At 59.3% G+C, this 111,843-nt stretch carries 111 protein-coding genes and 2 tRNA genes (2 of these 113 cut by a window edge); 50 read left to right on the top strand and 63 right to left on the bottom strand.

The window, feature by feature from the left end:
• Both AC0J1C_RS07885 and AC0J1C_RS07880 read left to right on the top strand, forming a co-directional pair.
• Positions 1–571 carry the 3' portion of a TIGR01777 family oxidoreductase gene (locus tag AC0J1C_RS07885; protein ID WP_473046336.1) on the top strand. The gene continues 347 nt to the left of window position 1, outside the view, so only the last 571 of its 918 coding nucleotides appear in the window; the start codon falls outside the window, past its left edge; it ends in the stop codon at positions 569–571.
• A 96-nt stretch (positions 572–667) separates the two neighbouring features.
• Positions 668–743, top strand: a tRNA-Glu gene (locus tag AC0J1C_RS07880).
• A gap of 41 nt (positions 744–784) precedes the next feature.
• Here AC0J1C_RS07880 and ccoM read toward each other — a convergent pair.
• On the bottom strand, positions 785–940 hold the full coding sequence (gene ccoM / locus AC0J1C_RS07875; protein WP_375191355.1) for a cytochrome c oxidase subunit CcoM: 156 nt from the start codon (positions 938–940) through the stop codon (positions 785–787).
• A 239-nt stretch (positions 941–1,179) separates the two neighbouring features.
• Between ccoM and AC0J1C_RS07870 the strand changes: the two genes are divergently transcribed.
• Genes AC0J1C_RS07870 through pta form a run of 3 tightly spaced genes read left to right on the top strand, consistent with a single transcriptional unit; the run spans position 1,180 to position 7,014 of the window.
• Positions 1,180–3,591, top strand: coding sequence for a bifunctional diguanylate cyclase/phosphodiesterase (locus AC0J1C_RS07870; protein ID WP_375191356.1), 2,412 nt, complete (start codon positions 1,180–1,182; stop codon positions 3,589–3,591).
• A gap of 36 nt (positions 3,592–3,627) precedes the next feature.
• Positions 3,628–4,821 (top strand): acetate/propionate family kinase, encoded by a 1,194-nt coding sequence (locus AC0J1C_RS07865; RefSeq protein WP_473046335.1) that lies wholly within the window; start codon positions 3,628–3,630, stop codon positions 4,819–4,821.
• A 39-nt stretch (positions 4,822–4,860) separates the two neighbouring features.
• Positions 4,861–7,014, top strand: a complete 2,154-nt coding sequence (pta, locus tag AC0J1C_RS07860; protein ID WP_473046334.1) for a phosphate acetyltransferase — start codon at positions 4,861–4,863, stop codon at positions 7,012–7,014.
• Positions 7,015–7,017: 3 nt separating this feature from the next.
• Here the strand turns inward: pta and der are convergent, their stop codons facing one another.
• The 13 genes from der to trmJ form a co-directional block, all read right to left on the bottom strand.
• On the bottom strand, positions 7,018–8,439 hold the full coding sequence (gene der / locus AC0J1C_RS07855; protein WP_375191359.1) for a ribosome biogenesis GTPase Der: 1,422 nt from the start codon (positions 8,437–8,439) through the stop codon (positions 7,018–7,020).
• A gap of 9 nt (positions 8,440–8,448) precedes the next feature.
• On the bottom strand, positions 8,449–9,618 hold the full coding sequence (gene bamB / locus AC0J1C_RS07850) for an outer membrane protein assembly factor BamB (protein WP_473046333.1): 1,170 nt from the start codon (positions 9,616–9,618) through the stop codon (positions 8,449–8,451).
• Entirely contained in the window at positions 9,618–10,274 is a 657-nt protein-coding gene (locus tag AC0J1C_RS07845) for a YfgM family protein (RefSeq protein ID WP_473046331.1), read from the bottom strand. Before AC0J1C_RS07845 ends, bamB begins: the two co-directional genes overlap by 1 nt.
• Before the next feature lie 52 nt (positions 10,275–10,326).
• On the bottom strand, positions 10,327–11,607 hold the full coding sequence (hisS, locus tag AC0J1C_RS07840; RefSeq protein WP_473046330.1) for a histidine--tRNA ligase: 1,281 nt from the start codon (positions 11,605–11,607) through the stop codon (positions 10,327–10,329).
• A 49-nt stretch (positions 11,608–11,656) separates the two neighbouring features.
• Positions 11,657–12,775, bottom strand: coding sequence for a flavodoxin-dependent (E)-4-hydroxy-3-methylbut-2-enyl-diphosphate synthase (ispG, locus tag AC0J1C_RS07835; protein ID WP_375191361.1), 1,119 nt, complete (start codon positions 12,773–12,775; stop codon positions 11,657–11,659).
• 70 nt (positions 12,776–12,845) lie between these two features.
• Complete coding sequence (locus AC0J1C_RS07830) at positions 12,846–13,907, bottom strand: RodZ domain-containing protein (RefSeq protein WP_473046329.1); 1,062 nt, start codon at positions 13,905–13,907, stop codon at positions 12,846–12,848.
• Positions 13,897–14,658, bottom strand: a complete 762-nt coding sequence (gene pilW / locus AC0J1C_RS07825) for a type IV pilus biogenesis/stability protein PilW (RefSeq protein WP_473046328.1) — start codon at positions 14,656–14,658, stop codon at positions 13,897–13,899. The genes AC0J1C_RS07830 and pilW overlap by 11 nt, the downstream gene beginning before the upstream one ends.
• 85 nt (positions 14,659–14,743) lie before the next feature.
• Positions 14,744–15,856: a dual-specificity RNA methyltransferase RlmN gene (gene rlmN / locus AC0J1C_RS07820; protein WP_091984888.1), complete on the bottom strand. Its 1,113-nt coding sequence runs from the start codon at positions 15,854–15,856 to the stop codon at positions 14,744–14,746.
• Positions 15,857–15,919: 63 nt separating this feature from the next.
• Positions 15,920–16,348, bottom strand: a complete 429-nt coding sequence (gene ndk, locus AC0J1C_RS07815; protein ID WP_091984885.1) for a nucleoside-diphosphate kinase — start codon at positions 16,346–16,348, stop codon at positions 15,920–15,922.
• Positions 16,349–16,416: 68 nt separating this feature from the next.
• The gene (locus AC0J1C_RS07810) at positions 16,417–17,565 is read right to left on the bottom strand and encodes an IscS subfamily cysteine desulfurase (RefSeq protein ID WP_473046327.1); all 1,149 of its coding nucleotides are present in this window, start codon (positions 17,563–17,565) and stop codon (positions 16,417–16,419) included.
• 23 nt (positions 17,566–17,588) lie between these two features.
• The gene (iscR, locus tag AC0J1C_RS07805; RefSeq protein ID WP_473046326.1) at positions 17,589–18,086 is read right to left on the bottom strand and encodes a Fe-S cluster assembly transcriptional regulator IscR; all 498 of its coding nucleotides are present in this window, start codon (positions 18,084–18,086) and stop codon (positions 17,589–17,591) included.
• A gap of 75 nt (positions 18,087–18,161) precedes the next feature.
• Positions 18,162–18,935 carry a serine O-acetyltransferase gene (cysE, locus tag AC0J1C_RS07800; RefSeq protein WP_091984875.1) on the bottom strand — a complete coding sequence of 258 codons (774 nt, stop codon included), beginning with the start codon at positions 18,933–18,935 and terminating at the stop codon, positions 18,162–18,164.
• Positions 18,928–19,791, bottom strand: a complete 864-nt coding sequence (gene trmJ, locus AC0J1C_RS07795; RefSeq protein WP_473046325.1) for a tRNA (cytosine(32)/uridine(32)-2'-O)-methyltransferase TrmJ — start codon at positions 19,789–19,791, stop codon at positions 18,928–18,930. The genes cysE and trmJ overlap by 8 nt, the downstream gene beginning before the upstream one ends.
• Before the next feature lie 184 nt (positions 19,792–19,975).
• Here trmJ and AC0J1C_RS07790 point away from each other — a divergent pair, with 184 nt between their 5' ends.
• Positions 19,976–20,776 carry an inositol monophosphatase family protein gene (locus AC0J1C_RS07790; RefSeq protein WP_375191368.1) on the top strand — a complete coding sequence of 267 codons (801 nt, stop codon included), beginning with the start codon at positions 19,976–19,978 and terminating at the stop codon, positions 20,774–20,776.
• A 68-nt stretch (positions 20,777–20,844) separates the two neighbouring features.
• Here the strand turns inward: AC0J1C_RS07790 and secF are convergent, their stop codons facing one another.
• From secF to AC0J1C_RS07700, 18 genes are all read right to left on the bottom strand, one after another.
• On the bottom strand, positions 20,845–21,798 hold the full coding sequence (secF, locus tag AC0J1C_RS07785) for a protein translocase subunit SecF (protein ID WP_473046324.1): 954 nt from the start codon (positions 21,796–21,798) through the stop codon (positions 20,845–20,847).
• Entirely contained in the window at positions 21,791–23,665 is a 1,875-nt protein-coding gene (gene secD, locus AC0J1C_RS07780; protein WP_473046323.1) for a protein translocase subunit SecD, read from the bottom strand. Before secD ends, secF begins: the two co-directional genes overlap by 8 nt.
• Before the next feature lie 94 nt (positions 23,666–23,759).
• The gene (gene yajC, locus AC0J1C_RS07775; protein ID WP_228739403.1) at positions 23,760–24,065 is read right to left on the bottom strand and encodes a preprotein translocase subunit YajC; all 306 of its coding nucleotides are present in this window, start codon (positions 24,063–24,065) and stop codon (positions 23,760–23,762) included.
• 86 nt (positions 24,066–24,151) lie between these two features.
• Entirely contained in the window at positions 24,152–25,273 is a 1,122-nt protein-coding gene (gene tgt, locus AC0J1C_RS07770) for a tRNA guanosine(34) transglycosylase Tgt (protein ID WP_473046517.1), read from the bottom strand.
• A 14-nt stretch (positions 25,274–25,287) separates the two neighbouring features.
• On the bottom strand, positions 25,288–26,340 hold the full coding sequence (gene queA / locus AC0J1C_RS07765) for a tRNA preQ1(34) S-adenosylmethionine ribosyltransferase-isomerase QueA (RefSeq protein ID WP_473046322.1): 1,053 nt from the start codon (positions 26,338–26,340) through the stop codon (positions 25,288–25,290).
• A 35-nt stretch (positions 26,341–26,375) separates the two neighbouring features.
• Positions 26,376–26,462 (bottom strand) — tRNA-Leu (locus tag AC0J1C_RS07760).
• A gap of 82 nt (positions 26,463–26,544) precedes the next feature.
• On the bottom strand, positions 26,545–27,768 hold the full coding sequence (flgL, locus tag AC0J1C_RS07755; RefSeq protein WP_473046321.1) for a flagellar hook-associated protein FlgL: 1,224 nt from the start codon (positions 27,766–27,768) through the stop codon (positions 26,545–26,547).
• An 18-nt stretch (positions 27,769–27,786) separates the two neighbouring features.
• Positions 27,787–29,823 (bottom strand): flagellar hook-associated protein FlgK, encoded by a 2,037-nt coding sequence (flgK, locus tag AC0J1C_RS07750; protein ID WP_473046319.1) that lies wholly within the window; start codon positions 29,821–29,823, stop codon positions 27,787–27,789.
• Positions 29,824–29,828: 5 nt separating this feature from the next.
• Complete coding sequence (gene flgJ, locus AC0J1C_RS07745) at positions 29,829–30,815, bottom strand: flagellar assembly peptidoglycan hydrolase FlgJ (RefSeq protein WP_473046318.1); 987 nt, start codon at positions 30,813–30,815, stop codon at positions 29,829–29,831.
• 8 nt (positions 30,816–30,823) lie between these two features.
• Positions 30,824–31,921 (bottom strand): flagellar basal body P-ring protein FlgI, encoded by a 1,098-nt coding sequence (locus tag AC0J1C_RS07740; protein WP_091984852.1) that lies wholly within the window; start codon positions 31,919–31,921, stop codon positions 30,824–30,826.
• A complete protein-coding gene (gene flgH / locus AC0J1C_RS07735) occupies positions 31,918–32,610 on the bottom strand; it encodes a flagellar basal body L-ring protein FlgH (RefSeq protein WP_473046516.1) in 693 nt (230 codons plus the stop codon). Before flgH ends, AC0J1C_RS07740 begins: the two co-directional genes overlap by 4 nt.
• A 28-nt stretch (positions 32,611–32,638) precedes the next feature.
• Positions 32,639–33,427, bottom strand: coding sequence for a flagellar basal-body rod protein FlgG (gene flgG, locus AC0J1C_RS07730; RefSeq protein WP_091984846.1), 789 nt, complete (start codon positions 33,425–33,427; stop codon positions 32,639–32,641).
• Between the two features lie 82 nt (positions 33,428–33,509).
• Positions 33,510–34,262 (bottom strand): flagellar basal body rod protein FlgF, encoded by a 753-nt coding sequence (locus tag AC0J1C_RS07725; protein WP_091984844.1) that lies wholly within the window; start codon positions 34,260–34,262, stop codon positions 33,510–33,512.
• A gap of 91 nt (positions 34,263–34,353) precedes the next feature.
• Entirely contained in the window at positions 34,354–36,252 is a 1,899-nt protein-coding gene (locus tag AC0J1C_RS07720) for a flagellar hook protein FlgE (protein ID WP_473046315.1), read from the bottom strand.
• A gap of 27 nt (positions 36,253–36,279) precedes the next feature.
• The gene (locus tag AC0J1C_RS07715; protein ID WP_473046314.1) at positions 36,280–36,957 is read right to left on the bottom strand and encodes a flagellar hook assembly protein FlgD; all 678 of its coding nucleotides are present in this window, start codon (positions 36,955–36,957) and stop codon (positions 36,280–36,282) included.
• Positions 36,958–36,975: 18 nt separating this feature from the next.
• A complete protein-coding gene (gene flgC / locus AC0J1C_RS07710; protein WP_473046313.1) occupies positions 36,976–37,425 on the bottom strand; it encodes a flagellar basal body rod protein FlgC in 450 nt (149 codons plus the stop codon).
• A 28-nt stretch (positions 37,426–37,453) separates the two neighbouring features.
• On the bottom strand, positions 37,454–37,852 hold the full coding sequence (flgB, locus tag AC0J1C_RS07705; RefSeq protein WP_473046312.1) for a flagellar basal body rod protein FlgB: 399 nt from the start codon (positions 37,850–37,852) through the stop codon (positions 37,454–37,456).
• 228 nt (positions 37,853–38,080) lie between these two features.
• Positions 38,081–38,632, bottom strand: coding sequence for a nitroreductase family protein (locus AC0J1C_RS07700; protein ID WP_473046310.1), 552 nt, complete (start codon positions 38,630–38,632; stop codon positions 38,081–38,083).
• A gap of 176 nt (positions 38,633–38,808) precedes the next feature.
• Between AC0J1C_RS07700 and AC0J1C_RS07695 the strand changes: the two genes are divergently transcribed.
• Together AC0J1C_RS07695 and AC0J1C_RS07690 are read left to right on the top strand one after the other, a co-directional pair.
• The gene (locus AC0J1C_RS07695) at positions 38,809–39,120 is read left to right on the top strand and encodes an Mpo1-like protein (RefSeq protein ID WP_473046309.1); all 312 of its coding nucleotides are present in this window, start codon (positions 38,809–38,811) and stop codon (positions 39,118–39,120) included.
• Between the two features lies 1 nt (position 39,121).
• Entirely contained in the window at positions 39,122–40,561 is a 1,440-nt protein-coding gene (locus tag AC0J1C_RS07690; RefSeq protein ID WP_375191382.1) for an adenylate/guanylate cyclase domain-containing protein, read from the top strand.
• A gap of 3 nt (positions 40,562–40,564) precedes the next feature.
• Here the strand turns inward: AC0J1C_RS07690 and queF are convergent, their stop codons facing one another.
• The 3 genes from queF to AC0J1C_RS07675 are packed head-to-tail and all read right to left on the bottom strand — an operon-like array spanning position 40,565 to position 43,118.
• A complete protein-coding gene (gene queF / locus AC0J1C_RS07685) occupies positions 40,565–41,383 on the bottom strand; it encodes an NADPH-dependent 7-cyano-7-deazaguanine reductase QueF (RefSeq protein WP_473046308.1) in 819 nt (272 codons plus the stop codon).
• 14 nt (positions 41,384–41,397) lie between these two features.
• Entirely contained in the window at positions 41,398–42,171 is a 774-nt protein-coding gene (locus tag AC0J1C_RS07680; RefSeq protein ID WP_091984817.1) for an ABC transporter permease, read from the bottom strand.
• Entirely contained in the window at positions 42,168–43,118 is a 951-nt protein-coding gene (locus AC0J1C_RS07675; protein ID WP_375191385.1) for an ABC transporter ATP-binding protein, read from the bottom strand. Before AC0J1C_RS07675 ends, AC0J1C_RS07680 begins: the two co-directional genes overlap by 4 nt.
• A gap of 267 nt (positions 43,119–43,385) precedes the next feature.
• On the opposite strand from AC0J1C_RS07675, the gene AC0J1C_RS07670 reads away from it, so the two are divergent.
• Positions 43,386–44,507 (top strand): organic solvent ABC transporter permease, encoded by a 1,122-nt coding sequence (locus AC0J1C_RS07670; protein WP_473046305.1) that lies wholly within the window; start codon positions 43,386–43,388, stop codon positions 44,505–44,507.
• On the opposite strand, the gene AC0J1C_RS07665 is transcribed toward AC0J1C_RS07670, so the two are convergent.
• The 3 genes from AC0J1C_RS07665 to AC0J1C_RS07655 form a co-directional block, all read right to left on the bottom strand.
• Complete coding sequence (locus AC0J1C_RS07665; RefSeq protein WP_473046304.1) at positions 44,497–45,801, bottom strand: HD-GYP domain-containing protein; 1,305 nt, start codon at positions 45,799–45,801, stop codon at positions 44,497–44,499. The genes AC0J1C_RS07670 and AC0J1C_RS07665 overlap by 11 nt on opposite strands.
• A 177-nt stretch (positions 45,802–45,978) precedes the next feature.
• Positions 45,979–46,623: a hypothetical protein gene (locus AC0J1C_RS07660; RefSeq protein WP_473046302.1), complete on the bottom strand. Its 645-nt coding sequence runs from the start codon at positions 46,621–46,623 to the stop codon at positions 45,979–45,981.
• A gap of 73 nt (positions 46,624–46,696) precedes the next feature.
• Positions 46,697–46,975, bottom strand: coding sequence for a PilZ domain-containing protein (locus tag AC0J1C_RS07655; protein WP_375191389.1), 279 nt, complete (start codon positions 46,973–46,975; stop codon positions 46,697–46,699).
• 187 nt (positions 46,976–47,162) lie between these two features.
• Here AC0J1C_RS07655 and AC0J1C_RS07650 point away from each other — a divergent pair, with 187 nt between their 5' ends.
• Entirely contained in the window at positions 47,163–48,179 is a 1,017-nt protein-coding gene (locus tag AC0J1C_RS07650; RefSeq protein ID WP_473046301.1) for a Fe(3+) ABC transporter substrate-binding protein, read from the top strand.
• A 147-nt stretch (positions 48,180–48,326) separates the two neighbouring features.
• A complete protein-coding gene (locus AC0J1C_RS07645) occupies positions 48,327–50,015 on the top strand; it encodes an ABC transporter permease (RefSeq protein ID WP_473046299.1) in 1,689 nt (562 codons plus the stop codon).
• Between the two features lie 52 nt (positions 50,016–50,067).
• On the opposite strand, the gene AC0J1C_RS07640 is transcribed toward AC0J1C_RS07645, so the two are convergent.
• Together AC0J1C_RS07640 and AC0J1C_RS07635 are read right to left on the bottom strand one after the other, a co-directional pair.
• Entirely contained in the window at positions 50,068–50,553 is a 486-nt protein-coding gene (locus tag AC0J1C_RS07640; protein ID WP_375191392.1) for a thioesterase domain-containing protein, read from the bottom strand.
• 132 nt (positions 50,554–50,685) lie between these two features.
• Positions 50,686–52,353: an AMP-binding protein gene (locus AC0J1C_RS07635; RefSeq protein ID WP_473046298.1), complete on the bottom strand. Its 1,668-nt coding sequence runs from the start codon at positions 52,351–52,353 to the stop codon at positions 50,686–50,688.
• 276 nt (positions 52,354–52,629) lie between these two features.
• Between AC0J1C_RS07635 and AC0J1C_RS07630 the strand changes: the two genes are divergently transcribed.
• From AC0J1C_RS07630 to AC0J1C_RS07620, 3 genes are all read left to right on the top strand, one after another.
• A complete protein-coding gene (locus tag AC0J1C_RS07630) occupies positions 52,630–53,604 on the top strand; it encodes an ABC transporter substrate-binding protein (RefSeq protein WP_473046296.1) in 975 nt (324 codons plus the stop codon).
• A gap of 66 nt (positions 53,605–53,670) precedes the next feature.
• Complete coding sequence (locus AC0J1C_RS07625; protein ID WP_375194057.1) at positions 53,671–54,573, top strand: ABC transporter permease; 903 nt, start codon at positions 53,671–53,673, stop codon at positions 54,571–54,573.
• Positions 54,574–54,582: 9 nt separating this feature from the next.
• Positions 54,583–55,377, top strand: a complete 795-nt coding sequence (locus AC0J1C_RS07620) for an ABC transporter ATP-binding protein (protein ID WP_473046294.1) — start codon at positions 54,583–54,585, stop codon at positions 55,375–55,377.
• A gap of 60 nt (positions 55,378–55,437) precedes the next feature.
• Here AC0J1C_RS07620 and AC0J1C_RS07615 read toward each other — a convergent pair whose 3' ends face one another.
• Complete coding sequence (locus AC0J1C_RS07615; RefSeq protein WP_473046293.1) at positions 55,438–56,247, bottom strand: DUF6160 family protein; 810 nt, start codon at positions 56,245–56,247, stop codon at positions 55,438–55,440.
• 572 nt (positions 56,248–56,819) lie between these two features.
• Between AC0J1C_RS07615 and AC0J1C_RS07610 the strand changes: the two genes are divergently transcribed.
• From AC0J1C_RS07610 to AC0J1C_RS07575, 8 genes are all read left to right on the top strand, one after another.
• Positions 56,820–58,958: an adenosylcobalamin-dependent ribonucleoside-diphosphate reductase gene (locus AC0J1C_RS07610; protein WP_473046292.1), complete on the top strand. Its 2,139-nt coding sequence runs from the start codon at positions 56,820–56,822 to the stop codon at positions 58,956–58,958.
• Between the two features lie 27 nt (positions 58,959–58,985).
• Positions 58,986–59,684 carry a TSCPD domain-containing protein gene (locus AC0J1C_RS07605; protein WP_473046290.1) on the top strand — a complete coding sequence of 233 codons (699 nt, stop codon included), beginning with the start codon at positions 58,986–58,988 and terminating at the stop codon, positions 59,682–59,684.
• A gap of 375 nt (positions 59,685–60,059) precedes the next feature.
• Complete coding sequence (locus AC0J1C_RS07600; protein WP_473046288.1) at positions 60,060–61,271, top strand: hypothetical protein; 1,212 nt, start codon at positions 60,060–60,062, stop codon at positions 61,269–61,271.
• Between the two features lie 91 nt (positions 61,272–61,362).
• Positions 61,363–61,680, top strand: coding sequence for an antibiotic biosynthesis monooxygenase family protein (locus tag AC0J1C_RS07595; RefSeq protein ID WP_473046287.1), 318 nt, complete (start codon positions 61,363–61,365; stop codon positions 61,678–61,680).
• A gap of 50 nt (positions 61,681–61,730) precedes the next feature.
• Positions 61,731–62,216 carry a GNAT family N-acetyltransferase gene (locus tag AC0J1C_RS07590; protein ID WP_473046286.1) on the top strand — a complete coding sequence of 162 codons (486 nt, stop codon included), beginning with the start codon at positions 61,731–61,733 and terminating at the stop codon, positions 62,214–62,216.
• Between the two features lie 91 nt (positions 62,217–62,307).
• Positions 62,308–62,730, top strand: coding sequence for a hypothetical protein (locus AC0J1C_RS07585; protein WP_473046285.1), 423 nt, complete (start codon positions 62,308–62,310; stop codon positions 62,728–62,730).
• A gap of 147 nt (positions 62,731–62,877) precedes the next feature.
• The gene (locus tag AC0J1C_RS07580) at positions 62,878–63,375 is read left to right on the top strand and encodes a nucleoside deaminase (RefSeq protein WP_473046284.1); all 498 of its coding nucleotides are present in this window, start codon (positions 62,878–62,880) and stop codon (positions 63,373–63,375) included.
• Entirely contained in the window at positions 63,372–64,166 is a 795-nt protein-coding gene (locus AC0J1C_RS07575; protein ID WP_473046283.1) for an SDR family NAD(P)-dependent oxidoreductase, read from the top strand. The genes AC0J1C_RS07580 and AC0J1C_RS07575 overlap by 4 nt, the downstream gene beginning before the upstream one ends.
• A 90-nt stretch (positions 64,167–64,256) precedes the next feature.
• On the opposite strand, the gene AC0J1C_RS07570 is transcribed toward AC0J1C_RS07575, so the two are convergent.
• Positions 64,257–64,676, bottom strand: a complete 420-nt coding sequence (locus tag AC0J1C_RS07570) for a DUF2267 domain-containing protein (RefSeq protein ID WP_473046282.1) — start codon at positions 64,674–64,676, stop codon at positions 64,257–64,259.
• A gap of 131 nt (positions 64,677–64,807) precedes the next feature.
• Here AC0J1C_RS07570 and AC0J1C_RS07565 point away from each other — a divergent pair, with 131 nt between their 5' ends.
• From AC0J1C_RS07565 to AC0J1C_RS07535, 7 genes are all read left to right on the top strand, one after another.
• Complete coding sequence (locus AC0J1C_RS07565) at positions 64,808–65,098, top strand: DUF1330 domain-containing protein (RefSeq protein ID WP_091984753.1); 291 nt, start codon at positions 64,808–64,810, stop codon at positions 65,096–65,098.
• 184 nt (positions 65,099–65,282) lie between these two features.
• Positions 65,283–65,603 (top strand): hypothetical protein, encoded by a 321-nt coding sequence (locus AC0J1C_RS07560; RefSeq protein WP_473046280.1) that lies wholly within the window; start codon positions 65,283–65,285, stop codon positions 65,601–65,603.
• 1 nt (position 65,604) lies between these two features.
• Entirely contained in the window at positions 65,605–66,126 is a 522-nt protein-coding gene (locus AC0J1C_RS07555) for a hypothetical protein (protein ID WP_473046279.1), read from the top strand.
• Between the two features lie 4 nt (positions 66,127–66,130).
• A complete protein-coding gene (locus AC0J1C_RS07550; RefSeq protein ID WP_091984744.1) occupies positions 66,131–66,529 on the top strand; it encodes a GFA family protein in 399 nt (132 codons plus the stop codon).
• A 51-nt stretch (positions 66,530–66,580) separates the two neighbouring features.
• Entirely contained in the window at positions 66,581–66,907 is a 327-nt protein-coding gene (locus AC0J1C_RS07545; RefSeq protein ID WP_473046277.1) for a DUF2834 domain-containing protein, read from the top strand.
• 68 nt (positions 66,908–66,975) lie between these two features.
• Positions 66,976–67,917, top strand: a complete 942-nt coding sequence (locus tag AC0J1C_RS07540; protein ID WP_473046275.1) for a zinc-dependent alcohol dehydrogenase — start codon at positions 66,976–66,978, stop codon at positions 67,915–67,917.
• Positions 67,918–67,999: 82 nt separating this feature from the next.
• Complete coding sequence (locus AC0J1C_RS07535; RefSeq protein WP_473046274.1) at positions 68,000–68,479, top strand: acyl-CoA thioesterase; 480 nt, start codon at positions 68,000–68,002, stop codon at positions 68,477–68,479.
• Between the two features lie 24 nt (positions 68,480–68,503).
• Here the strand turns inward: AC0J1C_RS07535 and AC0J1C_RS07530 are convergent, their stop codons facing one another.
• Positions 68,504–68,827 (bottom strand): thioredoxin family protein, encoded by a 324-nt coding sequence (locus AC0J1C_RS07530; RefSeq protein WP_473046272.1) that lies wholly within the window; start codon positions 68,825–68,827, stop codon positions 68,504–68,506.
• Between the two features lie 92 nt (positions 68,828–68,919).
• Here AC0J1C_RS07530 and AC0J1C_RS07525 point away from each other — a divergent pair, with 92 nt between their 5' ends.
• The 10 genes from AC0J1C_RS07525 (at position 68,920) to AC0J1C_RS07480 (ending at position 74,280) form a co-directional block, all read left to right on the top strand.
• Positions 68,920–69,186 (top strand): DksA/TraR family C4-type zinc finger protein, encoded by a 267-nt coding sequence (locus tag AC0J1C_RS07525; RefSeq protein ID WP_473046271.1) that lies wholly within the window; start codon positions 68,920–68,922, stop codon positions 69,184–69,186.
• 63 nt (positions 69,187–69,249) lie between these two features.
• On the top strand, positions 69,250–69,690 hold the full coding sequence (locus AC0J1C_RS07520) for a methyltransferase family protein (protein ID WP_473046269.1): 441 nt from the start codon (positions 69,250–69,252) through the stop codon (positions 69,688–69,690).
• A gap of 19 nt (positions 69,691–69,709) precedes the next feature.
• The gene (locus tag AC0J1C_RS07515) at positions 69,710–69,934 is read left to right on the top strand and encodes a ChaB family protein (RefSeq protein ID WP_091984718.1); all 225 of its coding nucleotides are present in this window, start codon (positions 69,710–69,712) and stop codon (positions 69,932–69,934) included.
• A gap of 86 nt (positions 69,935–70,020) precedes the next feature.
• Entirely contained in the window at positions 70,021–70,587 is a 567-nt protein-coding gene (locus tag AC0J1C_RS07510) for a hypothetical protein (protein WP_473046267.1), read from the top strand.
• A gap of 43 nt (positions 70,588–70,630) precedes the next feature.
• Complete coding sequence (locus AC0J1C_RS07505; RefSeq protein ID WP_473046266.1) at positions 70,631–71,065, top strand: GFA family protein; 435 nt, start codon at positions 70,631–70,633, stop codon at positions 71,063–71,065.
• A 15-nt stretch (positions 71,066–71,080) separates the two neighbouring features.
• Positions 71,081–71,302 carry a GDCCVxC domain-containing (seleno)protein gene (locus tag AC0J1C_RS07500; protein WP_473046265.1) on the top strand — a complete coding sequence of 74 codons (222 nt, stop codon included), beginning with the start codon at positions 71,081–71,083 and terminating at the stop codon, positions 71,300–71,302.
• A 17-nt stretch (positions 71,303–71,319) separates the two neighbouring features.
• Positions 71,320–71,652, top strand: a complete 333-nt coding sequence (locus tag AC0J1C_RS07495; RefSeq protein WP_375193703.1) for a YnfA family protein — start codon at positions 71,320–71,322, stop codon at positions 71,650–71,652.
• Positions 71,653–71,849: 197 nt separating this feature from the next.
• Positions 71,850–72,596 carry an SDR family oxidoreductase gene (locus AC0J1C_RS07490; RefSeq protein WP_473046263.1) on the top strand — a complete coding sequence of 249 codons (747 nt, stop codon included), beginning with the start codon at positions 71,850–71,852 and terminating at the stop codon, positions 72,594–72,596.
• A 19-nt stretch (positions 72,597–72,615) separates the two neighbouring features.
• Positions 72,616–73,074, top strand: a complete 459-nt coding sequence (locus AC0J1C_RS07485; RefSeq protein WP_375193701.1) for a hypothetical protein — start codon at positions 72,616–72,618, stop codon at positions 73,072–73,074.
• A gap of 60 nt (positions 73,075–73,134) precedes the next feature.
• Positions 73,135–74,280 carry an iron-containing alcohol dehydrogenase gene (locus AC0J1C_RS07480; RefSeq protein ID WP_375193700.1) on the top strand — a complete coding sequence of 382 codons (1,146 nt, stop codon included), beginning with the start codon at positions 73,135–73,137 and terminating at the stop codon, positions 74,278–74,280.
• A gap of 97 nt (positions 74,281–74,377) precedes the next feature.
• Here AC0J1C_RS07480 and AC0J1C_RS07475 read toward each other — a convergent pair whose 3' ends face one another.
• From AC0J1C_RS07475 to AC0J1C_RS07440, 8 genes are all read right to left on the bottom strand, one after another.
• Positions 74,378–75,100 (bottom strand): amino acid ABC transporter ATP-binding protein, encoded by a 723-nt coding sequence (locus AC0J1C_RS07475; RefSeq protein WP_091984693.1) that lies wholly within the window; start codon positions 75,098–75,100, stop codon positions 74,378–74,380.
• The gene (locus AC0J1C_RS07470; RefSeq protein ID WP_375193699.1) at positions 75,097–75,750 is read right to left on the bottom strand and encodes an amino acid ABC transporter permease; all 654 of its coding nucleotides are present in this window, start codon (positions 75,748–75,750) and stop codon (positions 75,097–75,099) included. The genes AC0J1C_RS07475 and AC0J1C_RS07470 overlap by 4 nt, the downstream gene beginning before the upstream one ends.
• Complete coding sequence (locus AC0J1C_RS07465; protein ID WP_375193698.1) at positions 75,750–76,415, bottom strand: amino acid ABC transporter permease; 666 nt, start codon at positions 76,413–76,415, stop codon at positions 75,750–75,752. The genes AC0J1C_RS07470 and AC0J1C_RS07465 overlap by 1 nt, the downstream gene beginning before the upstream one ends.
• A gap of 113 nt (positions 76,416–76,528) precedes the next feature.
• Positions 76,529–77,347, bottom strand: a complete 819-nt coding sequence (locus AC0J1C_RS07460) for a transporter substrate-binding domain-containing protein (RefSeq protein WP_375193697.1) — start codon at positions 77,345–77,347, stop codon at positions 76,529–76,531.
• 299 nt (positions 77,348–77,646) lie between these two features.
• On the bottom strand, positions 77,647–80,214 hold the full coding sequence (locus AC0J1C_RS07455) for an ABC transporter permease (protein WP_473046261.1): 2,568 nt from the start codon (positions 80,212–80,214) through the stop codon (positions 77,647–77,649).
• On the bottom strand, positions 80,204–80,857 hold the full coding sequence (locus AC0J1C_RS07450; RefSeq protein WP_375193724.1) for an ABC transporter ATP-binding protein: 654 nt from the start codon (positions 80,855–80,857) through the stop codon (positions 80,204–80,206). The genes AC0J1C_RS07455 and AC0J1C_RS07450 overlap by 11 nt, the downstream gene beginning before the upstream one ends.
• Positions 80,858–81,066: 209 nt before the next feature.
• Positions 81,067–82,173 carry a histone deacetylase gene (locus tag AC0J1C_RS07445; RefSeq protein WP_375193695.1) on the bottom strand — a complete coding sequence of 369 codons (1,107 nt, stop codon included), beginning with the start codon at positions 82,171–82,173 and terminating at the stop codon, positions 81,067–81,069.
• Positions 82,174–82,188: 15 nt separating this feature from the next.
• On the bottom strand, positions 82,189–82,737 hold the full coding sequence (locus AC0J1C_RS07440; protein WP_473046260.1) for a GNAT family N-acetyltransferase: 549 nt from the start codon (positions 82,735–82,737) through the stop codon (positions 82,189–82,191).
• Between the two features lie 137 nt (positions 82,738–82,874).
• Between AC0J1C_RS07440 and AC0J1C_RS07435 the strand changes: the two genes are divergently transcribed.
• Positions 82,875–83,540, top strand: a complete 666-nt coding sequence (locus AC0J1C_RS07435; protein WP_473046259.1) for a DNA-3-methyladenine glycosylase I — start codon at positions 82,875–82,877, stop codon at positions 83,538–83,540.
• Between the two features lie 52 nt (positions 83,541–83,592).
• Here the strand turns inward: AC0J1C_RS07435 and AC0J1C_RS07430 are convergent, their stop codons facing one another.
• The gene (locus tag AC0J1C_RS07430) at positions 83,593–84,504 is read right to left on the bottom strand and encodes a pirin family protein (protein WP_473046257.1); all 912 of its coding nucleotides are present in this window, start codon (positions 84,502–84,504) and stop codon (positions 83,593–83,595) included.
• A gap of 146 nt (positions 84,505–84,650) precedes the next feature.
• On the opposite strand from AC0J1C_RS07430, the gene AC0J1C_RS07425 reads away from it, so the two are divergent.
• The 4 genes from AC0J1C_RS07425 to AC0J1C_RS07410 all read left to right on the top strand — a co-directional run bounded on the left by AC0J1C_RS07425 (position 84,651) and on the right by AC0J1C_RS07410 (position 91,627).
• Entirely contained in the window at positions 84,651–86,750 is a 2,100-nt protein-coding gene (locus AC0J1C_RS07425; RefSeq protein ID WP_473046255.1) for a TonB-dependent siderophore receptor, read from the top strand.
• A 168-nt stretch (positions 86,751–86,918) separates the two neighbouring features.
• Complete coding sequence (locus tag AC0J1C_RS07420) at positions 86,919–87,614, top strand: aspartate/glutamate racemase family protein (protein ID WP_473046254.1); 696 nt, start codon at positions 86,919–86,921, stop codon at positions 87,612–87,614.
• 103 nt (positions 87,615–87,717) lie between these two features.
• Entirely contained in the window at positions 87,718–89,907 is a 2,190-nt protein-coding gene (locus AC0J1C_RS07415; protein ID WP_473046253.1) for an OsmC domain/YcaO domain-containing protein, read from the top strand.
• Positions 89,908–90,067: 160 nt separating this feature from the next.
• Positions 90,068–91,627 carry a glutamate synthase-related protein gene (locus tag AC0J1C_RS07410; RefSeq protein WP_473046252.1) on the top strand — a complete coding sequence of 520 codons (1,560 nt, stop codon included), beginning with the start codon at positions 90,068–90,070 and terminating at the stop codon, positions 91,625–91,627.
• On the opposite strand, the gene AC0J1C_RS07405 is transcribed toward AC0J1C_RS07410, so the two are convergent.
• Positions 91,597–93,672, bottom strand: coding sequence for a dehydrogenase (locus tag AC0J1C_RS07405; protein ID WP_473046251.1), 2,076 nt, complete (start codon positions 93,670–93,672; stop codon positions 91,597–91,599). The genes AC0J1C_RS07410 and AC0J1C_RS07405 overlap by 31 nt on opposite strands.
• Positions 93,673–93,814: 142 nt before the next feature.
• Between AC0J1C_RS07405 and AC0J1C_RS07400 the strand changes: the two genes are divergently transcribed.
• Positions 93,815–94,828, top strand: coding sequence for a class I fructose-bisphosphate aldolase (locus AC0J1C_RS07400; protein WP_473046250.1), 1,014 nt, complete (start codon positions 93,815–93,817; stop codon positions 94,826–94,828).
• 24 nt (positions 94,829–94,852) lie between these two features.
• Here the strand turns inward: AC0J1C_RS07400 and AC0J1C_RS07395 are convergent, their stop codons facing one another.
• The 8 genes from AC0J1C_RS07395 to AC0J1C_RS07360 form a co-directional block, all read right to left on the bottom strand.
• Entirely contained in the window at positions 94,853–95,764 is a 912-nt protein-coding gene (locus tag AC0J1C_RS07395; protein ID WP_473046249.1) for an MBL fold metallo-hydrolase, read from the bottom strand.
• A 187-nt stretch (positions 95,765–95,951) separates the two neighbouring features.
• Positions 95,952–96,923: a tRNA dihydrouridine synthase gene (locus AC0J1C_RS07390; protein ID WP_473046248.1), complete on the bottom strand. Its 972-nt coding sequence runs from the start codon at positions 96,921–96,923 to the stop codon at positions 95,952–95,954.
• Positions 96,924–97,078: 155 nt separating this feature from the next.
• Positions 97,079–99,253, bottom strand: a complete 2,175-nt coding sequence (katG, locus tag AC0J1C_RS07385) for a catalase/peroxidase HPI (RefSeq protein WP_473046247.1) — start codon at positions 99,251–99,253, stop codon at positions 97,079–97,081.
• Positions 99,254–99,618: 365 nt separating this feature from the next.
• Entirely contained in the window at positions 99,619–99,837 is a 219-nt protein-coding gene (locus AC0J1C_RS07380; RefSeq protein ID WP_375193769.1) for a DUF2835 domain-containing protein, read from the bottom strand.
• Between the two features lie 4 nt (positions 99,838–99,841).
• Positions 99,842–101,740, bottom strand: a complete 1,899-nt coding sequence (gene htpG / locus AC0J1C_RS07375) for a molecular chaperone HtpG (protein WP_473046245.1) — start codon at positions 101,738–101,740, stop codon at positions 99,842–99,844.
• 265 nt (positions 101,741–102,005) lie between these two features.
• On the bottom strand, positions 102,006–102,440 hold the full coding sequence (locus AC0J1C_RS07370) for a PaaI family thioesterase (protein ID WP_091984632.1): 435 nt from the start codon (positions 102,438–102,440) through the stop codon (positions 102,006–102,008).
• Positions 102,437–102,907: a PaaI family thioesterase gene (locus AC0J1C_RS07365; protein WP_473046244.1), complete on the bottom strand. Its 471-nt coding sequence runs from the start codon at positions 102,905–102,907 to the stop codon at positions 102,437–102,439. Before AC0J1C_RS07365 ends, AC0J1C_RS07370 begins: the two co-directional genes overlap by 4 nt.
• A gap of 14 nt (positions 102,908–102,921) precedes the next feature.
• On the bottom strand, positions 102,922–103,665 hold the full coding sequence (locus AC0J1C_RS07360; RefSeq protein ID WP_091984626.1) for a DUF599 domain-containing protein: 744 nt from the start codon (positions 103,663–103,665) through the stop codon (positions 102,922–102,924).
• A gap of 200 nt (positions 103,666–103,865) precedes the next feature.
• Here AC0J1C_RS07360 and AC0J1C_RS07355 point away from each other — a divergent pair, with 200 nt between their 5' ends.
• The 4 genes from AC0J1C_RS07355 (at position 103,866) to AC0J1C_RS07340 (ending at position 108,009) form a co-directional block, all read left to right on the top strand.
• Positions 103,866–105,143, top strand: a complete 1,278-nt coding sequence (locus AC0J1C_RS07355) for a M48 family metalloprotease (protein WP_473046243.1) — start codon at positions 103,866–103,868, stop codon at positions 105,141–105,143.
• 179 nt (positions 105,144–105,322) lie between these two features.
• Entirely contained in the window at positions 105,323–105,868 is a 546-nt protein-coding gene (locus AC0J1C_RS07350) for a hypothetical protein (RefSeq protein ID WP_091984620.1), read from the top strand.
• On the top strand, positions 105,868–107,055 hold the full coding sequence (locus AC0J1C_RS07345) for an iron-containing alcohol dehydrogenase (protein WP_091984618.1): 1,188 nt from the start codon (positions 105,868–105,870) through the stop codon (positions 107,053–107,055). Before AC0J1C_RS07350 ends, AC0J1C_RS07345 begins: the two co-directional genes overlap by 1 nt.
• Positions 107,056–107,238: 183 nt before the next feature.
• Positions 107,239–108,009, top strand: coding sequence for a substrate-binding periplasmic protein (locus tag AC0J1C_RS07340; RefSeq protein WP_473046242.1), 771 nt, complete (start codon positions 107,239–107,241; stop codon positions 108,007–108,009).
• A gap of 36 nt (positions 108,010–108,045) precedes the next feature.
• On the opposite strand, the gene AC0J1C_RS07335 is transcribed toward AC0J1C_RS07340, so the two are convergent.
• Positions 108,046–110,532, bottom strand: a complete 2,487-nt coding sequence (locus AC0J1C_RS07335; protein ID WP_473046241.1) for an ABC transporter permease — start codon at positions 110,530–110,532, stop codon at positions 108,046–108,048.
• Positions 110,532–111,266 (bottom strand): ABC transporter ATP-binding protein, encoded by a 735-nt coding sequence (locus AC0J1C_RS07330; RefSeq protein WP_473046515.1) that lies wholly within the window; start codon positions 111,264–111,266, stop codon positions 110,532–110,534. Before AC0J1C_RS07330 ends, AC0J1C_RS07335 begins: the two co-directional genes overlap by 1 nt.
• A gap of 72 nt (positions 111,267–111,338) precedes the next feature.
• Here AC0J1C_RS07330 and AC0J1C_RS07325 point away from each other — a divergent pair, with 72 nt between their 5' ends.
• Positions 111,339–111,843 carry the 5' portion of an arylesterase gene (locus tag AC0J1C_RS07325; protein ID WP_375193775.1) on the top strand. Its footprint extends 131 nt past the window's final position, so the window shows 505 of its 636 coding nt (coding positions 1–505); it begins with the start codon at positions 111,339–111,341; its stop codon lies off the right edge, out of view.

Raw genomic sequence — 111,843 nt, 5'->3', positions numbered from 1 at the left:
CGTTGGCTTCTACGGTGATCAGGGCGCGGAAACGGTTACCGAGGACACACCGCCCCACGATGAATTTACCCACCGACTGTGCCGGGACTGGGAGGCAGCGGCCGGGCCACTGGAGCAGGATGGCGTACGGGTATGTTTTTCACGGACCGGTGTGGTCGCCGGCCCCGGCGGCGGATTCCTCGAGCGGATGCTACCGCCGTTTCGGCTGGGCCTGGGCGGACGTCTTGGCAACGGCCAACAGTATATGCCCTGGGTTCATCGGGAAGACGTGGTGGGGGCTCTGGTATGGATGCTCGAAAACCCTGAAGCCGCCGGCGCCTATAACGTGGTCAGCCCCAACCCGGTGACGAATGCGGAATTCACGCGAACACTCGGAAAGGTGCTCGATCGCCCAACCATCTTTCCGGTGCCTGCGCCCGTGCTCAAGCTCGCCCTTGGCGAAATGGCAAGGCTGCTGCTGACCGGTCAGAAAGCCCTGCCGGCACGACTGACGGATGGCGGTTATCCATTCAGATATCCAGACCTCTCGCAGGCGCTGGAGAATGCCACCGCCCCGGGCAAGGGTCGATAACAGGGCGCAGCTTTTTTCACAAAAATCGTTGACACCGTCGGGGGGCTTTCTTAATATACGCGCCACCTCGACGAGGCAAGGTGTTGAAAACGTTGCGTCCCCTTCGTCTAGTGGCCTAGGACTCCGCCCTTTCACGGCGGCAACAGGGGTTCGAACCCCCTAGGGGACGCCAATTTTTCCCACCCATCCTTCCTGAAACGAAATTCCCGAATACTAAGCTGGCTTTTTGCCCTGCCCGTCTTTTCTGGGTGATCTCTGAGGCCCATGCTCCTTCTGATCCTTCATCACGAAGATGCCGACCCCTACGAAAAATCCGACGATCAGAAGCACTGTCACAATACCTGAAATAACCACAGCATCCATATACATGGCGCGTCTCCTTTCCTGAGTGAACTTGACTAAACTCAGGTTACGCCGGGCCCCTCCCCGGGGTATTGATCCAGGTCAAACACGGGCCCCCGCTCCCGATACGCACAAATACTGAACAGCGCCACATTTCTCTCGATTTTTCCTGCATTTGCAAGGCATTTGAAAGAAACTGCTGCTATAGTCGGGAAAACGGAATCCGTCCGATCCCCGAACCCGTCCAGGTGGCTGAATTTAACGACATGCAAAAACTGTCGACGCGTCTGCAACGTTTTCGCACAGGGTCTCCCCTGTCCTTCCGGCTTCTGGCCTGGATCCTCCTGTTCAGCTCGGCGTTCACCCTTATTGCCTCCGCACTTCAGATTTATTCCGATTACCGTAAAGACCTCTCCCAGATCAATAACCGCATGGAAGTGGTAGAAGCCGGTTATTCATCGAGCCTGGCCCGAAGCCTCTGGGCTCTCGACCAGAAACTGCTGCAAACGCAGATGGAAGGCATTCTGAGCCTCCCGGACGTGGTACACCTGCGGCTTCGTATCGAGCCGGATTCCGAGCTTGTGATGGGTGATATCCCGAGAGATGCGGCGACCACGTCCCACAGTTTCAGCCTGGTGCACCAGGGCGATGAAATGTTCAAACTGGGAGAGCTCACGGTAACCGCCGATCTCGAGCGGGTATACGACGACCTCAAACGCAAGGTTGGCGTGATTTTGCTCACGCAATTCCTCAAAACGTTCTTTGTCTCCATCCTGATCATCTGGATTTTTCAGCATTTTGTTGCCCGACATCTCACCACCATGGCCAATTACGCCCGGGATTTCTCGCTCGAGTCCGGTTCCCGGCCGCTGGTGCTGGATCGGCCAAACACCCCCGGTAACCGCAATGACGAGCTTGGGCGGGTGACGGAGGCCATCAACCAGATGCGGGAACGCCTCAATGCGGACATGGAGCGCCAACAGAAAGACGCCGCAGAAATCCGGAAATTCTCCAAGGCCATTGAGCAAAGCCCCTCGTCGGTGCTGATCTGCGATCGGCAGTGGCGGGTCGAGTTTGCAAACCAGAAATTCACCCAGCTGACCGGATACGAGGCCAGCTCCATCATTGGCAAACACCCGGGTGCGCTGGGCGACAACGACATCGAAAATCGCGAGAACCGCCACCTCTGGCAGTCCATCCGGTTGCAGGTCCAGCGAGTGGGCGTCTGGCAGGGGGAAGTGAACAGCGTACGACGCAACGGAGAGCGGTTCTGGGAGCAGCTCATCGTCACCCCCATCAAGGATGAGAGCGGCTCCACCACCGGCTATCTCATCCTTGGTGAGGACATCAGCATCCGCAAGCGCTACGAACAGCAGCTGCTGCGCCAGGCCAACTACGACATCCTGACGGGCCTGCCCAACCGGATGCTGGCACTGGACCGGCTGAAGCTCGCTCTGGCCCAGGCACGGCGTGAAAACTCGCTGGTGGGCGTGATGTTCCTGGACCTGGACAACTTCAAGCACATCAACGACACACTGGGACACGATGCCGGTGACAACCTGCTGATCGAAGCGGCAAGGCGTATTTCAAGCTGCCTGCGGGGCACCAGCACAGTTGCACGACTGGGTGGCGATGAATTTCTCGTGATTCTACCGGGACTGACCGGCCCGGATGCCTCTTCCCAGGTGGCGGAGCGTATCCTGAAAACCTTCACACCGCCCTACATCCTGAACGGCCAGGAAGTTTTCGTCACGACCAGCATCGGTATTGCCATCTTCCCGACGGATTCCGACAACAGCGGCACCCTGCTCCAGCATGCCGATGCCGCCATGTACCAGGCCAAGCACATGGGCAAGAGCTCATTCGCTCATTTCGCTCCGGAAATGACCGAGGTATCCCACGAGCGTCTGAAGATGGAATCGAGCATGCGCCGGGCCCTGGAGCTCAAGGAGTTCGAGCTCTACTTCCAGCCCATCGTTGACACGGATTCCGGTACCCTGGTCTCAGCCGAAGCTCTGCTGCGCTGGAACAATCCCTCCATGGGCATGGTCATGCCTGATCGCTTCATTCCTCTTGCCGAGGAAACCGGGTTGATCACGCCCATCGGGGAATGGGTGCTGGAGGAATCCTGTCGGGCCGCGGTTGCCTGGAAGCACGCAACGGGCCGGGACATCGGTATCTCGGTGAACGTGTCTCCCCGCCAGTTTCGGGACCCGGGATTCACCGATGCCGTGATGCGGGCACTGTCTGCCAGCGGTCTTGCCCCGGACCAGCTCGAACTGGAAATCACCGAGCGTCTGATTCTGGACAATTCCATTGAAACCGCCGAGATTCTTCGCCAGCTCGACAAGGCCGGGATTCGGCTATCGGTGGACGATTTCGGCACGGGCTACTCGGCACTCAGCTATCTCAAGAGCTATCCCTTTGATACGTTGAAAATCGACAAATCCTTTGTTCAGGATGTGATGAAGGAGCCAGAAGATGCCTCGCTGGTACGCGCCATCATTAACATGGCCCACAGCCTGGGTTTACGGGTGATCGCCGAAGGCGTGGAAGAGGAGTCGCAAACCCATTTCCTCAAGAAGGAAGGCTGCGACTTTTCCCAGGGCTATTTCTACAGCCGGCCACTGCCGGCCCCGGAGTTTGAAGCCTGGCTCTCCACAAATCACCGGGTGTAAACCGTCACATTCCCCAATCGCCGGACGTGTTTTGCCATGGAAGATACCGTACTTGTCGTCAACTGCGGCAGCTCATCGCTGAAGCTCGCTCTATTCGATAACCGCTTGCAGAAACGGGCCTCCGCCCTCGCCGAGCGCCTTGGCCAGGACGATGCCTTCGCCCGCCTTGGACACGAGGACACCCCGCTCACGCTGCCACCGGGAGCCAGTCACAACCAGGCCCTCGAATCAATGGTGGAGGTTTTTCGTGAGCGAGGGCTGATGAACTCTGCCCCCATCGCTATTGGCCACCGGGTGGTTCATGGTGGCGAAACCTTCCGGGAGGCCGCACTGATTAATGACAGCGTCATCGACGCTATCGAGAATTGTGCGGCGCTGGCCCCTTTGCACAATCCGGTCAACCTCTCCGGAATCCGGGCCACTCTGTCGCAGTTTCCAGACGTACCGCAGACCGCAGTCTTTGATACCGCCTTTCATCAAACGCTTCCCAAACGAGCCTACCTGTATGCGGTTCCTGAGGCCTGGTACCAGGACTGGGGCGTACGACGCTACGGCTTCCACGGGACCAGCCACGCCTACATCGCCCTTGAAGCCGCCCGCTTGCTGGGCAAAACACCGGCCACAACGTCCATCATCTCCGCCCATCTCGGCAACGGCTGCAGCGTTACCGCGATTCGGGACGGAATCAGTGTCGACACCAGCATGGGCCTCACCCCTCTCGAGGGCCTGGTCATGGGTACGCGAAGTGGCGATGTCGATCCCGGTCTCTTCGACTTCCTGGCCAGCAAAGGCATGGCCGCCGATGAGGTACATCGAAGCCTGAATCAGCGAGGTGGCCTGTTGGGGCTCTCGGGACAGACCAACGACATGCGCACCCTGCGCGAGCTGGCCGACCACGGCCACGAGCCATCCAGGAATGCCATTGATGTGTTCTGCTTCCGGCTGGCCCGCTACATCGGCGCCATGATGGCCTCGCTGAAGGAACTTGATGGCCTGGTGTTCACCGGCGGCATCGGCGAAAACAGTGCCCGTATACGGCAGCAGACCATCGACAACCTGAACATCTTCGGATACGCGCTGAACGCCGACCTGAATGACCATCACGGAGAATACAGCGATGGCCGGATAGAAAGCGCCGACTCCCGTTATCCGGTGCTGGTCATTCCGACCAATGAAGAGCTGATGATTGCTCGCGAGGCCCTGCAGCTCTCCGATAACGCACCAATGTAACGCACCAATGCCTGACCGCTAACGCTAAGGAACCGCCCCATGGCCAAAAGCCTTTTCATTGCCCCTACCTCCATGGATTCCGGCCTCACGTCCGTCTGCCTGGGTCTGTTACGGGCCCTGGAGCGGGTCGGCGTCAGCGTCGGGTTCTACAAGCCCTTCCGCCAGACCGTACACCAGGCCGAGGCCGTGCATAGCGAGGGTCAGGATTCTTCAGTAGCGTTCGTTCGCGCCAGCAGCCAAGTGAATCCCCCCGACCCGCTGCCCCTCAAGCGGGCCCAGCAGCAGTTGAATCGAGGCAAATCTGAAGAGCTGATGGAGACCGTGGTCGGTGAATACCAGAAAGTGGCCCGGGACTTCGACGTGGTGATAATCGAGGGGCTGGTGCCTGACCGTACCGAGGCCTACATTGCCCGTTTGAACGTGGAGGTTGCCCGCAACCTCGGATCCGAGGTGATCCTGGTGAGCACACCCGGCCATCAAACCGCCCAACAGCTCGATGAAGAACTCGATTTCTCCGCCCGCCTGTTCGCCGATCCCAGCGATCCGGACGTGATCGGCATCATCCTGAACAAGGTGGGAGAGCCCGAGAAATCCGGGCTGGAACCCCGGTCATCGGAAGATCAGGCTCTGGTCTCCGTACAGTACCGGACCGAATGCCGGGTGTTCCGGGAAGAGCGCTTTCGACTGATCGCGGAGATACCCTGGCAGCCCGAACTGCTGGCACCCCGGATCTCTGACATTGTGCGAGAACTCCAGCTTCCGGTACTCAGCGAGGGTCAGATGAATTCACGACGGGTGCAGCGGGTCTCCGTGTGCGCCCGAAGCATCCGAAATATGACCGAGACGCTACGACCAGGCACGCTGATGGTCACACCGGGAGACCGCGAAGACATCATTGTCACCACCGCCCTGGCCGCACTGAACGGGGTTCCCCTGGCCGGCCTGATGCTGACCGGCGGATTGTTGCCAGACCAGCGCGTGATCGATCTGTGCCACAGCGCCCTGCAAACCGGCCTGCCGGTGCTGGGTTCGGACGCCAATACCTACGAATCCGCCCATATGCTGGCAAACCTGTCCAGTGCCATTCCCGTGGATGATCCGGCGCGGATCGAAAAAGCCATGGAAGCCGTTGCAACCCGGATAGACACCGACTGGCTGCAGCAGCATCTCCGGGTGGAACGCCAGAGCCGGCTCTCTCCACCGGCCTTTCGCTACCAGCTTTCAGAGCGTGCCCGGGCCGCTGGCAAGCGAATTGTGCTGCCCGAGGGCAACGAACCGCGTACGGTTCAGGCCGCCATTATCTGCCACCAACGCAAGCTGGCCCGCTGCGCCCTGATTGGCAAGCCCGATGAAATCCGCCGGGTGGCCAGCTCCCAGGACCTGGAGCTACCGGACGATATCGAGATCATTGACCCGGCCGAAGTAAGAGAACGTTATATCGCGCCCATGGTAGAACTGCGCAAGCACAAGGGCCTGACCTCCGATATGGCCGAGGCGATGCTGGAAGACAATGTGGTTCTGGGTACCATGATGGTGGCTCTGGACGAAGCCGATGGCCTGGTCTCCGGGGCTGTCCACACCACCGCCAATACCGTCCGGCCGGCCCTTCAGTTGATCAAGACCCACGACCACGCCAAGGTGGTGTCGTCGGTGTTTTTTATGCTGTTGCCGCAACAGGTGGTGGTTTACGGAGACTGCGCCATCAACCCGGACCCCACTGCAGAAGAGCTCGCGGACATAGCGATCCAGAGCGCCGAGTCGGCTGAAGCCTTTGGAATTGAGCCTCGGGTTGCGATGATCAGTTACAGCACCGGCGAGTCCGGCAGCGGACAGGATGTCGACAAGGTGCGGGAAGCCACCCGGATAGCCCGGGAGCGTCGCCCCGACCTGCTGCTCGATGGCCCCTTGCAATACGATGCGGCCGCCATCGAGAGCGTCGGAAAGAGCAAGGCACCAGACAGCAAGGTGGCCGGCAAGGCGACCGTGTTCGTGTTCCCGGACCTCAATACCGGCAACACCACCTACAAGGCGGTACAGCGCAGCGCCAACGTGGTGAGTATCGGGCCCATGCTTCAGGGCCTCAGGAAGCCGGTGAACGATCTTTCGAGAGGGGCCCTGGTGGAGGATATCGTGTTTACGATTGCCTTGACCGCCGTGCAGGCGAAGCAGGTCGAAAACGCCACCAGGGGCTGAGGGTCAGCGCTTGACGCTTTTCTGGCGCTGTTTCTTGGGGCGGCGACCCTGCTTGAGGTCGTTGTCCTTTTTGACCTTTTGTCGCGGTGTGAGGCGGTCAACCTTGCCAGCGAACGGGTTTTCACCGGCCTTGAACTCGAACCGGATGGGCGACCCGGTTACATTCAGCACCTTCCGGAAAGTGTTTTCCAGGTACCGCTTGTAGGCGCCAGGCAACGCATCCACCTGGTTGCCGTGCACCACAATCACTGGCGGGTTGGAACCGCCCTGATGGGCATAGCGGAGCTTGATCCGACGCCCATGGACCATCGGTGGCTGGTGCTGCGCAACCGCATCCTGGAGGATGGCAGTCAGCCGGTTGGTAGGCCACTTCGCCATCGCCGACTCATAACAGGCTTGCACGGATTCGTACATCACTCCGACCCCGGAGCCATGGAGCGCTGAGATGTAGTGCTTGTCAGCGTAGTCCAGGAAGTCAAGGCGCCGCTGCACCTGCTCCTTCACACGGGACCTGTCCTCGGGGTCCATGCCGTCCCACTTGTTGACGGCAATCACCAGGGAACGACCGGCGTCCAGCACAAAACCGATCAGGTGCAGGTCCTGGTCCACCAGTCCTTCCCGCGCATCGATTACCAGGATCACCACGTGGGCGTCATCGATCGCCTGCAGGGTCTTGATGATGGAAAACTTTTCCACCACTTCGCGAACGTTCTTGCGGCGGCGCACGCCGGCGGTATCAATCAGGGTGTACTGATGCCCCAGGCGTTCATACGGAATGTAGACACTGTCGCGGGTGGTACCGGGCATGTCGTAAACCACCACGCGATCTTCACCCAGCATCCGGTTAACCAGGGTGGACTTGCCCACGTTGGGCCGGCCGACCACGCCGATGCGAATGCCGGGGTACCGATCGGCCCGGTCCTGCTCCTGCTGTTCTTCGTCCGAGGGCAGAAGCAGGTCCAGCATGGACCGGATGCCCCGGTTGTGGGAAGCGGCAATCAGGAACGTCGAGTCAAAGCCCAGGCTGTAAAAGTCAGAGGCGGCAATATCGGGATCCTGGCCGTCGGTCTTGTTAACCACCAGATGGGCGGTTTTGCCAGAGCGGCGCAGATTATCGGCAATCAGCTCATCGCCGGCGGTCAGGCCGGCGCGACCGTCAACCAGGAACAGCACAATGTCTGCTTCTTCGACTGCCTGCATGGACTGCCGGGCCATCTCCAGGTCCAGGCCCTGCTCATCGCCGGTCAGGCCGCCGGTGTCGATTACGATAAAGCGCTGGCCCTCGTAATAGCCCTCACCGTACTTACGATCACGGGTCAGTCCGGGAAAATCAGCAACCAGGGCGTCCCGCGAACGGGTCATCTGGTTGAAAAGCGTGGATTTGCCAACGTTGGGACGTCCGACAAGGGCGATTACTGGCGTCATAATAAGGAATCAATCCTGAGGCTGAACCTTGAAAACAGCCATTTCACCGCTGTTTCCAAAAACGAGCAGATTACCATTGGCCAGCCGCTGTGCCGGTACGCGGATACCCTCATCGTCAAATTCGAGCTGCCCGACCAGGGCGCCGTCCTCCCGGTTGAGTACGTGCAGGTATCCCTCAAAGTCACCCACGACCAGATAATCGTTGTACACCATGGGCTGAGTGAGCTGCCTCCACGACAACCGGTCCTGAGTCCAGATCTCCCGGCGATCGGAGCCACGCAGGGCCACCAGGTCGCCGTTGGCGGAGGCAAGGTAGATATCCCCGCCCCCGACCATCGGTGAATACAGGCTGGACGCTTTTCGGCTCCAGATTTCCTGGCCTGTCCGGATATCCACCAGGGCCAGCTTGCCCTGGTAGCCCACCGCCAGAATGGCGGAATCAAGCACCAGTGGCTGACCGGTAATGTCCACCAGTCGCTCAAGCTCGGTACGACCCTGGGGCTGGCCCACTTCGTACTGCCACACCGGCTGGCCCGCGTCGGCGGTGAGCGCGATCATCCGGCCGCTGGCAAAGGAGGCTATCACAATGTCGCCACCCACCAGCGGCGCGGCTGCTCCGCGAATGGAAAGCACTGGCACCGTACCGTCGTACTGCCAGAGCTTCTCGCCACTGGCAGCATTGAAGCCCAGTACCTTGCCATCAATGGTGTGCGTCACCACCAGATTGCCGTTGGACTGGGGCGCCGAAAGCACTTCCGTTGGCAGAGACTGGCGCCAGAGTTCGGTACCATCAGCCCTGGACAACGCCACCAGCTCAGCGTCCTCTGTTGTCAGGTAGAGCCGGTCGTTATCGCCACCAAGCCCCGAAAAGATCCGGTCACTGATCTCGCGTTCCCAGACCACTTTGCCTGCCTTGGACTCCACAGCGTACAGCTCGCCATCAGCCGATGCCGCGTAGATGAGATCTCCGGCGTTCAGCGGAGCCAGGTAGAGGAAATCGCCATCGTGGCCATCGCCCACGGACATGCTCCAGACTCGCTTGAACTCGGCCGTGGCTTCAATCTCGGGCAGCGGTGCTGGCTGCTCAAAGGTATCGGTCGTACTGCACCCGGCCATTCCGGCCAGCAACAGCGCCAGCAGTGTGACGCGTGCCCGTAGCCTGTTGCACAAGGAAGGCATCAAGCCCCCTCCCCGACACCCAGGTCTGCCAGTTTCAGCTCCAGCACTCCACTACGGCCCTGCTGGCTCTGCTCACGGGCAGCCAGGTAGGCTTCACGGGCACCGTCGCGATCGCCCTGGGCAAGCAGGATGTCTCCCCGGAGCTCGGAGAAGATGGCATCAAAAGCGTCGGCACTGCCGGCGGCGTCAATGGTCGCCAGGGCATCGTCGTATTGCCCGGCGGAGAACTGGGCACGCGCCAGGCGATTCCGAACAACCAGCGCCAGGGCCTGGTGCTCACCGGTCTTGTCCAGAGCCCATTTCAGCGACTCGATGGCCGCCTCGGGGTCTTCCTGCTGCATCATCTGCTGACGGGCAAGAATGAGATTGCCGTAGATGGCATAGGCGCTGTCGGTATAGTCATTCCGCAGGGTCTCGGCCACAAAGGCCACGGTCTCGCCACTCTGCTCGTCGCTCTGGTCGCTGAACGCATTGAGCAGGTTGGCAAACTGGTTCGCCGCCTCGGTGCGCTGCTGAGCTTCGTAGTTCTGCCACGCCTGCCAGCCAAATACGATGGCCAGAGCGGCGCCAATACCAATGAGCAGGGAGCTGCCGTTTTTCTTCCACCAGTCCTTGATGGCCTGGATCTGTTCCTCTTCGGTGCGCAACTCTGCCATGAAAACTCCTGTCGTCGAATTTTTGCTTTTGTAACGGTCAATTGGTTCTGGTTCAGCCGCCGAGCGCGTCGGCCAGCACGCCGGCGAGTTCTGCCTGCGCCACTTCGCTCTGGGGCTCATCCGCTCGCAGGGGCTTCAGCCCGACGGTCTGGCTGGCCACTTCGTTCTCGCCAAGAATGACGGCGTAGCGGGCGCCGCTGCGGTCGGCTTTCTTCATCTGGCTCTTGAAACTGCCACCGCCACAATGGCAGACAATCACGCGACCGGGCAGTTCAGCCCGCAGCTGTTCCGAGAGCACCAGAGCCGGCGCCAGAGCACCCTCGCCCATGGCTGTCACGTAAACATCTGCGTTGCTGTTCACCTCATCCGGAATCAGTTCCAGGGTCTCGAGCAGCAGGATCAGTCGCTCGAGGCCCATAGCAAAGCCAACGGCAACGGTAGGTTTGCCACCAAGCTGCTCAACCAGGCCGTCGTAACGACCGCCGGCACACACTGTGCCCTGGGCACCGAGACTGTCTGTGATCCATTCAAAGACGGTCTTGCCGTAGTAATCAAGGCCCCGAACCAGAGCCGGATTCACCGCGTAACGAACGCCCGCGGCGTCGAGCAGCGCTTTCAGACGCTCAAAATGTTCCCGGGATTCCTCATCCAGGTAATCATCCAGGCTCGGGGCCTGTTCCAGGATTTTCCGGGTACCCGGATCCTTGCTGTCAAGGATACGCAGGGGATTGCTTTCCAGCCGGCGCTGACTGTCAGCGTCCAGCTCGGATTTGAACTGGCTCAGATAGTCCACCAGCGCCGAACGATAGACCTTCCTGGCCTCGGAGGTACCGATGGAATTGATTTCCAGGCGGGTGTGTTCGGCAAGACCGAGCTCGCGCCACAGGCGGGCCGTCAGGATCAGAAGCTCTGCGTCTATATCGGGCCCGGCCATGCCAAAACATTCCACGCCAATCTGGTGGAACTGGCGATAACGGCCCTTCTGCGGACGCTCGTGGCGGAACATGGGCCCCGTGTACCACAAGCGCCGGGTCTGGTTGAACAGCAGGCCGTGCTCCTCGGCAGCGCGCACACAGCCAGCGGTACCCTCGGGACGGAGGGTCAGGCTATCGCCGTTGCGGTCCTCGAAGGTGTACATTTCTTTCTCGACAATGTCGGTCACCTCGCCGATCGACCGCTTGAACAGATCGGTCTGCTCCACGATGGGCATACGGATTTCCTGGTACCCGTACTGGGCCAGCACCCGACGCACCGTGGACTCTACAAACTGCCATACGGGCGTCTGCTCCGGCAGGATATCGTTCATCCCGCGAATTGCCTGAATCTTTGCCAATGTAAACCCTTAAATCTCTCTGGATGGTATGCCTGGATTTCGTAGCGGATCAGCTTTCCGAACGGGCAATGATCGCGTCTTCCTGCTCTTTGCGACGGGCCACTTCTTCTCGGATCAGCCGCTCAAGGTCATCGGTCAGAGTCGCGTTGTCCAGCTTCTGGTTGGGCTTGCCCGCCATGTAGAACAGGTTCTTCGGGCTACCACCAGTCAATCCCATATCCGCAACCTTGGCCTCACCAGGGCCGTTCACGATGCAACCGATAATGGCGACATCCATGGACGTATTCACGTCTTCCAGGCGGGCTTCCAGATCGTTCATGGTCTGGATCACATCGAAGTTCTGGCGCGAACAGCTGGGGCAGGCAATGAAGTTGATGCCCCGGCTTCTCAGGCGAAGACTCTTGAGGATGTCGTAGCCAACCTTGATCTCCTGGACCGGGTCTGCAGCCAGCGACACGCGAATGGTATCGCCGATGCCGTCCATCAGGAGCATGCCAAGGCCAATGGACGACTTGACGGTGCCGGAACGGAAGCCGCCGGCTTCGGTAATACCCAGGTGCAGTGGCTGCTCGATCTGTGCGGCGATCTTGCGATAGGCCGCAACCGTCATGAACACTTCAGACGCCTTGAGGCTGACCTTGAAGTCCTGGAAATCATGACGATCAAGAATGTCGATGTGGCGCATGGCCGACTCGACCAGAGCCTCCGGTGTCGGCTCTCCGTACTTCCGCTGAAGCGCTTTTTCCAGCGAACCGGCGTTAACACCGATCCGGATGGGGATGTTGCGATCCCGGGCGGCGCTGATTACCGCGCTGACCCGATCATCACGGCCGATATTGCCGGGGTTGATGCGAAGGCAGTCGACACCCAGTTCCGCCACTCTCAATGCAATTTTGTAGTCAAAGTGGATATCCGCCACCAGTGGCAATGACACCTGCTTGCGGATCCGGCCAAAGGCCTCTGCGGCATCCATGGAGGGCACAGACACCCGCACAATATCGGCGCCAGCATCCTGTAATGCACGGATCTGGGCGACCGTTGCGTCCACGTCGCAGGTGTTGGTGTTGGTCATGCTCTGCACCGATATCGGCGCGTCGCCTCCAACGGGAACATTACCTACCATGATCTGGCGGGATTTGCGTCTGACTATCGGGGAATCCTGTTTCATGTCGTGCTGACCGAGATCGAAAATTGAGTCAAATTCAGATTGTAATTCAGAGTGCCACTGAGAATGTAATTCAGAGCGTCAGGGTAAACTCTGTCCGGTTGTTAACAACCCGGAAGCCGTCGATATCCACCGGTTCACCATCAAAACGGATGGATTCAACCGCATCAACCGCACCAATGACAACCCTGAGCGGCGCCTCCCCGGTTACATCAATCCGGTCGCCGGCGCGCTGCAGGGAATTCACCAGTCGATTGCCGGCCGAGTCACTGACCTGAACCCAGCAATCGCCGTTAAACACAATCTGAAGCCGCCCGGAATCGGCAGCTTCACCAAAACCGTTCGGGTCTTCCAAGACGGGCTCTGGGTTCTGCACGACCTGCGGAATCGGCTCTGAAACCGGCGTTTCCTCAGCCTGCACTTCTTCGACCGGCGGCTCGTCTGCAACAGTGGACTGGGTGCCGACCGTCGAATCCACTGAACTCACCTCAACCGCAGGACTGGCAGAAACCTCCGGCTCCTGATTCACTGCGGTTTCCTGCGCCTGGAAATCAACTGAGGGCTCCGTTGCCATCGAATCCGACTGGGCCGCTGGCGACTCCGCGTCCGGCTCTGACGCCGGCTCAGCACTGCCCGCGATCTCACCCTCCTCCGGATCAACCACAGAAGACTGCGGCTCGGATGTTGCCTCCGGAGACGTCACGGGGGAGCCTCCCTGGGGCAACACAAAGGAAAACACCAGATAACCGGCAACTCCAAGCACCACGAATAAAAACAGGACCTTGGCAAACTGACGCTTGCGACGTCGGCGACGTTCGATATCCACCAGCGGATTGGCTTCCTGCTCCTGTTCTTTCTGGACCCGCAACGGCTCCAGCTCTTCGTCCAGATTGGCAATCACCGCATCGGCATCAAGCCCGACCTGCCGCGCATAGGCCCTGACATACCCCTTGAGAAAGAGTTCACTGTCAATTTTGCTGTGGTCACCCGCTTCGATGGCCTGGATCACCGACGGCCGCAGGTGCTGTGCGCGGGCCACGTCGCTCACACTCAGGCCCGCCTGTTCGCGAGCCTTCTGTAATTGCTGACCTACCGGCTCCCTGGTGACCGGCTGTTCGCTTTCTTCAGTTGCCATTAGAAATCAGCACCTTGTATTGTTGGTATTCGACTGACTCCGGAAAGTTGTTTCTGAGCTGCAACGCCAGACTGCCTTCGAGGCTCCCGTCGCCGATATGGCGGGCAATCCGGATGCCAGTAAGCAGGCTCTCTGCCGAATGGACCAGCCGCGTATTGCGCTCCATCAACGACAACAGTCGTGAATAGTAACGGGCGGCATCATCAAAGTTACCCAGCTCTACCGAGACCCTTGAGAGCGCCAGCAGAGGCCGGGCGTCGCCACGGGTAAGCTCCACCGCCCGGCGATAGGAGGTAACGGCTGCCTCCAGTTCACCAAGGCGCTCCTGGGTCATGCCCAGATTGAAAAACACCGACCCGCGGTCCTGATAGGAGGTATCCCGGGACGCGGCAAGAAACTGGTCCCGTGCGTCTGACATCCGCCCCTGCCCGAACAGGAAAGCACCGTAATAGACCCGGGCGCGGGTGTAACCGGGATCTTCCGAAATCGCCTGCCGGAAATTCTTCTCGGCCAGCTCCGGCTCGCCTTCGGCATTGTATACAAGGCCCATGGCTGCCCGGGCGCCAGGGTAGTCGGAGTCGATTTTCAGGGCCCGGTCCAGATGGTGACGGGCCCGGTCAAGATTACCCTGTCCGATGTAGGCTGTGGCCAGGGTGACGTAATTCTGGAGCGCTTCCTCCCGATCCGCCTCCCGGGCAAACCGACTGTCTGTGGTGGTAACGCAGCCTGTGACAACCAGGGTCAGCAGCATGGCTGCTATCGTCAAAACACGTCGGTTTGCTGGCGCTCTTGTCACAGGTCTCCCCTTCCTCAACTGGGCTCGATCACGTTCCGGTTCAGGGATTGACCTGCTGAACCTGGATGTACCTCTGGCTTCTGCGGGTTCGGTCTTCCACCCTGCCAACAAGCTGGCCACAAGCGGCGTCGATGTCATCGCCCCGGGTCGTCCGGATGGTGGTGATGTAGCCGGCCTCGTTCAGAACCGCCTGGAACCGTCGTGTTGCGTTCATGCTGGGCCGCCGGAAGTCGCTTTCCGGGAACGGATTGAACGGAATCAGGTTGATCTTGCAGGGCAGATCCCGCAGCAGCACTGCCAGTTCGCGCGCGTGCTCCGGCTGATCATTCACCCCCTCAATCACGGTGTATTCGATGGTTGCCTTCCGCTTGTCCGGCAGCCTGGCAAAATAACGCTTGGTGGCCGCCAGCAGCTCTGAAATCGGATATTTCTTGTTCAGTGGCACCAGCTTGTTGCGCAGCTCATCATTCGGGGCATGAAGCGAGATGGCCAGTGAAACATCGGTAACTTCCGAGAGTCGGTCCAGAGCCGGCACCACACCGGAGGTGCTCAGGGTCACCCGACGCTTGGAGATACCGTAGGCCAGGTCCTCCATCATCAGGTTCATGGCATCCACCACGTTCTCGAAATTGAGCAGTGGCTCACCCATTCCCATCATGACAACGTTGGTGATGGGTCGATCGGGACCGGGCTCGAAGGGCATGAAGGCCTTGCGCGCCACCCACACCTGACCGATCACCTCGGCCGCAGTCAGGTTGCGATTGAAGCCACGCTTGCCAGTGGAGCAGAAGGTGCAATCAAGACTGCAGCCGATCTGCGACGAGACACACAGGGTACCTCGCTCCCCGTCGGGAATAAGCACGGTCTCAACGCTGTTGCCGTTGTCCATGCGCATCACCCACTTGCGGGTGCCGTCTTTAGAGGTTTCGTCGTAGACCACCTCGGGCCCGCGAATTTCTGCCACCTGTTTGAGCTTCTCACGCAGAGCCTTGCTGACATTGGTCATTTGATCGAAGTCATCGACACCGCGCTGGTGGATCCATTGCAGGATCTGGGTGGCACGGAAACGCTTCTCCCCCAGGGACTCGAAGAAAGCCTCGAGCTTTGCTTTCGGCATTCCCAGAAGGTTGGTTTTTTCAGCGGCCGCTGTCATTCAATAACCTCGATCAGATAACCAATGCGGAGACGGCCGGACGGCCGTCTCCCATCGACGCAATCAGCCCCGCGGACAAATCTCGTCGTCGTTGAAAAAGTAAGCGATCTCGCGCTCGGCAGACGCAGCGGAGTCAGAACCGTGAACCGCGTTGGCGTCAATGGAAGAGGCAAAATCCGCACGGATGGTGCCGGCTTCAGCTTCTTTCGGGTTGGTTGCACCCATCAGGTCGCGATTCTTCAGAATGGCGCCCTCGCCTTCCAGAACCTGAACCACCACGGGACCAGAGGTCATGAAGGCAACCAGGTCGTTGAAGAAAGGCCGTTCCTTGTGTTCCGCGTAGAAGCCCTCCGCCTGCTCCTGGGTCAGGTGCATCATCTTGGCCGCAACGATATTCAGGCCAGCTTTCTCGAAGCGGCTGTAGATTTCGCCGATCACGTTCTTGGCTACCGCATCGGGCTTGATAATAGAGAGCGTGCGCTCAGTTGCCATGGTCTTTCTCCAGTTTGTGGATGGTAAAAATTCAGGCCTGCGATTATACGCAGTCCGGGGCAAACTTCCTACCGCACAGCGCGAAGCCGGCTAACAACATCAACAATTTGCGAGGTAGCGAACGCCACCTCTTCCGGCGTAGTGAAGCGACCCATGGAAAAACGCAGGGCTCGGTGGGCCTGTGCATCGTCCAGACCAATGCCCCGAAGCACGTAGGAAGGCTCAACCGTAGCGGAGGCACAGGCGGAACCGGAAGACACCGCGAGGTCCCGAAGACCCAGCATCAACGATTCCGCCTCAACGCCCTCAAAGGAGAGATTGACCAGACCAGGCACGCGGTGTTCCCGACTGCCATTCAGGCTGACCCCGTCGAGGTGTTCCAGCCCGGCAAAAAACGCGACCCGCAGCGCTTCGAGCCTGGAGATCTCCTCTTCCAGCTGCGTCTGGGCCAACGCGAAGGCCGCGCCCATACCCACAATCTGGTGCGTGGGCAGGGTACCCGAGCGCATCCCCCTCTCGTGCCCGCCACCGTGGATCTGGGCCTCGATGCGCACATCCGGAGATCGCCGAACATACAGGGCGCCCACCCCTTTCGGACCATAGACCTTGTGGCCCGACAACGACATCAGATCCACCGGCATAGTGGTCACATCAACCGGCATCTTGCCCGCGGCCTGCGCGGCATCTACGTGGAAAAGCACGCCACGACGACGCAGCTCGGCACCAATGGTGGCAACGTCCGTCACGGTTCCCAGTTCGTTATTCACGAGCATCAGGGTGACCAGCATGGTGTTATCCCGGAGTGCCTCGAACACCTGCTGCGGGAGGATGGTGCCATCTGGCTGAGGATCCAGCCAGGTTACCTCCACGCCGTTCTGCTCCAGCCACTTGCAGGTATCCAGCACCGCCTTGTGTTCGATCTTCGAAGTTACGATGTGGGGATTTGACGCCTTGGCGACGGCACCCTTGATCGCCAGGTTGTCGGATTCTGTCGCCCCCGAAGTCCAGACAATCTCCCTCGGGTCGGCATGGATCAGCCCGGCCACCTGCTTGCGGGCCGTCTCCACGGCGGCTTCTGCCTGCCATCCGTAGGCGTGGGAGCGAGACGCGGGATTGCCGAACACACCTTCCAGGGTGAGGTATTTGACCATTTGATCTGCAACGGCGGGATCAACGGGCGTGGTAGCCGCGTAATCCAGATAGACGGGCTTTTTCATGGGTGTCAGGCTTTGTGTATCTGTCAGGCCGGCGCCTGGTCGGACAGGCGTTCGGTGTTGATTGTTTCGCAACCGTCGTCAGACTGGCGGCGATTCTGCCGGTCCGCAACCTCGCGAATTTCATGTTTTTTCATCAAGTCTCCCAGGCTGATTTCGCTGAGAAACTGATGGATCTGATCACTCAGATCGGACCAGAGGTGGTGGGTGAGGCACTTCTCGCCATTCTGGCAGTCACCCTTGTTGCCGCACCGGGTGGTATCCAGGGATTCGCTGACCGCATCGACCACTTCCGCAATATAGACGTCGGTTGCCGGTCGACTGAGACGATAACCGCCGCCGGGACCCCGAATGCTGCTGACCAGCTTCTGCCTGCGCAGGCGGGAGAAGAGTTGCTCCAGATAGGACAGAGAGATTTCCTGTCGGGCCGATATGTCAGCCAGACTCACCGGCCCCTGATCTCCATGCAGAGCCAGGTCAAGCATAGCCGTAACGGCGTAGCGGCCTTTGGTGGTCAACTTCATAGGGTCAGCCCCTGACGGGAATGAATCTCAAAACGCCTGTCGAGTATGAATTGACCAACCATTTCAGTCAAGTATTCAGCGGCGCACCTCATCGTCGTCCCTCACACAGTCGAAGTCCTCTTCCTGCAAGGGCGGCAGCTTGCCATTCTGGTACTCACTGTTCACCTTCCTCAAGGCCTTGCACATGTTCTCGATGCGATCATCCACTACGTGCATATGGTCAAGGAGCGAACGCATGGCCCGTGCTACCGGGTCCGGCATCTCCTCGGTTACACCATAGGCATCGAAGCCCATCCGCTCTTCCATTTCCTTGCGCCGGACATCGTCCTCGCCCTTGCGCTTCACCACAACGCGCCCGGGGATGCCAACCACCGTGGCTCCAGCCGGTACCGCCTTGGTAACCACCGAATTGGATCCGATCTTGGCGCCCTCACCAACCTCAAACGGGCCCAGAATCTTGGCACCGGCACCCACTACCACGTTATTGCCAATGGTGGGATGCCGCTTGCCCTTGTTCCAGCTGGTGCCCCCAAGCGTCACACCCTGATACAGGGTGACGTCGTCACCAATAACCGTGGTCTCGCCGATGACCACCCCCATTCCATGGTCAATAAAGAACCGTCGCCCGATGGTCGCGCCAGGGTGAATCTCTATCCCCGTCAGCCACCGTGCAATGGTCGAAATCGTGCGAGCCAGCCACTTCAGGCCCAGCCGCCATAGCCAGTGAGAAAAACGGTGGAAAAGTAACGCGTGCAGACCCGGATAGTTGGTCAGCACCTCAAACGTGTTCCGGGCCGCCGGATCGCGGTGAAACACACTGTTAACGTCTTCCCGCAAACGCTCAAACATCGCCATTGTCCTGTCCCGCAACCGTGCTTCCGGCCTCGGTTGATTTACTATTGCCCCGGGCGCCAACCGCTTTCTGAACAGCGGTCAGGATGCCGCGGAGTATATTGATTTCCATCTGATCCAGTCTGGCCCTCTGAAACAGCCTCCGCAAGCGGGTCATCAGCTGCCTCGGGTTATCCCGGCGATGGAAATCCACATCAATCAGCACCTGCTCCAGATGGCCAAAGAAACCTTCCACTTCGTCAACCCGGGCAGGCGGCACATCCCAGCCCTCGTCTCCGGGGCGAGCCATCGGCTTTAAGTATGGGCTGGCCTGACCATCTTCAAGGCTCCGCAGATAATGCATGCGCAACTCGTAGCACATGACCTGGACCGCCATGGCCAGGTTCAGGGAACTGTAGTCCGGGTTAGACGGTATATGGATGTGATAATGGCACTGCTGGAGCTCATCGTTGGTGAGGCCGCTATTCTCCCGACCGAACACCAGCGCCACCGGCCCGCTGCCGGCATGCTCTGCCGCGGTCGCCGCGGCTTCCGGCGGGGCACACACTGGCCAGGGCACCTTCCTGCCGCGGGCGCTGGTACCCATGACCAGCACGCAATCTGCCAGGGCTTCTTCCAGCGAAGACACCACCCTGGCGTGATCCAGAACGTCTGCCGCGCCGGCTGCCCGGGCATAGGAAGCCTCATCTGGGAAGGACGCGGGGCGGACCAGCCAGAGATTGCCCAACCCCATGTTTTTCATGGCGCGAGCCACTGCGCCTATGTTGCCGGAATGGGACGTTTCAACCAGAACAATGCGGATCTGGTCCTGGAAGGTTTCGGTTCCTTCCTGTGGCAGTGCGCTTTTATGCATTCTGAGACGTTCCAAGGTTGATCATCGGGCCGCGAATGATACCAGAAACCGACACCGCTCCGCCCCTCCGAAGAAGCCGCACCCCGTGACTCATCCGTGCTATTGCTGAGTCAAAAAACATACAAGCCCTGTGATCTTTTGCTATCATACGCGGCCTTCACACACCCGGATAATGATCACTCAGATGCAACCAGCGATTAAAATGGCCCTGCGCGTTGCGCGTCAGGGGTCTGACTACCTGAAAGCCCATTTCGAGCGCCAGGAACCCACCGGCAAGGATGACGCAGACCGTCGCCGCCAGCTGGAGCGGGTTGAGCAGTCCATCTACGACAATTTCGTCGAGCAGCTGGAGAAGGCCTACAAGGACCACAGCATTGCACCTCTGAACGAAGCCAATGCGGGCGACAGTGAAAAAAGCTGGCACGTCTTTCCAGTGCTGGGACGCGAGAACTTCCTCCGCGGCATTCCCGAGTTTGCCCTGGCCCTGTGCCAGAAGCGCAATAACCGGACCGAGAACCTGTTGATCGTCAATCCGGTTACGGGGGAGGAATACTCCGCGAGCCGTGGCCACGGCGCTGCCCTGAACAGCCGGCGTGTACGCACCTCGGAGATCAAAATGACCGAGAAAGCCGCCATTGCCACGAACGTTCTGGATCAGGCCCGCAGAGGCGATGATCCGCTGCTCTGGGGCGAGATGGCAGCTACTCTGGCTCGGGATTCCGGCATGTTCCGCACCTCAGGGTGTGTGGTTCTCGACGTCGCCCGTGTGTCTGCCGGCCTGATGGATGCAGCCATTATTTTCCGCCCGGAGCCTGCCGAGCTGGATCTGGGCGTTACCCTCGCGATGGAATCTGGCGCCCTGACCGGTGACTTCTCCGGCAATCCGTCCACCGCCGGTGCCCGCCAACTGGTCGTCGCTAACCCGAAACTGTTCCGGGAAGTCCTGAAGGTTCTGCACCCATTCCGGGGCCGTTTGCCACGCTGAGTCAGAACACGGAAAACGGGCACAAAAAAACCGCCACTTGAGGGCGGTTTTTTTTGTGGGCCGGACATTTACATCCGGTTAAGCCACTCCGGAGGCTGCTCTTCCTGGTCCGGATCTCCGACACCCTCCTTGGGCGGCACGATCAGGTCTTCTCGGCTCACGCCCATAACCATCAGCAGGTTGGCGGACACGTAAATGGAGGAATAGGTACCCACCACAACGCCGATGATCAACGCCAACGCGAAGTTGTTGATCGCCTCTCCGCCCAGCAGGTACAGCGCCAGCAGAACCACCAAGGTTGTGCCGGATGTGTTGATGGTCCGGGCAATGGTCTGGTGGATGGATTCGTTGATGATATCCCAGGGCTCCCCCACCCGCATCTTCCGGAAATTTTCCCGAATGCGGTCCGCGACCACGATGGTATCGTTCAGGGAATAGCCGATAACCGCCAGCAAAGCGGCAAGCACTGTCAGGTCAAACGTCCACTGAAACAGGGCGAACACACCCAGCACAATGATGACGTCGTGAGCCAGTGGCACTACCGACGCAATACCGAACTTGAACTGGAACCGCATGCCCACGTAAATCAGCACCACGGCAAGCGCAATCAGCAGGCCCAGGCCGCTGTCTTCCTTCAGCTGCTCCCCTACCTGCGAACCGACAAACTCCGAGCTCACCAGCTCCAGATTTACGCCGCCTTCCTTCAGGATGCGCGTCACCTCCGGCGCCAGCTTGTCGTTGTCGGCCTCGGCCATCCGAACCAGTACCGTTGTGTCGGCACCGAAATTCTGAACGGAGAACTGCTCGTACCCTGCTGAGTCCAGCCTGCTACGGATGTCGTCCAGCTCGGGCGCCTCGGCATATTCGAATTCCACCGAGGTACCCCCGGTGAAGTCCATGCCCAGATTCAGACCACGGGTGGCCAGCAGGGCTATGGAAATAACGATCAGGGCAATGGAAAAGCCGGAAGCAATCTTCCGGAGCCCCATAAAGTCAAATGGTTGCTTCTGATCTTCAGACATTGGCGAGCTTTCCTCCGATCGACAGTTTCTCGACCCTGCGGCCGCCGTATACAAGGTTGACGATGCTGCGACTGACCATCAGGCCGGAGAACATCGAGGTGAGGATACCGATACACAGGGTCACCGCGAAGCCTTTCACAGGGCCAGAGCCCATGGCAAACAGGATCACTGCCACCAGCAGCGTGGTGATGTTGGCATCAAAGATGGAGACGAATGCGCGGGAGTAACCGGCGCTGATGGCTGTCTGGGGCGGAACCCCGGCCTTCAGCTCTTCTTTTATGCGCTCGAAGATCAGCACGTTGGCGTCCACCGCCATACCCACGGTGAGCACGATCCCGGCAATGCCCGGCAGCGTGAGTGTGGCGGAAAGAATCGACATGCACGCCACCAGCAACATCAGGTTGAGGGTAAGTGCGATGTTGGCAATCATGCCAAACCCACGGTAGTAGACCAGCATGTAGAGCAACACCAGACCAAAGCCGAGGGCAACCGACATCATTCCCGCATCAATGTTCTTCTGGCCAAGGCTCGGACCGATGGTGCGCTCCTGCACAAAGTACATCGGTGCCGCCAGGGCACCCGCCCTCAGCAGCAGAGCCAGCTCCGCAGCTTCCGGGATGGAATCCAGACCCGTGATCCGGAAGCTGCTGCCCAGGGCAGACTGAACGGTAGCAAGACTGATGATGCCCTTCTCGACCACCCGGTTCTCGAATTCCCGGGGTTCGCCGTCCACCATTCGCGTCTCGGTCTCGGTCCGGTATTCAATGAACAGAACCGCCATACGACGACCGATCGCGTTACGGGTGGCTCTGTTCATCAGGTCGCCACCCACCGAATCCATGGTGATATTCACCTGCGGCTGGCCGTTCTCGTCGAACGCCTGCTGGGCGTTGGCCACGTTGTTACCGGTGGCGATGACTTCCTGCTCAAGCCGGGCGGTACGTTGGGGCTGGTCACGGAAACTGAACTCTTCCGTCTCACTGCTCGGCGCGTCCTGACGTGCCTCCATACGGAACTCGAGGTTGGCCGTGGCGCCGAGAACACGCTTGGCCTGTGCGGTATCCTGCACGCCGGGCAGCTCGACGATGATCCGGTCCGCACCCTGCTGCTGCACCAGAGGCTCGGCAACACCCAGCTCGTTTACCCGGTTACGGATGGTGGTCAGGTTCTGCTCCAGGGCGTAGTCCTGAATGGCGGAAACCTCGGCTTCCGACAGAGTCAGCACAAGAAGATACTCGTCGCCCTGGGTCTGCTCATCCAGCAGGAATTCGTTGTACTGGTTACGCACCAGATCGAAGGCCTCTGACCTGGAGGCTTCATCACGGAAGCTGAGCACGATTTCGCGGTTATCCTGGACATCGCCGCCGCGATACCGGATCCGCTCTTCCCTCAATTCACGCTTGATCTGCCCGGACATTGCTTCAAGACGCTGGGCAACAGCCGTTTCCATATCCACTTCCAGCAGGAAGTGAACCCCACCGCGAAGATCGAGACCCAGCTTCATGGGACCAGCGCCAAGGCTCCGCAGCCAATCTGGCGTAGAGGCAGCCATGTTCAGTGCCACCAGGTATTCGTTGCCCAGAGCGGCCTGAACCAGGGGACGGGCCCGCAGCTGATCGTCGGATGTGGTGAGGCGAATCAGGGCATCCCGCTCCTGCAGGGAACTGCTTTTGACCTCAATTCCCTGCTTTTCAAGCACATCCACCGCCCTGTCGAGCACACCGGCGTTAACTTCAGTGCTGCTTCGGGCGCCGGTGATCTGAATGGCGTAGTCGTCGGGGAAGAGGTTGGGCAAGGCATAAATAAACCCGATCACGAGCGCGACCAGGATAACCAGGTTTTTCCAGAGCGGATACTTGTTCAGCATGGGATCCCTTGTAGCCGGCCTAGCGGCCGGCCTTGGTGTTTCTGCCAGGAAGATTCCAACCGGCCACCGGGGATGGCCGGCTCAATGGTCCCGCTCAGATGTCCTTGAGCGTACCTTTGGGCAATGCCGCGGCAACGGCGACTTTCTGCACCTTGATCTCGACATTGTCAGCGACCTCTACAACGATGAAATCGTCGGTCACTTTGGTGATCTTGCCGGCCACACCGCCAGAGGTAACCACTTCGTCACCCTTGTTCAGGCCGGACATCAGCGCCTTGTGCTCTTTCGCACGCTTGGACTGCGGCCGCCAGATCAGGAAATAGAAAATCAGGATAAAGCCGGCAAAGAAGATCACCTGGCCCATAACGCCCATGCCCTGTGCACCAGGATCCTGAGCCATGGCCAGAGCGGGCATCAGCGCCATCAGTGCGGCAACGAGCATTTTGATTGATTTCATCGAGTATCTCCGTTGGTTGAGCAAATCGTTTAACCCTTGTGCAGGGGCGGCACGGCCTCCCCGCGCAGGGCGTAGAAGTCGGTTACAAAGTCCGACAATGTACCTGCTTCAATGGCCCCACGCAATCCGGCCATGAGGTTCTGGTAGAACCGCAGGTTATGGATTGTATTCAGCTGGGAGCCCAGCATTTCTCCACACTTATCCAGATGATGCAGATAACTTCTCGAAAAATTCTGGCAGGTGTAGCAGTCGCAGCGTTCGTCCAGCGGCGCGGTATCGTGACGGTGTCGCGCGTTGCGGATCTTCACGATACCGGTGGAGGTGAACAGATAGCCATTCCGGGCATTGCGGGTGGGCATCACGCAGTCGAACATATCCACGCCGCGGCGCACCGCCTCCACGATGTCCTCTGGCCGCCCTACTCCCATGAGATAACGGGGCTTGTCCTCGGGCATCTTCGGCGGCAGATGATCAAGGATGCGGATCATGTCTTCCTTTGGCTCGCCCACAGACAGGCCGCCAATCGCATAACCATCAAAGCCGATATCGGTCAGACCCGCCAGGGAAATGTCCCGTAGGCCTTCATACATGCCCCCCTGAACAATGCCGAACAGTGCAGCCGGGTTACCTTCGTGGGCATCCTTGCTGCGCTGGGCCCAACGCAGGGACAGTTCCATGGATTCCTTCGCCTGGCGCTCGGTCGCCGGATAGGGCGTGCACTCGTCAAAGATCATCACGATGTCCGAGCCCAGATCGCGCTGAACCTGAATAGCAATTTCCGGCGAAAGCTCCACGGGTGAGCCGTCCACCGGTGATCGGAAGGTCACGCCTTCCTCGGTAATCTTGCGCATCTCGCCCAGACTGAACACCTGGAATCCGCCGGAGTCGGTGAGGATCGGACCATGCCACTGGGTGAAATCGTGGAGATCACCGTGGGCCTTCACCACCTCCGTACCTGGCCTCAGCATCAGGTGAAAGGTGTTGCCGAGAATGATTTCTGCGCCGATTTCCTGGATGTCCCTGGGCAGCATGCCCTTCACAGTGCCGTAGGTGCCTACGGGCATGAACGCCGGGGTTTCAACTGTGCCCCGGGGAAAGGTCAAACGCCCGCGACGGGCACGGCCGTCCTCACCCAGTTTTTCAAACGACATGAAACAGGTCTGGCTCACATGGCCTCCGCGCCGCGACTGGGCTGTTGTCCGGTAATAAACATGGCGTCACCGTAGCTGAAAAACCGGTAGCGTTCCGAGACGGCTTCCCGGTAGGCGGCCATGACGTGTTCGTAGCCGGCAAACGCACTGACCAGCATGATCAGGGTGGACTCCGGCAGATGGAAATTGGTGATCAGGGCATCGACAGTCCGGAACCGGTAACCCGGGTAAATGAAGATGTCGGTTTCGCCCTGAAAGGCCGACAGCCGTCCGTCTGCACTGGCTGACTCCAGCGAGCGTACAGACGTGGTACCCACCGCCACCACGCGACCACCGCGGGCCCGGGTGCGTTCAACTGCGTCTACCGTTTGTGGGCTGACCTTGACGATTTCGCTGTGCATGGTGTGGTCTTCAATCCGGTCTACCCGGACCGGCTGGAAAGTCCCGGCCCCAACATGCAGCGTTACAAAGGTGCTTTCAACGCCCGCTGCCGCCAGGGTTTCCAACAGCGGCTCGTCGAAATGCAGACCGGCAGTAGGTGCCGCGACAGCGCCTGACTCGCGCGCGTAAACGGTCTGGTAACGCTCCCGGTCAGTGGTCTCGTCGGGCCGACCCACGTAAGGCGGCAATGGCATGTGGCCGATGCGCTCGAGCACCTCCAGCACCGGTTCTGCCGATTCGGTCTCCAGCCGGAACAGTGCGTCGTTACGGCCGGTCATCCGAAGCGTGGATCCGTCTTCCAGGAACACTCTCTGCCCCGGCTTGAGGGCCTTGGATGCGCGCACGTGGGCCAGCATTTCGTGCTCACCGGTTACCCGCTCCACGAGCACTTCAACCTGACCTCCGGTCTCCTTCTTGCCGAACAGTCGGGCCGGAATCACCCGGGTGTCGTTGAACACCAGCAGATCACCGGGCCGGAGCATTGAAGGAAGGTCGCTGAAGACCCGATGGGCAAGTTCGCCAGTGGGACCATCAAGGCAAAGAAGTCGGGACGCACTGCGCTCTTTGAGCGGATAGCGGGCGATCAGCTCGTCCGGCAGGTCGAAATGAAAATCGGAGACATTCATGAGCTGGACTAATAACGACGCCGAAGGAAAGAAGATGGTAGCGGCGGGCGGACTCGAACCGCCACGGGTTTTACCCCAACGGATTTTGAATCCGTCGTGTCTACCAATTTCACCACGCCGCCATCGGAGAGTGTGGGCGATTATACTGAGCTCATTCGCGAAAGCAATAAGCCAGCGAGCACAATGGCCCGCCGGCTCAGTCCTTTACAGCCGATCGAACAGGGAGAGCTGTGACACCTGGGCAAAGGACTGCTGCGCTGCCTGCAGGACAAAACTCTGGAAACTCAGGTTGCTGATGGCTTCGGCGTAGTCCACATCCTGTAACTGGGAGCGTATCTCGTTGCTGTAGACCGAGGAATCCTCAAGAAACGTCTTGGTGGACTCAACGGCGTTCATGCGTCCGCCCAGCTCGGTCTGCTTCAGGATGATGCTCTCCTGCGCGTTGTCCAGATTGATCAGGGAGTTGGCAATCAGGTCGTCGTACTGGGCCTGGCCCTGGGGCGTGGTCTTGTCAATGCTGTTCAGGCCGGCAATCAGGTTCTCGATAGTACCGAACACCGACTGCTTCTCGTTGATCTTCAGGGTGAATACATCACCTGCCCCGGGCACGACGTCAGAGAGAGTCACTTCCATCCCGGCGACGTTAAATGGCTCACCGCTCTGGTAGGTTGGCGGGGTCACGGTCAACACATCGCCCTGGCTGTCAGTGGCAATGACGTTGCCACCGGCGTCAACTTCCAGAGTAATGTCGTCTGGGAACGAATTCGGGTACTCGGCTGCAAGCGCGGCCTCGTTCACCAGGCTGACCCCTGAGATCGATGCGCCAGCAGTAGCCACATTGGTGTGTTCACCGGTAATCGCCGCAGGTACCCGTACAAAGATATCCTTGCCGTTATCGCTGATCGGCACGGTCACGCCATCGTCTATCTCCAGAACACGCTGGCCCTCGTCGCCCTGGTAACGCCAGCTTCCGGTCGCATCCTGCTCAAATGCCTTCACCGAGCCCTGGAAACCGCTGAAGATATACTCGCCAGAAGCGTCCCGGGTGTTTGCGATGTTGGCCAGTTGCCCAAGGCGCTCCTGCAGCTCGGAGGAGATCGAGCGCCGGTCGTTGGGAGAGAGCGATCCATTGCCGGCCTGAACGGTGAGTTCCCGAATGCGCTGAATTACATCGACGGAGCTGGAAAGCGCATTCTCTTCCTGCTTCAGTCGATTTTCGGCCAGATCCACATTGCGCTGGTAGGTCTCCACCCGCGACAGTTCCTGATTCAGTTTCAGGATGCGGGCCGCGGCTACCGGATCGTCTGACGGCTTGTTGACACGCTTGCCGGTCGAGATCTGCTGCTGAGTGTTATTCAGGCTGCTGTTCAGTTCCTGCAGCCGATTGATGCCGCCCGAAAAAATCTGTTGCGATGAAATCCTGATCATGTCAAATCACCTCACCAATTACCGGAAGCTCTGCAACAGCGTGTTAAACAGGTCCTGGGCAACGGACATCACCTGGGCCGAGGCGTTGTAGGCCGCCTGGTACTGGATCAGCCTGCCCGCTTCTTCATCCAGATTGACACCCGACACCGATTCCCGCTGATTGGTCGACTGCTCAAGAAGGGTTTTGCCCGCATCCACATCCAGCTGGCTTTGACGGGTTTTCACCCCGATGTCCTCAACCAGGCCCGCGTACCCTTCCGCAAAACTCTGGCTGCCGCCGTTCAGGGTGTTCGCGGTGCCCAGGGCCGCCAGCAGCTCGGCGTTGCGGTTGTCGGACACACCATTGGTGTTGTACTCGATGGTGAAGGTATCCCCCACCGCCGGCTCGCCCGTCATGCGGAACTGGTAGCCCTGATAGAGCGCGCCTGCCACCGCAGGGTCCTCCTCAAACAGGGTGTTGATCTGGTTCGGATCGTAATTGCCGCTGGCCACCACCGCGCCGGATGGCGGTGCCTCGGTTACCTGATACTGCAGACCTGTCGGGCCGCCGGCTGTGAAAGAAACCGTCAGCGGCCCGTTGGCAAGCTCACCGGCGGTCTGGAAGCCGGGCAGCAGGGAGTTGGTAAACGGGTTACGAACATCCAGCATGGTGCCCTGGTCGATTTTGCCGGTGCCAATGTTGGCGTCACTGGCGGTGGCTCGTATCGGGCTGGCGAACGCCAGATCTTCTTCCCTGCTGACCACAAGGCCGATGGCCTCTGCCGCATTGCGGCTTGGCTGGATCAGGAACTTGTCGCCGGCATTGAAGGTGCCGCTCTCCACCCGGATGTTAAAGCCCGGCATGCTGATTTCAGACTGCGGCGGATCCGGCAGACGACCCTGGTTCACGGTTCTACCGCTAGCCTGATCAATCAGCTCGAAGTTGCGGCCGTCGCCGCTGAACTGAAGTGTCCAACGACCGGCAGGCAAAGCCGAACTGTCGGTGATTTCCACGGCAAGCTGGCCCGTGGTGGTAATGGCATTATTGCCATTGGGCACCACGCGGCTGCGCTGGGCCTCCAGGGAATTGATGTCATTGAAGAAGGGACCGCCGAGGTCGCCTTCCAGATCCATACCGATCTCATGCTGCTGGTTGATGGCGTCGGAGATAGCCAGGGCAATCCGCCCGAGTTCGTCGAACGCCGGCTTCAGCCCTTCATTGTCGAAACGCATCAGGCCACCGAGCTTGCCGCCGGTTATCTGTTCATCGATATTGAGCGTGCGCCCGCCATTGGTCAGGGTGAATTCCAGGCGGGTCGGATCCTCGGCACTTTCCCGGGTGCCCAGGGTGGATGGGTCGCTGCCAACCACCAGGGCCAGGCCGTTTGCCAGTGACACGTTCACCTGGCTGCCTTCGGTGGGCGTTACCTTGATGCTGACGAGCTCGGACAATTGGCGGAGTTTCTCATCACGCTTGTCGAGCAGCTCATTGGGCATGCGGCCCTGGGCGATACCCGGTGATTCGGAAATCGCCAGGTTCAACTCGGCGATGCTCTTGATCAGGGTGTTGGCGTCCTTAACACCCTGCTGCATCTGGGTCTTGATGGACTCGCGCTGCTGGATAAATTCCTGATTGAGCGCCTGGAATCGATTGATCACCTGCTGGGCTTCGCTCAACACAAGCTGGCGTTGGGGCAAAGACGTGGGATCCTCGGCGGCGTTCTGCAAACTGGCGAAGAAATTGTTCAGGGCATTGCTCAGCCCGGTGGTTTCGCCACCCAACAGGTTGTCCAGTCGGGACAGCTCCGAGTTCAGCGCCTCCTGCTCCCCATAAAGAGTGCTGTCCTCGCGCACCTGTTGCACCAGGAACTCGTTGGCCAGCCGGCGAATGTCGGACACGTTGACACCGCTGCCAATGGAACCGGCACCAGTCCGCTGGCCTTCCTGGGTCTCGAACAGCACCTCCTGGCGACTATAGCCAGGGGTGTTGGCGTTGGTAATGTTGTTACCGGTGGTGTTCAGTGCCGTCTGATGACTCAGAATGCCGGTCAGACCAATACCTATCAGCCCCGCCATATCGCTTACTCCTTCATTCCTTCACTGCCCAGGGACAGCGTCATCAGTGAATCACGGCCCATGATCTGGCGAATCTTGCTGCCGTATTCAGGGTCGGTTGCATAGCCGGCCTGCTGCAGCCTTTCGGCAAACACCTCTGGCTGGTCTGCCACCGCCAGCACCTCCCGGTACCGGGGGTTGGTTTCCAGGAACGACACGTAATCCCGGAAGCTGGCTTCATAGTCCGGATAGGCCCGGAAACTGGCCTGCTCTTTCATGGGCAGACCTTCCCGATATTCGGTCGTGGTGATGGATACCGCATCGCCCTGCCAGCGATGATCGGCCTTGATGCCGAACAGGTTGAAGCTGGGCTCGTCCTGTTCACCCCTGATCATGTGGCGTCCCCAGCCGGTTTCGAGCGCGGCCTGGGCAACCATCAACTTCGGATCAATGCCGGAGTCGCGGCTTATCTTCTGGGCCACGGGCAGCAACTCACGAACGAAGTGTTCCGGCGACTCGAAACGTTCGGGGAGCACCGCAGCCTCTTCAGTGGCCGCAGTCGCCACCTGGTCCGCCATGGCGGTCACTTCCCGAACCTGCTCGGGCAGACGGATGGAAAGCGCGGGAAGACTGCGATCGTAGTCAGCCAGCGTGGCCTTGTGCCCGGCCAGAAGATCACCCTCCCCGTCCATGCCGGGAATCTGCCGGCTGAGCTGCCTTACAAGCGCTTCGGCCAGGCCACTGCCCTTGCCGCCGGCCATGGTCAGGCTCATCTGGTTGTCGAACATGTCCCGGTACAGCTCGGACTGGTTGCTGTTGAGGTAGTTGCCTTCGGCGAACACATCACCAGCCTTGCGCATGGACTTGAGCATTTCAGACAGGAACAGGCTCTCGAACTGGCGCGCCACTTCCCGAAGCGCCGCCTGCTTGTCAGTCCGGGCCTGGGCTTTGAGCGCGTTCAGGCCGTTGAAATCGGTATAGACCTGCGCCTGTTGAACCTTGTAATCCTGCATCATGCCACCTAGATCACGATCAGCTCGGCGCGCAATGCACCGGCCTGCTTGAGCGCCTCGAGAACGGCCATGACATCGCCGGGGGCGGCACCCACCTGGTTAACCGCCTGCACAATTTCATTGAGCGTGACCGCCGGGCCAAACTTGAACATGCGCGCCGGCTCCTCGGTAATGGCAATCTGGGTATCCTGCTCCAACGCGGTTTCACCCTCGGCGAACGGGTTGGGCTGCACCACTTCCGGGTTTTCCTGGATCGTGACCGTCAGGTTGCCGTGGGTCACCGCCGCGGGACTGACTTCCACATTCTGGCCCACCACGATGGTGCCGGTGCGGCTGTTGATGACGACTTTCGCGGCCGCCTCGGCCGGATCCACTTCGATATTCTCCAGAATCGACAGGAAGCTGACGCGCTGTGACGGATCACGGGGTGCCCTGACCGAAACAGACGTAGCGTCGTGGGCGTAGGCCATATCCGGGCCCAGCTGGCCGTTGACCGCTTCAACCACCCGCCGGGCGGTTGTGAAATCCGGGCGCAGAAGATTAAAGGTGATGGTGTCGCCCCGGGTGAACGGAGAGGAGACTTCACGCTCAACTGTGGCACCGTTGGGAATCCGGCCAACACTCGGAATGTTAACGGTAATCCGGGAGCCATCCTGTCCCTGGGCACCAAAGCCACCCACCACCAGACTGCCCTGGGCCATGGCATACACCTGGCCGTCGGCGCCCTTGAGCGAGGTCATCAGCAGGGTGCCGCCACGAAGGCTGTCGGCGTTCCCGATGGAGGACACAGTTATGTCTATTTCCTGGCCCGCCTTCGCGAACGGCGGAAGCGTGGCGCTCACGGTCACCGCCGCCACGTTGGCCAGGTTCGGGTTGACGCCTTCAGGCAGCGTCACCCCAAACTGGTTCATCATGTTGCGGAACGTCTGGTTAGTGAACGGTGCCTTGTCGCCGGTGCCGTCCAGGCCTACCACCAGACCGTAGCCAACCAGCTGGTTGTTACGCACACCCTTGATCCTGGCCAGGTCTTTCAGGCGATCGGCCATGACCGGTGCCGCAACCATGGTCAGAACCAGGACCCAGGCGAACAGTCTCCGAGCACTCATAACGGCCACCACTCACTATTGAAGAAGCGCGCCAGCCAGCCCATCTGGTTGGCCTGGTCAAAGTCACCGGTGCCGCCATAGGCAATGCGGGCATCGGCAATGCGATTGGAGGCCACGGAATTGTCCGGCTGGATATCCTGGGGCCGAACCAGACCGGTCAGGCGGATGTACTCGTCACCGTTGGTCAGGGACAGCCATTTCTCACCGCGAATACGCAGCACGCCGTTGGGCAGAACTTCGGTCACCGTCACGGTGATGCTGCCAGCCAGGCTGTTGCTCTGGTCCGCTTCCGCCGAGCCCTCGAAATCCCGCTCATGGTTCAGAGAGGTATTGATGCCAAAATTGCCCTTGCCCAGGATGGTGGGCTCCGGCAGCGTGATTTCGTTGTCCTTGGTAATGCTGGTCTCGGCATTCTTGCTGGCCCGGGTGGACTCCTGAAGCTGCACCGTCAGCACGTCGCCAACGTTCAGCGCCACGGTATCGCCGTAAAAGTTGTAGTTACGGGATACCTGGTAGATGGAGCCGGAATCCGGGTCACGCTGCATCATGGCCTGGGGCCGAACCGGGGCAAACTGCGGGTCGTCAGGAACCGCACGGGGGCGACTCATGGCGGTACAGCCCTGCACCACAACCAGCAGGGCAATCACCGCCAGGCGCAGGCCCTGGCCAGGGAACGGGTTGGAGGTCATCGGGTTCATGACATCACCTCAGGCGTCATCAGCCTATGTTGTTGGTAATGAACTGGAGCATCTGGTCGGTGGTCGAGACCACCTTCGAGTTCATCTCGTAGGCGCGCTGGGTGGTGATCATGTTCACCAGTTCCTCAACGACTTCCACGTTCGATGCTTCTACCGTGCCCTGCTCAATGCTACCGAGGCCGGCCAGGCCCGCCTCACCCTCGGCAGGATCACCGCTGGCGTTGGTGGCCTTGAACAGGTTGTTGCCAATGGCCTGCAGCCCCTGAGGGTTGATGAAGTCCACCAGCGTGATCTGGCCAAGGTTCACCGGCGCGGCCTGATCGTCCGTTACCGCAGTGACGGTGCCATCCTTGCCGATGGTGATGTTGGTTGCGTTCTCGGGCACATTGATCGCCGGCTCCAGCGGGTAGCCGTCCGGATTGACCACATCACCGTCGGCGTTCAGCTGGAACTGACCGTCACGGGTGTAGGCAATCTGTCCGTCCGGCAATTGCACCTGAAGGAAACCACGACCATTGATGGCCATGTCCAGTGGCTGCTCGGTGATCTGCAAATTGCCCTGGGTGAACTGCTTGGCAGTTCCAACCACCCGCACACCGGTACCCAGCTGCAGCCCCGAGGGCAGTTCGGTGTTCTGCGTTGTCAGACCACCCGGCTGCCGGTTGATCTGGTACAGAAGGTCCTGGAATACCGCCCGGTCCCGCTTGAAGCCGGTGGTGTTTACGTTCGCCAGGTTGTTGGAAATGGTGGACATGTTGGTGTCCTGAGCGCTCAACCCGGTTTTGCTGACCCAAAGTGCTGGATGCATGCTGTCTACTCCTTGCCGGTGGTCATCAGGCGGCCAGAATTTGCCGCTTCAGGCCCGCCGGGCCAATGTCTTCAGTCGTTACTTAAAGGTTCTGCAACAGCCGTGCCGTTGCTTCGGAATTCTCGTTGGCAGTGGTCATTACCTTCACCTGCATCTCGTACTGGCGAGACAACTGCAGGTTGGAGATCATCTCTTCCACCGCATTCACGTTGGAGCTCTCAAGAAAGCCGGAAGCGACTCGAAGGTTGGCATCCGGCGGTTCCGGGCCATCCAGTGCCTGGTCAGGCTTGCGGCGCATATGACCATCCAGGCCCTTCTCCAGAGCCTCCGGAGGCGGACTTACCAGCTTCAGGCGATCAACCTCCACCAGCTGGTCAGGCGGGCCACCCACGGGCACGATCGACACCGTGCCATCAGCACCGATCTCGACGTTGTCAAAGGGAGGAAGCGCCACCGGCCCACCGTTACCGAGGACCAGTTCGCCGTTGGCGAGGCGAACCAGGCCGTTCACGTCGATCTGCAGGCTGCCGCTGCGGGTGAACACCTCTTCGCCCTGGTCGTTCTGGATAGCCAGCCAACCCTCGCCCTCAACCGCAACGTCCAGTTTCCGGCCGGTTTCCATCAGCGCACCTGCGGACAGATCCGTGCCGGGCCTTTCTGTCATGGCATAGGCGCGGGTCGGGTAATGCTCCCCGAACACAGGCATGCTTCGGGCCTGAGCAAAGTCTTTCTTGAAGCCGGTGGTACTGACGTTCGCCAGGTTGTTGGCGTGGGCCTGCTGGGCCAGCATATTCTGCTTGGCGCCAGACATACCGATGTAGAGGGCTTTGTCCATGGGAAAACTCCTGCCGGAATTTTGACTGTTTCCAGTCTTCCTGCAGGAGTCATGCCATGTTCGCTATGACGCTGGTTTAACGGCCGCGAGATTAGCGGAGGTTGATGATGGTCTGGGTGACCGCATCGGAGGTTTCAATGGTCTTGGCGTTCGCCTGGTAATTGCGCTGGGCAATGATCAGGTTAACGAGCTCAGACGACAGGTCCACGTTGGACTCCTCCACCGAGCTCGACTTGATGGAGCCGAGGGTTCCGGTGTCGGGCGCGCCAATAATCGGCTGCCCGGACTCGAAGGTTTCGACCCAGGTGGTGTCGCCCACGGGATTCAGACCGTCGGTGTTATTGAAGGCCGCCAGCGCCACCTGTCCCAATGCCTGGGACTGCCCGTTGGTGTACCGAGCAAACAGAACGCCCTGGTCGGATACATCCAGGCCCGACAGCCGGCCGGTGGTGTAGCCATTCTGCTGCTGGTCGTTCACGCCAAACGCCGCCCCGTACTGGGTGGTGCCGCTGAGATTGATCACAAAGGCTGAGGTTGTGGGCGGCTCAGGAATCGGCGTTACCACGGTCTCGCCCGGCGCAGGAGGGCCGTCTGCCCCATTGGGCTGACCGCTCTCGTCCTTCGGAACCCAGTCATCGATCAGGATCTCACCGCTCGGATCACCATTGATGGACTGCAGCGCGCCATCCTGGTCAAAACGGGCGGTAAACGGTGTCACATCCGTGCCGCCAACGAACTCACCGTCGATCTGCGCATACACGGACCACTCGCTCACCCCTACGCCGTTGCCGGGCGAAGGATTCTTCACGAAGAACTGGGTCAGCTCGTGGGAGTTGCCCAGGCTGTCATAGACAGTCGTGGATGTGGCGTGGTTGTAGGTACGCTGATCCAGCGGGTTGAACTCGTTGGTTACCCGGATCGGCGATGCGTTGAAGGCCAGCTCGAAATCGTTGTCCGCGGTGGTGGATGTTACACCGGCCACGGACCGGTCAGCCGTCACATTCACGTCACCGGTCACGGTATCGGAATCGCTGTTGCCGTTACCGTCCGCAAAGCTGTAGCTCAGGGTTTCGCCCTGGTTGTGAATCACCCGCAGAACATTGGTACCGCCAGAACCGGCCACAATGGAGGCTGAGATCGCGGTCTCGCTGGAGTTGTTGATTGAATCCACCAGATCCTGCAGCGAGTTGATGTTGGAGGTATCGAGGGTCAGGGGCGAACCGTTGATATCCAGGCTGAAGGTGAAATTGCTGGCACCGCTGATGAAGGCGTCGTTCAGATCCTGGGCGCCGTCGAAGGTCACCGTTGTTGTTGCCGACGCACTCATTCCCGGCGCATTGTTGATCTCCGCCGCCGCTTCCCTCGCGGTGGAGGTTGCGGTCAGATCAACCGGAAAGTTCGGAGTGCCATCCGTATATTGAACATCAAAGGTCTCGCCAGAGATGGCGCTGAAGGCCAGTGGACCGATGTCCCGAACACGGGTTTCAAGAACGCTCTGGCGGGAATCCAGGTTCAGGTCCGAATCCAGGTTCGTTGTCCGCCTTGGCGCCAGGTTATCCGTCTCGATCTGCAGGTCACCGCGAATCCCCGAGAGATTCCCGTCCTCATCGGCGGTATACCCCTGCACCCGCATATTCTGGTTATTAATCACATAACCGTCTTTATCAATCGAGAACTGGCCGGCCCGGGAATAGCGGATCTCACCGCCGTTATTCAGGATAAAGAACCCGTCGCCGCTGATGGCCATGTCCAGGCCGTTGTCGGTAAAGCTGATGTTGCCCTGACCGAAAGACTGCTTCACATCCTGCACCCGAACGCCGTCGCCGATCGGGTTGGTGCCGGCGCTCAGGAAGCCGCTGGCGTAGAGATCGCCAAACTGGGCCTTGCTGCCCTTGAAGCCCACGGTGCTGGCGTTGGCAATATTGTTGCCGGTGACGTCCAGATCCACCGATGCCGCGCGAAGGCCACTCAAACCTGTGTTAAATGCCATGGTTAACCCCCTGGTGTTTCACCGGACTCAGTTAATTTGTTTCACATCAGACAGGGCAATCGAGCCCATGCCTGCAAGATTCAGGGTGATGGAACCGCCCTGCCCAAGCGATACGCTGTCAACGTTGGCGCTCACCATGGTACCCAGTTGCTGCGGGCCATCGGGATAGGAGGCCTCGGCCACAATCCGGTAAGGTCCAGGCGGCAAAGGATTGCCGTTACCGTCCTGGCCATCCCAGCGGAACGACACCACGCCCGCCTGGCTGCTGCCCATATCGATCTGCCGCACCCGCTCGCCGTTCTTGCCTTCAATCGACAGGCGAAGACCTCCGGTGGACGCCGGTACCTCGATGGTGCCGGTAATCTCACCTTCGGCGCCCAGGATGCCGAACTGGGAGGGTGCCAGAACCGACTTGCCCACCATGGCAGAGGCCTGGAGTGCCTGTGTGGAGCGGAACTGACCCACCACATCCTCAACCGTTCCGGAGAGATTCTGCATCTCCTCCAGAGAGCTGAACTGTGCCAGCTGGGAGATGAACTCGCCGTTGTCCTGGGGCTCCAGGGGATTCTGGTTCTTCAACTGCGCCAGCATGAGTTCCATGAACTCGTTACGGCCCAGTTCACTGGTACCGCTGCCCATCTGTTTCTGCTGCGCCCGGTACTGGCTCAGAACATCCGACGCGTCTGTTGCATTCACTGCAGTCATGATTTGCTCCTCACCGAATTACTGCTGACCAAGCGTCAGAATGCGTTGCATCATGGACTTGGCGGTATTCATCACATCCACGTTCATCTGGAAGCTCCGGGACGACGACATCATGTCCGCCATTTCCTCCACCACGTTCACGTTCGGGTAGAACACGTAACCGTCCTCGTTGGCGGCCGGATGGTGGGGCTCGTAGCGCATCTGCAGCTCTTCCTGGCTCTCGACAATGCCGTCCACACGCACACCCGCCCCGGCGCCCTGATCGGCCGACATCGGGAAGTTGCCCTGGCCCGGGTTCATCATCGACTGCTGGATAGCCGCAAACACCGGCTTGCGCGCCCGATAGGTGGTATCGGTACTCGAGCTGGCCGTCTCGGCGTTGGCAATGTTGGATGCGGTGGTGTTCAGCCGCAGTGATTGCGCGGTCATGCCGGAACCGGCGATATCAAAAATGCTGCCCAGTGACATGAGAAATCTCCTTCGCTAATCCTGTGGCTTACTCGCCCTTAAGAGCCTTGGTAAGGCCGCTGAACTTGCTGTTCAGAAACTGGAAGCTGGCCTGAAAATCCATCGCATTGCGCATGAACCGGGTCTGCTCCTGCTGCGCGTCCACGGTATTGCCGTCCACTGACGGCTGGTGCGGCACGCGGTACAGCAGTTCGCCGTCGGCACCCGGGGTGGAGGTATCCATATGCGCCTCATGGGTTTTGCTCATGTTTAACCCGCTCATGGACTCCTGGGCCTTCTGCATCATCGCCTGGAAATCAACGTCCCTGGCCTTGAAGCCCGGGGTGTCAGCGTTTGCCAGGTTGTTTGCCAGCACCTCGGCCCGCTTCACACGGGCCTCCACGGCGTGCTGATGAATGCCCAGAGCGTTGTCGAACGAAATTGCCATGTTGCCTCCAGATACTGCGCGGGCAGTGCGACTCAACATTGCCGCCTGCGTTTCATGACAGGATCAAAGCAAGGCGAATGCCAGAATTGGAAAAGCGGTTGAAATTAGCGGGAGGAGCGGTGTTTGCGGGCGGGTATCGTGCCGGTCGGCAAACCTGGGCATAATGAGGGCCGCGAAAAAGCGGCAAGGAACTTCCCCCGGAACAAGGGGGAAGTTTCGGGGATCAGGCTACGGCCATTGGCGAACGAACTCGGCCACCTCCGGGCGCGGGACGGCGGGTTTGGCCTGGGCCACCCGGCCAGTGTAGAGAAAGCCGACGATCTGCTCGTGCTCCTCGAGGCCCAGCCCCTCCCGTACGGCAGCGTTGTAGGCTACGGAACCGGTACGCCACATAACGCCGAACCCGGCTTCCTGGAGCGCCAGCTGGACAAAACTCATGCCCACCGCGGCAGACATCACCTGCTCGATTTCCGGCACCTTCGGGTGAACCACCGGGGAGGCAACGCCGACAATGATCATCGGGGCCCGCAGCGGCGCCCGGCGCAGCTTGTCGATCTCTTTTTCGTCACTGTTATTGGCACAGGTGGCAGCAAACAGCTGACCCAGCTTCTCCAGGCCATCACCCTGTATCACCAGATACCGCCAGGGACGCAGGAGGGCGTGGTCCGGAGCCCTGGCGGCACAGGCAAAGGCCTGCTCCAGGGTAGCGGCATCCGGAGCGGGCGCCTCCAGCCTGGGCTGGGAGGAACGGTTCAGCAGGAAATCAGTAACGGATGTCATAACGGCTCGCTGTCAGGAGAATGAAAGAACGCACGCAGCCATCCCATGCCGGTGAATTGTGGCCCGTACGTAATGCTGTTAATCTTTAGTCGTAGTCGAGAACGCCAAACACTCGCCAATAACTAACAATAAAGCTGACTCGCAGCGACTGTCTTACAACGAAGAGTGGCAACGCAATGAGCAACGAACAAACCTTCAACAGCTTTTCCGAATTCTACCCGTACTACCTTGAAGAACACAGCGATGCCATCTGCCGTCGCCTGCATTTTGCCGGCAGTCTGCTTGTCCTGATCGTGGGTGCCTGGGCGCTGACCTCGGGCAAGTTCCTCTGGCTTCTGGCGTTGCCGGTTATCGGGTACGGATTTGCCTGGATAGGCCACTTCAAATTCGAGAAAAACCGTCCCGCGACGTTCAAATACCCACTGTACAGTCTCATGGGCGACTGGGTCATGTTCCGTGACATGCTGATCGGCAGGATTCGTTTCTGAGATGATGAGCGCGCCGCCGGATTTGCGCAGCGCCAGCAGCTCCGCTGGCAGGGCCATGGCCATTGAAGGCGCCGGGAACCCGGTGGCCATTCCGCCTATGCCCGATTACAACGGCCGGATTCTCGCGTACACGTCCACGGCGGCGATCATCGTCACGGGGGTACTGCAGAATGCCTTCGATTTCTGGCTGCTCTGGCTGGTCGCCGGCGCCCTGACCTGGCCTCACATTGCCCACGCTCTGACCCGGCGCACGTTTCTGCGCAACTCACCACGCATCCGGCAGAAAATGCTGATTGTGGATTGCGTCATCGGTGGCGGTTTTATCGGGTGCATCGGCCTGATTGTCATACCCTCCCTGGCCGTTGCATTGATGCTCATGTTCAGTTGCCTGATCGTGGGCGGCATACGGCAATGGTTCCTGGGCACCATGTTCATGATCGCCGCCATTGCAGTATCCGTGGCCATTCTTGGCCCGGCCCCAGGCCCCCACTCTCCGCTGCTGACCAGCATCGTCTCGATCCTGTCCACCGGCCTGTACATCTGCGTTACCGCCTACTATTCGCATCAGCAGGCACGGGCCCTGATGCTGGCGAAAACCCAGATCCAGAACCAGCGGGAGCAATCCATCGCCCTGTCCCACAAGCTGTCCAAGTACCTGTCTCCCCAGGTCTGGCAGTCCATTTTCACCGGTGAGCGCGATGTGCGCCTGGAAACCCAGCGCAAGAAGCTCGCTGTGTTCTTCTCGGACATCAAGGGCTTTACCGAGCTCTCGGAAGAGATGGAGCCAGAGGCGCTTACCGAGCTGCTGAACCACTACTTCAACGAAATGTCCGAAGTAGCCCTCAAATACGGCGGCACCATCGACAAGTTCGTCGGCGATTCCATCATGGTGTTCTTCGGTGACCCCACCAGCCGTGGGCAGCGGGAAGACGCCTTTGCCTGCGTATCCATGGCCATTGAAATGCGCAAGCACATGAAGATCATGCGCCAGAAATGGCGCAGCCAGGGCATCAAGACGCCCCTGGAAATCCGCATGGGCATCAGCACCGGCTACACCACCGTTGGCAACTTCGGCGCCGAAAACCGCATGGACTACACCATTATCGGCAAGGAAGTGAACCTCGCCAGCCGCCTGGAGTCACTGGCCCAGCCGGGCGAAATACTTGTTTCCTACGAGACCTTCTCCCTGATCAAGGACAAGATCATGTGCCGGGACAAGGGCGAAATCACCGTGAAGGGCTTCGGCAAGCCGGTACCTATCTATGAGGTGGTCGACTTCCGGCGCGACATGGGTCCCCACCGGAGTTTCCTGGAGCACGAGCACAGTGGCTTTGCGATGTACCTGGATTCCGACAAGGTGACCGAGAAAGAACGCCAGTGCATCCTCTCGGCACTGGAAGACGCCGCAGACCGGCTGCGGCGCGAGGAAGACCTTTCCTGACCCTTACTGCCGGATCAGTCGTGGTCCGGCATCCTGCCCCGTTTCGGTACTGCGCCAGGGATTGATATCCAGCCCCCCGCGCCGGGTATAACGGGCGCACACCGTCAGCGATTCCGGCCGGCAGCGGGCCATGATATCCGTGAACACGGTCTCCACGCAGTGTTCGTGGAAATCCTGCTTCTGACGGAAACTGACCACATAACGCAGCAGGCCCGCCCGGTCGATCCGCGGCCCGGTATAGCTGACCAGCAAGGTGGCCCAGTCCGGTTGGCCGGTCACCGGGCAGTTGCTTTTCAGCAGATGCGAGCACAGTTGCTCGGTAACGACGGCACCGCCAGCAGACAGCGAATCAGGCGAGTACTCGTAGACCGGCTCGGTCACCGGCTCGTCATCAATCAGCTCGAACCCCGCCGGGCGGCCAATGGCCTCCCCGGACTCATCAACGCTGTGCAGGCGCACCTGCACCGACCCGCCACAGGCACTGGAAAGATCCTGCGCAATCACCTCGGCCACCTGCTCCCGGCTGGAATAAACCGCCTGGTTGAGGGAGTTCAGGTACAGCTTCAGAGATTTGGATTCGATAATGGCCGGGGATGCAGCCGGGAACACCAGCTCTGCCCAAGCTACCTCGGGCACGCCACCGGGGCGAAGCCAGGACACTTCCCAGGCCTGCCAGAGATCCTCGCCAAACCAGGGCCAGCGACCGTCCTCAAGCCCCAGTCGCCGACGGTTTTCTTCCCTGGCAACGGGAAACAGCAGGCCCGGGTCGTAACTGTCTGGATAGTCGCTTGTCTTGCCAAGCGGTGCGTCGTTAAGTGCCATAGAAGGTCCTGAGGTCAGTGGCGAATACCCTTGCCACGCGCCAGCATTTTCAGGGAAATGAAGGCCAGGATGGCAATGAACACCAGAATCATACCAAGAGATACGAAGGGATTGACGTCCGAGACACCAAGGATGCCGTAACGGAACCCGTTGACCATGTACAGGATCGGGTTCGCCATGGAAACACCCTGCCAGAACGCCGGCAGCATATCGATGCTGTAGAACACGCCACCGAGGTAGGTCAGCGGCGTAAGCACAAAGGTCGGCACGATGGAGATATCATCGAACTTGGTGGCCAGCATCGCGTTGATGAAACCGCCAAGAGAAAACAACGCCGAGGTGAGGAACACCGTCAGCACCATCATCGGAACGCTGTGAATGGATAACCGCGTGAATGCCAGGGACAGCAGGGTCACGATCAGGCCAATACCGAGCCCGCGCGCCATGCCGCCAGTCACATAGCCCGCCAGGATCACCCAGTTGGGCACTGGCGACACCAATAATTCCTCGATACTGCGCTGGAACTTCATCGAAAAGAACGAAGACACCACGTTCGAGTAGGAATTGGTGATCACCGCCATCATGATCAGCCCGGGCACGATAAACGCCATATAGTCGAACCCGCCCATCTCACCGATGCGCGAACCGATCAGGTTACCGAAGATAATGAAGTAGAGTGTCATGGTCACCGCCGGCGGCAACAGGGTCTGGGCCCAGATGCGGGTAAACCGGCGAATTTCGCGAACCACGATCGTGCTGAAGGCAGTCAGTATGGCCTGGGGGCTCATGCGGCGCCCTCCATGGCCTTGCGACTCTCTGCCGCGTTCTCCTCCACCATGCGGATAAAGAGCTCCTCCAGCCGGTTGGCCTTGGTGCGCATGCTCACCACCTTGATGCCCAGTTGCTCGAGCTGCACGAACACCTGGTTCAAGCCCTGCCCTTTCTCCACGTCTACTTCCAGCGCGCCCTCGTCGTCCAGGCGGGTGGCAAATCCGGACAATTCCGGAGCGGAATCCAGCGGCTCCTCGGTATCGAGCACAAAGGTCTCCAGGCTAAGCTGCTGCAGCAGCGCCCGTTTGCTGGTGTGCTTGAGGATACGACCGTGGTCGATGATGGCGATATTGCGGCAAAGCGCTTCCGCCTCCTCAAGGTAGTGCGTGGTCAGGATAATGGTGGTGCCCTGGCGGTTGATCTCCTCCAGGAAGGTCCACATCGACCGGCGCAACTCGATATCAACACCGGCGGTGGGTTCGTCAAGGATCAGCAGCCTGGGTTCGTGCACCAGGGCGCGGGCAATCATCAGGCGGCGCTTCATGCCACCGGACAACATTCGCGCCGGGGTGTCTCGCTTCTCCCACAGGCCCAGCTTCTTCAGGTATTTCTCCGCCGAGACCGATGCCTGCTTGAGCGGAATACCGTAGTAGCCCGCTTGGGTGGTCACAATATCGAACACCTTCTCGAACTGGTTGAAGTTGAACTCCTGCGGCACCACACCGAGGTTCAGCTTGGCGTCGGAAAGATGGGTATCAATGTCCTTGCCGAACACCCGAACCTTGCCCCCGGTTTTGTTCACCAGCGAACAGACGATACCCAGGGTGGTGGATTTACCCGCGCCGTTGGGGCCTAGCAGCGCAAAAAAGTCGCCCTCGGCGACGTTCAGATCAATCCCTTTCAGGGCCTGGAAGCCATCGCCATAGGCCTTGGTCAGGCCCTCAATTTCCAGTGCATTGGTCATAGACGATTCCGATCCTGCGGTGGGCAGAGGCCAGTCGGCCTGGCGCTCTGCCGGAATTTAGAATGCTATTAATTGTGACTGTCCCCGCAATTTCAAGGGGCTGGAGCCGGGGCTTCGGGCTCTGCCCGCCCGTGAATCAATCATGGAAACTGCGACAGGAATCCCGATATGAGGCAATACCCGTCCCTATAATGCGGTTACAACAACTTACAAAAGACGCCGCAACCCGGTGCAGGCGTGCTGAAACGAGGGAATGTACGACACACCATGAGATCCGTTCACCGCTTCCAACTGGCCTTCACCCTGATAGGCACCCTGGTATTGTCTGGCTGTTTTGACGACAGCGGCGGCTCCGCGGGCGATGACACCCTCGCCGGCCGGCTGAATTTCAATGGCGTCAGTGGCCTGGGCTACCAGACGGCGAGCCAGTCCGGCACCACCACAGACCGCGGCGAGTTCCGCTACTACCCCGGCGAAACCGTTGAATTCCGCGTAGGCGATCTGTCGTTGGCGCAGGGAGTACCCGCCGGCCAATACGTCACCTTCCTCGAATTTTTTCCGGACGTGCGCACAGCACTGCAGGCACCCCTGGTCGACAGCGAAGGGTTGAGCACCCACACCCTGCGGGAGCAGCAGTTGTTGCAGAACGTCCCGCTGAATAACCTCTCCCGGTTACTGATCGCCCTGAACTGGACCGAGAACATCGGCGAGGGCGAGGGTATCGAAATCCGCGAGCGGGTGATCAGGCAGCTCAACGCGGCCCTGCCGGGCCTGAGCTCGCCCATAGACTTCAACGTCAGTGAAGCGGAGTTTACCGCCGAGGGATCGAACGTGTCCCCGGCCAATCAGCTGCTGGCCCAGATCTGCTTCTACCCGGAAGACGATCCGCTCTGTCAGCCCCCGCCAACCCTCGAAGAAATTGACAACGCGCCGTCACGGCCGCTGGATGAAAACGCCATCGATCCGGATGTGGTCTACAGCGAGGATCTCGCTGCTCTCCGGACCCGGATCCTGGAGTCCGTGCGCACAGTGACGGAAATAGACAACGAAACCGTGAAAACCTACCTCTCCCGGGAACTGAAAGCGATCACTACCGCAGTGGCGAACCGATACTATCTGGACGAGGAAGTTGCCAGCATTCCAGCGGGCAACACCGCCATCCAGTCCGTGGCCATACGGAAGATCGGTGGTGACCTGGCTCTTGCCGAGCTGGAGGCCATCAGCACACGCCCCCAGGATGTTCAGATACATGCAACAGACTGGCAAGGCGGCGAGGTGGAGTATTTTGTGGCGGGTCCTGCGGGCGGAGAATCAGAACTCCTGCTGAGCTTCCGCCCGGAGCACACCTATCGATGGGTCCGCAAACAGCTGCGAGTGCTTATCCGTTAATCAGTCGCCCGAGGCTCCAGCGAGATTCAACGCCGGTGACGTCGTACATGGACGGGTCCATTCCTTCGGTGCCATGGGGCAGACATTCACGGATCTGGACCGCTTCGGCTGCATCGCGATCCTCATTGTAGCGGGCCAGATCAATGATCTTCGCGGTTTTCAGGGGCCGCGCCTCGGCGTCTGTCATCACCATCACGCGGGGCCAGAGCCGGCGTTCCGGAGAGTGCGAAACCACGATACCGCGCTGGCCGTCCGTCAGCTCGACCAGACTGCCCGTCGGGTAGATGCCAATCGCCTGGATAAAGTTTTCCACCAGGTCTTCCTGAAACTCAATATTGCGCATCTCATACAGCAGAGTCACCGCCTTGGCGGGGGTAAGCGGCTCGGAGTGCTTGCGGGGGGCAATCAGCGACTCGAAGAATTCGGAAATACCGGCCACCTTGGCCAGCAAAGGAATCCGGTCACCCCGGATACCCTCGGGGAAACCCGAGCCGTTATGACGCTCCCGATGACACTGAACCACACTCAGCACGGCACGTGACAGCCCGCTGTCCTGCAGCATGGCAACCCCCCGGTCGATGTAACCCCGGTAGGTTGTATACTCCTCGGCGCTCAACTGTCCTTCCCGGGCAAGCATGTCTGCCGGCAAGCTGGTTTTTCCCACCTGGGACAGCAGACAGCCAAGGCCCAGATGGTTCAGCAGCCCCTCGTTCAGACCAAGGTGACGCCCGCACACCAACGCCCATACGGCGGTATTGAGGGCATGCCGGTAAAGATAGCTGTCATGGGCCCGGGTGCGACTGAGCCACAGCAGCGCGTCTGGTTGCCGGATGACGCTGCTCACCATCTTGCTGGTGATGGTTGCGATCGGCCGCAAATCGGGCACACCCTCGGACCGCAGGGTGTCGAACAGCTGCCCCAGGGCGTCTTCCACGTCATCCAGGAGACGTTTGGACGTCTTCATTTCTTTCTTGAGCGTGGTAACCGTCTCGTAGGTCACTGGCTCCCGAATGCTCAGGGGCGGCAACTGCAGTTGCTCGCGCCCTCCGCGCCTGGCAGCCGCACGACCAAATACCGGTTTGCTGTTGCCCTTCACAGACCGCGATTCACGAATCTCGGCAACGTCGATCATCACCCACTTGCAGTGGGACACGAGCGCACGGATATCGTCCTGGGAGCGGATGTGAAAACCCTGGATCGGGAAAGGCGTCTGGTGCCACGGCCTGTCCAGATCGGACACGAACATGCCCACTTCCAGATCATGCACTGCCACTTTCTTTTGTTGGACACCCACGGGACCACCTCACAATAAAAACGTTTCGATGGCTACCATTCTGACCCAGCGTCCGGAAGACACAATTACAAATTCGTATCGCGGAGTAACCCAAAGGCCACAAAAGGTAACGCTAATATTCAGGAGGCAACAAAGTGTAGCAATGTGATGGCGGTCACACTGGAACGTCAGAAAGTGTCACTCTGCGTCACATACGGAGTCGTCAAAACGAGGCGGCTTTGCGATCAGGGACCCTCGTGGAGCCTTGCGCACATAGACGGTATAGGGCACTGCTGAGGCCCTGAGATAATCCAGATTGCGGGCGTCATCACCCTGCCCCTCAGCGACCACCGAAGGCTCACAGGACACCAGAAGTTCCAGCTTACCGCCTACCCCGGCAATACGAGCGGCGGGAGCCTGGGGATTGATGGCCATGCATCGGAACTCGGGCGTTGCCGGTTGACCGGTGGCTGCTACCAGATCCTGCCCCTTCTCTCCACAGGCCCGGATGCCGGTAGCACACTGCCCGGCCTGGTCGTCATCCCCATCCCTCAGGCGCCACACTCTGTCACTGCACTGGGTCTCCAGCTTTACCGAGGTAGCCCGGTTCCCAAGGAACCACCAGTCCGGATACTCGGCCGTCTGCCAGGAGAGGCGAACCTGCCTGGGTTCGCCAGAGGAGTTGGCAGCCGGAAACATGGCGAAATGGGAGTAGTAACTGGCACATCCGGACACTGACAACAGCAGCAGGCATGCCGCCAGCGGCCTGGCCAGCAAGGTGAAGGACAGTCGCCTGGCCGTTGTTTCTTCAGAGCTTAAATGGGTTGGTCTGGGCACAGTCATCGAACGGGCGCATTCCCTGGCATCGGTAACAAACGCTTGCCATTATCCACTTAGAACCAGCGCAATCCGCCTATCAGTCTCCATTTTCATCAAATTGCAGCCCGTAGCCGTCATTGGTTTTTCGCACCACGACCATCTGCAAGGTCGGCGCGGGCACGGGCAGCCCCTGCACCTGAACCGTCACCCTGTCGCCAATTTCCGGGGCAAAGGGCTCGGCATCGACGACAACAAACACGCCGCCATCGGAAATGTCACGGGTTGAGAAGACGAACTCGCCCAGCTCCCCGTGGACCACTTTCACTTTCGCACTCATGGCAGTGCGAATGTGCTCTCTTCGCTCAGTCCCGGACATCAATGGATCCCACTACTTTTTGCATAGTTTTTATGATCTTCCGAAGCATAGCACCATTTTGCTGAAAATATCCCAGAGGAGTTATTGACTACACTTGTAACACAAATGAGAATAGTTGCTGTTTTTAAACGCCTGTGCAATTCAATACAGGCCAAAGACACCGCAACGCCCTGAAAAGGACAAAACTATGCGAATGAAACTGGCAGTTACCGCCGCAATGGCCCTGAGCGCCCTTCCCCTGACAGCTTCCGCCGACGGCGAGGTGAACATCTACTCCTACCGTCAGGCATACCTGCTTGAGCCCCTTCTCAATGCATTCGAGCAGGAAACCGGAATCAAGGCCAATGTGGTCTTTGCCAAGCAGGGTCTGGCGGAACGCCTGGAGCGCGAAGGCCGCAACAGCCCGGCAGACGTGGTTATGACCGTGGACATCTCCCGCCTGAACGAGCTGGTGGAGCGCGATCTGGTTCAGCCGGTGGATAACGACGTGCTGGAAGAGAACATTCCGGAAAACCTGCGCCACCCGGAAGGCAAATGGTTTGCCCTGACCACCCGCGGACGCCTGATTTTTGTCTCCAAGGAGCGCGTTGAAGAAGGCGCCATCACCACATACGAGCAACTGGCGGACGACAAATGGGAAGGCCGGATCTGCACCCGTAGCGGCAAGCACCCGTACAACATTGCCCTGTTCTCCTCAATGATCGCCCACCACGGCGAGGCAGAGACCGAGCAATGGCTCGAGGGCCTGAAGGACAACCTCGCGCGCAAGCCCCAGGGCGGCGATCGTGACCAGATCAAGGCCATTGCCGAGGGCGTCTGCGATGTGGCCATCGGTAACAGCTATTACTACGGCAACATGCTGCAGGATGAGAGCCAGCGCCCGATCGCCGAACAGGTCCGCCTGGTATTCCCGAACGCCGAGGGCCGTGGCACCCACGTGAACATCAGCGGTATCTCACTGACCAACAGCGCCCCGAACCGGGAAAACGCCATCAAGCTGATGGAATTCCTGTCGTCGCCGGAAGCCCAGCGCATTTACGCGGAGGCCAACACCGAGTACCCCGCCAACCCGGCAGTTGAGCCCTCTGGCCTGGTAACCGAGTGGGGCGAGATCAACCCGGACAACCTGTCACTGCAGGAAATTGCCGAAAATCGCAATGCGGCAGTAAAACTGGTTGACCGCGTCGACTACGACGGCGAGTGATCCACGGTTGGTGGGGGCGGGCTCGCCGCCCTCGCCTTCCATGCGAACCGCGTGTGTCCTGCTGTCAGTCGTTGCAGGCACCACGCGAGCTGTCTACAATCTGCACCCTCGCTCGGGTAACCGCACGTTTTTAAAGACAGGAACATCATGACAGAGGCCGCAACCAGCACACATCCCGGGGTATCCCAACCCCTGCTGGCCAAACGCACCTCTGCCCGATGGCTGATCAGCGCTTTCATAACAACCGCCATCGTCGCCCTGCCCGTGCTCTCTGTTATTTTTCTGGCCTTCTTCCCGGAAGAAAACATCTGGCCTCACCTGATCAACACCACCCTACCAAGATACCTGACCACCACCGTGCAATTGATGATCGGGGTAGCCGTGATCACCCTGGTGGTTGGCCTGTCCTCGGCCTGGGCGGTCACCATGTGTGAATTTCCCGGCCGCAGGTTCTTCGAGTGGGCCATGCTGCTCCCCTTCGCCGTGCCGGCCTATGTGATTGCCTATGTGTACACCAGCCTTCTGGACTACGCCGGCCCCGTGCAGGGAGCACTCCGGGACTGGTTTGGCTGGACCAGCGCCGCCGATTACTGGTTCCCTGAGATACGGAGCCTTGAGGGCGCCACGCTGATGATCGGCCTGGTGGTGTACCCTTACGTGTACCTGCTGGCCCGGGCCGCGTTCCTTGAGCAGTCGCCCTCGCTGTTCGACGTCAGCCGAAGCCTCGGCCACTCCGCCATCAGCACCTTTTTCCGGGTGGTTCTGCCCATCGCCCGCCCGGCCATTGCGGTTGGCCTGTCGCTGGTGTTGATGGAAACCCTGAACGACTTCGGCACCGTTGATTTCTTCGCCGTCCAGACCCTCACCGCCGGCCTGTTCGATACCTGGATGAACCTGGGCAATCTTGGCGGCGCGGCCCAGATTGCCACCACCATGCTCATTTTCGTGGTGATTCTGGTGACGCTGGAGCGGTACTCCCGCCGGCGCCAGCAACAGTACGCCGCCCGCGACAACCGCGAGCCGATACGCCGTTTCAAGATGTCGTTCGGTCGCCAGATGATCTGCCTGGCCGTGTGTGCGGTTCCTGTGCTGCTGGGCTTTGTCATTCCCGGTGCAACCCTGGGCCTGTATGCCTGGGAGTATTTTGACGAGAGCTGGAATCCCGAATTCGTCCGCAACACCTTCAACAGCCTGTTTCTCTCAAGCGCTGCCGCCCTGACCACCCTGCTGATTGGCATCACGCTGGCCTACAGTCGCCGGCTCCACAACACCCGGGGCATGCAGGTCCTGATGCGCCTCTCAAGCCTCGGTTATGCCATGCCCGGTGCCGTACTGGCGGTGGGTGTGATCGTACCTCTGGCGGGATTCGATAACTGGCTGGACAGCCTGATGCGGGAATTCTTCGGCATCAGTACCGGGCTGCTGCTGAGCGGCACCGCCTTTGCACTGGTGTTTGCCTACACAGTCCGGTTCCTGGCGGTGTCTGCCGGTAGCGTGGAAAGTGCCCTGCAGAAGATCACCCCCAGCATGGACATGGCCTCGCGCTCCTTGGGTCACACCCCCGGCAAGACCCTGGTGCGGGTGCACCTGCCCATGCTTCGCGGTACTCTGGTTACCGCGGCGCTGGTGGTGTTTGTGGATTGCATGAAGGAGTTGCCGGCCACCTTGATTCTGCGGCCGTTCAATTTCGAGACCCTGGCCACCTACGTATACCAGTTTGCCTCCGACGAACGCCTGTTCCACAGCGCCCTGCCGGCCCTGATCATCGTGCTTGCGGGCATTGTGCCCATCATCCTGATGAGCCGGTCGATCTCGAACAGCCGGTCGATCGCCTGAGCTCCGGCTTCAGCAGGCCCTAGTTGGCAAGGCCTTAGTAGTTGGCAAGGCCTTAGAGAGTAACCCGGGATTTCACGTCCCGAACTACAAAGCGGCCCTGAAACACCGCCACCGGATCGCCTTCTGGTGCCGCCGTGGGCTGACCACAGAACACCTCGGCGGTCAGGTCCAGGCGCCCCTTGCCGTGCTTCGCCAGGCTCTTGCGGAACCGTTCCGGAACCTCTTCGCCGGGCAACCGGCAAACCACGTAAAAGTCGGAGGTCACCGGCTCCAGGTAATCAATGGTGCCGTTCTGAACCACCACCGTTGCCCTGAGTCCCAGGTCCCACAATGCCAGTTCGGTTACGCCCCAGGCGGTGGTAACCGCCGCCGCGTACACGCTCCCGCCGAAGCCCGTTCCCTGGTGGTTGCTGTTCGGTTCCAGCGGCGCGCTCAGAAGCAGCGAATGGCCATCCCAGGAATGCAGCTGAATACCCATGGCCCGGGAGAGGGGTATCTCGTCATGGACACGTTTCTGGAAAAGGGACAACTGGCTCATAACATCCTCCTGATATCGTTCCAGTTTAGGCCTGCGCCTGCCTTTTCCCTATGCGACTAACGTCGGTTTTTACCCCTACAAAAAAAGAGCCCGGCATGGCCGGGCTCCGTCTTGCTTGAGAGCAGTGATGCGTTATTGCCAGATCACCGGCTGGCGCTTGGCGTACCAGCTATCCACCTTCTCCTGGTAGGCGTCCTCCACCACGTTGCGCTTGAGCTTCAGCGTTGGGGTCAGGAAGCTGTTCTCGATGGACCACTCATCGCTGACCACGGTAATGAACGCCAGCTGCTCGTGCGGATCCACGGTCTTGTTCACATCCGCAATCAGCTTTTTGAAGCTTTCCTCGATTTCCTTGCGGAAGGCCTCATCGGCCATCTTCGGCCGCACTTCCTCACCCAGCATCACGAGTGCATGAGGCTGGGTCTGGTTGGCGCCAGACACGCACACCATTTCAATGGCGTCGTGGGACATGAGCCGGTTTTCAATCGGCGCCGGGGCAATGTACTTGCCCTTGCTGGTCTTGAAGATTTCCTTGATGCGGCCGGTCAGCTTCAGGCGACCCATCTCGTCGATCTCACCCTTGTCGCCGGTTTTCAGGAAACCGTCTTCGGTGAAGGCCTCGCGGGTTTTCTCTTCATCCTTGTAGTAACCCATCATGGTGGCCGGGCTCTTGATCTGCACTTCGCCCTCTTCACTGATGCGGGTTTCCACTCCTGGCAGCGACTCACCCACGTAACCGGTACGCGAGCGGCCCGGCTTGTTCATGTGCGAATAGGCAAAGTTTTCAGACATGCCATAGCCTTCGAGCAGCTCAAGGCCAAGATTGCGGTACCAGTCCAGAACATCGCTGGCCAGCGGCGCGGAACCACTGCCCGCCAGTTTCACCTTGTCCAGGCCCAGACCCTTGAGGATCTTCTTCTTGATCAGCTTGTTCACCACCGGGATCTTCAGCAGTCGCTCCAGCTTCTGCTTGGGCAGCTTCTGCAGCACGCCGTGCTGGAACTTCACCCACAGACGCGGTACCGAGAGGAACAGAGTCGGCTGCGCCCGCTGCAGGTCCTGCACGAAGGTGTCGAGCGACTCGGCAAAGTACAACTGGAATCCCGCGTACAGCGAGGCCAGCTCAACAAAGGTGCGCTCGAATACGTGAGCCAGCGGCAGATAGGACAGCATGCGCTCGTCGGATCCGACCTTCAGGACTTCCATCCCACCTTCGGCGGCAAACGCCATGTTGCCGAAACTGAGCATCACGCCCTTGGGCTTGCCGGTGCTGCCCGAGGTGTACACGATAGTGGCCAGCTCGTCGGCGCTCCGGTGAGTGTTCACCTCAAGGGGAGGATACTTGGCAATGATGTCGTCCCAGGTTTCGAAATCGTTGGGCGGGCTCAGCGGGTAGGAAATGCAGCGCACCGACTCTGGCACACCCGGCTTCATCATGTCCCAGTCGTCCAGCTTGCCGACAAACACCACCTCGCACTCGGCGTGGTTGAGGATGTAATTCACGGTGTCGGCGTTCAGGGTGGGATAAAGGGGAACGGAGATGTGACCGGCCATCCAGATGGCCCAGTCAGTCATGATCCAGTGGGCGCAGTTTTTGGAAATCAGGCCAATTCTGCTTTTTTCCGGCAGATTGAGGGATTTCAGGTAGGAAGCCATGCGTCTGGCTTCATCAACTGCGCGACCCCAGGTGTATTCCACCACCTTGCCATCGCCGATGGGCTGGGTCATGTACAGCGCGTTCGTTTTTTCGTTCTCCCAGTGATAGAGCATATCCAGCGGGAGTTTGTTTGTTGTGTCCATGGACCTTCCTTGCATTTCGTTATTCGAGTTATGGGTGACTTATTATTAGACTTTCGTAGGGTATTTCAACACATGATAGGCCGTCAAAACGTGACCGACGCAAAATAATTTCTGATTGCACCTATTTTAGTCACGACAGATTACCCAACCCGGACCGAAAGCTCCAAAAAGCCTGCGGCAACCGGCCAGACACTACCCCGTAGGCCACGTGCCTGTGATAAACTTGCGCACCTTCTGAACTTCAACATCACAGTCAACCGATCCGGAGATGGGCATATGGCCAAACGTACCCTGCGCACCCTGTTGGGTGCCACCCTGCTGGCAATGGCAACCCTCGTGCAGGCAGACGAACCCCGCACTGTCGCGATCACCCAGATTGTAGAGCATCCGGCACTGGACGCCGTTTATCAGGGCATCAAGGACGAGCTGGCTGAACGTGGTTTCAAAGAAGGTGAAAACCTCCAGGTGATGCACGAAAGTGCCCAGGGAAACTCGGCCATCGCCGCCCAGATCGCCCGCAAGTTCGTGGGTGAAAGCCCCGACGTCATCGTTGCTATCGCAACACCCTCGGCCCAGACCGTAGCGGCGGCAGCCCGCAACACACCGGTGATCTTCTCGGCCGTAACCGACCCGCTGGGTGCCAAACTGGTGACCAGCCTGGAAGCCCCCGGCGCCAACATCAGCGGCGTGAGCGACATGCTGCCACTGGACAAGCACCTGGACATGCTGCAGCGCATCGTACCCGACGCCAAGCGCATCGGCACCGTGTACAACCCCGGTGAGGCCAACGCGGTATCGCTGGTGAACCTGCTTGAGGAGCGCCTGGCCGCCCGCGGCCTGGAACTGGTAAAGGGCGCGGCCACCAAGACCTCCGAAGTACTGGGCGCCGCCCGCTCCCTGGTGGGCAAGGCAGACGCCATTTACCTGACCACCGACAACACCGTGATCAGCGCGGCAGAAGCGGTGATCTCCGTGGGTGAGCGCGCCGGCATTCCCGTGTTTGCCGCCGACACTGCCACCGTTGAGCGTGGTGCCGTGGCTGCCCTGGGCTTTGACTACTACGATCACGGTCGCCAGACCGGCGTGATGGTTGCCCGCGTGCTGAACGGTGAGAAGCCGGGCGATATGGCCGTGGAAACCATGGAGAAGCTGGACCTGTTTGTGAACCCGGCCGCCGCCGAGCGCATGGGCATCACCCTTTCTGACGAGCTGATCGCCGAGGCAGAAAAAGTCATCGACAGCGCCCAGTAATCCCGTAACCCAACGGGCAGCCCTCACAAGGGGCTGCCCGTTTCTATTTAATGGTGATACCCGACCATGCTGAGTAACATCGCCCTCTATGGCGCTATTGAAACCGGCCTGATCTATGGCCTGGTAGCCTTCGGCATCTACCTTTCCTTCCGGGTGCTGGACTTTCCCGACCTTACCGTGGATGGCAGCTTTCCCCTGGGAGCCGCCGTCGCTGCCGTACTGATCATCGACGGCTGGAACCCCTGGCTGGCCACCGGCTGCGCCGTGCTGGCCGGCATGGCAGCAGGCGCCGTCACAGCCCTGCTGAACGTAAAGCTCAACATTCTCAACCTGTTGGCCTCCATCCTGACCATGATCGCGCTTTACTCGGTGAACCTGCGCATCATGGGGCGGCCGAACGTGGCGCTGCTCACCGAAGAAACCGTGCTTACCCCCTGGTACGACCTGGGCCTGGAGTTCCACCAGGTACCAGTGCTGCTGTTCGTGATTGTGGTGTTCCTGTCCCTTATCCTGCTCTGGCGATTCATGAAATCCGAAACCGGCCTCGCCATGCGCGCCACCGGTGCGAACGCCCGCATGGCGCGGGCTCAGGGCATCGCCACGGGCGCCATGATTGTGCTCGGCGTTGCCCTCTCCAACGGCCTGGTGGGCCTTGCAGGCGCCTTGTTCGCCCAGAGCCAGGGCGCGGCAGACGTCACCATGGGCGTGGGCGTGATCGTCATCGGCCTGGCTTCGCTGATCGGCGGTGAAGCAGTGGTCACGCCCTCCACCGTGTTTCGGGCACTGATCGCCTGCGTGGTGGGCGCCATCATCTACCGGCTGGCCATCGCCTTTGCCCTGAACGCCGATTTCCTCGGCCTCCAGGCCCAGGACCTGAACCTGATTACGGCGGTTCTGGTAACCCTCGCCATTGTTCTGCCCGGCGTGCGCACGTCCATCGCCGGCAAACTGTCACGAAAAAAGGCCTGAGGAGACAACATGATCAGTGCAACCGATCTGCGGCTCACCTTTGGCAAAGGCACACCGCTGGAAAACCCCGCCCTTCGTGGCATGAGCCTCACCGTCAACCAGGGCGAGTTCGTTACCGTGATTGGCAGCAACGGCGCCGGCAAATCCACATTCCTGAATGCGCTGGCCGGCGAAGTCCTCGTGGACAGTGGCCAGATCATCGTGGACAACCTCGATGTCACCAAACTGCCGACCCACAAACGGGCCGGCCAGGTGGCCCGGGTGTTCCAGGACCCCCTTGCTGGCACCTGCGAAGGCCTCACCATCGAGGAAAACCTGGCCCTGGCCATCAAGCGTGGCCAGCGCCGTGGTCTCACCTCGGCGGTTAAACGCCAGTACATGGAGCAATTCCGGGACAGCCTCTCATCGCTGAACCTGGGCCTGGAGAAACGCCTGGGCGACAAGATGGGTCTGCTCTCTGGCGGTCAGCGCCAGGCCGTGAGCCTGCTGATGGCAAGCCTCACGCCCTCCAGCATCCTGCTGCTGGACGAACACACCGCCGCTCTGGACCCGAAAACCGCCGCCTTCGTGCTGGAACTGACCACCAAGATCATCGAGGATCAGAAGCTGACTGCGCTGATGGTGACCCACAGCATGAAACAGGCTCTGGAAGTGGGCAGCCGCACGGTGATGCTGCACCAGGGCCAGGTGGTGTTCGACATCGCCGGTAAGGACCGCGAGGGCCTGGAAGTGAAAGACCTGCTGGGCCTGTTCGAGAAGCAGCGCGGACTGGAAGTGGACGACGACAGCCTGCTGCTGGGCTGAAGTCATGGCAGAAAAAACGGGGCCTCGCGGGCCCCGTTTGTTTTTAACGGCAGGAAAGACTCAGTGGCCGTAAATGCGCATGGCCGTGTTCGAGATGGCCAGGTTGTCCATGGCTACCGAGCCAATCGACACACCGCCCACGAGCACGCCACCAATCCGCATGTCTGCCTCGAAGAGCTCCATATCCACGGCAAGCGCTTCATCGCCAGCGGCGTTGCTGCCCTTGTAGATATCGAGATCGACGTTCGCGAACAGCCTCAGGGGCTGGGGTGCAGACAGATCATAGTCTGCGCCGGTGAGCTGCAGATCCCGGATGCCGAGGGCCAGGAACGGCACATCGAAATCCAGATCGTCAATCGCGATGTCTGTCAGCAGGTTCAGCTTGTCGGTGGCCGTATCAATGCGGATCGTGCCGGAGCCGATCAGCATGTCCATGTTGAAGTTATCCAGCACGGTGGTACTACCGCCGGTGCCGGTGAGGTTCCAGGCGCCGGTGCTCATCCGGAAATCCACCGCGTTAAACGTGATGGGCAACAGATTGATAATGGCATCGCCATCCTGTGCGATATCAATATTGATCCGGATGTTGTCCAGTCGATCGGTCGCCTGCCCGTTCAGATTCAGGTTCATCTCAGAGAACATGTCGGTGCGGTTGGCACCGCCGATGAAGATATCGTTGACCTCAAGAGAGCCTTCATCGGTGTAGATGAAGCGATCGATGTTCAGTCGGGTTTCCAGCTCGATGGTCACACCGGCCTGGCCGGTGATGTTGCCCATGTCCGAGTCGTCCAGCATCTGGATCTCGGCCATGGCCGCGGGTGGCGCACCCGCGACAAAGAGCGCTAGCAAGGTTGGTTTCAGGCCTTTCATTATTATTTCCTTGTTTTGTATTGGTCACATCCTGTGGGCCACTGCAATGTTCGACACCACCCTCCTACTTTAACGACACGTATCGACGGGGTACGTGCAGAAGTCACATTCTGCCCGGCTCTGCAGGGCTATTACCGGTGAATTTTTAACCACAACATATAGTAGTAATGAGTTTTTAGCCGCAACGCGCGGTTTTCCGGGAATTTTCGACGATGCAAGCGCTCAACGATTGATTTTCTTTGCGGCATGCTCCCGTTCAATAGTTGCGTTCTTATTCACACAACACTATATCCTGTTATACTCCTCAAAAAATAAGCCCACATATAGGGCCACAGACTTCCAGGCGGTCACAGCATCACAAGTGGCCGCAAGCGGCTCCAGCCGCGCCAACACAACGATCTACAGACGTAACCGGGCATCCGGGAGCAAAACCGCCTTCACAGGCAACCACCATATCTAGTGGTTTACACGGCTCCGCGGAACAAATCGCCCATGGCATTGATCAAAAGGGGTACAGCATTGCTCTGCAGTGCTGTCAAAAAGAAGACATACTGGACATACCGAGGGTGGCAATGAACGCTAAGGCACAGGCAGTGGTAACGACAATTCCGATGCAGGAAGCCTCAATCGACATCTGGCACAGCAAATACCAGCTGAAGACCAAGAATGGCGATCCCGTAGACAAGGACATCAACGCAACCTACGAGCGCGTTGCCAAGGCCCTTGCCGAGGTGGAGAACAAATCCGTACGCACCCAGCACATGAAGAACTTCATCTGGGCCCTGCAGAACGGCGCTATCCCGGCCGGCCGGATCACCTCCAACGCCGGTGCCGAAGCGCACAAGCCGGCCACCTCCACCATCAACTGCACCGTCTCCGGTACCGTTCAGGATTCCATGAACGACATCCTGGAGAAGAACCACGAAGCCGGCCTTACCCTCAAGGCAGGCTGTGGCATCGGTTATGAATTCTCCACCCTGCGCCCGAAAGGCGCCTACGTGGCCGGTGCCGGCGCCACCACCTCCGGCCCGCTGTCGTTCATGGACATCTTCGACCGCATGTGCTTCACAGTGTCTTCCGCCGGTGGCCGCCGCGGTGCCCAGATGGCTACCTTCGACGTGCACCATCCGGATGTCATCGACTTCATCCAGGCCAAGCGTGAAGATGGCCGCCTGCGCCAGTTCAACCTCTCGCTGCTTATTACCGAGGACTTCATCGAAGCGGTGCGCAATGGCGACGACTGGCACCTCTCCTTCCCAGTGACTGAAAAGGAAGTGGAAGACGAAGGCCTGGACCTGAGCGACGCCAGCCAGTTCGTGTACCGCGATTTCCCGGTGCAGAAAGGCTATGTGGTGAACGACGAAGGCAAGGTGGCCTGCCGCATCTACCGCACCCTGAAAGCCCAGTTCATCTGGGACACCATCATGACCAGCACCTACGACTACGCCGAGCCGGGCTTCATCCTGATCGACAAGGTCAACCAGATGAACAACAACTGGTTCTGCGAAGACATCCGCGCCACCAACCCCTGCGGCGAGCAGCCCCTGCCCCCGTACGGCAGCTGCCTGCTGGGCTCGGTGAACCTGACCAAGTTCGTGGACTACCCGTTCACCGACAAGGCCAGCTTCAACTACGAGAAATACCGCAAGGTAGTGGGCATCTTCACCCGCATGCTGGACAACGTGGTAGAGATCAACGGCCTGCCGCTGGCCGAGCAGCGCCACGAGATCACCTACAAGCGCCGCCACGGCATGGGCATCCTGGGCCTTGGCTCCACCCTTGCCATGCTGCGCATGCCCTACGGTTCTGAAGAATCCGTGCAGTTCACCGAAGAAGTGGTGCGCGAGATGGCCGTGGAAGGCTGGCGCCAGTCCCTGGCCCTGGCCGAGGAAAAAGGCGTGGCGCCGATCATGGACGACGAGTTCGAGATTGACGCCAAGATGCTGAACAAGTGCCCGCAGCTGAGCAAAGACGGCTACAAGCTGGGCGACAAGGTGAAAGGCCGCATCCTGCACGCCAAGTACAGTCGCTACATGCAGCAGATTGCCAGCGTGGAGCCGAAGCTGGTGGAAGAGCTGGCCGAGAAAGGTGGCCGCTTTACCCACCACACCTCCATCGCGCCCACCGGCACCATCAGCCTGTCGCTGGCCAACAACGCCAGTAACGGCATCGAGCCGAGCTTCTCGCACCACTACGCGCGCAACATCATCCGCGAAGGCCGGAAGACCAAAGAGAAGGTGGACGTGTTCTCCTTCGAGCTGCTGGCCTACCGCCACCTGGTGAACCCGGGCGCCATGCCGTTCTCCGAGGACGAAGACAAGCAGCTGCCGTCCTACTTCACTACATCAGACGACGTAACACCGGCGCAGCACGTGGACATTCAGGCCGCAGCCCAGAAGTGGGTAGATTCCTCGATTTCCAAGACCGCGAACGTTCCGACAGACTTCGCCTACCAGGACTTCAAGGACATCTACCTCTACGCCTACGACAAGGGCCTGAAGGGTTGCACCACCTTCCGCTTCAACCCGGAAGCCTTCCAGGGCGTGCTGGTAAAAGAGAAGGATCTGGAAAACACGCTGTACGAGTTCACCCTGGACGACGGCAGCAAGGTGACCCTCAAGGGCAACGAACAGGTGGAGTACGACGGCGAAATCCACAACGCCGCCAACCTGTTTGACGCACTCAAAGAAGGCACCTACGGCAAGTACTGATCCGGGAACCGACACAGGACAACGAACATGACAGTTAAAATCAGCAACAAAATCGTCGGCTACCGCGTAAAAAAAGCCGACCCTGAAGCCGCCGCCGAGCAACAGGCACCGGTGCAGGCAGACAGCAAGCCCGTTCAGATGAACGAATACATCGAGCGGCCGGACTTCCTGCTGGGCACCACCTACAAGATCAAGCCGCCGGTGGCCGAGCACGCGATGTACATCACCATCAACGACATCCTGCTCAACGAAGGCACCGACCACGAAAGCCGGCAGCCGTATGAAGTGTTCATCAACTCCAAGTCGATGGAGCACTTCCAGTGGGTAATCGCCCTCACCCGCGTTATCTCCGCGGTATTCCGCAAGGGTGGCGATGTAACCTTCCTGGTGGAAGAGCTGCGCAGCGTGTACGACCCCAACGGCGGCTACTTCAAGAAAGGCGGCGTATTCATGCCGTCCCTGGTGGCTGAAATCGGCGCCGTGATCGAGAAGCACCTGAAGGCCATCGGTCTGCTGGAAAGCGAGGAAATGAGCGAAACCACCAAGCGCATCCTCGCCGAAAAGCGCGCCGAGTTCGAAGCCACCCACACCACGGCCACGAACGACGAAAAAGCCAGCGACTACCCCGCCAACGCCACCATGTGCGGCAAGTGCAGCACCAAGGCGGTGATCGTGATGGACGGGTGCGCGACCTGCCTGTCCTGCGGTGACAGCAAGTGCGGTTGAGGTGATTGACTGCAGTGAGTGATGAGAAGGCCTGGAGTTAACGCTTCGGGCCTTTTTGTTTATCGGGGGGCGGAAAAGGGTGGAAATATACGACACTTGTCCGAAAATCTCCTAACTGCCCGCGCCATCGGCTTACAAGCTCATGAGAAATATGGAATATTTCAGGAATAGTCGATGTGAATAGGCGAACAGTCTCTGCCCAGACCGTGGAGGAGGTTGATGCTTATTTATGAGAGATCTGCTCTCCAAGTTTGGTATCGCTAAGATATAGAAGGGAAACCTGATCAGGGGGATCAACCAGAACTTGAAATAGCCGCATTTGGATAGACGTCAGTTGACGTTTAATTAACTGTTACGAAGACAGGGAATAGCTGTGTGAGTATGGAGAATTTTGTTGAAAGGCTCAAAGTATTTGGTTTTGATATTGTTGTTGAAGGCAATGATCTGACTTTAAAGTACGATGGTGAATCAAAAAAAATTGCGGTAGAAGGAGATTGGCAGACTGCCATACGTGGATATTATCGTTCAAGGCGGCACCATTACGAAGAAGATGACAGAGTATTTTGGTCACCAAAATCGTTTGAAAGACCGATAGGCAGACTTAATCAAAATGTATTCAGTAATGCGAACTATGAGTTCTCATCGAATCGAAATGGTAAGGTCATTATTGATAGGGCGACAAAGAAGTTTAGTTTGGCTTTTTTTAACTCAGAGGAATATGAACGCTTTTTTGAAGCCATTATTGAGCGACGACTAAAAAATCGAGGATTAAGAGCTTTCAAGTCTGTAGATGACTTTTTGTGGCAGCCTAGAACCATCCGATTCGAAGTTTCATCAAATACAGACAAAAGTCTTCTTTTTGATAAAGCAAACAAATCAATCTCGGCTTGCTTGTTTAAGCTTTCCTACGAAAAAGGTGAGTGCTGGGAGCCATTGAAGCCTAAGAAAAGAATCCAAATTGAATTTCATGACGATGATCCAGACGAAGAACTAAATATACCTTTGGCGACATATGATGAAAACTTAGTTAGGTATTATAAAGTAGCCAGGAGTAGTCTTTTTCCTAGCCAAGCATTTTTGGCTTTTTATCATATACTTGAATACAACTTTTTGAAAGTTTCAGACGAAAGTTTATATAATAAAATCAGAGGCCAAATCAACAATCCTGAATTTAGACCAACACAAAAAAACATCGATAGATTGATTACAACTATAGGCAGCCATAAAGAAAAGTCGGATGAGACAGAAATGCTGAGGGCAGTTCTTCAAAAATACGTTAATGAAGAAGAACTCATAGACTTCATAAATCTGGTTGAGAAAGAGGCAGACAAAAAAGTATATACCAACAAAAGGCCAATTTTCGGAGAAGATTGTGTTATTTCTACAAAATCTGGCCATGCACTTTCAAACAGTGCGAGAATAATTAAGCATATTCGGAATTCGCTTGTTCATTCTAGTGATCGATACACGCGAGAGGATTGCCATATCCCCTTAACCGAGTCAGAGGAATTAGTTCATGAGTTTGTCCCCTTGGTTAGGTATATGGCTGAAAAAATAATTTTTGCGTCAGCGTCAAGTGCTCCGTAACAATCGCAGGCATGGCGACGTCTTTTGCATTGCGGCTTCGCCTCCATTCCAAAGCCGCGCATGCTGCGGGCGTTAATGCCTAGAGGAATCTATGTCAGAGATAGCCAAAACTCCTGAGCCGCCGTATTACGCGGTTATTTTCAGTAGCCATCGCACCGAGGGCGACAATGGTTACGGGGAAATGGCAGAGAGGATGGTTGAGTTGGCAGCAACCCAACCGGGCTTCTTGGGTATGGAGTCTGTCCGGGAGGATTTGGGTATCACCGTATCCTATTGGGAAAGCTTGGAGTCCATCACCAATTGGAAACAGAACGCCGAGCATCGAGAGGCTCAGCGATTGGGCCACCAAAAATGGTACTCCACCTTTCGGGTTCGTATTGCGAGGGTAGAGCGTGAGTACGGCATTTAACCAGCCAGTTGAATGGCCGTCCCGGACCACATCTATTTTAGAAGAGTTGTATGAACCAGCCTTTGAGCCTCAGAACCGCCGCCGAAACCGACCTACCCTCCATCGTTTCCCTGTTTACCGATTCGGTCCATCAGCTCGCGGCCCGCAGCTATACGCCAGAGCAACGGGCCGCATGGGCGCCGGAAGCTCCGGACCTGGAGCAATGGCGATTCCGGCTGGCAAAGGTGGAAACCTTAATCGCAGAGTCTGATGGCACCATGGCGGGCTTTATCTCTTTCACCACCGGCGGCCACATTGAGTTCCTTTTCACTGCGCCGGCGTTCTCCCGTCGAGGAGTCGCATCGTTGCTCTATGAGGCTGCCGTAGAAGGCCTTCTTGGCAAAGGCGTCCGAACGCTGACAACAGATGCGAGCCTCGAAGCCCGTCCCTTTTTTGAATCCAGGGGTTTCTCGGTGGTGGAAGCCCAGACAGTGGAACGCGATGGTGTTCAGCTTCAGAGGTTCGCAATGATTCGGTACCTCGGTCAGAGTGAATGAAACGAGATTCCGAAGATCCGCGTATTCGCCGGGCATTGGGATAATTGTCAGCACCGGCAACCGAAACAAAACAAGGTAGGGAAACACGTTTATGTTGGAAATGATTCTATTGGTTAACACCGTCTGGTTCGCAATGGGCTTCCATACTTTCTCAATTCGCCACCGGATATTCGCGAAGATCATGGTGCCCAAGGAACACAGGGATACACCCGTCTTCGACATTCTGGCCGAATCGGGCCGGTTTCTGGGTGGTTTCAATTTCGCGTTTGCTGTTTTGAATATTCTGTTGTTAACCAACCTGGACCTGTTTCCGAGCGATGCCCAAAGGTCGATTTTACTGTTCGTCTTCGCGATTGCTCATGGCTCACAGTTCATTTTCAATGTGCCGATTGCGATTCAAAATCGCAGGGGTGGCGGCGTATGGCAGGTTAAGGGCCTGATGCTTTTTATCTTCATCACAGATTTCGTCATGATGGCGTTAAACCTGGTTGCGGCTGGTTTTTACGCCATGTGAATCGAGTGATGGGGTTTCTCGCCGGGATACCAGTAACGGTAAACCCGGACAGATCTGTTTCTATCCTCCCGAGCGTAAGTCGCGACTGAGCCACAAGAGATCTACTCTTTCATCCAGGCAAGCGCCAACCCCAATCGGAGGCCAAACGTGAGCGATCCCCTGATCGACGACACAGACAAAGCCTTTCTACAGCAAGCCGTTCAACTGGCCATCGACTCCGTCGACAAGGGCGGCGCCCCGTTCGGTGCTGTGGTGGTTCAAAACGGCAGAGTAATTGCCCGGGCGGGCAACCGGGCGAAGCAGGATTGCGACGCCACCGCCCACGCGGAGGTTGCGGCGATACGTCTTGCCGGCCAGGCGCTGGGTAACGCCCACATGCCCGAAGCCACCCTGTACGCCAGCTGCGAGCCCTGCCCCATGTGCCTGGCGGCGGCCCATTGGGCTCGCATTCCCCGAATTGTGTTCGCCGCACCCCAGGAAACGGCCAATTGGGCCGGCTTTGCCGATGGCAACATTGCCGAGCAGCTGTACGGGCAAATTCACCCCGTAAACCCGGAGCAGTTGGGGTTGTGTCACATTGAAATCGAGAACTCGGCGGCGCCTTTTCAGGCCTGGCTGAGAAAGCACGAAGGAGGTCTACGATGAACATTGAACTTACCGGTAAAACGGCCATTGTCACCGGCTCCACCCAGGGCATCGGCCTGGCCATTGCCAAGGGACTGGCCGGGTCCGGGGCCACGGTTGTGGTCAACGGCCGCAAGCAGTCGAACGTGGATGCCGCCGTGGCCGAAGTTCAGAAGACCGCGCCCGGCGCAAAGGTTCGTGGGGTCGCTGCCGATCTGGGTACGGCTGAGGGCTGTCAGGCGTTGGTGGATGCCGAGCCGAGCGCCGATATCCTGGTGAATAATGTCGGTCTGTTCGGCCCGCAGGACTTTTTCGATACCCCGGACGATGACTGGCAGCACTTTTTCGACGTCAACGTGATGTCTGGCGTGCGCCTGTCGCGAGCATATCTTCCGGGCATGGAGAAGAACGGCTGGGGCCGGGTGATTTTCATCTCGTCCGAATCTGGCCTGAACATCCCGGCCGATATGATCCACTACGGCTTTACCAAAACAGCCAACCTCTCGGTGTCCCGCGGGCTGGCCAAGCGCATGGCCGGTACCGGCGTCACCGTCAATGCCGTACTGCCAGGACCGACCATGTCGGAAGGTGTGCAAGGCATGCTCAAGGAGGCCGCCGAACAATCCGGCAAGAGCATCCAGGACACCGCCATCGACTTCGTGAAAGCCGAACGGCCCAGCTCCATCATCCAGCGCCCGGCGGAAGTGGATGAAGTCGCCAACCTGGTGGTGTACGTGGCCTCTCCCCTATCATCAGCCACTACCGGCGCCGCACTGCGGGTGGACGGTGGTGTCGTCGATTCGATTGCCTGACGGACAAAGGCGGGAATAGGCAATCCTTGCGAAACAGCGGAGGAAAAGCCTATTCCGCCCAAGAAACTCGGGCTTTCTCGAAAACCCTGATTACTGGGGCCAGAGGTCCCAGACTTCCTTCGGATGCATTTTCCTGACCTCGGCCAGCTCGTTGCTGTCGAGGTGGCGATCGAGCACTTTCAACACGGCTTTCAGGGTTTGCTCGGCGTCTACATCACCGTCGATGGTCTGCTCAAACGCCTGCAGGTACTGCTCCCTGTCACGCCACTTGTGCGGCGTTTCCGCAGGCTTCCAGCCTTCGAAGAACAGCCCCCGGGCAAGGATCGGTAACTGGGCTGCAAAATCGGCCGCTTCGTTGACCGTAATGCGGTCTCTGAGGGTTTGCAGCACGGCTTTCAGTCGCGCCCACGCCTCCTCTTCACTGATGGCGTCCAGCTCAGTCGAGATGTCCTTGAGCCAGGTGTTTATGGTCTTTACGTTCTGATCAACGATGTCGATGCTGGATTGCATCAAGACCTCCTTCTCGCGAACGAATGTATGAATGCCTACCACCGTCCCTGAGGTCATATACTGTGGTTTCAAGACGAGCAAGCGCGCGGTAAGCAAGCTCGGATGATTTACTCAGTGACTGGAGAACAACAATGACGGCTTATGTAATCGGAAACATCACCGTGAAGAACCCCGAAAAATGGGCAGAATACCGCAGCGAGGTGCCTGCAACGCTGGTACCCTGGGGTGCGGAACTGGTACTCCGGGGTAAACAGGCGAAGGTACTGAGCGGGGACTACCGGCACACCGATACGGTGGTTATCCGTTTCCCGGATGCGAAATCCGTTGCGGGATGGCACAACTCCCCGGCCTATCAGGCACTGGTTCCGTTGCGTAAAGAAGCGGCGGATGTGGATCTGGTGAGTTTTGAGGGCGATGGTTAGGTTGGCCAAAGCCAACATCGAATGCGTCCTCAACCTGGATCAGTCGTCGATCCAAAGGACTTCGTGACGGAACCCTCAACTGGCTGATAAAACGAAAGACCAACTGGTTCTGGCCACCGTCATTTGTTAATTTGAAAAGCGTCCAGGAGGACAATGTCTCCAAGCAAGCAAAAGGAATTGGATCATGGATCACAGTGAACGTGAGTACGTCTCTGCTGCCATCAACTTTTTCTGGGGCGATGGCACCGCCTCACCAGAATCTGTCAATGAGCGATCCGCTGAGGTCGTCTACATCGCGGTCTCTGAATCGCGATCCTGCTCCGCCTCCATGGACCTGGTGCCCAGACCCAGCGGTGGCAAGCCGGGTATCTCCTACATCGTCAAGCAGGTTGCAGGCATTGGTAAGAATATTGTCTCCGGTAATGAAGAGACTTATCGCATCTGCAAGCTTCAAGTCAGCCAGAACTTCCGCTCTGAGATCCACATGGCCCTGAAAGGAATTTGATATGTTCAGGCTTATTCTGATCGCCACTGCTTTCGCTCTCTCCTTTGCCGTCAAAGCAGATAGTCGCATCGAACTTGTTTACTCGGATTTAAAATTCAGCATCCCGGCTGGCTTTACGCTTGTTGGTGATATTGGTGACAGCCTGAAACTTCTGGCCTTCAGATATGGTGATAAGCCTGGCAAGCGGTTCCTGGCATTCACTGATATGACGCACGATCAAACGTTGGATTACGGCTGCACACCAGGCACATTCTTCAGAGCTGTTTTCTTTGCGACAGCTTCAAACCAGTGTGATCAAACGTTGATAAAAGCGATGCAGGAAAACTTTGTCACTGACCGAAAGGTCGCCACCTGGAGCCAGGGCAGCTATTCCCTTGCCTACTCGGATCATGGGAAGAAGGCCTTTCTCTTTGTGATTGGCGAAGACGGGAAGCTACTCAGAATTGATTCCGATTTTCTCAGTGGCGAATCCCTTAAGCAGATCGCTGCTGACATCCGACTCACGGGAAACAACAGGAGATAATTCAATGACCCAAACCGGCAGTTGCCTCTGCGGCGGCGTCAAATACGAGATCCATGGTCCCCTGACCGATGTTCTGAACTGCCACTGCACCATGTGCCGTAAACTTCATGCGTCCGCTTTCCGCACCCGCGCAAAGGTAAAGTCGGCAGATTGGCACACGGTGCAAGGTGAGGCATTGCTCACCTTCTACGAGTCGTCGCCAGGCGAACACAAGGCCTTCTGCTCCAACTGCGGCTCCAGTCTCTACACGAAATTTGATGCCCATCCGGAAGTGCTGGGATTCCCCATGGGCACCCTCGACACGGATCCGGGCGTTAAGCCGCAGCGGCACGTTTACGTTGGCAACAAGGCCCCGTGGTTTGAGATTACCGACGACCTGCCCCAGTACACGGAAAATCCCTGAGGCCGGGAACGGGCGGCCTCTGAATTCTGCAAAATTTGATCAAGGAAGATTATGAAAGTATCAACCCTCCCCCTCATCGTTCTCTGTCTGTTTATGGGCTTCACCTTCTGGGTCATGGCGGGGGCCGAGCAATCGCTGCTGGCTTTCGGCGCCCAGTTAATGTCCAGCCCCGATACCGCGCAAGTTGTTATCGATCTCTACATTCTCGCGGCATTGGCTTGCATCTGGATGTATCAGGATGCAAAACGACGGGGCAAAGGATGGGGTTATCTGCTTCCGTTTTTCGTGGTGACCGCCGTATTTGTGTCCGCAGGACCGTTGCTTTATCTGGTGCTTCGGGGTGGTGGCAGGTCGGAAGCTGTGCCCGATAAAGCCTGACTAGCCGAATCCGATTACGGCACGCCGGTAGTGCCAGGATCATCTCGTTACATGGGGTTCAAGAGCGGATGAGAGCATTGCTACTCAGAGGGCCAGGAGAACTGAGCCTTGAAACGTTGGCTTGGCCGGTAGCTGCTTGCGGTGAAGTCATTATCAACGTTGAAATCACCAGCATCGGCGGCAGCGAAATTGCCGCGTTTCAGAACCCGGGGCTCCGCCCTCTGCCGAACATCATGGGGCACGGCCTGTGTGGAACAACGCCATCCGGCCACCGCGTCGCGGTTTTCCCATTATCGGGTTGTGGGAATTGCCTTTACTGTCTTCAGGACCAACCCCAACTCTATGATGACTGGCGCCTGATTGGCGTTCAATCACCCGGAGGGTTCGCGGAACAGGTGGCGGTTCCGGAGTCTGCTCTGGTTCCCCTACCCTCATCTCTGAGCTGGGAGCAGGCCTCATTCATCGAGCCGTTCGCCAACTCCCTCAATGCGTGGGAACGAGCGCAACCCAAACCCACGGATTCTGTCTTGATTATCGGCGCTGGCTCACTGGGATTGGGGCTAGCGGCCATAGCACATCATCAAGGCTGTGTATCGATAGCAGTTTCCGATCCATCGCCGACCCGGCTTGAGGCGGCTTTGGCGCTGGGCGCCAGCGAGGTTGCTCACGGGTTCAATACCGGGTTCGATGTTGTTTTCGATACAGTTGGCAGCGAGCAATCCCGAGCAGAATGCCTTCAGCGCACCCGGAAGGGAGGAAAGGCCGTTTTCCTTGGCTTTGCATCGCAGTCACTCAGTGTGGATTTCTCGCGCCTGATCCGCGAGCAGAAAACGCTGATCGGCTCGTTCGTGTTCTCCCGGGAACAGTTCATGAAAGCCATGGAGCTGGCCGGTCGATGTCGTTCGGAATGGGTCCGGAACCTCTCATTTGATGAGGTTTTCGCAGAACTTCAAGCCTATGCAAATGGTAATTTCGAACCCGTGAAGTCAGCACTTCGACCGCAACGCTGAGCGGAGCCGCTGTCTACATATTTACTGCCACCATCCGCCAGACTGGCGCCTATACTGGATAACAAACCACCAGAGAAGCGCCATGGAACCCAATTCAACAAGCCTGAGCATGACCGTACTGATGACGCCGGACAAAGCCAATTTTTCCGGCAACGTGCACGGTGGCACCCTGCTGAAGTACCTGGATGAGGTGGCCTACGCCTGCGCCAGCCGGTACGCAGGCACCTATGTGGTGACTCTCTCGGTGGATCAGGTGATGTTTCTGCAACCCATCCACGTGGGCGAGCTGGTCACCTTTCTGGCCAGTGTAAACTACACCGGCCGAACCTCCATGGAGATCGGCATCAAGGTGGTCACCGAGAACATCCGCGACAAGCTGGTGCGACACAGCAACAGCTGCTTTTTTACTATGGTGGCAGTGGATGACAACGGCAAAGCGGTGGAGGTGCCAGAGCTGGTGCCCCGCACCGACAATCAGATCCGGCGCTTTGCCAACGGCAAGGAGCGCCGTGCGATTCGTGCCGAGCTGGAGGAGCGGTATAAGGCACTGCATCGCAAATAGCAATGCAGGTCGAATGGTCCCGCTTCAAGCAATCTTTGAGAGGGCCTCTTCGATGTTTTCACTGCTCTGCGGGCGCACTACCCGGGCAACCTCCTGCCCGTCCCGCAGAAATACCAGCGTTGGCCAGAGCTTTACACCAAAGGTCCGCCCTAACCTGCGGCCTTTGCCATCCTCAACCTTCAGGTGCGCAACACTCGGGTGGTCGTCCAGGGCGGCTTTTATATCCGTCTGTGCCCCCCGGCAGATCCCGCACCAGTTGGTGCCGAATTCCACTACCATCGGGCCTTGGGTCTGATCCAACTCGTCACGGCTCAGCGTTTCAGGTGTATATTGGCTGATGTACGACATGGTGTTTCCTTGTTGGTTGTCGGCTATCTTTGAGCGCCCACGTTCGAATGATACCGTTGAGTGGTTTCCGTCATCCAGATTCCGGAGGGCTCATGGCAGGTGGATGGTCCCGTGATGGTGCGGTTCAGGAACAGATTGATGCAAGTGTTGAGGATGAAATCCAGCGCGCTCGCAGCCAGCTGGCCAAAGGCGAGAGCGCCAGGGAATGCGACGAGTGCGGCGCCAGGATTCCCGAGGCCCGGCGTAAGGCCATTCCGGGTGTTCGGTTGTGCATTGACTGCCAGTCAGCCCGCGAGAAGCAAAATGGCCGGTCAAGCGGCATTAACCGTCGTGGCAGTAAGGACAGCCAGCTTCGCTGACTCGCTGGTGCCACCATCTTTGAGAACCGTTTAATCGTGAAAGCAAACCTGTTGGAAAAACGCGTGCCCCCGGTCGCACTGGTGCTGATCGTGGGATTGGTTATGTGGCTTGTCGCGGTCTCTGCCCCTCGCGTTGATGTGGGTGAAACACTTCGGCTGGCAATCGCGGGTATCCTGTTCCTGCTGGGCATCCTGTTTGCCCTCTCCGGGGTAATGGCCTTCCGGACGTCAAAAACCACCGTGGATCCTCGCAAACCCGAGGCAAGTTCTGCACTGGTCAGCTCCGGGGTGTACCGCTATTCGCGCAATCCCATGTACGTGGGTTTTGCCCTTGTGCTCGCGGCCTGGGCCGTGTTCCTTGCGTCCGCCTGGGCGCTGCTCGGCGTTCCTTTCTTTGTCGCGTATATGAACCGGTTCCAGATAGCTCCGGAGGAGCAAGCGCTCGGGGAAATCTTCGGAGAGGAATTCACGGCCTACATGCAGCGGGTACGTCGTTGGATCTAACAACGCAGGAGGTAGACCAATGCCCTATCATCGCAACACTGAATTACCCTCCAGTGTTCGTAACAACCTGCCGGAGAAGGCTCAGGAAATCTACCGTAAGGCCTTCAATTCCGCTTGGGACGAATACGAGGACCCGGAAGACCGACGCGATAACGCCAGCCGGGAGGAAACTGCCCACAAGGTGGCCTGGGCAGCGGTGAAGAAGGAATACCACAAGGAAGGCGATCGGTGGGTAAAATCCTGAGCTGATTGCCGTGATTCGGCTTGCTTCCCTGAAGAACGGGCGTCGGTCTATGCTTACGGAGACCGCTCCGGATCTGGTGGAACTCCATGAAGCAAGGCTTGTTTCTTTTACCTTTGCTGGCGTTGGCCGGCTGTTCTACAACTCAGGCGCCCGACAACGACACCGGTTTCGCGTCCGTCGCTCAGCTTGAGACCTTCGCCGGCTGCTATAAAAACTGCAGCAGCCCCTCTGACGGCTCGTCACCGGTGTGCCTGACTTCCATCCTCTGGCCCGGACAGTTCCCGGCAGAATCCCTACCGGAGGCGGTGGCCATTCGCAGCGGCAGTGGCTCAAGCCTGATCGCTTCGGCCATTCGGGACAACGCCGTTTTACAGGAATCGCGGTTCGAGGAAGGCAAACACTTTCATTTCAGGGACGGGCGCATTGAGCTGAATCGCGACTTCCTGGCCTCGGGCGCCCGGGAACCCGGCAATCCGTTTATTGGCCTCGCGACAAGCAGCACCGAACTTGGGCTGGATGCGTCTGGCAAGGGTCGTATCAGCCAATCAACAGCCTTCGCCGGCACAGGGTTTCTCATCGTACCCATTGCCGGTAAAACCTCGACTATTCATAAGATTGACCGGGCGCCATCGGATCTTTGTGCGATAGACTAGTGTCCCATCAGCTTCCGACTGTGAGCGAACCAAGGATAACTCCATGAAAGGCGAATGCCTGTGCGGGGACGTTGCATTTGAGATCGAGGGTAACCTCCCTAACCTTTACCAGTGCCATTGCTCCCTTTGCAGAAAGGCAACGGGATCGGCAGCCAATGCCGCCACTTTTGTGCCAAGCACACGCTTTCGTTGGCTTTCCGGCCAGCAGAAGATTTCGTCGTTTCAGAAGTCCACCGGCTATCGCAGCGACTTCTGTTCTGCCTGCGGCAGCCCGGTGCCCAATCCTCTAAGAGGCAAGGAGCTGGTCTGGGTGCCTGCCGGTCTGCTCGACGAGTCGTTCGAGGCGTCGGTCACAGTGCACCTGCACCTCAGGTCGGCGGCATTATGGGAACATGATGCGGAACGTTGCCTGCGGCTGGAAGCAGGGCCAGAGAGCCTTGAAATGCTGGAAGAGGCGCTAAAGCAACCGGCGCACTAAAAGGAGAGCAAAGTAATGACCAACATCACTTTGGAATCCACCCTCACCTGTCCACATTGTGGTCACCAGAAAACGGAGACCATGCCCACGGATAGCTGCCAGTACTTTTACGCGTGCGAGTCCTGCGGACACTTGCTGAAACCCAAGTCGGGCGACTGCTGCGTTTTCTGCTCCTATGGCACCGTACCCTGCCCACCCATTCAGCAAGGCACCGATTGTTGTGCGCCGCCAGAGTGAGACCGGAGGAAGCCGTTTTGCCTGAATTGAAAACCGTTGGGCTATTTCTCGTCACAGCACTTGCTGAAATCGTCGGCTGCTACCTGCCCTATCTTTGGCTTCGTGAGGGCAAGAGTATCTGGCTGCTGGTGCCAGGTGCCCTGAGCCTGGCCGCCTTCGCCTGGCTATTGTCCCTGCACCCCACCGCAGCCGGCCGGGTGTATGCAGCCTATGGCGGCGTTTATATTTTCATGGCCATTCTCTGGCTCTGGGCCATCGACGGTATCCGGCCAACCGTCTGGGATCTTGTGGGCTCCGGAGTGGCACTGCTAGGTATGGCGATCATCATGTTCGCGCCGCGGGCTTCCTGACTTCCTGGCTGATATCTTGCCGCGCTTACCAGGCAATCACGCCCACGTACCCCGGAAACCAACGGTCGTCTCTGAAAAATTACGGCGCTGGTGGAATAGCGCAGAAGCGCCGGTAACGGGCTGTTTTTCCGCCAATTCCAATCCCGGCCAATCGTGGTAGTCTGGGCACCATCGACTTGATGGACCAGAGGTACCACATGCGGAAAAACATTCTGATTACCGGCGCCAGCACCGGCCTGGGCGAAGGCATGGCCCGCGAATGGGCGGCCAAGGGCTGTAACCTGGCGCTTTGTGCGCGACGGGCGGACAAGCTGGAAGCCCTGCAGCGGGAACTCCAACAGGCCCACCCGAACATCCGGGTACTGGTGCGCGGTCTGGACGTGTGCGATTACGAGCAGGTATTCGACGTATTTCGTGGCTTCCGCGAGGAGTTGGGCAGCCTCGACCGGGTGGTTGTCAACGCCGGAATCGGCAGCTCACAGCCCATTGGCCGCGGACAGTTTGAAGCTAACCGAAAGACAGCTGAAACCAACTTCGTAGCCGCCATCGCCCAGAGCGAGGCGGCCATGGAAATCTTCCGTGAGCAGAACAGCGGTCACCTCGTGTTGATGTCCTCGGTGAGTGGCGTGCGTGGTTTCCGGGGTCCTCTCAACGTTTACGCTGCAACCAAGGCCGCCGTCGCCTCTCTCGCCGAGGGCCTGCAGCTCGACACCAGGGGCAAGCCCATCAATGTCAGCAACATCCTGCCCGGCTACATCCTCACCGACATCAACCGGGATACCAAGAACGCGCCCTTCCGGGTAGATCTGGAAACCGGCGTCAAAGCCCTGGTGAAGGCCATCGAATCAGAAAAGCGCCGCGCCTACGTACCCTGGTGGCCCTGGACACCGCTGAGCTACGTGATTAAGTCACTGCCCTTTGGCCTGTTTGCCAGGGCCATGTAACCGGTTCGGATCCTGCTCAATGTTCAAATCCCTTGCTCTGGCAGCACTGATTGCAGTGCTGCTCGCCTTCCTCGGCTTTCAGTATTACATCACCTCGGTGCCCGAACTGGTGGAACCCATCGCGGTGGAAGACGCGCGCTTTATCGAACAGGACAACAGCCTGATCGTCACCTTCCAAGGCAGTGCCGGGCACCGCTTCACCTTCGGGCTGCGGGGCGACGTAACCAACGACCCTGACCAGACCGCCCTGTTCTTCATTCGCAATCCGGATCTGGTGCCCTACGTCTACTGGCCCGGTTTCCGGAGCAACGACGAAAAGCGGGTATTGGAGCTTCTGGAATACTGGTCAGAAAGCCACTTGCCCGCAGACCAGCTGGAATCCTTCAGGCAGGCCGAACCCGGTGAATTAATGCCGGACAGACTGGGCGGAGAAGCAGCCGCCTATCGTATCTATCAGGTGCTTGCGGGCCGCAACTGAGAGCAGGGCCCCGAGCACAGGCTTTTTGTACACTAATCGCTTTCAGATCGAGGAATCACGATGACACCCGCCTTCAATGTCCTCACGCCAGCAGAAATTGTTTTCGGTCGCGGCCGGATGGCCGAACTGAACGAACGTGCCAGCCGGATGGGCCGACGGGCACTGGTGGTTCATGGCCGCAGTCCTGAGCGACTGAGCCCGGTATTCCAGTCGCTGGCCGACATTGAAGTGGTCCAGACCCTGTCCATTGGCAAGGAGCCGGATCTTGATACGCTCTCTGCCGCCATCGCTGCGGGCAAAAGCCTTGGCGTGGATCTGGTTCTGGGCATTGGTGGCGGTTCTGTGATGGACTCAGCCAAAGTGCTGGCGGCCATGCTGCCCAGTCCCTCCGGGCTGATGGATCACCTGGAGGTGGTGGGCAAAGGCTTGCCTCTCAAAGCTGACCGGCTGCCACTGATTCTGGTGCCAACCACCTCGGGCACCGGTGCCGAAGTCACCAGGAACGCCGTAGTGGATATCCCGCAGGCTCAACGGAAGGTCAGTCTCCGGGATAACCGTCTGTTGCCAGACCTGGCCCTGGTAGACCCCGCGCTGACTGACCACTGCCCCAGGTCTGTCACGTTGCACTCGGGCCTGGATGCGGTCACCCAGGTGATTGAGCCGTACCTTTCTTCCCGGGCCACGCCGTTTACCGACATGCTGTGCATTGAAGCCATTCCACGTGGCTTGCAGGCCCTCAAACAGCTTATGGCGAGCGAATCGGAAGACGCCCGGGATACCATGGCCCATGTCAGCCTGTTTGGCGGCCTGGCCCTCGCCAACTCGGGACTGGGCGTGGTGCACGGTATTGCCGGGCCTTTAGGCGGGCTCATTGGGGCACCCCACGGCGCCATTTGTGGCGCCCTCCTTCCGGCAGGCATTGCCGTAAATCGCGACCACGCCGAAACAGACGAGCAGCGGGCAAGGATTGATCGGGTGGTCGGGTGGATTGCCGAGGCTTTCGAAACTTCGCCAGGGCAGGCTTTGACGGTGTTCCGCGACTGGATTGACGAGAACGGCCTGCCCGGCCTGGCAACCCTTGGCGTGACTGAAGAACAGGTGGTTGCGGCAGCGGACGCAGCGGCCAGCTCATCCTCCATGAAGGCCAACCCGGTGGTACTGGCTCGGGAGGCCGTGGAGGGCGTCATACGCCAATCGATGGGCTAGGCGGAAACGCACAAGGGATAGGAAAAAATGGTTGGAGAAGCGGGTCCAACGACTCCTCCAACCAGCGCCACGGCCGTGGCGACTTTCTTTGAATCGGTTAACGCACCTTGGAAAGGAACTTCTGGGTCAGCGGATTCTGGGGATCGGTAATCACCTGCCTGGCTTCGCCGATCTCGGCAATCACGCCCTGGTGGAAGTACGCCACCCGGTCGGAAACATCCCGCGCGAAACCCATTTCATGGGTCACACAGATCATGGTCATGCCGTCTTCTGCCAGCATGCGCAGGGTGTCGAGCACCTCGCCCACGAGCTCCGGGTCCAGGGCCGAAGTAACCTCATCCAGGAGCATGTAATCCGGCCTCATGGCCATGGCACGGGCAATCGCCAGGCGCTGCTGCTGGCCGCCGGACATCTTGGTTGGGTACACATCCAGCTTGTCCCCCAGGCCAACGTGCTCCAGCTCCTTCTTGGCGATCTCCATCGCCTCTTCCTTGCTCATCTTCTTGACGATCCGGGGCGCCAGCGCCGCGTTTTCCAGCACTGTCATGTGTGGGAAGGAATTCCACTGCTGGAAAACCATACCCAGCTTCTGGCGCAGCTTGTCCTTGTTGGTGTCCCTGGCGTGGACATCCACGTCGTCAACCAGGATCTTGCCGCTGTTGATGGTTTCAATGGCGTTGATGCAGTAAAGCAGGGTGGATTTGCCGCTACCAGAGCCCCCGATAACGCTCACTACCTCGCCCTTCTGCACATCCAGGCTGACGCCTTTCAGGACTTCAAGATCGCCAAAGGATTTGTGGACATTCTGGACGCTGATCATATTGCCATTTTCCTCTCAACATACCGGCCGTAGTAGGACAGCGGGTACGAAATAATGAAGTAGAAGATACCAACGCCGATGAGTATCTCGAGCGGCTGCTGGGTTCTTGAAATCAGTTGCTCCGAGGTGCGCAGCAGTTCCATATAGCCGATCACTGACACCAGGGCCGAATCCTTGATCACACTCAGGGAAACGCCCAGCCAGGACGGGAACACCGCACGCAGGCCGATGGGCAGCCGGATGTGATAGATGGTCTGCCACTTGGTCATGCCCAGGGAACGGGCCGCTGTCTGCATGGACGGGCTCACGCTCTCGAAGCCGCCGCGGAATACCTCGCTCATGAAGGCCATGGTGTACAGCGAGAGCACGATGGACCCCGCTACGAACGGCGCCAGCGGGCTCCCGGCGGCACCCATGAAGGTGGAGAACAGAATGAGCTGGATGATCAGCGGCACGCTCCGGAGCACGTCCAGCACGCCGCCAAACAGCATGTTCACCCATCGATTACTCTCAGCCCGGGCAAAACCCACGATCAGGCCCAGCACGGTGCCCACAACGATGGCCAGTACCGAGATGATGACCGTGTTCCAGACACCCGTCAGGATCAGGCCGCTATCGCTCCAGGACAGGGGTGTGAATAGAGATCCCATCAGATTTCCCCCTTGAAGAGTCTGCGCGCCAGAAGCGATGAACCAAACAGCACCAGCTTGGTGATGATGAAATACATAACCGCCGCCACAATGAAGAACTCAAGAGTCCGGAAGCTCAGTGACTGCAACCGCTGGGTGGTACCAGACAGCTCGCTCATGCCCACCAGAATGCCCAGCGAGCTCATCAGGATCGACCACACGAACTGGTTGGTCATCGGGTGATAGATACGGCGCAGCATCTGCGGAAGGATAATGTGCCAGTAGCACTGAAAGCTGGTCATGCCCAGGGATTTGGACGCACTGTACTGGGTGCTCGGAATTGACTGGAAGCCGCCACGGAAAGTTTCCGTGAGATAACCGGCGTTGATGAATACCAGCGCACTGAGAACCGCCGCATAGGGACTGAGGTGTATGCCAAATGCCCCCAGGCCGAAATACGCCATGTAGATCTGGAACAGAGCCGGCGTGTTCCGGGCAATTTCAACCCACACCGTCGCGACCTGGCTGAAGAACTTGGTGTTGTTCATTTTGGCAATCGCCAGGAGGATGGCGATGACAATGCCCAGGAGCATGGCGAGAACGGAAACGTGCAGGGTAACGAAGGCGCCGTTCAGCAACTGGGGCATGTTCTGGAACACAACGTTCCAGTGAAATTCGTAGTCCATACCTTTGCCATTTTATGAATGGAAGGAAACTCGACCACCAGCCCGCCACGGCGGCGCTGGCATCAATACTTCGGGGCGACCGCCCGATCGGCAGCCGCCCTGTCGCCCGTTGCTTACTTGTTGTCTCTCAGGGTTTTGATCAGATCGGCAGGTACATCGGTGCCAAAGTGCTTGTTGTAGGCTTCGTTCATGTTGCCATCACGAATCTGACGCACCAGGAACAGGTTCAGGTAGTTGATCCAGGCCACCTCATCACGCTTGGCAATGATGCCAACAACGTCGTCGTAGTTGGGCACGTAGGGGCCGGCCACGAAGTCTTCGAATTCTTCACTGCGCAGTTTGGTGGCAATGTTGGTGTTGGTGGAGATGATGGCGTCTACCTTGCCCTGGTAAAGGCCGAGGTAGGCATCGTTCTCGGACTTGAAGGAAGTGTAGTTGTCCTTGCCCCAGCCCTGCTGCTCTGCGTAGGCCAGGTACTCGGTTTCGTAGGTGGTGCCGAGCGCGGCGCCAACCTTCAGGTTCTTCAGGTCCTCGAAGGACTGAATGTTCTTGTCTTCGTGAGCAATCACCTGGAATTTGAAAACGAAGTACGGGTAGGTGAAGCCTACGGTCTTGGCGCGTTCGAGAGTATCGGAGGTGGAGCCAATAACCACGTCAGTCTTGCCGGAAACCAGAGAGGGAATCCGCTCACCCCAGGTGAGGTTGAGCACGTTCACGTCCACGCCAAGCGCCTCGCCCAGGTCGTTGCAGTAATCCACATCGAACCCGGCCGGGTTGTTGTTTTCGTCAAAATAGCCCATGGGTGGGAAATCAAGAACCACGCCACAGTTCAGCGTGCCACGCTGAATCACGGTATCCAGCTGGTCGGCTGTTGCGTTGATTGGAGCGGCTGCAGCACAAGCAAATACCAGCGGTGCAAGTTTGCGAATCATAGTGTTTCTCTCTTTTTCTTTTGTGGGCGAAAGGTTTCTGACCGATATGCCTACACATCACGCGCTATGTGCAGAAAGCATACGTATAAATGCTACCCCAGAAGTTTTAGTAAAATGTCTTGAAATAGGCAAATGCGTAGTGAATTTTCCTAAATTTTGCCATCACAAAACGATTTCACGAACCAAAACGACGAATTCCAGCCAGTAAGATCAAAAAAATATTGCATTAATCATATAAATTGCCGATTTCCCTGCGTTTTCCAGCACCTGCATGGCAGGCCCCAATCCTGGCCGCAAAACTAGCCTTCCCGCAGTAAAACGGCCGGATTCAGGCGCATGGCCTTGAGGGTTGGCAACAGCCCGCCCAGCAGGGCCAGAGCACTGACCGTGCCCGCAACAAGCATGCCCAGCCACCACAGATCGGCGGCTGGCAGTTTCAGCACCTGATCCGCCAGCGGCAATGCAATCAGCGCGCCCAGGCCAGTGGCAAACACCGTGGCCAGGAGGGTGAGCAAACAGGTCTCCAGTAGCAGGGAGGTGCGGATGGTCTCGTGCCGGGCACCCAGGCAGTGCAGAAGGTTGGCCTCGTATAACTGTCGTCGCCGGCTTACGCTTACCACACTGGAAAGCACCAGCAGACTTGCCAACAGGCTCACAGACGCCACTGCGGCCAGTCCTGCTGCCGCCTTGTTCAGGAGATTGCCGGCTGTCGCCAACCAGTCGGCTGTGCGGAGCGTGATGACGTTCGGCAGGTTTTGCGCAAGCCAGCGCTGGGATTGCTTCGCCGCCTCGTCACTCTGATAAACCGCGCCCACGTTCAGACTGATGAGTCCGTCCAGGGCGCCATCCTGCAGAATGCCCTCAAACCAGAAGCGCGTCTGCAGCCCCTTTTGCCGGTAAATGGCGCGAATTTCCGCGGTAATAGTCTTGTCCTGCGCGGTAAACGTCACCTGGTCGCCAATCCCGAGGCCAAGCTGGTAGGCCTCCCGGTCTTCCATGGCCATGAACGCCGACTGTCCGCGTGGCGCGGGTTCAGTCCACCAGTTGCCCTCCACCAGCTCAAGGCCCTCCGGATTTCCCGACAGGTAACTGAGCTTGTATTCATCTCCCATAGCCTCGCGCCGGGCATCGGCGTCGTCGGCCAGTACCCGGGCAATGGGTTGCTGGTTGATGGTCGACAGTCGCGACCGCACCAGCGGTAACAGCTCGGTCTGGCTGGTACTATCCAGTTGCGCAAGCCCTGTCCGTAGCGGTTGCCGCTGATCCGGGAACACCTCGTACAGAATCAGCGCGGGCGCCTGCTCGGGTATGGTGGTCTCCAGCGCGCGCAACAGCGTGGTCACCATCAGGGTGCAGGCCACAACAAGAGTCAGGGCTGTGCCCAGCGACAGCAGCGTGGCCCGCAGGGGCGAGTCGGGCCGGTGCAGGTTCGCCAGGGCAAGCCTGCGGGTGAACTTCCCGTCGGCAAAACCTGCCGTTTCGAGGGCCTTGGCGCCTTTTCGCAGCCCCTTGATCAGGCCTTCCAGCAGAGCCCAGAGAACCATCACCGCCAACAGGAACAGAAACCCCAGATGCGGCGAAGGCAGCCACAGAAGCGTTGCTGTGATGTAAAACGCCAGCAGGCCGTAACTCGCCCGTCGCCAGCTACGGGGCTCGTTGGGTGCCGCCTCCACCTGGCCCCGGAACAGACCTGCCGGCGGCGCAGCCAGCGCTCGCGCCAGGGCCGGCAATGCAAACACGTAGGCCGTCAGCACGGCGAACACCCAGCTTAACAGCAAGGGTATAACCCAGAGCGAGAGCACATTTGCCGCACCCGCCGAACCGCCTGCGGTGAACGCATCGCCAGCCACGTGGAGCGCCACGGACGACAGCCCCAGCCCGATACCGCCGCCAATCAGCCCGGCCAGCGTGCCCAGAATGCCAATCTGCAACAGGTAAATGCACACCAGCGGCTTCCGGCGCAGGCCCAGAGTCTGCAGGGTGGCGATGGTGCCCAGTTTTTCGTCGAGATAGGCATGAATGCTGTTGGCCACGCCCAACCCGCCGATGAACAGAGTGGTGAAGGCAATCAGAATGAGCGCAGTGGCAATCTGGTCCAGCCGCTCGGAAATCCGCTCGCTGCGTTCAGCAAAGGTGGTTATCTCCCAGCGGGCATCAGGAAAGGCCTGTTCAAAGGCCTGGAGCCAGTCCTCGAGGTTGCGGTTGGTCTGTATCCGGTACTCGTAATCCACCCGGCTGCCAGGACGAATCAGGCCGGTGGCGTCTACCGCTTCGCTGGCAATGATGACGGGCAAGCCACGCCAGTTGGCGTTCAGGCTTCTGTCGGGTTGTGCCTGAATCAGCCCGGTGATGCGAAAGATCGCAGCGCCAATTTGGATGTCGTCGCCAACGCCCTGCCCCAGCCGCTCGGCCAGCAGCGGGTCGATCAAGGCGCCCCACTGCCCATTGTTTTTCGCGGTCAACTGTTGCCGCGACTGGTTCGGGCTCAGCTCCAGCTCACCGTAAAGCGGATAGGCATCGTCTGGCACCAGGATTTCCGCACGGAAAAAGCCTTCGCCGTCACTGCCGGAGACAATCGTGTCGAATTCCCGAACCAGCGAGAGACGGCCCGTGGCCTCAATCCAGTCTCGCACCTCTGGCGGGAGCGCTTCGCTGGCTTCCAGTTCCACGTCGCCGCCAAGAAGAGCGCGGGTATCGGCCAGCAGGCTCTGCTCGATCACTCGGTACAGACTGGCGGTGGCCGCCACCAGGGTAACCCCAAGAATCAGACAGGCCAGAAACACCCTGAGCGCCGAGATGCGCGAGCGCAGATCAGCGATGGCAAATCGCAGCATCCAGGCCGGTTTGCGGGAGGCGCTAGGCTTCATGAAGACACCCAGCGTCCATGCGTACCCGGTGCTGGCAACGCTCGGCTACCCGTTCATCGTGGGTTACCAGCACCAACGTGGATTGGCTGTCCTTGTGCAGATCAAACAGCAGCGACAACACTTTCTCGCCGGTCTCCCGGTCCAGATTCCCGGTGGGTTCGTCACCAAGCAGCAGGCTCGGCCTGTGTACCAGTGCTCTGGCGATGGCGACACGCTGTTGCTCCCCGCCCGACAGCTGGCTCGGGTAATGCTGCAGCCGATGACTCAGTCCCACGGCTTCGAGCATGTCGAGGGCCTGTTCGCGGGGGTGCTCCGCGCCCGCTATCTCAAGCGGCAGGCTCACGTTGCCGAGGGCCGTGAGTCCCGGCAGCAGATGGAAAGACTGGAAAATAATGCCCAGGTATTCGCTACGCCAGTCCGCCAATGCGTTGGCATCCATGTCACCCAGGCGCTGATCGCCGACCACGATTTCACCGCTGGTTGGGCGTTGCAGCCCCGAAAGCAGCAGCAGGAGCGAGGTTTTACCACTGCCCGAGGGACCGGTAATCGCCAGTGTGTCCCCCGGCGGCACGGTGAGCGAAGCCTTATTGAGCACCGCGACCTTGCCGGATTCGGTCGGGTACTCCAGAAAAATGTCGTTCATTTGTACGCGGGTGGACACGGTCGTTCCTTCTGCCTGTGTGTTTCCGGGAAAGCCTGAACTAAACTACGAGCCTTTTTCGCAAGTGGTGCATCCGGAGGCACACGCAGTTCATGACTGTACCCACTCCACGACGCCGCGGTAGATGTCTTGGGGACGGTTAAGGGATTGAGGAGAATGGCCCAGATTCTGGGCTCTGGAACTGGCTGCAATCATTCATTGTCGTCACTGAACGCCGAGCGGTGGAACTCCGCGGCCTCCTCCACTTCCGCAACACCGATCTCCCGCACCTCCGGCACGTCCCCTCCGGCCAGTACCTCAAGCACCGCGTGCACGCCCCGGGACAGTGAACTCAGGCTGTAGCCCCCTTCAAGAACCAGCGCAAGCCGTCCGTCGGCATGGGTCTCGGCCACCTCCTGCACAATGCCGGTGAGCATCTTGAAGCCGTTGTAGGTCAGATTCATGGCCAGATCGTTGCGGTGGGGGTCGAAGCCGGCGGACACCAGCACCAGATCCGGCTTGAAGTAATCCGCCGCCGGCACCAGGATGTCCCGAAATGCCCGCTCAAAGGCGACATCCCCTGCCGTTTCAGGCAGCGGCACGTTGATGGTATAGCCCTCGCCAAGGCCCTCGCCGACTTCCTCCAGATGCCCCGACCCCGGGTAGAACGGCGCCGCGCAGTGGGTATCGAAAAACAGCACGTCCGGGTCGGCCCAGAAAATGTCCTGGGTTCCGTTGCCGTGGTGGGCATCCCAGTCGATGATCAGGATCCGTTCACACCCGAGTTTGGCCTGGGCGTGGGCTGCAGCGATGGCGACGTTGTTGAGCAGGCAGAAACCCCGCGCACGCACCGGTTCAGCGTGATGCCCTGGTGGCCGAATCAGGGCAAACGCGCTCTGGCACTCACCGTTCACCACACTTTCCACGGCGGCAATGGCGTTACCGGCGGCTGCGGTTGCGGCCCGGATACTGTCGGGCGATACCGCCGTGGTGTCCTTGTCGAGCCATGCCCGTTTGCCGGCCAGGGAAAAGATGTGGTCCAGGTAAGAGGTGGTGTGAACCCGGGCCAGTTGCTCGTAGGTGGCAGCCTCGGCGCCGCTGCAAAACTGCACCCCGGCAATGGGATTTTCATCCAGGTAGTCCTTGACCGCACTGATGCGGCCCGGGTGCTCCGGGTAGCTCCATTTGAAGTCCAGACCCTCGAGTATGGTCCGTACACGCTTCTCCACGCGACTGGGCACAAACGGCAGGTCCACTTCCGGGTTATGCCCAAGCATGATTTCATCGTAGAACACATTGACACTGCGATCGCCGATCATGGCCGGTTTCCTTTCTCAGGGGTGGTTATCTGCAAGCGCCTGTTTAACGGCGGATGTAAACGCAGCTGCCCGCACCCCGGTGGGCTTGAACCCCAGGCGGGTCCAGGCAGCCTTGGCTTCCTTGTTGGAGGCGGAATATTCGAGGATCAGTTCGGCGGCGTGGTGCGCTTCAGCAAACGCGACCAGATCACGCAGCAAAGCCCGGAAGATGCCCATTTTCCGGAACTCGGGCTCTACCCAGACATCATCAATGATCCCCGACTTGAACTCCACGGGCTCCGACTGCTCCCAGATGCCCTGGCTTCGCCAGATGTAAACATAACCCATGCCAACCAGCCCGGCTGTGCGGTTTTCTGCCACCACCAGCCGCTTGTTGGGGTCGTCCAGTGCCGAATGCAGGGTTCTCAGCAGGCGCTTGTATTCACTTTGCTTGAGCTCGTGCGGAGGCGCGCCCGACACATGCAGGGCGAGCTTGGCAAGAAAACCCACTAGCTCGGGGAGGTCCCCTTCCCGGGCTTCCCGGATGCTGTAGTCTTTTCGGTTGTCCGATCGCTTTCCGGACATGCAGGGCTCTCCAGGCAAAACTTGGACTAACTGAAAGCTTAGTCGCTCTCCAGGGAGCCTACAAAAGTAGAGGCTTGGCATAAGGCAAGGTTCAGGGTACCGTCCCAGCATTCCTGATTAACCGACAGACAGGTGCCATGTCCTTCTTCCGTCTCTACGAACAGGCCGTGCTGCAGAAAGGCGGCGAATCCGAAGTGAAGTCCCGGCTCCCCAGAGTGGCCACGGCCGATGAGCTTGCCGCGCTCGGCGATGATCGTTATCTCTCCGAGATCACCCGCTGCATCTTCAAGGCCGGCTTCGTGTGGCGGGTTATCGAGAACAAGTGGCCGCAGTTCGAGGCGGCCTTCGAGGGCTTCGTGCCACTGTACTGGCAGCAGGTACCACCTGAAGTGCTGGAGCAACTGGCCGGCGATGAGCGGATTGTCCGCAACGCCCAGAAGATCCAGACGGTTCCCGAGAACGCACGCATGATTGTGGAAACGGCCCGGGAACACGGCAGTTTCGGGCAGTTCCTGGCGGCCTGGCCTCACAGCGATCAGGCGGGTTTACTGCTCTGGCTGAAGCGCAACGGCGCGAGGCTCGGCGGCAACAGCGCCCAGTATTTCCTGCGCCGGGTTGGCTGGGATGGGTTCATTCTTTCCCGCGATGTGATCGCGGGTCTGCAGCGGGAAGAGTTGCTGGATGCGTCCCCCACCAGCAAGAAAGGACTGATGCAGGCACAGCAAGCCTTCAATCGCTGGCACGAAGAAACCGGGCTGCCGTACAGTCACCTGTCACGCATACTTTCCATGACACTGGACTGAGTGCCATCGCGCAACGCCTCACTGAGTGTCGTTCACGGCAACCTCTCGCATGTCAGTAAGGTATGTAGTCCGATTCATCACCTACTACCTTTGCAAAGCGCCCTGCCCGCCAGTCGGCTTTCGCGGATTCAATCCGGTCCTTGCGGGACGAAACAAAATTCCATTCGATAAACCGCCTCCCCAGCGGTTCGCCACCGATCAGGGCGATCCTTGTATCCTCCTGGGCGGTAACCGAAACCCCGGGTTCATTGCTCAGGACCGCCATGTTGTGGGCCTCAACCTCAGAGCCACGGGCCTTGAGAGACCCGCTCACCACGTAGAGGCCGCGTTCGATTGACTCCGGCAGCATCAGACTCTGTCCGGGTCTCAGAAACGCTTCCAGGTACAGGGTATCGCTGTAACGGATAACCGGTGATGTCCGGCCATAGGCACTTCCGATCATGATGCGTACGGTGACCCCATCCACCTCCACGGAAGGAATCTCCGAGGCCGGGTAGTGGTAGAAAGCTGGGTCCACCTCCTCGTCGTGTTCGGGCAACGCCAACCAGAGTTGCAGGCCGTGGACACGATGGGCCTGTGCGGTGACTTCCGGCCGCTCCCGCTCCGAATGGGCAATGCCACGTCCTGCCATCATCAGGTTTATGTCTCCAGGTCGAATGGGCTGAAAGCTGCCAACGGAATCCCGGTGCAGTATTTCACCGTCGAACAAATAGGTGACCGTGGCGAGACCGATGTGTGGGTGCGGCCGCACGTTGATGCCCTCGCCCGGGGGAAAATCCGCAGGGCCCATTTCATCAAAGAAAATCCACGGACCCACCATTCTCTGCTTGGCGGTCGGCAGGAGCCGCCGAACCGAGAAGCCCCCCAGATTGGCAACCCTGGGACTCAATATCGATTGTATGGCGCTGCACGGCGCCACTGTTTCACCGCAGGACTGCTCGGCCTCTGGCATCAAGTTACTCATGACTCATCCTCCCCGTGTATTGGTTCAGGTTAGTCCATTCCCGCAACACCTGAGCGCACCGCCCATCAGCAATACGCCAATGTTGTATTTTTATTAATAATCATTATCATTCGCCTCTGCGTTTCATAACAGGAGATTCCAAAGCCATGAACCTTCCTTTCCGCCGCCGCTGCGGCTTTATCGCCCTGGCCTCGCTGATGGGTACTCCGCTGGTCGCTCTGGCTCAGTCCAACGCCAGCGAAACCGAGGAGCTTGCCCCACTGGACGTTGTGTCAGACGCGATCACAGCGCCGGAACACATGGATCTTCAGAAGCAGCCCCAGGTCGGCAAACAGAACGTGGCCATTGAGGAGCAGCCCTACTCGGTGACCGTTGTCGATGAGCAGTTCATCCAGGACTCCGGCGCCAAGACCATTCAGGATGCGCTTCTGTACACCCCGGGTGTTTACGCAGGCTCCTTCGGCTTTGACACCCGAATAGATTCAGCCACGGTGCGCGGTGTGGATGCCGGCCGCTATCTGGACGGCCTGCGGCAGATTTATGGCTCCTACAACACAGTACGCAGCAACGTTTATGCACTGGAAAGCATCGAAGTGCTGAAAGGGCCCTCCTCCATGCTCTACGGTCAGGGTGACCTCGGCGGCATCATCAACGCCGTATCCAAGCGGCCCGAAGAGGAACAGGCCGGGGAAATCTGGGCCCAATACGGCACCTTCGATCGCAAACAGTTGGCGGTGGATGTTACCGGCCCCGCAACCGAAGACGGTGAACTGCTCTATCGGCTTATCGCTCTGGGTCGTGACAGCGATACCCAGGTGGACTACGTTGAAGACGACGGCTACGTGCTCTCGCCTTCCCTCACCTGGCGCCCCTCGGAAGACACCAGCCTGACCCTGCTGCTGAACCGGCAGGAAAACAAGGGCCAGGTGTCTGCTCAGTTCCTGCCCCAGGCCGGTACGCTTGATCCGGGCTCGCAGGGGTTCATTGGTTCCGAACGGTTCGTGGGTGAGCCGGGATGGGACCGGTACGACCGTGAAAAAACCGAAGCCACTGTCTTTCTCGACCACCGCCTGAATGCCAATTGGGCGGTCTCCACCACCGCTCGATACACCGACTCCAGTGCCGAAACCCGGGAACACTGGATCACCATCCCCAGCGTTCCGGATGCCAACGGCGAGGTGCCACGCACCATCTACACCGTCGATGCCGAGACCCGTATCTTCAACCTCGATGCCCGGCTCGAAGGTGATATCAACCTCGCCAACACCCGCCATCGTCTGATCATCGGCGTCGACCGCCAGGATGCCCGCTGGGAGCAGTCCAATTATTTCTACGGTTATGGCCTCGGCGGCACCTTCGACGTTTACGATCCGCAGTACGGCAACCTCAACGCCGGTGTCATTACTCCCTCTGACCGACCGGATAATGAGATCGAGCAGATCGGTGTGTACGTCGCAGACCACATTGAAATCGGACCCGTGGTCGTGTCTGCCGGCCTGCGCCACGATTGGGCTGAAAACCGCCGGCTGGCCGTTTCCGGAGCGGATACCGTCAGCGACGAGGAAGCCACAACCGGCCGCGCAGGCCTGATGTACCGGTTCGAAAACGGCATCTCTCCGTATATCAGCTACGCGGAAGCCTTCAGCATGAATCTCGGCACCGATGGCACTGCCTCTGCCGGCACCCTGGAGCCGACGACCGGGGAGCAGCAGGAAGCGGGCGTAAAATACGTATCGCCGGATCGCTCCCTGGGCATTTCCGCAGCCTACTTCGACATTACCCAGGAAAACCGGGTGAGCGATGGACAAACGCCCGGCGGCGTGGAGCAGACCGGCGCGGTTATCAACGGCTGGGAGCTGCAGGTGAACAAGCGCTGGCAGCGGTTCGAAACCCAACTGGCCTACACCGACCTGAACGCAGACAACGACTCCACCGGCAACCGACTGCCCTACGTGGCCGAGCGCCAGGCCTCCTGGTGGAACCAGCTGTTCCTGGGTAGTAACTGGCGATTCGGTGCCGGTGTACGCTATGTGGGCGACAACGTAGGTTCCGGCGGTGGCCCGGTGGTGCCCTCAGTGACCCTCTACGACGCCATGGTCGGCTACACCTGGGGCCAGTGGGACTTCAGCGTTGATGCCAAGAACCTGGCCGATGAAGAGTACATCACCTGGTGCCGGTACGAGGGCGGCGACTGCGGTTACGGAGAACGCCGTACCGTCAATGCAAACGCCAAATTCCGGTTCTGAGCATCCTTCAATCTGCCCGCTCGTGAAAGCCGCCCGCCCTCAAAGCGGGCGGCTTTTTCTTTTGTTGTCCGATAACCGGGCCCGGGTTCGCCCCAGCAGCTATAGTGACACCCACGGGAAGCGCCCGTGGCCTTCTATGATGATTAGCGGACACTAGGGAGATTATCCATGAAAACCATTGGCCTGTTGGGAGGCATGAGCTGGGAGTCCACGCAAACCTATTACCGGCTGATCAATGAAGGTATCAAAGCCCGGCTGGGTGGCCTCCATTCGGCGAAACTGGTGCTTTTCAGCGTCGACTTTGCCGAGATCGAGGCACTGCAACACAGAGGAGACTGGCCCGCCACGGCAGACATGCTTTCTCGCGCCGCCGCATCACTTCAGAAGGCCGGGGCCGACTTCCTCCTTATTGGCACCAACACCATGCACAAGGTGGCACCCGAGATTGAACAGGCCGTTCAGATTCCCCTGTTGCACATCGCCGATGCCACGGCCCGGGTACTCCGAAACGATGGCATAAACCGCGTCGGGCTGCTGGGAACACGTTTCACCATGGAGCAGGCGTTTTACCGGGAACGCCTGGAAAAGGCCGGTATTAAAGTTCTTACTCCGGATGAGTTGCAGCGGGAAACGGTGCATCGGGTAATCTACGAAGAGCTCTGCCAGGGTCACGTCCTGGCCCAATCGCGGGATGCTTACCTGGCCATCGTAAACTCACTCTCCGGCCGTGGCGCGCAGGCGGTGATTCTGGGCTGCACCGAAATCGGCCTGCTGATCAATCAGAAGGACACCGAGGTACCGCTGTACGACACCACGGCAATCCACGCCATGCAGGCCGTTGACCGGGCCCTGGCAGGTCCGTAAAAACCGACCAAGACGAACACCCGCAAAAACTGGATAATGGCCGCCATTCGTCGGAAGCTCCCGGGCTGCGGCACGCCAAATTCTCCGATCCAGGTGTTTTGTCATGGAAATCAACGTCAATTTTCTCGAGAACCTCCGGCTGGAAGCCAAATTTGACGATTTCACGGTGGTGACGGACCAGCCCATCCGCTACAAGGGTGACGGCTCCGCCCCCAGCCCGTTCGATTATTTCCTGGCCTCGTCGGCGCTTTGTGCCGCCTATTTTGTGCGGGTTTACTGTCTGGCGCGGGACATCCCCACCGAGAACATCCGGCTGTCCCAGAACAACATCGTGGACCCGGAGAATCGCTACAACCAGATCTTCAAGATCTCCGTGGAACTGCCCGAGGACATCTCCGAGAAGGACCGTCAGGGCATCCTGCGCTCCATCGACCGCTGCACCGTGAAAAAAGTGGTACAGACCGGCCCCACCTTCGAGATTGAAACCGTCGAGAACCTGGACGCCGACGCCCAGGCCCTGTTGATGACCCAGCCCGAAGGCGGCACCCAGACGTTTATCGAGGGCAAGGACCTGCCTCTGGAGCAGACCATCGCCAATATGACAGGCATCCTCGAAGAGCTGGGCATGAAGATCGAAATTGCCTCCTGGCGCAATATCGTGCCCCACGTCTGGTCCCTGCACATCCGCGACGCTGCCTCCCCCATGTGCTTTACCAACGGCAAGGGCGCGACCAAGGAGAGTGCCCTGTGCTCGGCCCTGGGTGAATTCATCGAACGGCTGAACTGCAACTTCTTCTACAACGATCAGTTCTTCGGCGAGGAGATCGCCAACAGCGAGTTCGTGCATTACCCGAACGAAAAGTGGTTCAAACCGGGGCCGGACGACGAGCTGCCGGAAGGCATCCTGGACGATCACTGCCTGGCCATCTACAACCCGGACGGTGACCTTCGGGGCTCCAACCTGGTTGATACCAACTCCGGCCGGGCCGACCGGGGCATCGTGTCCCTGCCCTTTGTGCGCAAGTCCGACGGCGAGGTGGTCTACTTTCCCTCCAACCTGATCGAGAACCTGTTCCTGAGCAACGGCATGAGTGCCGGTAACACGCTGCCCGAGGCCGAGGTGCAGTGCCTCTCGGAAATCTTCGAGCGGGCGGTGAAAAAAGAGATCATCGAGCAGGAAATTGCCCTGCCGGATGTGCCGCGAGAGGTGCTGGAAAAGTACCCGGATATCCTCGAGGGTATTCAGGCTCTGGAAGCCCAGGGCTTCCCAACCCTGGTGAAAGACGCCTCCCTGGGCGGCCAGTTCCCGGTGATGTGTGTCACCCTGATGAACCCGAGAACCGGCGGTGTGTTTGCCTCCTTCGGCGCCCATCCAAGCTTTGAAGTGGCACTGGAGCGCAGCCTGACCGAACTGCTGCAGGGCCGCAGCTTCGAGGGATTGAACGACGTGCCACCGCCCACCTTCAACAGCCTGGCGGTGACCGAGCCAAACAACTTTGTGGAGCACTTTATCGATTCCACTGGCGTTGTCTCCTGGCGTTTCTTCAGTGCCCGATTCGACTACGAGTTCGTGGAATGGGATTTCTCCGGCACCAACGCCGAAGAGGCCGACCGCCTGTTTGGAATTCTCCGGGACCTGGGCAAGGAAGTGTACGTGGCCGTGTATGAGGAACTGGGCGCGCCGGTGTGCCGGATTCTGGTCCCCGGCTATTCCGAGGTGTATCCGGTGGAAGACCTGATCATGGACAACACCAACATGGCCCTGGACTATCGGGAAGACATCCTCAACCTGCACCGCCTGAGCGATGAGCAGCTGGCCGATCTGGTGGAGCGCCTGGAGGAAAGCCAGCTCGACAACTACATGACCATCATCACCCTGATTGGCGTGGAGTTCGACGAGAACACCGTCTGGGGCCAGCTCACCATCCTGGAGCTGAAGATCCTGATCTGCCTGGCGCTGCAATGGCACGAGGAAGCGCTGGAATTCGTCGACATGTTCCTGCAGTTCAACGACAACACCGTGGAGCGAGGCCTGTTCTATCGCGCCATGGCGGCGGTACTCGAGGTAACCCTGGACGAGGAGCTGGAACTGGAGGATTACCTCACCAACTTCACCCGGATGTTCGGCGAGCAAACCATGGATGCGGTGGTCGGCTCGGTGAACGGCACCGTGCGTTTCCATGGCCTCGAGCCCACCAACATGCAACTGGAAGGACTGGACAAGCACCAGCGTCTGATCGAGAGCTACAAGAAGCTCCATACGGCCCGAGCGGCCCGCGCCGGCCTGGCCTGATCGCCCCCGTCGACAGACTCGAGCAACCGCACTGCCGCGTGCAGTGCGGTTGCTTTCTATCCATCCCGGAACATAACAAGTAGCCTATTTTCGTTTAATGCCCGTACACCTCTAGAGTTTTCCGACCATTTCCGGCACAAACGAAAACAGGAGCCTTGCGATGAGCAATCCGGTGATCGCTGATAACAAGCCGAAGAAAGTCACGCTGAAGAAAGGAAAGGAATACGCGTTCTGCGTGTGCGGTCGCTCCAGCGACCAGCCCTTCTGCGACGGTTCCCACGCAGACACAGGCTTCAAACCGAAAGTCTTCAAGGCGGAAAAAGACGAAGAGGCGGTGCTGTGCCAGTGCAAACAGACCGGCAGCGCGCCGTACTGCGATGGCACCCACCAGCAGTTCAGCGATGATCAGGTTGGCAAGGAAGCGCCCGATGGCGACGATAGCGACGACGGGCAATCCGGTGACGCCCCGAAAGCCAGGTCCACGAAAGAAGAACCCACCGTTGAATTTATCCATCAACTGGCCCGGGAAGGCCTGAGCAACATGGGCCACCATGGGCCGACCACGGCCATGGGCGTACCCCGCCATACCCTGCCTCACTGGGACGATCTGCAACTGATGGTGGCGCAGATGGCCGGCAAGCCCCTGGCGGACGACGCCGACGTGGCCACCGAGCTGGTCATTGGCCCGGAAGCGCGCAAACCGCTGACCCTGAGCATGCCGCTGTTTGTGTCCGACATGAGTTTTGGGGCCCTGTCCGAGGAGGCAAAAATCGCCCTGGCCCGGGGTGCCGAAATGGCGGGCACCGGCATCTGTTCCGGCGAGGGCGGCATGCTGCCGGAGGAGCAGCAGGAGAATTCCCGGTATTTCTACGAGCTGGCCAGCGCCAAATTTGGCTATAAGGAAGAACTGCTGGAAAAAGTGCAGGCCTTCCACTTCAAGGGCGGCCAGGGCGCGAAGACCGGCACCGGCGGCCATCTGCCCGGTAACAAGAACACCGGCAAGATTTCGGAAGTGCGGAACATTCCCGAGGGCGAACCGGCCAACTCGCCGCCCACCTTCGAGGACCTGCGCTCGGTGGAGGACTTCAAGCGCTTTGCCGGCCAGGTTCGGGAGATTACCGGGGGCATTCCGGTGGGCTTCAAGCTCAGCGCCAACCACATTGAACGGGATATCCAGTTCGCCCTGGATGCCGGCGCCGACTACATCATTCTGGACGGCCGTGGCGGCGGCACCGGCGCTGCGCCGGAAATTTTCCGGGACCACATCAGCGTACCCACCATTCCGGCCCTGGCCCGGGCCCGCCGTTACCTGGATGATCGCGGCGCGAGCGGCCGGGTCACTTTGATCGTCACCGGCGGGCTGCGGGTGCCCATCGACTTCGTGAAGGCCCTCGCCCTCGGGGCCGATGGTGTGGCGGTAGCCAACAGCGCCATGCAGTCCATCGGCTGTGTGGCCGCACGCATCTGCAATACCAACAACTGCCCGGCGGGCATTGCCACGCAGAACAAGGATCTGCGCCAACGCCTGAATGTCGACCAGTCGGCGAAGCAGCTGAAAAACTTCCTGGAGGCGTCAACGTCGTTGATGCAGGTGATGGCCCGGGCCTGCGGCCATGACAGCCTGAACAAATTCAACATCGACGATCTGTCCACCTGGCATCGGGAGATGGCCCTGTTGAGCGGTGTACGCTACGCCGGCGTGCTTGACCCCTCCGCCTGAGGCTCAGTGCTGGCCGCCAGGGTTCTCACCCGCTCGAAGTCCTCTTCGGTGAACACACCGTTGACTCCGGAAATGGCGGCCAGCTTCATGCCATGGCGCAGGCCCAGTTTGTAGATCTCCCGAACCTTCTCCCATTCGATGTTGCGACCAAGGGTGAAGTTTTCGAAACGGGCTTCCAGGGCCAGCACGATGGTCTCTGCCAGACAGGCATAGGCGATACCCCCGGGCAGGCCGATGTCCTTCATTCGCACGTCGCCGGGTAGCTGAATTTCCCCGGATTCGATCACCAGCACGTCCGGGCGTTTGGCTACATCCTCGGCGGGGATATCCAGCGGCCTGGCAACATCGGTAATCACACAACCCGGTTTAACCCTGGTGATGTCGAGAACACGCTTGCCAGCGCCAGAGGTGGCGGTGACGATCATGTCCATCTGGCCAACGTCGCGATCGGCCGAGCCCGCAAGATGAACGATGGCCCCGGGGGTTTCCTGTTCGATGCTTTCTTTCAGGGCCAGAAGCTTGGCCGGCTCCGGCGCCGCCAGGTATATTTCGTCCACGGCCTTGGCCAGCAGCCTGGCGCAAACCGATCCGATGGCGCCAGTGGCGCCGACCACCATGGCCTTGCCGGCAGCCTTTCCGTTGGGGCCGATGGTCACCCGGCCGATTCTTTTCATGGCCTCATGGGCGGCCCACAGGGCGCCCGAGGCGCTGTAGCTGTTGCCGGTGGTAATCGGCAGTGGCGCCCGCTTGGCCACGGTAATGCCGGCATCCCCCACCACCTTGGTAAAGGCCCCCAGGCCCATGATCTGGGCGCCAAGTTTCTTTGCCAGTTTTGCTGCTTGCAGCAACCGCGCGTAGGTAAATTCCGGTCCGTGGGCCATGATTTCACGGGGCGTGCCACCGACCGTGATCAGCCAGCCTTCCGCCTCGTCGCCTGTGGGCGAACGGATGCCCGAGACTTTTGAATAGATAAACGGGGGCGTGTAAGCGACGGCCTTTTCCACCAGGTTCATCACCGTCGGGGGCGACACACTGGCGATCCAGTCCAGGGGCGGTGTCCTGGTCAGGTATTGTTGCGACAGCGGATGGATGACGAAGGCAAACCGGTTCACCCGCCGGTAACCATCGGGATACAGGATGCGAGGCTCCATCCCCAGGGCCTGGATCACATCCAGGTAGTCGTCCGGACCTAGTTGCTCTGGTGTGCGGGCCAGTGCCGCACTGATCATGGCCTCCATTACGTTGACGCCGACAGGTCTGCCCGCCAGCCAGGGGCTGTAGTCAACCACCATGGCCACCCGGCGGGAGCGCAGCCAATCCAGTGACGCCCCGGTCACCCGGGAAGTGATCACGGTTTTGCCGTCCAGCTCCTTCTGGCCAAAATGCTCAAGATCACCCAATGCCCCCACAATGACATGGGCGTCGGCAACGGCTTTTCCGAGGGAACCACGCACCAGCCCCTCACCGAGACGATAGACCGGCGTTCTCAGCAGCGCCTCCACGGTTCTCACCGCTGCTGGCCGGAACATCAGGGGCGCGGTCAGGGCGGTGTAGGTTTCCAGCTGGTTCAGCGAAGTCAGCAGCCTTGGCACCCCGAAATCGATGTAGGGATCAGCAAAAAAGAGATTGTCGGTATGTTCCGCCAGCGCCCTGGCAATGCGATAGCCGGCCTGGCCGTTAACGAACAGTACCCGGGCATTGTCGAAGAAGTGGCCCAGTTCTGACTGCGTGTGCCTCACGGCCCACTCCTGCAGGATTCCCCGGAGCCCGGCGCCCGTGGTTACGGGTTTGTCGGGGACCACCGCCTCGAGCCGGGCGGTATCGGGATGTTCCAGTCGTTCCCTGCCGACTTCGTAATGATCGTGCACCATGCTCAGGCCGATGGCGTCGGCCTGTTCGTGCACCGAATCCAGCACGGCCTCGGCCCGCGAGAGATCGCCATCCACGCCCACGCGAATAATCCGGAAAGACTGTCCGAGAAACTCGGTTTCGAGATCGTAATCGTACTCGGAGGAACCCAGGCTTACACTGAAGACGGTTTTCATGGTGCGGCCTTCCCTGTCTGCGGCAGCAGTTATACCAAGCCTAAACCAGATCAGACGTCCGCACCTTAGTCCAGATCAAATTTCGAAACGCCTGTGAGCGACTACACTCAGAGAACGTGGGACCATCAGACAGGAGCGTGCTATGACCCTACAGGAAGAACTCGATGCTACCGTCCAGGAGCTGGTGCAGGCCGGCAAGGGCATCCTTGCGGCAGACGAAAGTCACCCCACCATCGCCAAGCGATTCAAGGCGGTGGGCGTTGAGTCCAGCGAAGAAAAACGCCGCGAGTATCGAAGCCTGATTTTCTCCGCATCGGGCCTGGGTGAGTTTATCAGTGGCGTGATTCTGTTCGAGGAAACCCTGGGCCAGACCAGCCTCGACGGGGTGCCCATGGCTAAGTTGCTCGCCAGTAAGGGTATTGTGCCCGGTATCAAGGTCGACAAAGGCAAGCAACCCCTGGTCAATGCACCCGGCGACGAAATCACCGTAGGGCTGGATGGCCTCGAGGATCGGCTGGAGATTTACAAGAACCAGGGCGCCCGATTCGCCAAGTGGCGCAACGTGTTTCACATCTCCGACAACCTGCCCTCCCGCCAGGCGGTGGAGGCCAATGCAGAGGTGCTCGCTCGCTATGCCGCGATCTGCCAGTCCGTGGGCATCGTGCCTATTGTGGAGCCGGAAGTCCTGATCGATGGCGATCACAGCATTGAGCGGTGCGCCGAGGTCAGTGAAGCGGTGATCCGGGAGGTGTTCCACGCGCTGTACCGCCACCGCGTAGCGCTGGAACAGATGATTCTCAAGCCGAGCATGGTCACGCCAGGCAAGGAAAATCCGAAGGCGAGCCCCGAAGAGGTCGCCAGCGCCACCCTGGGTGTGTTCCGGCGTTCGGTGCCAGCAGCCGTGCCCGGCATTTTCTTCCTGTCCGGTGGCCAGACGCCTGAGGAGGCCACCGTTAACCTGAATGCCATGAACTCCCTGGGACAGCAGCCCTGGGCTCTGAGCTTTTCCTACGGTCGGGCGCTTCAGGAGCCTGCCCAGAAGGCCTGGGCGGGCAACCTGGAAAACGGCCCGGAAGCCCAGGCCGCCATGCTCAAACGCGCACGGCTCAATGGCGCGGCGCGCTCAGGCAGTTATCGGCCGGACATGGAGGACTAACCGGGCCCGGCCCTTTTGTCACCATCAATCGCAACCGCTGACACATTTGGCGGTGCGATCGAATGCCATGGTGCGCCCGCTCAGTGGCACATGCACCGGTACCGTTACCCGATCACGGAACAGCGCGGTGCGGGTGCCCGCCTTAACCTCACCACCCTCGGTGGCTGGCTCGTTGGCGTGAGACGCAATCACAGACGACGGCTGCACCAACTCGTTGATCACGTAGGCCGCCTGGGTGGGTCCGGTAGTGAAGGTGTCGCCAATGTTCATAACGGTCAGCAACGCGCCGTAATGATCGTTCACCACCAGTTTCTGCTCGGCGGTGATGCCGGTGTCACCCGACAGATACGCCACCAGACCGTTCGAGAACTTCAGCACATAGCCGGTGGGTGGTCCCACGCTGGCACCAACGCCGGCCGCTTTCAGATACTCCGCCAGCGGCCCGGTGAGGAACGACGGCGACACCCCGTTGCTGTGTACCGCAGGCACGGTGGTAATGGCCACGCCACCCACGGTCACTTCACCACCAAAGCGCACCAGCTTCGACTTTCCGGGGTCTCCACCGGCGTCTTTCAGCTTGGCCGCGAAGAACGCAGGCATTTCGCTGCCGGTGACAATCATAGCGTCGTGCTTGAGTGCAATATCCACGGTGTTCGACTGCGGCAAGGTGGAAACGCCGGTATCCGGCGACGCGCAGGTGCCTTCGTTCGTCTTGCGGATTCGCTGGTCACCCACGTGGTCGCCATGCATGTGCGAGACCAGCACCACATCGATCTTGCCAAGGCGGGGATCGTCCGGGCCGGCCACGGTGCGCCCGGCGTCGTAGAGAATGCGGGTGCCGTTCGGGTCTTCAAACACCAGGGCCCGATCGCGGCTGCAGAACTCGCCGTCATGGCTACCCAACGGCGTGACTTTGACCACATGGTCATCAGCCATGGCGGGTTGCCAGGCAAGTGACAGGGCACAGACAGCCAGCGCAGCGCCTGTTATACGGTTCCGAAACGTGTCGGAAATCATTGTGTCGTCCTCCCACAGGTTTTGTTGTTCGTGTGATTCTTGTACGAACAAAAACGCTTCCGGTACCAGTGTAGTCCGGAAAACGGGAGGGCGGGGCTAGCGGGACTCAGGCCGCGCGGTAGCGGGCGCGCGCCGGGGGCTGCTCCAGGCACGCCAGCATGGGGGCCACCTGTCGGATCTTGCGGGCCTCAGGCCAGAGCGCTTCGGCTTCGGCAAAGCCCTGGCGAAGGAAGTTCAGCCACTGTTTGATGCGCCCGGTCACGTAGCGGTCTTCCAGCCAGCCCTGCAGAACCGTCGCGTACTCACGTACCAGGGCAACGGCTTCCGGCCAGGTCATATCCTCGATGGCTTCACCCTGCTGGCTGGCTTTGATCTGCCTTGCCAGATCTGGACGGGCAATCAGCCCCCGGCCGATCATCACATCCTCACAGCCGGACACCTCGCGACAGCGCCAGTAATCGGCCACGGTCCAGATCTCGCCGTTGGCGATGATGGGCGTGCGGACCGCTTCCCGAGCCCGGGCGATTTCTTCCCAGTAAGCCGGCGGTTTGTAACCGTCCACCTTGCTGCGGGCATGGATCACGATTTCCCCGGCGCCAGCGGCCTCAAGGGCCTGGGCGCAGGCCACGCCCATGGAGCGGTCGTCGTATCCCAGACGCATCTTGGCGGTTACCGGAATCTCGGAGGGCACCGCCGCCCGAACCGCAGCGACAATCTCGTGCATCAGTTCAGGCTCTCGCATCAGCACACAGCCGCCCTTGTGCTTGTTCACCGTCTTCGCGGGGCAACCAAAGTTGATGTCCACCTGGCTGGCGCCAAGCTCGGCGGCACGCACGCCATGGCGCGCCATCTGGTGCGGGTCAGACCCCAGCAGTTGCAGCGCCACCGGCGTTCCCACGCGGGTCATCGACCGGTTGTAAAGCTCTGGCGCGTACTTGTAGAACACCCTTGGCGGCAGCATGCCATGGGTCACACGCACGAATTCGGTTACACAGCGGTCTATCCCGCCTACCTGGGTCAGGGTTTCACGAATGGGTGCATCCACAAGCCCTTCCATCGGGGCAAGAATGATACGCATGGGTACTCCGGGCGGGCGCTGCCACCGTCTCAAGCGGGATCGGAAATCTGGGCGCGATTGTACGGGATTCGGGGCCCTACCAACAGCAGGGGACACACCTATGGATGGCAGGAACAAAAAGGGCGCCCGAAGGCGCCCTTTCAACTGGCAGGTGATCAGTGCTTCACGTCGAACCGATCCGCGTTCATCACCTTGGTCCAGGCGGCTACGAAGTCCTTGACGAACTTCTCCTCGCTGTCGTCCTGGGCGTACAGCTCGGCGTAGGCGCGCAGGATGGAGTTGGAACCGAACACCAGGTCAACACGGGTCGCGGTGAACTTGGTGTTGCCGCTCTTGCGATCCACGATGTTGTAGCTGTTCTTGCCGGTGGGCTCCCAACGGTTGGCCATGTCGGTCAGGTTCACGAAGAAGTCGTTGGTCAACTGGCCAACGCGATCGGTGAACACGCCGTGCTTGGTGCCGCCGTAGTTGGTGCCCAGGACTCGCATACCACCCAGCAGAACGGTCATCTCCGGTGCCGTCAGGCCCATCAGCTGGGCACGATCCAGCAACAGTTCCTCCGGCTTGACCACGTAATCCTTCTTCTGCCAGTTGCGGAAGCCATCGGCGACCGGCTCCAGCGGCTCGAAGGACGCCGCGTCGGTCTGCGCGTCTGTAGCGTCGCCACGGCCTTTCAGGAACGGCACGTGCACGTCGTGGCCGGCTGCCTTGGCCGCTTTCTCGATACCCAGGTTGCCGCCCAGCACGATCACGTCAGCGATGCTGGCGCCAGTGTCGGCGGAAATCTTCTCGTACACCTTGAGCACCTTGGCCAGACGGTCAGGCTCGTTGCCTTCCCAGCTCTTCTGCGGCGCCAGGCGGATACGGGCGCCATTGGCACCGCCACGCATGTCGGAACCACGGAAGGTGCGTGCGCTGTCCCAGGCGGTACAGATCAGCTCGTTCAGGCTCAGACCGGCTTCATCGATCTTTTCCTTGACCACTTCCTCAATGTAGTTGGTCTCGCCCTGGGGTACCGGATCCTGCCAGATCAGGTCTTCCTTCGGTACGTCCGGGCCGATGTAACGGGACTTCGGCCCCATGTCCCGATGCGTCAGCTTGAACCAGGCGCGGGCGAAGCAGTCCTGGAAGTACTGCGGGTCAGCCATGAACTTTTCACAGATGGCGCGATACTTCGGGTCCATCTTCATGGCCATGTCGGCGTCGGTCATCATCGGCTTGACCCGGGTTTTCATGTCGGTCGGGTCAACCGGCATGTGCTCTTCCTTGATGTCGACCGGTTCCCACTGGTTGGCGCCAGCCGGGCTCTTGGTCTGCTGCCACTCGTAGCCGAACAGAAGGTCGAAGTACCCCATGTCGAACTTGGTGGGGTTGGTCGTCCAGGCGCCCTCAATGCCGGAGGTAACCGCATTGGTCGCCTTGCCCTGCATGTTCGGGTTCATCCAGCCGAAACCCTGGGTTTCGACGTCGGCACCTTCAGGCTCCGGCCCAAGGGCCTCGGCATCGCCATTACCGTGGGCTTTACCGACAGTGTGGCCGCCCGCTGTCAGCGCTGCGGTTTCCTCGTCATTCATTGCCATTCGGGCAAAGGTTTCACGAACCTGCTCCGCGGTCTTCAGCGGGTCAGGGTTGCCGTTGACACCCTCGGGGTTTACGTAAATGAGGCCCATCTGAACCGCAGCAAGCGGGTTCTCCATGGTGTCCGGCTTTTCGACGTTTTCGTAACGGTTGTCGGACGGCGCCAGCCACTCTTTCTCAGCACCCCAGTAGATGTCTTTTTCCGGATGCCAGATGTCCTCACGACCGTAGGAGAAGCCGAAGGTCTTGAAGCCCATGGATTCATAGGCAATATTGCCGGCCAGGATAAACAGATCGGCCCAGCTTACCTTGTTTCCGTACTTCTTCTTGATCGGCCAAAGCAGACGCCGCGCCTTGTCGAGGTTGCCGTTATCGGGCCAGGAGTTCAGGGGAGCGAACCGCTGGTTACCGGTACCGCCGCCCCCGCGGCCATCGGCCAGACGGTAGGTACCTGCGGCGTGCCACGCCATACGGATCATCAGGCCGCCGTAGTGACCCCAGTCAGCCGGCCACCAGTCCTGGCTGTCGGTCATCAGGGCATGCATGTCCTTCTCGAGGGCTTCGTAGTCGAGTTTCTTGACCTCTTCGCGGTAGTCGAAGTCTTCACCCATGGGATTGGTTTTGCTGTCATGCTGGTGAAGGATGTCGAGATTCAGGTTCTCCGGCCACCAGTTGGTGTTGTCCTGACCGTGGGCGGTGCTGCTACCGTGCATTACCGGGCACTTTCCGCCTGAGCTGTTGTTCTGGGTCATTTCTCTCTCCTCGTTGGGTTTGGCAAAACGACACTGCTTCAAAGAAAAGGCACAACTAACTATAGGACAGAAAAAACGCACTGCTCTGAGATTTTCTTATGCCCTGAATAGCGATTGCCTATAGGGTTCCCGCAGGCTTGCGGCACGCACCGAACCTATTGCGAGCAGGCAAAATTGCTCGAGTAATCCGCCAGAATTCCCAGCAGGTCCTGCCAGGTCGGTACGACACTCAATGAATTCGGATCTTTCATGGATCAGCTCCTGCCTCACGAGAACAACCTCACTGTAGCCCGGGAACAAGAGACCAATACAATTAATTAAAAATACGTTTATGAAAGTTTTTATTAATCAGCAGGAGTGAAAGGTCAGAGGCGCTCAATGGAGGCGAATTTTCCGGCATCGTCAAAAACGATACGAAAGCTGCCACGAATGCCGTCGGGGAGGTAAAAACGGGAGAGAATACGGGCCGGGAAACGGACAGAACGTCCGTCCCGGGCCGTGGTGTGGACATCGCTGGCCACGCCCTGGTAGAGCTTGATCCACTCATCCGGGCCAATGCTGATGTCCACAATGATCTGCTGCATGGGCTTAGTTAGCCAGTTCCAGCAGCAGGCGGTTCAGGCGGGCAACGTAGGCGCCCGGATCATCCAGCTGCTCGCCGCTGGCCAGGGTGGCCTGGTCCAGCAGCACCGCGGAGAGCTCGTTGAAACGCTCCTCGCCTTTTTCGCTTTCCAGCCTCTGCACCAGCGGATGGTCCACATTGATCTCGAAGATTGGCTTGCTGTCCGGCACCTTCTGGCCAGCGGCTTCCATGATCTTCTTCATCTGCGCACCCATGTCGAAGTCACCCACGACCAGGCAAGCCGGTGAATCGGTCAGGCGGTTGGTTACACGTACTTCCTGCACACGGTTATCCAGCGCTTTCTTGATGCGCTCCAGCAGGTCCTTGTGCTCCGCGGCGGCCTCTTCCTTGTGCTTCTTGTCTTCCTCGGTTTCCACCTCACCCAGGTCCAGATCACCCCGGGCAACGTCCTGGAACTGCTTGCCGTCGTACTCGTTGAGGTAGCCCATCATCCACTCATCGATCCGGTCAGAGAGGATGAGCACTTCAATGCCCTTCTTGCGGAACACCTCCAGGTGCGGGCTGCTCTTGGCGGCGCTGAAGTTGTCACCGGTGATGTAGTAGATCTTCTTCTGACCTTCCTTCATCCGGCCAATGTAGTCGTCCAGTGATACGTTCTGGGTACGCTCGCCGGTGTGGGTGGAGGCGAACCGCAGCAGGCCGGCGATTTTCTCGCGGTTGCTGAAATCTTCCGCCGGGCCTTCTTTCAGCACGGTGCCGAACTCGCCCCAGAACTTCTGGTATTGCTCCGCATCCTTCTTGGCCAGCTTGGACAGCATGTCCAGAACCCGCTTGGTCAATGCGGTACGAATGCTTTCCACAGTGCTGTCGTTCTGCAGAATCTCGCGGGACACGTTCAGGGACAGATCGTTGGAATCGATCACGCCCTTGGCGAACCGCAGATACAGCGGCAGGAACTGCTCGGCGTCGTCCATGATGAACACCCGCTGCACGTAGAGCTTCAGTCCACGGGGCGCTTCCCGGTTGTACAGGTCAAATGGCGCACGGGCCGGGATGTACAGCAGGCTGGTATAGTCCAGCTTGCCTTCCACCTTGTTGTGGGACCAGGTCAGCGGGTCCTCAAAATCGTGGGCGATGTGCTTGTAGAATTCCTTGTACTCTTCATCCTTGATCTCGGTGCGCGGCAAGGTCCAGAGCGCAGTCGCGTCGTTGACGGTCTCGAACTCGTCTTGCTTTTCCTCGTTCTCGCCTTCGGCCTCCTTGCGCATCTCCACCGGGAAGGAAATGTGGTCCGAGTACTTCTTCACCAGGCTGCGCAGTTTCCAGCCGTTGGCGAATTCCTTGGCCTCTTTCTTGAGGTGCAGGACAATCTGGGTGCCGCGGCTTTCACGATTGGTCTGCTCAATGGTGAACTCACCATCGCCCTTGGATTCCCAGTGCACGCCCTCTTCCGCCGGTGTGCCGGCGCGACGGGTGAACACCTCCACCCGGTCGGCAACGATAAAGGCCGAATAGAAGCCCACACCAAACTGGCCAATCAGCTTGCTGTCTTTTTTCTCATCGCCAGACAGCTGCTTGAGGAATTCGGCAGTGCCGGACTTGGCGATGGTGCCCAGGTTCTGGATCACGTCATCCCGGCTCATGCCGATACCGTTATCGGTCAGAGTGACGGTGTTGGCCTTCTCGTCGAAGTCCAGACGGATCTTCAGGTCCGGGTCGCCTTCGTAGAGACTGTCGTCCTTCAAGGCTGCGAACCGCAGTTTGTCCTCGGCGTCCGAGGCGTTCGAGATCAGCTCACGAAGGAAGATTTCCTTGTTCGAATACAGGGAATGGATCATCAGGTGAAGCAGCTGCTTCACTTCTGTCTGAAAACCCAGGGTTTCTTTTTGCGCTTCAACCGTCATGGCTTGAGTGTCTCCTGCTTGTGTTGCTGTCTGTGAGGCAGACATATTCGTTTGTTCACATTCGCCCCGGGGTCTGAGCGAGCGTGTGGGAGTGGCTTTCCGAAACCGTGCGGAGCCATGGATGGCGGAGCCGAGCGTACACGGACGTATTCACAGCGTGTTTCGGAAAGCCACTCCCACACGCTTGCCTGCACCGAGGCAATCAATTATGGGAGAAGAATGGGGGCATGCCGGGGCATTTCAAGCCCCGGTAATTGCAGCAAAATCAGTCTTCCAGCAGGAAGTGGGCGCGGGCCGTGGCGATGGGCTGGGAGCGGGATTTCTGCCAGGCGGTGACCATCACGTTGGCCACGCGATTGCCCTGGCGGGTCAGCCGGCATTCGGCAAAGGTTTCCCGGTTCAGGCCAGCCCGCAGGTAATCCAGGGAAAAGTCGACAATCCGGGGCATGCGCAGGGAGTCCTGGGACATCATCAGATAGATGTTCGCGGACATTTCCATGAACCCACCAATCACACCACCATGAATGGCCGGCAGGATCGGGTTACCCAGGTTGGACTCCTTGCACGGCAGGCGAAAGATCAGGTCGTCGCCGAAACGCTCGCATTGCAGGCCAATCCAGGACGCGTAGGGAATGCTCTCCAGCATGCGGCCGAAATCGCCGGTTTCCTGTGTGTAGCGGAGGATTTCAGGATCGGTCATTGCTCACCTCCCGTGATCAGGTCCCGGTAGTGCTTCGGCGTTGCTTCTTTGCCGATGCGCATGAAGGTGGCCACGCAGTTGGCGATGGTTTCGCCACCCTCCTGATACGCCTCACAACGGGTAAAGATGATGTTACTGGTGACCCGATAGGTCTCGGCCCGGGCGTAAACCGGCTTGTGGGGATGGGCCGGGCGCATGTAGTCCACGCGCAGGTCCAGAGTCGGGCAAAGCTCGAAGTCGTCCAATGAGCAGAGGATGACCGAGCCGGAGGCCGTGTCCATCAGCGTGGTGATGGCGCCACCGTGGATGACGCCGGTTTCCGGGTTGCCGATGATGCCGTCGCTGTACGGCAGGCAGAGGGTAAGTGCGCCTTCGCTGGCCTCGGTTACCGAGAGGCCCAGCGCTCTGGCCTGGTTCAGGGTTTCAATAAATCGTGAGACCCGTTGTTTGCGGAGTTCGTCGTTCATTCAATTGCAACCTGTCAGTCGGCTTTCTGGTTCTGCGCGGCAGAGGGCTTACCCGGCAGTGGTTCTTCAAACACCTTGCCACTGCGAAGGGCATCCAGGGCCGCCGAGCAGAATTCACGGCGATAGAGAACGATCACAACCAGGGTGGAGGCGGCCATGAACACAATCGGGTGAATGAACCAGCCCACCACCGCCAGGGCATAGTAGTAGGACCGCAGCCCCAGGTTAAAGGCATCACCGGCCTGATTGCACACGTTGCCGGCGCTGCGGGCAAACGCTTCTCGGGCAGCGGGGCTGGTTTTGGTGTCATCAGGCGGTGGCGCGCTGCCAATCATCACGGACACAAAATTGTACATACGCATGGACCAGGTGAATTTGAAGAAGGCGTAGATAAAGACCACCAGCAGGATAACCATGCGCAGCTCCCAGATTTCCCGGCTGGGCAGCGTGCCAAACGGCATGGTGCTGAACACTTCCATGACTTCCTGGGTGTAGCCCAGTGCCGTGATGATACCGGCGAGGATCAGCAGGCAGCTTGATGCAAAGAAGGCACCGTTGCGTTCCAGGTTGCCAACCACCGACGCATCGGCAATGCGGTTATCGCGCCGCAGCATTACTCGCATCCAGTCTTCACGGTACAGGTCCAGGGTATTGGACAGACAGGGGCGATCCGCCGCCCGGCGCTTGGAGTACTCGGTGTAGCCGAGCCAGCAGACCAGAAACCAGGAAAGGGCAATCAGCTCGAGAAGATTGGTCATGGCTTGTCCAGATGCAAGAGTGGTCAGGGCGTTCTAAACAGCGTGGGAACAATCACTTATGATACGCCATGCCCTTGCCTGCCACCACCGCCTGTGGACAACCGGTCATCCAAAGCCGTCCGCTTGTGTGCTATAACCTGCGTCAGGAGCAGTGGCGCCTGCGAGCGCACCACCATCGCAATACAACAAGGGAGTTCATCGTGAATCTGTCCGCTGTCAGATCGAGCCTTTTGATCTTTGTCCTGGCCACGGTACTGGCCGGTTGTTCGGTAAACCCGGTTACCGGTGAAAAGCAGCTGTCATTGATCGGCGAAAGCCAGGAACTGGCCATGGGTGCCGAGCAGTATGTGCCCACCCAGCAAACTCAGGGCGGCCAGTTCTACGTTGACCCCGAACTGGGCCTGTACGTCAGCGAAGTTGGTCGCAAGATGGCGGCGGTGAGCGATCGCCCAGACCTGCCCTACGAATTCGTGGTTCTAAATAGCAGCGTTCCCAACGCCTGGGCGCTCCCAGGCGGCAAAATTGCCATCAACAGGGGCCTGCTGACCGAACTTGAAAACGAAGCCCAGCTTGCCTCGGTGCTGGGGCACGAGATTGTCCACGCCGCGGCGCGGCACAGTGTGCAGCGCATGCAGCAGGGCATGCTGATCAGCGCCGGCGTGGCTGGGCTCGGCTTTGCGCTCTCCGATAACGAGTGGGCCGGGCTGATCATGGGCGGTGCCGCCCTCGGCGCCCAACTGGCTCTGGCCCAGTACAGCCAGGGCGACGAACTGGAATCCGACCATTACGGCATCCTGTACATGAAAGAAGCCGGTTACGACCCCGCCGCCGCGGTGGAACTTCAGGAGATCTTTCTGAGATTGTCGGAAGGTCGCAACCCGGGCTTTATAGAAGGGATGTTTGCAACCCACCCGCCGTCAGCCAAACGGGTACAGGAAAACCGGGAACTGGCGCAGAAGATTGGCACCGGCGGCTACCGGGGCGAGGACGTATACAAGCGCAAACTTGCTGAGCTGCGTTCGCTGCAGCCCGCCTACGAAGCCCACGACAAGGCGCTGGAACTCGCCTCCAAGGGCGACATGACCGCCGCCCTCGGGAAGGTCAATGAAGCCATTCGCATCCTGCCCCGGGAGGCCATGTTCTACGCGCTGCGTGGCCGCATCTACGAGGAGCAGAAGCAGCCCGAGAAAGCTGCGGAGGATTTCGAAAAAGCGGTCAGCCTCTACCCGGAGATGTTCAAGTATCGGCTTTACAACGGCCTCAATGCGCTGCGGCTGAACAATCTGGACAAGGCCCGGGAGAACCTGGTTCGAGCCAACGAGGTGGTGCCAACGTCCATCGCATTCCTTCGCCTGGGTGACGTTGCCGTGAAACAGAACAACCGGAAAGAGGCTGTTGCCTATTACAGCAAGGCTGCCGAAGCCGGTGGCGACGTGGCCGAAGAGGCCAAGCGCAAGCTGGCCGCCCTTACCCAGTAAATCCCCTGCCCCTCATAAACCCCGTTTACAGAGGTCGGAAGCCGCAAGGTTTCCGGCCTTTCTGTTTCGGTATCCGGGCATTTGCCCCCGTGACGGCACATTCCCGTCATCGACTGCATTGACTTTTAGAGCAATAGCTCTAAAAATCAGGTGACATCAACAACGATTGGACGACGCACATGCTAGCGAAACGTATCCAGCCCATGGTGTTCCAGGCCAGGCGCCTGTACGTGGAACTGATGTTCCAGGTCATGGGGCGGGCCCTGCAGGCCGTAAGCGAGGTGGATGAGAAAGTTCAACACGAAGCCAAAGCCCTCCCCGACGGCTTCCTGTTCGAAATGATGGTAATGCCCGACGGCTCCAGGCTGATTGTGGAGCACACCGGTCAGGGCCGGTTCCGCTACCACGGCGACTCCGCGCCGCGCCCGGTGGATCTGTCGATCCAGTTCAAACACATTGCCCACGCCTTCCTCGTGCTGTCATTCCAGGAAAAGACCTCGGTGGCGTTTGCCAATGATCGCATGCTGGTGGACGGCGACATCAGCTACGCCGTGCGCATGACCCGGGTGCTGAACCGTCTGGAGTCGTTCATTCTTCCCAAACTGATCGCCAAGCGGGCGGTCAAGGAATACCCGGCAGACCTGCATCTGCCGGAAAAGCTGATCAGTGCTGCCCGCATTTATCTGAAAGTTGCCACCAATTTTGTTGAGACAGCGAGAGCGTGATGACCAACCAATACTACGAATTCTTCTGCCCGGTGAAAGTGATCGCCGGCAAAGCGGCCCTGGAACACATTCCCTATGAGCTCGCCGGGCTCGCTGCAAAACGCCCGATGATCGTAACGGACAAGGGTGTTCGTGCCGCCGGCCTGCTGGAACCGGTCATTGCCGCCTGTGAGGAAAGCGGCCTGGAAATCGCCACCATCTACGACGATGTGCCGCCGGATTCCTCAACCACCGTGGTCCGTGACATTGCCGGGATTTATCGCCAGGAAAAATGCGACTCCATTATCGCTGTTGGCGGTGGCTCGGCCATTGATACCGGCAAGGCGGTCAATATCCTGGTTTCCGAAGGCGGCGACAACATCGCCAAATACAGTGGTGCTGGTGTGCTGAAGCACCCCCTGAAGCCGTTTTTCGTGGTACCCACCACGGCGGGCACCGGCTCCGAGGTTACCTCCGTGGCCGTGATTACCGACGAAGCCAAAGGCGTCAAGCTGCCCTTCACTTCCTCGTTCCTGCTGCCCAATGCCGCGATCATCGATCCGCGCATGACACTCACTCTGCCGCCGCACATTACCGCGGCCACCGCCATGGACGCCCTCACCCACGCCACTGAGGCGTTCACGTGCATGGCCAAGAACCCGCTCAGCGACGCCTATGCTACCGCGGCCATCAAGAAGATCAGTCAGTCGCTGCTGCACGTGATGGATAACCCGAAAGACAGCGATGGCCGACTGGAACTGGCCCAGGCATCCACCATGGCCGGCATTGCCTTCTCCAACTCCATGGTCGGCCTGGTGCATGCGCTGGGGCACGCCACCGGAGCCATCTGCCATCTGCCACACGGGCTCTGCATGAGCCTCTACCTGCCCTACGTGCTGGAATACAACCTGGAATCGGTTCGGGCGCCCCTGGGTGAACTTCTTCTTTATCTGGAAGGCCCGGAAGTCTACGCGGCCACCCCCGCCAGCCGGCGCGCGGAAGCGAGCATCTCGGCCATCCGCAAGCTCCGCGACGCGCTTTACAAGCGCTGCCAGTTGCCACGTACGCTGAAGGAAGCCGGTAAAGTAACCGAGTCGCAACTCGACCATATCGCGGAGATGGCGCTGGACGACGGTTCCATCATGTTCAATCCAAAAGAAGTAACTCTGGAGGACGCCCGCTCTGTCCTTCGGCGGGCCTGGGCGTAACAGATACCAGGGCGTCCCGGGGGAGGTGAAGTCTCTGGCCTCTCACCCGGGACCGCCCCGTTAAGATAGAACTGAAATCATTGAAATTGGCCCGGAAAGCGGGGACAATTACATTTTCTGGCAGGGATGTTAGCCGGGTTCGTTTTCCAACTACAGTTCTGATCCGTAGAGAGCCCCTTCAGCATGAAGAACCGAACATCCCGTCTTGCGCTCCTGTTCGTCAGCGCCTTCCTCTTCCTGGCCTCGCCCTTCGTGAGCGCAGTCGGAAACACCGATCAATCCCGCGTGTTTCACTTCAATATCTCTCCCAACGGCTACCCTCCGTATCTGATCGTGGATGGAAGCGAGCCCTCGGGCATCATGTGGGATGTGGTGACCACCATCTGCAAACGTCTTGGCTACGGGATAAAGCCGGAGCAGATTCCCCGCAAGCGGGTTGATCAGATGCTGCTGGAAGGCTATATCGACGGAACGCCCCGGGCCCGGGAATGGGTCGAGAATCCGGAGCGTTTCCTGTTCACGGACCCGGTGGTGGACATCGAAGAAGTTTTCTTTGTGCCCGGCCCAACGCCGTTTTCCTACTCAAGCCCGGAAGACCTGCTTTCGAAAACCATTGTGACTCACTTGGGCTACCGATACCCGCCGCTGGAGCCATACTTCGAGGACGGCAGAATTCGCCGTTTTGACGTATCCAGAGACCGGGACATGTTCACCTTTGTGCTGCATGGGCAACGGTTTGACGCCGCTGTGGCCGACAAACTCGTGGGCAGGTGGATCCTGCGCAACGAGGGTCTCCAGAAGCAGTTCAGCATTACCAGCGGAAGCATCAGCAATTATGGTTTCCGGTTGATGCTGAGAAAGGATTGGCAGGCCTTTGCCAACGATTTCAATGCCGAGCTTGCCCGCATGAAAGCAAACGGGGAACTGGACGCCATTCTGGCAAACTACCGCTAACCTCCCCGCAGGTTGCCGGGCGCAGGCGCCCTGGAATCATTCCAGGCGCCTGAGCAGGAGCATCGGCGACACACTCAGTACCGGCCTGAGCTGCCAGCGTCCGAAAATGGCCAGAACCAGAGCACTGACCAGAGGAATCGGCAACACCACATGCCAATGCCACTGGAACGTACCTTCGAACATCCGGAACTGGAGCGCCCACACCGCGGCCTCGGCGGCCGTTACCCCCAGTAGTCCGGCAAAGCCCCCCAGCAAGGCAAACTCCAGCATGGTGCTTCGCACCAGCAGGTTCTGGCGGCCGCCCAGGGTTCTCAGCAATGCGCCTTCCCGCTGGCGGTCCCTCAGGGTAGCGCTTACGACCGCCGCCATAACCACAAGCGCGGCAGCCAGAATCAGTGCCAGGATGGCTTCGATGGCCTGGGTCACCTGCCTTACGATTTCCTGGATCCGCTCGATGATGTGATCAATCTCCAGGACCGACACCGTGGGGAACTGCCGGGAAAATTCGTTAAGAGCATCCTTGCGCTCCCGGGGCAGGTAGAAACTGGTAATCCAGGTCGCCGGCATGTCTGTCAGGCCACCCCCGGGAGGGAATGCCATGTAGAAGTTGGGCTTCATGCTGTCCCACTGCACGGTGCGAATGCTGGTCACCTCCTCGGTCACCTTCTCCGAGCCGATGGTGAAGGTCAGCTCGTCGCCCAGTATAAGTCCCAGCCGGTCGGCCAGTTCGGCTTCCACCGACACGCCACGGGCCTGGCCGGGCTCAAACCATTGCCCCTCGACAATCCGGTTATCCTCGGGCAACTCCGACATCCAGGTCAGGTTCAATTCGCGGTTGAGAGCACCAACGTTTTCGTCCTTGCTGACGGCTTCCTTGACCGGTTGACCATTCAGCTCCGTCAGCCGGCCGCGAACCATCGGGTACAGCTTGTCCAGGGGCTGGCCCCGCTCCTGCCAGAAGGTGTCCACCTGCTCTACAGTGTCCGGCGCGATGTTGATCAGGAAATGATTGGGGGCGTCGCTGGGCAATTGCGCCTGCCAGTCCGCCAGCAGGGAGGTGCGCACCAGGATCAGGGTGGCCGCCAGCATCAGGGTCATGGCGAATACGGCGATTTGCGACAGGCTAGCCCTGCGGTGCCGATAAAGGCCCACCAGGGCCAGCCGCCAGGCGTTGCCACCGCCTCGAACCTTGCGCAGCGTGGCTACCAGCAACCAACCCACCAGGCCCAGGGCGCCCAGCAACAGCGCCAGACCGCCCAGCAGGGAAACAACCAGAGCCAACTCTCCGGCGTACATCCACACCAGACCAAAAACGGCCACGATTGCGATGACCAGATCGGGCAAGGCCTCCCGGCCGGTTTCCCCGGGCTGGCTTCGCAATACCCGCATCGCCGGCACATTCCGCAGCCGACGCACTGGCGGGTAAGCAAAGGCGAAGAGCGACACGAGGGCAGTCAGCAGTGCAGGAATCAGGGCGGCCGGGTCAAGCTGAAAGTCGACTGCCCGATCCAGCATCTCGCCCAGCATCCGTGTGAGCAGCCAGTACAGTGGCAGCGCTATCGCCAGACCGCCAGCCACGCCGGCGAGGCCCCACAACGCCAACCGCCGCAGATACAGACCGCCAATGGCGGAGCTGTTCAGGCCCAGGGTCTTGAGGAGCGCCACCGTATCACGCTGGGAGAGCGCGTACTGGCGGCTGGCCACTGCCACTGCCACCGCAGCCAGCAGCACCGCCAGGCTGCCTCCAAGCAGCAGGAAGCGCTCCGCCCGCTCCAGGGAACGGGAAAAGGTTTCGCCGTCGCGCACGCCTTCCCATTCATGGCTCGGTTCCAGACGCGGCTGCAGCCATTGATAGTAGGATTCAAGGGCCGATTCCCCGCCGGCAAACAGGTAGACATACTCTACCCGGCTACCTTCCTGAATGACGCCAGTAGCCGCCACATCATCGACGTGCATCATCACCCGGGGCGCCAGGGCGGAGAGCCGGAAGCCGCCATCGGGCTCCCGGAGCAGTAAACCCGAGACGGTAAGACTCAGATTGCCCACGTCAAGAGACTGCCCGATCTGCAGATCCAACAGCCTCAGCAGCCGTGGGTTGATCCAGACCTCGCCGGGACCCGGCCCCTGCTGAACCAGCTCCCGGGGCGCAGCCGGGTCGCGCTGGATCTCAATCTCACCTTTCAGTGGGTAGGTGTCACTGACAGCCTTGACCGACACCAGCTGAAAATTGTCGGCACCAAAGACCATGGTGGAGAATTCCACCATTCGCCCGGTTTGAAGATTGCGGTCCGCCGCTTCCTGCAGCCAGGCGTCCGGAACCGGCCGGCCATTCTCCGCTTCCAGCTGCCGATCGGCGGCCAGAAAGGTACTGGCCGAGGACACCAGGGTGCGCTGAAGCTGGCTGGCAAACAGGGCTATGGTGGCCACCGTGGCCACCGCAATCATCAGCGCCGCCAGAACGACACGGACATCGCGCTCGCGCCAGTCGCGGCGAACGGACATGAGTTTTTTTGCAGCCGCCATCAGTGCGCGGCCTCCCCGGCAGTCTCGGGCTCACTCAGAATGCCGGCCTCAATCTGCAATTGCCGGTTACAGCGAGCCGCCAGATGTTCGTCATGGGTCACCATGACCAGGGTGGTGCCCTGCTCCCGGTTAAGCGACATCAAAAGGTCAGATACCGCCTGGCCAGTGCGGTTGTCCAGGTTACCGGTCGGCTCATCGGCAAACAGGATCAGCGGATCGGAGGCAAAGGCCCGGGCAATGGCAACCCGCTGCTGCTCACCACCCGAGAGCTGCCTGGGGGTGTGCGACAGTCGCTCGCCAAGCCCCACACGCTCAAGCAGCTCACGCGCCCTTGCCTCCGGCGCTTCGAGCCCCGCCAGCTCCAGCGGCAACATCACGTTTTCCAGCGCCGTGAGTGCCGGTAGCAGCTGGAACGACTGGAACACAAAACCGACCCGATGAGCCCGCAACTTTGCCCGTTCATCCTCACTCAACTGGCTGATCACTGCGCCGTCCAGCTCCACGGTGCCGTCACTGGGCGTGTCCAGGCCAGCCAGCAGCCCCAGCAGGGTGGTTTTGCCCGAACCCGACCGGCCGACGATGGCTACGGATTCTCCGCGATTGATTTCAAGATTGACCCCCTGCAAGATCGTCAGCGTATCGGTTTCAAGGCGCACTCGATGCGTCAGATCCCGGACCCGCAACATGGGGCCCTGGCCGTCCGGGGTGTCGGTCTCCGGGGTAACACTGGTCATCTGGTTCACGGAAGCTCCCGTCCTGGGTCAGTAATTGGCTGCGAAATACTGAAAGAGGTGTATTGGTTGTCTATGCATACGGCATTGGTGTACGTCAGATCAATTGTTTTTCTCGCTGCAACGCTGTTCGCGATGCCCGTCCTGGCCAGCCAGAACACTCTCCTTATCGTGGGCGACAGCCTCAGCGCCGCCTATGGCATACCGTCCGAGGCGGCCTGGGTGCAACTGTTGCGGGACCGTCTCGACAAAAACGGCCTGGGTAACTGGACCGTGGTAAACGCCAGCATCAGCGGCGAAACGACCGACGGCGGTGCCCGCCGTTTGCCCGAGCTGATCGAGGAAAATACCCCGGAGGTGGTGGTCATCGAGCTCGGGGGCAATGACGGCCTGCGGGGCTTCCCGCCCCAGGTAATCCAGTCCAACCTCGCCTCCATGATTGAACAGGTTCAGGATGCCGGTGCCCAGGCGGTACTGGTTGGCATGCAGATTCCCCCCAACTACGGTCAGCGCTATACGGAGATGTTCGCCAACATTTACCCGACGCTCTCAGACCGTTACAACACGGCTCTGGTTCCCT

The organism is Marinobacter sp. E2 (assembly GCF_055755345.1).
This window is presented reverse-complemented; position numbering and strand designations above follow the sequence as displayed.

What these genes read in the sequence shown, in the direction of transcription:
- AC0J1C_RS07525 (WP_473046271.1), top strand. Translation starts at nt 68,920, where the DNA reads ATGGCAGGTGGATGGTCCCGTGATGGTGCGGTTCAGGAACAGATTGAT.
- cysE (WP_091984875.1), bottom strand. Translation starts at nt 18,935, where the DNA reads ATGTTTGAGCGTTTGCGGGAAGACGTTAACAGTGTGTTTCACCGCGAT.
- AC0J1C_RS07845 (WP_473046331.1), bottom strand. Translation starts at nt 10,274, where the DNA reads ATGGCAGAGTTGCGCACCGAAGAGGAACAGATCCAGGCCATCAAGGAC.
- AC0J1C_RS07490 (WP_473046263.1), top strand. Translation starts at nt 71,850, where the DNA reads ATGCGGAAAAACATTCTGATTACCGGCGCCAGCACCGGCCTGGGCGAA.
- AC0J1C_RS07790 (WP_375191368.1), top strand. Translation starts at nt 19,976, where the DNA reads ATGCAACCAGCGATTAAAATGGCCCTGCGCGTTGCGCGTCAGGGGTCT.
- iscR (WP_473046326.1), bottom strand. Translation starts at nt 18,086, where the DNA reads ATGAAGTTGACCACCAAAGGCCGCTACGCCGTTACGGCTATGCTTGAC.
- AC0J1C_RS07670 (WP_473046305.1), top strand. Translation starts at nt 43,386, where the DNA reads ATGAGATCCGTTCACCGCTTCCAACTGGCCTTCACCCTGATAGGCACC.
- AC0J1C_RS07475 (WP_091984693.1), bottom strand. Translation starts at nt 75,100, where the DNA reads ATGATCAGCGTCCAGAATGTCCACAAATCCTTTGGCGATCTTGAAGTC.
- AC0J1C_RS07425 (WP_473046255.1), top strand. Translation starts at nt 84,651, where the DNA reads ATGAACCTTCCTTTCCGCCGCCGCTGCGGCTTTATCGCCCTGGCCTCG.
- flgJ (WP_473046318.1), bottom strand. Translation starts at nt 30,815, where the DNA reads ATGCAGGATTACAAGGTTCAACAGGCGCAGGTCTATACCGATTTCAAC.
- AC0J1C_RS07360 (WP_091984626.1), bottom strand. Translation starts at nt 103,665, where the DNA reads ATGACCAATCTTCTCGAGCTGATTGCCCTTTCCTGGTTTCTGGTCTGC.
- AC0J1C_RS07465 (WP_375193698.1), bottom strand. Translation starts at nt 76,415, where the DNA reads ATGGACTACGAATTTCACTGGAACGTTGTGTTCCAGAACATGCCCCAG.
- pilW (WP_473046328.1), bottom strand. Translation starts at nt 14,658, where the DNA reads ATGCTGCTGACCCTGGTTGTCACAGGCTGCGTTACCACCACAGACAGT.
- AC0J1C_RS07740 (WP_091984852.1), bottom strand. Translation starts at nt 31,921, where the DNA reads ATGAGTGCTCGGAGACTGTTCGCCTGGGTCCTGGTTCTGACCATGGTT.
- AC0J1C_RS07585 (WP_473046285.1), top strand. Translation starts at nt 62,308, where the DNA reads ATGTTGGAAATGATTCTATTGGTTAACACCGTCTGGTTCGCAATGGGC.
- AC0J1C_RS07505 (WP_473046266.1), top strand. Translation starts at nt 70,631, where the DNA reads ATGAAAGGCGAATGCCTGTGCGGGGACGTTGCATTTGAGATCGAGGGT.
- AC0J1C_RS07450 (WP_375193724.1), bottom strand. Translation starts at nt 80,857, where the DNA reads ATGAACGACATTTTTCTGGAGTACCCGACCGAATCCGGCAAGGTCGCG.
- flgK (WP_473046319.1), bottom strand. Translation starts at nt 29,823, where the DNA reads ATGGCGGGGCTGATAGGTATTGGTCTGACCGGCATTCTGAGTCATCAG.
- AC0J1C_RS07720 (WP_473046315.1), bottom strand. Translation starts at nt 36,252, where the DNA reads ATGGCATTTAACACAGGTTTGAGTGGCCTTCGCGCGGCATCGGTGGAT.
- AC0J1C_RS07595 (WP_473046287.1), top strand. Translation starts at nt 61,363, where the DNA reads ATGTCAGAGATAGCCAAAACTCCTGAGCCGCCGTATTACGCGGTTATT.
- AC0J1C_RS07515 (WP_091984718.1), top strand. Translation starts at nt 69,710, where the DNA reads ATGCCCTATCATCGCAACACTGAATTACCCTCCAGTGTTCGTAACAAC.
- AC0J1C_RS07810 (WP_473046327.1), bottom strand. Translation starts at nt 17,565, where the DNA reads ATGAAAAAGCCCGTCTATCTGGATTACGCGGCTACCACGCCCGTTGAT.
- AC0J1C_RS07675 (WP_375191385.1), bottom strand. Translation starts at nt 43,118, where the DNA reads ATGACCAATGCACTGGAAATTGAGGGCCTGACCAAGGCCTATGGCGAT.
- AC0J1C_RS07380 (WP_375193769.1), bottom strand. Translation starts at nt 99,837, where the DNA reads ATGCAGCAGATCATTGTGGACATCAGCATTGGCCCGGATGAGTGGATC.
- AC0J1C_RS07500 (WP_473046265.1), top strand. Translation starts at nt 71,081, where the DNA reads ATGACCAACATCACTTTGGAATCCACCCTCACCTGTCCACATTGTGGT.
- flgH (WP_473046516.1), bottom strand. Translation starts at nt 32,610, where the DNA reads ATGACCTCCAACCCGTTCCCTGGCCAGGGCCTGCGCCTGGCGGTGATT.
- AC0J1C_RS07365 (WP_473046244.1), bottom strand. Translation starts at nt 102,907, where the DNA reads ATGAACGACGAACTCCGCAAACAACGGGTCTCACGATTTATTGAAACC.
- flgB (WP_473046312.1), bottom strand. Translation starts at nt 37,852, where the DNA reads ATGGCAATTTCGTTCGACAACGCTCTGGGCATTCATCAGCACGCCGTG.
- htpG (WP_473046245.1), bottom strand. Translation starts at nt 101,740, where the DNA reads ATGACGGTTGAAGCGCAAAAAGAAACCCTGGGTTTTCAGACAGAAGTG.
- AC0J1C_RS07650 (WP_473046301.1), top strand. Translation starts at nt 47,163, where the DNA reads ATGCGAATGAAACTGGCAGTTACCGCCGCAATGGCCCTGAGCGCCCTT.
- AC0J1C_RS07615 (WP_473046293.1), bottom strand. Translation starts at nt 56,247, where the DNA reads ATGAAAGGCCTGAAACCAACCTTGCTAGCGCTCTTTGTCGCGGGTGCG.
- katG (WP_473046247.1), bottom strand. Translation starts at nt 99,253, where the DNA reads ATGACCCAGAACAACAGCTCAGGCGGAAAGTGCCCGGTAATGCACGGT.
- AC0J1C_RS07870 (WP_375191356.1), top strand. Translation starts at nt 1,180, where the DNA reads ATGCAAAAACTGTCGACGCGTCTGCAACGTTTTCGCACAGGGTCTCCC.
- AC0J1C_RS07340 (WP_473046242.1), top strand. Translation starts at nt 107,239, where the DNA reads ATGAAGAACCGAACATCCCGTCTTGCGCTCCTGTTCGTCAGCGCCTTC.
- AC0J1C_RS07410 (WP_473046252.1), top strand. Translation starts at nt 90,068, where the DNA reads ATGAGCAATCCGGTGATCGCTGATAACAAGCCGAAGAAAGTCACGCTG.
- AC0J1C_RS07660 (WP_473046302.1), bottom strand. Translation starts at nt 46,623, where the DNA reads ATGACTGTGCCCAGACCAACCCATTTAAGCTCTGAAGAAACAACGGCC.
- AC0J1C_RS07395 (WP_473046249.1), bottom strand. Translation starts at nt 95,764, where the DNA reads ATGGCTGATGACCATGTGGTCAAAGTCACGCCGTTGGGTAGCCATGAC.
- AC0J1C_RS07715 (WP_473046314.1), bottom strand. Translation starts at nt 36,957, where the DNA reads ATGACTGCAGTGAATGCAACAGACGCGTCGGATGTTCTGAGCCAGTAC.
- AC0J1C_RS07530 (WP_473046272.1), bottom strand. Translation starts at nt 68,827, where the DNA reads ATGTCGTACATCAGCCAATATACACCTGAAACGCTGAGCCGTGACGAG.
- AC0J1C_RS07435 (WP_473046259.1), top strand. Translation starts at nt 82,875, where the DNA reads ATGTCCTTCTTCCGTCTCTACGAACAGGCCGTGCTGCAGAAAGGCGGC.
- AC0J1C_RS07620 (WP_473046294.1), top strand. Translation starts at nt 54,583, where the DNA reads ATGATCAGTGCAACCGATCTGCGGCTCACCTTTGGCAAAGGCACACCG.
- pta (WP_473046334.1), top strand. Translation starts at nt 4,861, where the DNA reads ATGGCCAAAAGCCTTTTCATTGCCCCTACCTCCATGGATTCCGGCCTC.
- AC0J1C_RS07345 (WP_091984618.1), top strand. Translation starts at nt 105,868, where the DNA reads ATGACCAACCAATACTACGAATTCTTCTGCCCGGTGAAAGTGATCGCC.
- AC0J1C_RS07625 (WP_375194057.1), top strand. Translation starts at nt 53,671, where the DNA reads ATGCTGAGTAACATCGCCCTCTATGGCGCTATTGAAACCGGCCTGATC.
- AC0J1C_RS07640 (WP_375191392.1), bottom strand. Translation starts at nt 50,553, where the DNA reads ATGAGCCAGTTGTCCCTTTTCCAGAAACGTGTCCATGACGAGATACCC.
- AC0J1C_RS07560 (WP_473046280.1), top strand. Translation starts at nt 65,283, where the DNA reads ATGGATCACAGTGAACGTGAGTACGTCTCTGCTGCCATCAACTTTTTC.
- AC0J1C_RS07510 (WP_473046267.1), top strand. Translation starts at nt 70,021, where the DNA reads ATGAAGCAAGGCTTGTTTCTTTTACCTTTGCTGGCGTTGGCCGGCTGT.
- AC0J1C_RS07430 (WP_473046257.1), bottom strand. Translation starts at nt 84,504, where the DNA reads ATGAGTAACTTGATGCCAGAGGCCGAGCAGTCCTGCGGTGAAACAGTG.
- flgG (WP_091984846.1), bottom strand. Translation starts at nt 33,427, where the DNA reads ATGCATCCAGCACTTTGGGTCAGCAAAACCGGGTTGAGCGCTCAGGAC.
- bamB (WP_473046333.1), bottom strand. Translation starts at nt 9,618, where the DNA reads ATGCCTTCCTTGTGCAACAGGCTACGGGCACGCGTCACACTGCTGGCG.
- secD (WP_473046323.1), bottom strand. Translation starts at nt 23,665, where the DNA reads ATGCTGAACAAGTATCCGCTCTGGAAAAACCTGGTTATCCTGGTCGCG.
- AC0J1C_RS07830 (WP_473046329.1), bottom strand. Translation starts at nt 13,907, where the DNA reads ATGGCAACTGAAGAAAGCGAACAGCCGGTCACCAGGGAGCCGGTAGGT.
- AC0J1C_RS07575 (WP_473046283.1), top strand. Translation starts at nt 63,372, where the DNA reads ATGAACATTGAACTTACCGGTAAAACGGCCATTGTCACCGGCTCCACC.
- AC0J1C_RS07865 (WP_473046335.1), top strand. Translation starts at nt 3,628, where the DNA reads ATGGAAGATACCGTACTTGTCGTCAACTGCGGCAGCTCATCGCTGAAG.
- AC0J1C_RS07680 (WP_091984817.1), bottom strand. Translation starts at nt 42,171, where the DNA reads ATGAGCCCCCAGGCCATACTGACTGCCTTCAGCACGATCGTGGTTCGC.
- ccoM (WP_375191355.1), bottom strand. Translation starts at nt 940, where the DNA reads ATGTATATGGATGCTGTGGTTATTTCAGGTATTGTGACAGTGCTTCTG.
- AC0J1C_RS07645 (WP_473046299.1), top strand. Translation starts at nt 48,327, where the DNA reads ATGACAGAGGCCGCAACCAGCACACATCCCGGGGTATCCCAACCCCTG.
- secF (WP_473046324.1), bottom strand. Translation starts at nt 21,798, where the DNA reads ATGTCTGAAGATCAGAAGCAACCATTTGACTTTATGGGGCTCCGGAAG.
- AC0J1C_RS07605 (WP_473046290.1), top strand. Translation starts at nt 58,986, where the DNA reads ATGACAGTTAAAATCAGCAACAAAATCGTCGGCTACCGCGTAAAAAAA.
- AC0J1C_RS07370 (WP_091984632.1), bottom strand. Translation starts at nt 102,440, where the DNA reads ATGACCGATCCTGAAATCCTCCGCTACACACAGGAAACCGGCGATTTC.
- queF (WP_473046308.1), bottom strand. Translation starts at nt 41,383, where the DNA reads ATGGCACTTAACGACGCACCGCTTGGCAAGACAAGCGACTATCCAGAC.
- trmJ (WP_473046325.1), bottom strand. Translation starts at nt 19,791, where the DNA reads ATGCATAAAAGCGCACTGCCACAGGAAGGAACCGAAACCTTCCAGGAC.
- AC0J1C_RS07460 (WP_375193697.1), bottom strand. Translation starts at nt 77,347, where the DNA reads ATGATTCGCAAACTTGCACCGCTGGTATTTGCTTGTGCTGCAGCCGCT.
- AC0J1C_RS07335 (WP_473046241.1), bottom strand. Translation starts at nt 110,532, where the DNA reads ATGGCGGCTGCAAAAAAACTCATGTCCGTTCGCCGCGACTGGCGCGAG.
- AC0J1C_RS07415 (WP_473046253.1), top strand. Translation starts at nt 87,718, where the DNA reads ATGGAAATCAACGTCAATTTTCTCGAGAACCTCCGGCTGGAAGCCAAA.
- AC0J1C_RS07610 (WP_473046292.1), top strand. Translation starts at nt 56,820, where the DNA reads ATGAACGCTAAGGCACAGGCAGTGGTAACGACAATTCCGATGCAGGAA.
- AC0J1C_RS07550 (WP_091984744.1), top strand. Translation starts at nt 66,131, where the DNA reads ATGACCCAAACCGGCAGTTGCCTCTGCGGCGGCGTCAAATACGAGATC.
- AC0J1C_RS07655 (WP_375191389.1), bottom strand. Translation starts at nt 46,975, where the DNA reads ATGTCCGGGACTGAGCGAAGAGAGCACATTCGCACTGCCATGAGTGCG.
- der (WP_375191359.1), bottom strand. Translation starts at nt 8,439, where the DNA reads ATGACGCCAGTAATCGCCCTTGTCGGACGTCCCAACGTTGGCAAATCC.
- AC0J1C_RS07555 (WP_473046279.1), top strand. Translation starts at nt 65,605, where the DNA reads ATGTTCAGGCTTATTCTGATCGCCACTGCTTTCGCTCTCTCCTTTGCC.
- AC0J1C_RS07545 (WP_473046277.1), top strand. Translation starts at nt 66,581, where the DNA reads ATGAAAGTATCAACCCTCCCCCTCATCGTTCTCTGTCTGTTTATGGGC.
- AC0J1C_RS07535 (WP_473046274.1), top strand. Translation starts at nt 68,000, where the DNA reads ATGGAACCCAATTCAACAAGCCTGAGCATGACCGTACTGATGACGCCG.
- AC0J1C_RS07540 (WP_473046275.1), top strand. Translation starts at nt 66,976, where the DNA reads ATGAGAGCATTGCTACTCAGAGGGCCAGGAGAACTGAGCCTTGAAACG.
- AC0J1C_RS07405 (WP_473046251.1), bottom strand. Translation starts at nt 93,672, where the DNA reads ATGAAAACCGTCTTCAGTGTAAGCCTGGGTTCCTCCGAGTACGATTAC.
- ispG (WP_375191361.1), bottom strand. Translation starts at nt 12,775, where the DNA reads ATGAAACAGGATTCCCCGATAGTCAGACGCAAATCCCGCCAGATCATG.
- AC0J1C_RS07565 (WP_091984753.1), top strand. Translation starts at nt 64,808, where the DNA reads ATGACGGCTTATGTAATCGGAAACATCACCGTGAAGAACCCCGAAAAA.
- flgC (WP_473046313.1), bottom strand. Translation starts at nt 37,425, where the DNA reads ATGTCACTGGGCAGCATTTTTGATATCGCCGGTTCCGGCATGACCGCG.
- AC0J1C_RS07630 (WP_473046296.1), top strand. Translation starts at nt 52,630, where the DNA reads ATGGCCAAACGTACCCTGCGCACCCTGTTGGGTGCCACCCTGCTGGCA.
- AC0J1C_RS07445 (WP_375193695.1), bottom strand. Translation starts at nt 82,173, where the DNA reads ATGATCGGCGATCGCAGTGTCAATGTGTTCTACGATGAAATCATGCTT.
- AC0J1C_RS07440 (WP_473046260.1), bottom strand. Translation starts at nt 82,737, where the DNA reads ATGTCCGGAAAGCGATCGGACAACCGAAAAGACTACAGCATCCGGGAA.
- AC0J1C_RS07570 (WP_473046282.1), bottom strand. Translation starts at nt 64,676, where the DNA reads ATGCAATCCAGCATCGACATCGTTGATCAGAACGTAAAGACCATAAAC.
- AC0J1C_RS07635 (WP_473046298.1), bottom strand. Translation starts at nt 52,353, where the DNA reads ATGGACACAACAAACAAACTCCCGCTGGATATGCTCTATCACTGGGAG.
- yajC (WP_228739403.1), bottom strand. Translation starts at nt 24,065, where the DNA reads ATGGCTCAGGATCCTGGTGCACAGGGCATGGGCGTTATGGGCCAGGTG.
- tgt (WP_473046517.1), bottom strand. Translation starts at nt 25,273, where the DNA reads ATGTCGTTTGAAAAACTGGGTGAGGACGGCCGTGCCCGTCGCGGGCGT.
- ndk (WP_091984885.1), bottom strand. Translation starts at nt 16,348, where the DNA reads ATGGCAACTGAGCGCACGCTCTCTATTATCAAGCCCGATGCGGTAGCC.
- AC0J1C_RS07330 (WP_473046515.1), bottom strand. Translation starts at nt 111,266, where the DNA reads ATGACCAGTGTTACCCCGGAGACCGACACCCCGGACGGCCAGGGCCCC.
- rlmN (WP_091984888.1), bottom strand. Translation starts at nt 15,856, where the DNA reads ATGACAGCGGCCGCTGAAAAAACCAACCTTCTGGGAATGCCGAAAGCA.
- AC0J1C_RS07590 (WP_473046286.1), top strand. Translation starts at nt 61,731, where the DNA reads ATGAACCAGCCTTTGAGCCTCAGAACCGCCGCCGAAACCGACCTACCC.
- queA (WP_473046322.1), bottom strand. Translation starts at nt 26,340, where the DNA reads ATGAATGTCTCCGATTTTCATTTCGACCTGCCGGACGAGCTGATCGCC.
- AC0J1C_RS07350 (WP_091984620.1), top strand. Translation starts at nt 105,323, where the DNA reads ATGCTAGCGAAACGTATCCAGCCCATGGTGTTCCAGGCCAGGCGCCTG.
- AC0J1C_RS07725 (WP_091984844.1), bottom strand. Translation starts at nt 34,262, where the DNA reads ATGGACAAAGCCCTCTACATCGGTATGTCTGGCGCCAAGCAGAATATG.
- AC0J1C_RS07470 (WP_375193699.1), bottom strand. Translation starts at nt 75,750, where the DNA reads ATGGGATCTCTATTCACACCCCTGTCCTGGAGCGATAGCGGCCTGATC.
- flgL (WP_473046321.1), bottom strand. Translation starts at nt 27,768, where the DNA reads ATGATCAGGATTTCATCGCAACAGATTTTTTCGGGCGGCATCAATCGG.
- AC0J1C_RS07485 (WP_375193701.1), top strand. Translation starts at nt 72,616, where the DNA reads ATGTTCAAATCCCTTGCTCTGGCAGCACTGATTGCAGTGCTGCTCGCC.
- AC0J1C_RS07690 (WP_375191382.1), top strand. Translation starts at nt 39,122, where the DNA reads ATGATGAGCGCGCCGCCGGATTTGCGCAGCGCCAGCAGCTCCGCTGGC.
- AC0J1C_RS07400 (WP_473046250.1), top strand. Translation starts at nt 93,815, where the DNA reads ATGACCCTACAGGAAGAACTCGATGCTACCGTCCAGGAGCTGGTGCAG.
- AC0J1C_RS07695 (WP_473046309.1), top strand. Translation starts at nt 38,809, where the DNA reads ATGAGCAACGAACAAACCTTCAACAGCTTTTCCGAATTCTACCCGTAC.
- AC0J1C_RS07480 (WP_375193700.1), top strand. Translation starts at nt 73,135, where the DNA reads ATGACACCCGCCTTCAATGTCCTCACGCCAGCAGAAATTGTTTTCGGT.
- AC0J1C_RS07700 (WP_473046310.1), bottom strand. Translation starts at nt 38,632, where the DNA reads ATGACATCCGTTACTGATTTCCTGCTGAACCGTTCCTCCCAGCCCAGG.
- AC0J1C_RS07455 (WP_473046261.1), bottom strand. Translation starts at nt 80,214, where the DNA reads ATGAAGCCTAGCGCCTCCCGCAAACCGGCCTGGATGCTGCGATTTGCC.
- AC0J1C_RS07390 (WP_473046248.1), bottom strand. Translation starts at nt 96,923, where the DNA reads ATGCGTATCATTCTTGCCCCGATGGAAGGGCTTGTGGATGCACCCATT.
- AC0J1C_RS07420 (WP_473046254.1), top strand. Translation starts at nt 86,919, where the DNA reads ATGAAAACCATTGGCCTGTTGGGAGGCATGAGCTGGGAGTCCACGCAA.